Origin of the sequence: Idiomarina loihiensis L2TR, from assembly GCF_000008465.1 — a bacterium.
Lineage (GTDB): Bacteria > Pseudomonadota > Gammaproteobacteria > Enterobacterales > Alteromonadaceae > Idiomarina > Idiomarina loihiensis.
In genome coordinates, this window is record NC_006512.1 from 344,533 (window position 1) to 459,875 (window position 115,343).

Consider the following 115,343-nt stretch of genomic DNA (forward strand, 5'->3'; position numbering starts at 1 on the left):
TAACAATGACCGTGACCCATGGAAAAATCAAGGCGGCAAAGATCAAGGGCCGCCTGATCTCGACGAAGCAGTTCGCAAACTGTTTTCCAAATTCGGTTTTGGTGGGAAAAAAGGCGGCGGCTCGGGCGGCAGTTCAGGTATCCCGGCAAAAGGCGTCGGCATTATCGCAATTATTGCGGTAATTGTTTGGTTTATCGCTGGTTTTTATACGGTTAAAGAAGCAGACCGTGGTGTTGTGCTGCGTTTCGGTCAGTTTCATACCCTGGTTGAGTCGGGACTTCACTGGCGCCCCGTGTTTATTGATTCGGTAGAACATGTAGACGTAAACAACATCCGCTCAGATAAAACTGATGGCTACATGCTGACTCAGGATGAGAACGTGGTTCGTGTGGAGCTGGATGTTCAGTATCGCGTTGTTGATCCGCGTGCGTATTTATTTAACGTAGAAAATGCTGATGGTGTTTTATCACGAGCTACTGACAGTGCCTTACGTTTTGTGGTGGGTCACACAACCATGGATGAAGTGCTGACTCGTGGTCGTGAGGAAGTCAGAGCGAATACTCTGGATATGCTCGAAAAAACAATGAATCCATACACGGTTGGTTTGCAGGTAGTTGATATTAACTTGCTGCCAGCACGGCCACCGGAGGCGGTTAAAGACGCCTTTGATGATGCTATATCGGCTCAGGAAGATGAAGAGCGCTTCATTAGAGAAGCTGAAGCTTATGCCCGCGAAGTAGAACCCTTGGCACGAGGCCAGGTACGTCGTATGTTGCAGGAAGCGCAAGCTTATCGTGAGCAAATTATTCTTGAGGCTCAGGGTGAAGTTGCTCGCTTTGAAGAGTTGCTGCCTCAATATCAAAACGCACCTGAAGTCACACGTCAGCGTATTTATCTTGATACTTTGCAGGAGCTTTATGCGAAAACGCCTAAGGTACTGGTTGACGTTGAAGGTGGTAACAACATGATGTACTTACCACTAGAAAAACTTCTCGAAAAGCAAGGTCGTAATACAAATTCATTCTCTCCGACGCGTATTCCTGAAGATGTTTCAGGTGGTTCCTCAAGTACTGGAACAGAGACACAAAATACGCGCAGCAGTAACCGCAGCGGAGGTCGAAACTAATGAAAAACCTAATCGCAATAATTGTTGTGGTCCTGGTCGTTCTGGGGCTTTCCTCCGTTTATGTAGTTAAGGAAGGCGAACGCGCCATCTTAATTCAGTTCGGTAAGGTCGAGCGTAATGCAGAAACTGGTGAAGCTATGGTTTTCGAACCTGGTTTACACTTTAAAATCCCTTTCATTGAACAAGTGAAAAGACTGGATGCCCGCCTGCAAACATTAGACGGAGATCCTGACCGCTTTGTCACCAGTGAGAAAAAGGATTTGATTGTTGATACCTACGTTATGTGGCGTATTAATGACTTCTCTACTTTCTATCTGAGTACTAATGGCGGTAACTACCTCCAGGCTGAAGCTCTGTTAACTCGTCGTATTAACAGCGGTTTGCGTAGTGAATTTGGTAACCGTACCATTTCTGACATTGTTTCCGGTGAGCGTGATGAGTTAATGCGTGAAGCGTTAATACAAGGTTCAGAAAGTGCTTCCGACTTAGGTGTTGAAGTGCTGGATGTCCGCGTTATGCAAATTAATTTACCGGATGAAGTCAGTCAATCTATTTACCAGCGTATGCGCGCTGAACGTCAGGCTGTTGCGACAGAACACCGTTCTGAAGGTCGCGAACAAGCTGAGTTTATCCGTGCCGATGTTGACGCGCGTGTAACGGTAATGCTTGCCGACGCCAAACGTCAATCACGCGAGTTACGTGGTGAGGGTGATGCACAGGCGGCGAAAATCTACGCTGATGCTTATCAGAAAGACGCCGAGTTCTTTGCCTTTATCCGTAGTATGGAAGCTTATGGTGAATCATTCGGTTCCGGCAATGACATGTTAGTGCTTGATGCAAACAGTGACTTTTTCCGTTATTTACAAAATATGATGGGAAAAACTGAAGAGTAATCATGAATGAGCGTCTGATGTTTCCATCAGGCGCTCACCTCCGATGTACAAACCCTCCGATTAAAGGTAAGATCGCTCCGATTTTTTTTACGCGGGGCAATCATGAGTCAGAACGTTGTAATTCTAGGCACCCAGTGGGGTGACGAAGGCAAAGGTAAAATTGTTGACCTGTTAACCGATAAAGCCACTATGGTTGTGCGGTATCAGGGCGGACATAATGCTGGGCACACATTGGTTATTGACGGTGAAAAAACCGTCCTGCATTTAATTCCTTCAGGTATTCTACGCAAAAATGTTCAATGCGTTATTGGCAACGGCGTGGTTTTATCACCCGAAGCACTGATGGAAGAAATGGCTATGCTGGAAGCACGACATGTTCCAGTGGCAGACCGTTTGCGTATCAGCAAAGCTTGTCCATTAATTCTGCCATTCCATGTAGCTCTTGACCAGGCACGTGAACGTGCGCGCGGTAAAGAAGCCATTGGTACAACGGGGCGTGGCATTGGTCCTGCGTATGAAGACAAAGTTGCCCGTCGAGGTCTGCGCGTTGGTGACTTATTTGATATGAAGCGTTTTGGTGAGAAGCTGAAAGAGCTGGTGGATTATCACAACTTCTCCTTAGTTGAATACTATAAAGCCGATGCAATTGATTTCGATACCGTACTTAAGCAATGCGAAGAGTTCGCCGAAGTATTGAAACCTATGGTGATTGATGTACCTGCTTTACTTGATAAAGCACGTAAAAATGGCGAGTCAATCATGTTCGAAGGTGCACAGGGCACTTTGCTGGATATCGACCATGGTACTTACCCTTATGTAACCTCTTCCAATACAACCGCAGGCGGTGTTGCGACCGGAGCTGGCTTTGGTCCTCGTTATATTGATTACGTGTTGGGTATTGTCAAAGCCTACACCACTCGCGTGGGTAGTGGACCCTTCCCGACTGAACTTGACTGTGAAGTAGGCCAGCACTTAGGTGAGAAAGGTCATGAGTTTGGTGCAACCACCGGGCGCAAACGCCGTACCGGTTGGATAGACGCTGTAGCGATGCGGCGGGCAGTACAAATTAACTCTATCAGTGGCTTCTGCTTAACTAAGTTAGATGTACTGGACGGCCTTGAAGAGTTAAAGATTTGTATTGGTTATCAGCTCTCCGATGGCAGTGTGACAGAGCATCCTCCGCTGTCTGCAGAAGACTATGAAGTGGTAGAGCCCATTTACGAAACAATGCCGGGCTGGCAGCAAAGCACTGTTGGCATAACTGAACATAAAGAGTTACCGCCAGAAGCTTTAGCTTATATTGCCCGTATCGAAGCGTTAACCGGTGTACCGGTAGATATCATTTCAACTGGTCCAGATCGTAAAGAAACCATTGTCTTACGGCACCCGTTTGGGCAGTAAGAAAAAGTAGTGTATGTTACTAAAAGACGGTCAGTTTTCATCCGATGTAGATAAAAACTGACCAGTCAGAACAAAAAACTTAAAAAAATTACGCGCACCTATTGCACTATCAAATCTAGTACCATAGAATGCGCTCCACCTAACCGGTGGTGCCGGCATAGCTCAGTTGGTAGAGCAACTGACTTGTAATCAGTAGGTCCCGAGTTCGACTCTTGGTGCCGGCACCAATTTAAATTGCAAGACACGGGAGGGGTTCCCGAGTGGCCAAAGGGATCAGACTGTAAATCTGACGGCTCAGCCTTCGCAGGTTCGAATCCTGCCCCCTCCACCACGCAATTTCCTTGGTTTTGAAGTGGCCTCATAAAATTGTGAATTTGCGGGTGTCGTATAGTGGCTATTACCTCAGCCTTCCAAGCTGATGACGCGGGTTCGATTCCCGCCACCCGCTCCACATTCCGTCAGTGCTGATATAGCTCAGTTGGTAGAGCGCACCCTTGGTAAGGGTGAGGTCGGCGGTTCGAATCCGCCTATCAGCACCATTTCAATTTAGGCCCCTAATAAACCTCGGTAATGCTTTTTAGCTTAGGTAACACACCGAAGAATTTTGTTAGAGAGGCTGCAATGTCTAAAGAAAAATTTGAACGTTCGAAGCCGCACGTAAACGTCGGCACCATCGGTCACGTTGACCACGGTAAAACAACACTAACTGCTGCTATCACAACTGTTTTGGCAAAAGTTTATGGTGGTGCGGCGAAAGACTTCGCAGCCATCGATAACGCGCCAGAAGAGAAAGAGCGTGGTATTACCATTTCAACGTCACACGTTGAATATGACACACCAACTCGTCACTACGCACACGTAGACTGCCCAGGGCACGCTGACTATGTTAAAAACATGATCACCGGTGCGGCGCAGATGGACGGCGCAATCTTAGTCGTAGCAGCAACAGACGGCCCAATGCCACAGACTCGTGAGCACATCCTGCTTTCACGTCAGGTAGGCGTACCATTCATCGTTGTATTCATGAACAAATGTGACATGGTCGACGACGAAGAGCTGTTAGAGCTGGTAGAAATGGAAGTTCGTGAACTGTTGTCAGAATATGACTTCCCGGGCGACGACCTGCCAGTAATTCAAGGCTCTGCACTGAAAGCGCTGGAAGGCGACGAAGAGTGGAGTAAGAAAATTGTTGAGCTGGCTGACGCACTGGATAACTACATCCCAGAGCCAGAGCGTGACATCGATAAGCCGTTCATCATGCCAATCGAAGACGTATTCTCGATTTCAGGTCGTGGTACGGTAGTAACAGGTCGTGTAGAGCGCGGTATCGTGCGTACAGGCGACGAGTGTGAAATCGTTGGTATGAAAGACACCACGAAGACCACAGTTACTGGTGTTGAGATGTTCCGTAAGCTGCTTGACGAAGGTCGTGCAGGTGAGAACATTGGTGCCTTGTTGCGTGGTACTAAGCGTGACGACGTAGAGCGTGGTCAGGTACTGGCGAAGCCAGGTACAATTACTCCGCATACTAAGTTCGAAGCGGAAGTTTACGTACTGAGCAAAGACGAAGGTGGCCGTCATACGCCATTCTTTAAAGGTTACCGTCCACAGTTCTACTTCCGTACAACGGACGTTACTGGTGCCGTAGAATTGCCAGAAGGCGTAGAAATGGTCATGCCTGGTGATAACCTGAAATTCGTTGTTGATTTGATTGCTCCAATCGCAATGGACGAAGGTCTGCGTTTTGCTATCCGTGAGGGTGGCCGTACCGTAGGTGCAGGCGTTGTATCAAAAATCATGGACTAAGCAGTCCGGTTGATTTTAAGAGCCCGGCTTTGGCCGGGCTTTTTTATGCCTGCTAGGGCGGAGAAGGGCGCGGCTGGGCTTGCGTCAAAAACCATAATAGGTATAATACCGCGTCCAATCCTGCACCAATTGTAGGGTAGGCAAATTTAGGGGCGTAGTTCCAATTGGTAGAACAGCGGTCTCCAAAACCGATGGTTGGGGGTTCGAATCCCTCCGCCCCTGCCAGATTTTATTGATTCAAAGCGAAGACCGGTCGCAACTAGGATTAAAGAATGAGCGCAAATAACGAGACGCAAAGCAGTTCGTTGAACAGTTTGAAATGGATAATCACAATCGCCCTTTTAGTTGTTGCTATTGGCGGTAATCATTATTACACAGAAGAAGTGTCGGTTTTATACCGTGCTATTGCTGTGGTTGTTTTAGTTGCCTTAGCAGGTTTCTTTGCCAGCACGACAACGAAGGGAAAAACCTTTTTGTCGTTTGCGAAAGAAAGTCGTACCGAAGTTCGAAAGGTTGTCTGGCCATCGCGTCAGGAAGCGACTCAAACAACGCTTATCGTTGTTGTTGCGACCGTTGTAGTAGCACTTATTCTCTGGGGCCTTGACGGCATCCTGGTACGTGTCGTTGGCTTCTTAACCGGATTGGAGATTTAACCATGAGCGATAAGAAACGTTGGTACGTAGTACAAGCTTTTTCCGGTTACGAGGCACGGGTTTCTGAATCTCTGAAAGAACATATCAAAATGCACGGTATGGAAGATAAATTCGGTGAGATTCTGGTACCTAAAGAAGAAGTTGTGGAAATGCGCGGCGGCGTTCGTCGCAAAAGTGAACGCAAATTCTTTCCGGGCTATGTTTTAGTCGAAATGGATATGGACGAAGATGCCTGGCACTTGATTAAGAGCGTGCCTCGAGTACTTGGCTTTATCGGTGGTAGTAGCGATCGTCCTACCCCTATTTCAAAGAAAGAAGCCGATGCTATCCTCGACCGCTTACAAGATTCTGCAGACAAGCCTAAGCCTAAGACCTTATTTGAGCCGGGCGAAGTTGTACGTGTTAACGACGGTCCTTTCGCTGACTTCAACGGTACGGTTGAGGAAGTTGATTACGAGAAGAGCCGTGTTACGGTATCGGTTTCGATCTTCGGCCGAGCGACACCAGTTGAGCTTGAATTTGGTCAGATAGAAAAAGCCTGATCAAAAAAGCAGCAAGACAAAGATTGATCTATGGCGCGAAGTCACTTATAATTCGCGTCCTTTTTTAACGGGAAGCCGTTGGAGTAACTTTCCTCTGAAAAGTTACGAGGCGTTAAACCCACAACAGAGGTAATTACCATGGCGAAGAAAGTATCGGCCATTATCAAATTACAGGTAGCTGCTGGTTCAGCTAACCCGTCACCGCCAGTTGGTCCTGCATTGGGTCAGCACGGTGTGAACATTATGGAATTCTGTAAAGCGTTCAACGCACAGACCGACAGCCTGGAAAAAGGCGCTCCGGTTCCTGTTGAAATTACAGTGTTCGAAGACCGTTCATTCACATTTATTACCAAAACGCCTCCTGCGTCTTTCTTATTGAAGAAAGCGGCTGGTATCAAAAGTGGTTCAGGCGAGCCGAACACCAAGAAAGTTGGTACGGTAACTCGCGCGCAATTAGAAGAAATTGCGAAAACTAAAGAACCAGACCTGACTGCTGCCGACATGGACGCAGCTGTACGCACTATCGCCGGCTCTGCTCGCGCGATGGGCTTGAACGTGGAGGGCTAATCAATGGCTAAATTAACAAAACGCGCTCGTATGATCGCAGAGAAAGTTGAAGCCCGTGATTACGATGTGAATGAAGCGATTACTCTGTTAAAAGAGTTAGCAACAGCAAAATTCACTGAAAGTGTTGATGTCGCAGTAAACTTAGGCATCGATGCTCGTAAATCTGACCAAAACGTTCGTGGTGCTACGGTACTGCCAAACGGTACTGGCCGTGACGTTCGTGTTGCTGTATTCACTTCAGGTGACAATGCAGAAAAAGCGAAAGCAGCCGGTGCAGATATCGTTGGTATGGAAGACTTAGCAGCGCAAGTTAAGAAAGGTGAAATGAACTTCGACGTAGTCGTTGCATCACCTGACGCAATGCGTGTTGTTGGTCAATTAGGTCAAATCTTAGGTCCACGTGGCCTGATGCCTAACCCGAAAACTGGTACTGTAACTCCAGACGTAGCAACTGCAGTTAAAAACGCTAAAGCGGGTCAGGTTCGCTATCGCAACGATAAAAACGGTATTGTTCATGCAACAATCGGCCGTGTTGACTTCGATAACGACAAATTGAAAGAAAACCTTGAAGCTCTGCTGGCAGCTCTTAAGAAAGCTAAGCCTTCTTCAGCTAAAGGTGTTTTTGTAAAACGCATTAGCCTGTCCACAACAATGGGTGCTGGTGTGAGCATTGACCAGGCAACTGTAGCAGCGGTTTAATTCGCTTCAGTCAGGTTAGTGTAATGGTTTATGGGTTGGAGCTGCCGTGGCGTTGCTAAGGCGCAACAAAACAAGGCTCCCGTCCAAGACCGTAGGTGTACCGCGAGAATCTCAGAATATCGAGTAGTGGCACTTAATTTCCTACGCAGATGGTGATATCCGACTCAGGCTCTCTGGGTAGAGAATCACCGTGACAACGCGGTGGGTTTTATCCCACCTAATTGTAACGAGGGACTTCGGTCCCAAATTGAAAACGAGGTGATATCAGTGGCAATTGGTTTAGCCGGAAAGAAAGCCATCGTTAAGGAAGTTAACGACGTTGCTTCAAATGCGCTAGCCGTCACCGTTGCTGAATATCGAGGCATCGAAGTAGCCGATATGACTGCGCTGCGTAAGAAAGCTCGCGAGCAGGGTATTTTCGTTAAAGTTGTACGAAATACACTGGCAAAACGCGCTTTTGAAGGCACACAGTTTGACGACATGGGCGATGCACTTAAAGGACCTCTTGTTTATGGGTTTTCTATGGACGCACCGGGCGCTTCAGCTCGTTTGTTCAAAGACTTCTCAAAAGAAAACAAGAACTTGCAAGTGACAGCTCTGTCAATCGGTAATGGCATCATGGGTCCAGAAAAATTGGACGCAGTTGCTTCACTTCCGACTCGTGACGAAGCATTGGCTAAATTGCTCGCCACCTTCAAAGAACCGGTTAGCAAATTCGTTAAAACAGTTAACGAAGTACCTAGCAAGTTCGTTAGAACGTTGGCAGCAATTAAAGACGCTAAATAATACGTTGGTTTTTTAACCATTTTTTTGTAATTATAAACCCAGGAGTTTAGAGTAATGGCTCTGACTAAAGACGACATCTTAAACGCGATCGCTGAAATGCCAGTAATGGAACTGGTTGAACTGATCGAAGCAGCTGAAGAAAAATTCGGCGTTGACGCATCTGCAGCAGTAGCAGTAGCTGCTCCAGCAGCAGGCGGCGAAGCAGCAGCTGAAGAAAAAACTGAATTTGACGTAGTACTGAAAGCAGCTGGCGCAAACAAAGTTTCCGCTATCAAAGCTGTTCGCGGCGCAACTGGCCTTGGCTTGAAAGAAGCTAAAGCTATGGTTGAGTCTGCACCAGTAGCAGTTAAAGAAGGTGTAAGCAAAGACGAAGCTGAAGAGCTGAAAAAGCAGCTTGAAGAAGCTGGTGCGGAAGTTGAAGTTAAGTAATTTAACTTTTGTACGACATATGGCCTTTTAGGCCTCGGGCTGGTGGTTAATTAACCACCAGCCCTTTTGCGCTGTATCGCTTGTATCATTTTGCCCGAGGTTGGATACAGATAAGCGAAAAAAATAACAACGGGATCGACAGATAAAAGATTAATCTGTTTTTAACCATCGAACCACTCGTTGGTTAGGGTCATCAATCAGCTAGCTGAGGAACCCCATGGCGTACTCCTACTCTGAAAAAAAACGTATTCGTAAGGATTTCGGTAAACGACCTCAGGTCTTAGAAGTTCCTTATTTGCTGTCTATGCAGCTTGATTCATTTAAGAAATTTATTGAAGTCGATCCAGAAGCCAATAATGGTCTGGAAGCGGCTTTTCGTTCGGTCTTTCCTATTGCCAGTTATTCTGGTACTGCGGAACTACAGTACGTCAGTTATCACATGGGTGAGCCGGCGTTTGACGTTGAAGAATGTCAGATCCGGGGCATTACCTACTCAGCACCATTGCGTGTGAAACTGCGTCTGGTGCTGTTTGATAAAGAAGCAGCTGCCGGTACAGTTAAAGACATTAAAGAACAAGAAGTGTACATGGGCGAAATTCCGTTAATGACAGAAAACGGAACCTTCGTTATCAATGGCACAGAGCGAGTTATCGTTTCTCAGCTCCACCGTTCACCTGGTGTGTTCTTTGATCACGACAAAGGTAAATCACACTCGTCAGGTAAAGTCCTGTATAACGCGCGTGTTATTCCTTACCGTGGCTCTTGGTTGGATTTTGAATTTGATCCTAAAGACAACGTTTTTGTACGTATCGACCGTCGTCGTAAATTACCGGCGTCAATTATTCTTCGTGCTCTGGAATACAGCACTGAAGAAATTCTCGATATGTTCTTCGACACAACGTACTTTGAAATCCTTAAAACTAAGGTGAAAATGCAGTTGGTGCCTGAGCGTCTGCGTGGCGAGACCGCCAAGTTCGACATCAAAGGTGCTGAAGGCGAAGTACTGGTCGAAAAAGGCCGTCGTATTACCGCACGTCACATCCGCCAGTTGGAGCAACTGGACATTAAAGAGATGGAAGTGCCGGCAGAATACATGGTCGGAAAAGTATTAGCGAAAGACTACGCGAATAAGAAAACTGGCGAAGTGGTCGGTCACGCGAATGACGTGCTGACACTTGAGCTTATCGCCGAGCTTAGCGAAGCGGGTATTAAGAAAATTGAAACGCTGTTCGTTAACGATTTGGATCACGGTCCATACATGAGCGAAACCTTACGCGTTGATTCAAGCAACAACCGCTTAGAAGCTTTGGTTGAAATCTATCGCATGATGCGTCCGGGCGAGCCGCCAACACGCGAAGCCGCCGAAACTCTATTTGATAACCTGTTCTTCAGCGAAGAACGTTATGACTTATCAACTGTTGGCCGCATGAAGTTCAACCGTCGTTTGGGTCGTGAAGACTTAAGCGGTGATAACACGTTGTCCAGAGAAGACATCGTCGAAGTCATGAAAAAACTTATCGAAATCCGTAACGGTTTAGATGAAGTTGATGACATTGACCACCTGGGTAACCGTCGTATACGTTCAGTCGGCGAAATGGCAGAAAACCAATTCCGTGTCGGTTTGGTACGTGTAGAACGCGCAGTAAAAGAACGCTTGTCGCTGGGTGACTTAGACAACACCATGCCTCAAGACCTGATTAACGCGAAGCCAATTAGTGCTGCGGTTAAAGAGTTCTTTGGTTCAAGCCAGCTGTCGCAATTTATGGACCAGAACAACCCATTGTCAGAAGTGACGCATAAGCGTCGTATCTCTGCTTTAGGTCCGGGTGGTTTGACTCGTGAACGTGCCGGTTTCGAAGTTCGTGACGTACATCCAACGCACTATGGTCGTTTGTGTCCGATTGAAACTCCAGAAGGCCCGAACATCGGTCTAATCAACTCGCTGTCGACTTTCTCACGTACGAATGAATATGGCTTCTTGGAAACGCCTTATCGTCGTATTGAGAACGGCTCTGTTACAGACGACGTTGACTATTTGTCCGCAATCGAAGAAGGCAACTACGTTATCGCCCAGGCGAACGTAGGTCTGAACGATAAAGGCGAGTTGACTGAAGATTTGGTACCTTGCCGCCATAAAAACGAATTTACGCTGATGAGTAAAGAGCAAGTCCAGTACATGGACGTTGCACCTCAGCAAATCGTTTCTATCGCAGCAAGTATGATCCCGTTCCTTGAACACGATGATGCTAACCGAGCCTTGATGGGCTCGAACATGCAACGTCAGGCCGTTCCTACATTGCGCGCTGATAAGCCGCTGGTCGGAACCGGTATCGAACGCACTATCGCAGTTGACTCCGGTGTTACCGTTGTTGCTAAGCGTGGTGGTGTTGTCGATTACGTAGACGCCAGTCGTATCGTGGTTAAGGTTAACGAAGAAGAGATGGTCCCGGGTGAAGCGGGCATCGACATTTATAACCTGACTAAATACACGCGCTCTAACCAGAACACTTGTATTAACCAAAAACCAACCGTGAACCCAGGTGAACCTGTAACACGCGGTGACGTTTTAGCTGATGGTCCGTCAACTGACTTAGGTGAATTAGCACTGGGTCAGAACATGCGTGTGGCCTTCATGCCTTGGAATGGTTATAACTTCGAGGATTCGATTCTGATTTCTGAGCGCGTAGCGCAAGAAGATCGGATGACAACCATCCATATTCAAGAATTAAACTGTGTTGCTCGTGATACCAAGTTGGGTGCTGAGGAGATTACCTCTGATATACCAAACGTTGGTGAGTCTGCATTAGGTAAGCTGGATGAATCCGGTGTTGTTTATGTCGGTGCAGAAGTTAATGGCGGCGACATTCTGGTCGGTAAAGTCACCCCTAAAGGTGAAACGCAGTTAACGCCGGAAGAGAAACTCTTGCGAGCTATCTTCGGTGAGAAAGCGTCTGATGTAAAAGACAGCTCTCTGCGTGTACCAAATGGTGTCAACGGTACAGTTATTGACGTACAAGTATTCACTCGTGATGGCGTTGAAAAAGATAAGCGCGCGGTAGCGATTGAAGAAATGCAGCTGGCTAAGGTTAAGAAAGACCTGACAGAAGAATTCAAGATTCTTGAAGAAGGTATTTACAACCGAGCTCGCAACTTGTTGTTAAGTAATGGCTTTGATGAAGCAAAACTGGCGAGCGTCGATCGCTCAAGCTGGTTGACTCAGGACTTAGGCAACGAAGACGCACAAGCTCAATTAGAGCAAATTGCTGAGCAGTACCAGCAAATTCGTGACGACTTCGACACTAAGTTTGAGACTAAGCGTCGTAAGATCACTCAAGGCGATGATTTAGCGCCGGGTGTTCTGAAAATCGTTAAGGTTTACTTAGCCGTACGCCGTAGTATCCAGCCTGGTGATAAACTGGCTGGCCGTCACGGTAACAAAGGTGTTATCTCAACCATCATTCCTGTGGAAGATATGCCACACGATGATGAAGGGAACCCGGTCGATATCGTATTGAACCCGCTGGGTGTACCTTCGCGGATGAACATCGGTCAGATCCTGGAAACACACTTAGGTATGGCGGCTCGCGGTATTGGTAGCAAGATCGAAAAAATGCTGAAACAGCAACGTGCTATCTCTGAATTACGCGACTTTTTACAGCAGGTGTACGACTTGGGCGAAAGCCGTCAGAAAGTAGACATTACTGAGTTTACTGATGATGAAGTGATGCGCTTAGCCGGTAACTTGAAAGCCGGTCTGCCAACAGCTACACCTGTATTTGATGGTGCAGTTGAAGAAGAAATTAAGGCACTGTTGAAGCTTGCAGACTTACCTGAATCTGGTCAGATTCGGTTATTCGACGGCCGTACGGGTGATAAATTTGAACGTGACGTAACCGTTGGTTACATGTACATGCTCAAACTGAACCACTTGGTCGACGATAAAATGCACGCACGTTCAACTGGCTCGTACAGCTTGGTTACTCAACAACCACTGGGTGGTAAAGCTCAGTTTGGTGGTCAGCGCTTCGGTGAGATGGAAGTCTGGGCATTGGAAGCATATGGTGCGGCTTATACCTTGCAAGAAATGTTGACAGTTAAGTCGGACGACGTGAACGGTCGTACGAAGATGTACAAAAACATTGTCGACAACAACTTGCAGATGGAAGCGGGCATGCCGGAATCCTTCAACGTATTGTTGAAAGAAATCCGCTCGCTGGGCATCAATATCGAGCTAGAACAGAACTAAGACGCTGTTGCTGGAATAAATTGGGGGAGTGCTTGCGCTCCCCGTAGGTTGAACTCCGACAGGAGATAAATCGTGAAAGACTTGCTGAAGCTTTTAAAGCCGACGAATCAGGCAGAAGAGTTTGATGGTATTCGCATCGCTCTTTCGTCTCCAGATATGATCCGTAGTTGGTCATATGGTGAGGTGAAAAAACCTGAAACTATTAATTACCGTACCTTTAAGCCGGAACGTGATGGTTTGTTCTGTGCCCGTATTTTTGGTCCGGTAAAAGACTATGAGTGCTTGTGTGGTAAATACAAGCGCCTTAAGCACCGTGGTGTCATCTGTGAGAAGTGTGGCGTTGAAGTTACACTGACTAAAGTGCGCCGTGAGCGTATGGGTCACATTGAACTGGCCAGCCCGGTTGCGCACATCTGGTTCCTTAAATCATTGCCGTCGCGCATTGGTTTAATGCTGGATATGACTCTGCGTGATATCGAACGTGTACTGTATTTCGAATCTTACGTTGTTACAGAGGGTGGTTTAACCTCTCTTGAGCAGGGTCAAATCCTGACTGAAGACGAATACTTAGACGCACTTGAAGAGCACGGCGACGAATTCGACGCAAAAATGGGTGCAGAAGCAGTTCTGGATCTGTTACGCGCTGTTGATATCGACGGTGATGTTCAAAAATTACGTGAAGAGTTACCTGAGACAAACTCAGAAACCAAACGTAAGAAAATTAGCAAACGACTGAAGTTACTTGAAGCATTCCAGGTATCAAACAACAAGCCTGAGTGGATGATCTTAAAAGTACTTCCAATTCTGCCACCAGACTTACGTCCGTTGGTACCGCTTGATGGCGGTCGTTTTGCTACGTCTGATCTTAACGACTTGTATCGTCGCGTAATCAACCGTAACAACCGTCTGAAGCGTCTGTTAGACCTTGCTGCACCAGATATTATCGTGCGCAACGAAAAACGTATGCTGCAGGAAGCGGTTGATGCGTTGTTAGATAACGGTCGTCGTGGTCGTGCTATTACAGGCTCTAACAAACGTCCTCTGAAATCTTTGGCTGACATGATCAAAGGTAAACAGGGTCGTTTCCGTCAGAACCTGCTGGGTAAACGTGTTGACTATTCAGGCCGTTCGGTTATTACCGTTGGTCCTAAATTGCGCCTGCACCAGTGTGGTCTGCCTAAGAAAATGGCGTTGGAATTATTCAAACCATTTATCTATGGCAAATTAGAGCGTCGTGGTTTAGCAACAACCATTAAAGCAGCGAAGAAAATGGTTGAGCGCGAAACAGCAGAAGTTTGGGACGTACTTGATGAAGTTATCAAGGAGCACCCAGTACTGCTTAACCGTGCGCCGACACTTCACCGTTTGGGTATCCAGGCGTTTGAACCGGTACTGATTGAAGGTAAAGCGATTCAACTGCATCCGTTGGTCTGTGCGGCTTATAACGCCGACTTTGATGGTGACCAAATGGCTGTGCACTTACCACTGACTTTAGAAGCTCAGTTGGAAGCACGTGCGTTGATGATGTCTACCAACAACGTACTGTCGCCGGCCAGTGGTGATCCTATTATCGTTCCTTCGCAGGACGTTGTACTTGGTCTGTATTACATGACTAAAGAAAAAATCAACGGCAAAGGCGAAGGCATGGTTTTCAAAGATCCGAACGAAGCCGAAAAGGCTTACCGTACGGGTCAGGTTGAGTTGCATAGTCGCGTCCGGGTACGTATCACCGATACCACCATTGATGACGACGGCAATCGTACAACGAAAACCGAACTGCGTGACACCACTTGTGGTCGCGCAATTTTGTCACTGATTATGCCGGAAGGTCTGCCTTTTGAACTGATTAACCAGGCTATGGGTAAAAAACCGATTGGCCGTATGTTGAACAAGGCTTATCGCGACCTTGGTTTGAAAGATACAGTCGTTTTCGCTGACCAAATCATGTATACCGGTTTCCATTACGCAATGGTATCGGGTGCGTCGGTTGGTATAAACGACATGGTTATCCCTGAAGCTAAGAAAGAGATTGTTTCTGCAGCAGAAGAAGAAGTGGCTGAAATTCAGGAACAGTTCGAATCAGGTTTGGTAACTGCCGGTGAGAAATACAACAAAGTTATCGATATTTGGTCAACCGCTAACGAGAAAGTCTCGAAAGCGATGATGGATAACTTGTCGAAAGAGATCGTTAAAAACAAAGACGGTGAAGACGAAGAGCAAGCATCATTTAACTCAGTCTTTATGATGGCGGATTCAGGCGCTCGTGGTAGCCCCGCACAGATTCGTCAGTTGGCCGGTATGCGTGGTTTGATGGCTAAGCCAGATGGCTCAATCATCGAAACGCCAATCGTTGCTAACTTCCGTGAAGGTCTGAACGTACTTCAGTACTTCATCTCGACGCACGGTGCTCGTAAAGGTTTGGCCGATACAGCATTGAAAACAGCGAACTCAGGTTACCTGACTCGTCGTTTGGTAGACGTTTCACAAGACGTTGTGATCATGGAAGAAGACTGTGGCACATACGAAGGTCTTTACATGAAGCCGCTGATTGAAGGTGGTGACGTTGTAGAACCGCTGCGTGAACGTGTATTGGGTCGTGTTCTTTGTGAGCCGGTAATGAAACCTGGCAGCGAAGAAGAGCTACTTCCGCGTAATACATTGCTTGATGAAAAAATGTGTGACGTATTGGAAGAGAATTCTATCGACGAAGTTAAAGTTCGCTCGGTTATTACTTGTGATACAGACTTTGGTGTTTGTGCACACTGTTATGGTCGTGACCTGGCTCGCGGACATATGGTTAACCAGGGTGAAGCGGTTGGTGTTATAGCAGCACAGTCAATCGGTGAACCGGGTACACAGTTAACCATGCGTACCTTCCACATCGGTGGTGCGGCATCTCGTGCAACAGCTGAAAACAATATCCAGGTGAAAAACCCGGGTACAATCAAGCTGCATAACGCTAAATGGGTTGTGAACAGCGATAAAGCACACGTTATTACGTCACGTTCTACAGAGTTAACTCTGACTGATGAATACGGTCGTGAGCGCGAGCGTTACAAAGTACCTTATGGTGCGGTCTTGAAAAAAGGTGAAGGCGACTCAGTAGATGGCGGCGAAACCGTTGCTAACTGGGACCCGCACACTCACCCAATCATTACCGAGGTAGAAGGTCGTATCAAGTTTGTTGATTTAATTGATGGTGTCACCATGACTCGTCAAACCGATGAACTGACAGGCCTTTCAAGCATTGTTGTACTGGAAACAGGTCAGCGCACCAGTGCCGGTAAAGACATGCGTCCAATGGTGAAATTGGTTGATGGTAAAGGTAACGACGTTAATATCGCCGGTACAGATATCCCTGCGCAATACTTCTTGCCAGGTAACGCTATCATTAACCTGGAAGATAATTCTGAGGTTAAAATTGGTGACACCTTAGCGCGTATTCCTCAGGAAGGCTCTAAGACTCGTGATATTACCGGTGGTCTGCCACGTGTTGCTGACTTGTTCGAAGCGCGTAAGCCAAAAGAACCAGCGATTCTTGCAGAGAAAACCGGTACGGTTTCCTTCGGTAAAGAAACCAAAGGTAAACGTCGCCTATTGATTACCCCAACAGATGGTGGTGATCAGCACGAAGAGATGATTCCGAAATGGCGTCAACTGAACGTGTTTGAAGGTGAACAAGTGACTAAAGGTGAAGTTATTGCCGATGGTCCAGAAGCACCGCACGACATTTTACGCTTACGTGGCGTTAGTGCAGTTGCTAACTATATCGTTAACGAAGTGCAGGAAGTTTACCGTCTGCAGGGTGTTAAAATTAACGATAAGCACATTGAAACTATTGTTCGTCAGATGTTGCGTAAGGCGCTTATTTTACGCGCCGGTGATACGAACTTGCTGGAAGGCGAGATGGTTGAAATGTCAGAGGTGTTAGCAGCTAACGCGAAAGCGGAAGCGGATGGTAAGAAACCAGCAATATTTGAACGTCAGTTGCTGGGTATTACTAAGGCATCGTTGTCGACTGAATCCTTTATTTCAGCGGCTTCGTTCCAGGAAACAACGCGAGTTCTTACCGAAGCAGCAGTTGGTGGTAAGAAAGACAGCTTACGTGGACTGAAAGAAAACGTAATTGTTGGTCGTCTGATTCCTGCAGGTACAGGTTACTCATATCACAAAGAGCGCATGCAGCGTCGACTGGATGAACTGAATGTTGATATCGAGCCAACTATGACTGCAGAGCAGGCTGAGCAACAACTTGCGGATGCCTTAAATGCTGGAAATAGTTCTGCAGGTGATGATTCTGCAGAATAATTAGCGAACGTTTTTAACGTTCGTGTACAGAAGCCGGTACTGTAAAAGTGCCGGCTTCTTTTGTATAGCCTTGACAGGCGAAAATATGACCATTAGAATTTCCGCTCCCGAATTTCGGGATCTGACTTTCAGTGGTCAGAAAAAAGCGATTTTTCACGCTCTATACACGTGGTAAAAAGCGACATCAACTAAACTAGGAGTAATGAATGGCAACAGTTAACCAGCTGGTGCGTAAAGGCCGTCAAAAGCCCGTTGTGAAAAGCAACGTTCCGGCTCTTGAAGCGTGCCCTCAAAAACGCGGTGTATGTACCCGTGTTTACACAACTACGCCAAAGAAACCGAACTCTGCAATGCGTAAAGTTTGCCGTGTTCGTTTAACTAACGGTTACGAAGTTTCTTCGTACATCGGTGGCGAAGGTCACAACTTACAAGAACACTCAGTCGTACTAATTCGTGGCGGTCGTGTAAAAGACTTGCCAGGTGTGCGTTATCACACAGTACGCGGAGCACTTGACTGCTCAGGTGTTAATGACCGTAGACAAGGTCGTTCTAAGTACGGCGCAAAACGGCCTAAATCTTAACGGTTCTCCGTTAGTAAGGCCAAACTGTCGTACGTTTTGGGTAAAACCCTGAATTAATCGGAGAATATTGAGATGCCAAGAAGACGCGTCATAGGTCAACGTAAAATCCTTCCAGATCCTAAGTTCGGATCAGAATTGTTGGCCAAATTTATCAATGTCGTCATGGTTGACGGCAAAAAAGCAGTCGCTGAAAAAATTATTTACGGTGCATTGGACATCCTGGCAGAGAAGTCAGGTAAAGATCGCCTGGAAGTCTTTGATACAATACTAGATAACATCCGCCCAATGGTTGAGGTTAAATCTCGTCGTGTTGGTGGTTCAACGTATCAGGTTCCGGTTGAAGTTCGTCCGGTACGCCGTAACGCACTGGCTATGCGCTGGTTAGTTGATGCAGCGCGCACCCGTGGTGAAAAATCAATGTCGCAGCGTCTGGCAGCTGAAATGCTAGATGCATCAGAGAACAAAGGGTCGGCTGTGAAGAAACGTGAAGACGTTCACCGCATGGCTGAAGCAAACAAAGCGTTTGCTCACTATCGCTGGTAATTCGCAGTTAACCTAGAAGGAGTTTATTGTGGCTCGTAAAACTTCCATAGAGCGCTATCGTAATATCGGTATTTGTGCTCACGTAGACGCCGGTAAAACAACCACAACTGAACGTGTGTTGTTTTATACTGGTTTGTCTCACAAAATTGGTGAGGTGCACGATGGTGCAGCCACCATGGATTGGATGGAACAAGAACAAGAGCGTGGTATTACTATCACGTCAGCAGCTACCACCTGTTTCTGGCAGGGTATGGACAAGCAATTCCCTGAGCATCGTGTAAACATCATCGATACTCCTGGACACGTTGACTTCACCATCGAAGTTGAACGTTCTTTGCGTGTTCTTGACGGCGCTGTTGTTGTACTTTGTGCATCATCTGGTGTCCAGCCTCAGACTGAAACCGTTTGGCGTCAGGCAAACAAATATGAAGTTCCTCGCATGGTATTCGTCAACAAGATGGACCGTGCAGGCGCAGACTTCTTATCTGTTGTACACCAAATGAAAACGCGTTTGGCAGCTCAGGCTGTTCCAATGCAGCTACCAGTAGGCGCAGAAGACAACTTCCGCGGCGTTGTGGACTTAGTTAAAATGAAGTTCATCAACTGGAGCGAAGAAGACATGGGTACTTCATTCACTTATGAAGATATCCCTGCTGACATGGTTGATGAATGCGAAAAATATCATGGTGAGTTGGTAGAAGCTGCGGCTGAAGCTAACGAAGAGTTGATGAACAAATACCTTGAGGAAGGTGAGTTAACAGAAGCGGAAATCAAGCAAGGCTTGCGTATCCGTACTCTGGCTAACGACATCTGCTTAGTTGCTTGTGGTTCTGCGTTCAAAAACAAAGGTGTTCAGGCTGTGCTTGACGCTGTTATTGAATACTTGCCATCACCAACAGAAGTTAAGCCTATCACTGGTATTTTGGATGATGAATCTGAAGGCGTACGTAAGTCGTCTGACGAAGAACCATTCTCAGCTCTGGCATTTAAAATTGCGACTGACCCATTTGTTGGTACCTTGACGTTCGTTCGCGTTTACTCTGGTGTATTGAACCAGGGCGACGGTGTTGTTAACCCAGTTAAGAACAAAAAAGAACGCGTTGGCCGTATGGTACAAATGCACTCAAACAGCCGTGAAGAGATCAAAGAAGTTCGCGCTGGTGACATCGCGGCACTGATTGGTCTTAAAGACGTTACTACAGGTGACACGCTGTGTGATCCAGCTCATAAAATCACACTTGAGCGTATGGAATTCCCTGAACCGGTTATCTCGGTTGCAGTAGAGCCGAAAACTAAAGCTGACCAGGAAAAAATGGGTATTGCTTTAGGTAAATTGGCTGCAGAAGATCCATCGTTCCGTGTTAAGACTGACGAAGAATCTGGCCAGACAATCATCTCTGGTATGGGTGAACTTCACCTGGACATCATCGTTGACCGTATGAAGCGTGAATTCAAGGTTGAATGTAACGTAGGTCAGCCTCAGGTTGCTTATCGTGAAGCTATTCGCGACGCGGTAGAAATCGAAGGCAAATTCGTACGTCAATCAGGTGGTCGTGGTCAGTTTGGTCATGTATGGCTGAAACTTGAGCCTATGACTATTGAAGAAGACGCGAATGGCGATGACATTACTTACAAATTCGTAAACGAAATTGTTGGTGGTGTTGTACCGAAAGAGTACATCCCGGCAGTAGACAAGGGTATCCAAGAACAGATGCAACAAGGCGTCTTGGCTGGCTATCCGGTATTGGGTGTTAAAGCGACTCTGTATGATGGTTCATACCACGATGTCGACTCTTCTGAAATGGCATTTAAAATTGCTGGTAGCATGGCCTTCAAGAAAGGTGCATTAAAAGCTAACCCAGCGCTTTTAGAGCCAATGATGAAAGTTGAAGTTATCACTCCTGAAGAATCTATGGGTGATGTCGTCGGTGACTTAAACCGTCGTCGCGGTCTTATTGAAGGTATGGAAGAAGCTCCGGGTGGCTTGAAAGCGGTTAATGCTCAAGTGCCACTGTCTGAGATGTTCGGTTATGCGACAGACTTGCGTTCACAAACGCAGGGTCGTGCATCGTACTCTATGGAGTTCCTGAAGTACGCTGAAGCACCAAACAACATTGCTGAAAAAGTAATGGCTGAGCGTAACGCTAAATAAGTAAGGTCTGGTCCGGTTCTTTCGAGGCCGGGCTTTTAACTTAAGTTTGAGGATATATCATGTCTAAAGAAAAATTTGAACGTTCGAAGCCGCACGTAAACGTCGGCACCATCGGTCACGTTGACCACGGTAAAACAACACTAACTGCTGCTATCACAACTGTTTTGGCAAAAGTTTATGGTGGTGCGGCGAAAGACTTCGCAGCCATCGATAACGCGCCAGAAGAGAAAGAGCGTGGTATTACCATTTCAACGTCACACGTTGAATATGACACACCAACTCGTCACTACGCACACGTAGACTGCCCAGGGCACGCTGACTATGTTAAAAACATGATCACCGGTGCGGCGCAGATGGACGGCGCAATCTTAGTTGTAGCGGCAACAGACGGCCCAATGCCACAGACTCGTGAGCACATCCTGCTTTCACGTCAGGTAGGCGTACCATTCATCGTTGTATTCATGAACAAATGTGACATGGTCGACGACGAAGAGCTGTTAGAGCTGGTAGAAATGGAAGTTCGTGAACTGTTGTCAGAATATGACTTCCCGGGCGACGACCTGCCAGTAATTCAAGGCTCTGCACTGAAAGCGCTGGAAGGCGACGAAGAGTGGAGTAAGAAAATTGTTGAGCTGGCTGACGCACTGGATAACTACATCCCAGAGCCAGAGCGTGACATCGATAAGCCGTTCATCATGCCAATCGAAGACGTATTCTCGATTTCAGGTCGTGGTACGGTAGTAACAGGTCGTGTAGAGCGCGGTATCGTGCGTACAGGCGACGAGTGTGAAATCGTTGGTATGAAAGACACCACGAAGACCACAGTTACTGGTGTTGAGATGTTCCGTAAGCTGCTTGACGAAGGTCGTGCAGGTGAGAACATTGGTGCCTTGTTGCGTGGTACTAAGCGTGACGACGTAGAGCGTGGTCAGGTACTGGCGAAGCCAGGTACAATTACTCCGCATACTAAGTTCGAAGCGGAAGTTTACGTACTGAGCAAAGACGAAGGTGGCCGTCATACGCCATTCTTTAAAGGTTACCGTCCACAGTTCTACTTCCGTACAACGGACGTTACTGGTGCCGTAGAATTGCCAGAAGGCGTAGAAATGGTCATGCCTGGTGATAACCTGAAATTCGTTGTTGATTTGATTGCTCCAATCGCAATGGACGAAGGTCTGCGTTTTGCTATCCGTGAGGGTGGCCGTACCGTAGGTGCAGGCGTTGTATCAAAAATCATGGACTAAGCAGTCCGGTTGATTTTAAGAGCCCGGCTTTGGCCGGGCTTTTTTATGCCTGCTGATAAGTTTTATTAAAAGAGCCTTATCAAAAGTAAGCGAAGGCTCGCTCAAGTATTGACATTTAAGTCCAAAAAATGAACTATTGAGAAAGATACTTAACTTATAGTCAGCCAATCAATTGAAATTACTCAGATACTTTTCTGTGTTCGTTTTTATGGGACTAAGCTGTTCTGCTACAGCAAAAGTGCCGGTCTATGTTGCTGCCTACGATTATCCTCCCTATTTTTCCGCTGTACTGCAAACTGATCTCACCCGTGAATTGATCACCTTGTTGAACGAGCATCAGGACAGCTATGTGTTCCGCATTCAGGTCATTCCTCCAACAAACCGCCATAAAGCTCTGAGTACGAAAGGGTGCTGTGATGTTATATTTTTCGAGTCACCTCTTTGGGGTTGGAAAAAAAGTGGCGTAGGGTTTCAGGAAACAATCCCTTTAGTCAAAGGAAATGAGAGACTGGTGGCCTTGAAGAAAACAGGTAGAGATCAATCGTTTTTCGATACATTTGATGGCAAAACTTTAGGTGGGGTCAAGGGCTATCATTATCTGTTAGGGGGCGAGCTGTTGGCTTCAGATGAAGTCGAGGAAAAGTATACGACGTATTTGGCAGACTCCAGAATGACAAATTTGCAGATGGTACTAGGAGGTCGGATAGATCTTACTATTATCAATGATGAACTTCTGGCTGCTTTAAAAGGCTCAAATCAGATTAATGTGGGCAGTTTATTGTTGTCGGAAAAGGTTAGTCTGGAATACAAGCTGCACTTACTTGTTGGCGATAATAAGAATATCAGCGCAGATACCTTACAAAGGTTGCTGCGGGAGCTTGGCCGACAGGGGGAATTTGAAATACTCTTTAGACGGTTTAATATGGAACGGTTTCAGATATATCGTCCGACAACAACACGTTAATAGACACTAAGCCCCAAACGGTTAGCTAGCTCGCGTACCATGTACATTCCACGGGCGCTGTTACCGTAGCTGTTTAATCTTGGGCTCCATGAGCAAATAACTCCAAAGTCAGGAACGACGGCAATCATCCCGCCACCAACACCACTTTTAGCGGGAACACCTACGGTAAAAGCAAATTCGCCGCTTTGGTCGTACATACCGCTGGTTGATAGCAACGCATTAATGCGTTGAGAGTCTCGTTTCGACATAATTTTCTTTTTAGAAAAAGGACAAATTCCGTCATTTGCAAGAAACGTAAAAGAGCGAGCGAGATTTTCGCAGGACATGGTCAACGCACACTGCCAAAAGTAATGATCTAATAGTTCATCAACTTCAGCATCAATATTACCGAAGCTTTTCATTAGGTGAGCAAGGGCCGCATTGCGATGGCCATGCTCTTTTTCTGACTGGTGAACAATGTTATCGGCGTAAACGTTGTCGTTGCCGCATAAGGTGCGCACCAAACTCAAAACCGCATTTTTACTGGCAGAGTAGCGGCTAACGAGCACGTCGCTAACAACAATAGCTCCGGCATTTATCATAGGGTTGCGCGGAATGCCTTTTTCCCACTCTAGCTGCACTATAGAATTAAAGGCCTGGCCTGAAGGCTCCATTTTAACTCTGTCCCACAAATCTTCTCCAAGGCGCTCCATTGCCAGCATAAGGCCAAAAATCTTCGAGATCGACTGGATAGAGAATTGCTCCTGGGTATCACCGACGTTAAATACCTCGCCGTCGAGGGTGGCCAGAGTGAGTCCGCAGAGCTCGGGGTCGACCTCTGCTAACGCCGGAATGTAATCAGCAACATGCCCCTCGGTGATCTTCATGGCCTGCTGATGAATCTCCTCCAGCAGGCTTTTGAGATCATCCGGGGCATGTATTTGCTGCCCGCCACTGACCAGATCACGCGTCAAGAGAATGCTCCGGATGCGTGATGGTGGACAGGCGGTCTTTTAATTGGTCAGATAGCTTCACAGAACGTTCCTGTTGAAAATCAAAGTACACCAATACCGTTTTACCTTTAGCGCACATTTTTTCTTTCTGCCAAATTTCGGTAGTGATATCAAACGAGCTGCCACCTAAGCGGCTGACGTAAGTATTCACCGTGACATGACCGCCAAAATAAATAGGTAAGAGGTAATCTACTTCCAGCCGCGCGACAATTAAGCTTTGTGTCTTCGGAGACATTTCTCCAAAGAACTCAAAAATAGGCAAACGTCCGGTTTCTATCCACCCCGGTATAACCGTGTTATTGACGTGCCCAAGGGCATCGGTTTCATAAAATCTTACTTTAAAGTCTTCCGTTAACATATTGCGTCCTTTTTATGACAGCTTAAGCATAGGTTTTAAGAAACGGGCCGTGTGTGAGCGCTCATTTTCACAGATATCTTCTGGTGTACCTTCGCAAAGAATTTCACCACCGCCAGAACCACCTTCAGGACCTAAGTCGATGATCCAGTCAGCGGTTTTTATCACGTCTAAGTTGTGCTCAATAACCACTACCGTGTTGCCGTGGTCACGCAGACGATGAATCACCGCCAGCAATTGCTTAATGTCGTGGAAATGCAGACCGGTTGTCGGCTCGTCCAGAATGTATAAGGTTTTGCCAGTATCACGCTTGGACAACTCACGTGACAATTTGACCCGTTGCGCTTCACCACCAGAGAGTGTTGTCGCTGACTGGCCTAACCGGACGTAAGACAAGCCCACATCCATTAAGGTTTGCAACTTGCGTGCAATAGCCGGAACCGGGTCGAAGAATTCACGAGCGTCTTCAATGGTCATATCCAGCACTTCGTGAATATTCTTGCCTTTGTACTGTACTTCCAGCGTTTCGCGATTATAGCGCTGACCTTTACAAATATCGCAAGGAACATAAACGTCCGGCAAGAAGTGCATCTCAACTTTAATAACTCCGTCGCCCTGACAAGCTTCACAACGACCGCCGCGTACGTTAAAGCTAAAGCGACCGGGTTTGTAACCGCGGGCTCGTGATTCAGGAACACCTGCGAACAGTTCGCGAATTGGCGTGAAAATACCGGTGTAAGTGGCTGGGTTGGAGCGCGGTGTACGGCCTATTGGGCTCTGGTCAATATCCACCACTTTATCCAGCAGCTGCATGCCATCGACACTTTTGTACGGAGCCGGTTCGCCCGTTGTCGCGCCATTAAGTTCACGATGCGCGATATGGAACAGCGTATTGTTGACCAGCGTTGACTTACCTGAACCGGATACTCCAGTCACACAGGTCATAATACCTAATGGCAAATTGAAATCGACATTCTTCAGATTGTTCCCGCTGGCTCCGTGAATGGTTAACCGGCGTTTATCTGGTTTGTGACGTTGCTTGGGAACTTCTATTTCTTTCCGGCCGGACAGGTAGTCGCCGGTTAGTGAATCTTCACTTCCGACAATATCTTCAACCTGACCCTGAGCAATGATTTCACCACCGTGTACGCCAGCACCAGGGCCAATATCAATAACGTGGTCGGCCTGACGAATTGCGTCTTCATCGTGTTCAACCACAATGACGGTATTACCCAAGTCACGCAGGTGAGTCAGAGTGTTTAACAGGCGTTCGTTGTCGCGCTGGTGTAAGCCAATACTGGGCTCATCCAGTACGTACATAACACCAACCAGACCCGCACCAATTTGGCTGGCCAGACGAATACGCTGCGCCTCACCACCAGACAAGGTCTCTGCGCTGCGGGACAAACTTAAATAGTTAAGTCCCACGTTAACTAAAAAGCGTAGACGGTCATTAATCTCTTTCAGAATTTTTTCCGCAATTTGCGCGCGCTGACCTTCCAGACTCAGTTGCTGGAAGAACTCAAGTGCGTCGCCGATGGATTGCTCAACAACTTCCGGCAGGGTTGTGCCCTGAATAAACACATGACGAGCTTCTGTACGCAGGCGCGTACCACTGCAGCTTTTACAGGGTTGCGTCGCTACGTATTTGGACAATTCGTCGCGCACAGCCTGTGATTCAGTCTCGCGGTAACGGCGCTGCATGTTAGGAATAATCCCCTCAAACGGATGCGCTCTGACAACCTTGTCGCCGCGGTCATTCATGTAAGTGAATTTTATTTCTTCCTTACCGCTGCCGAACAGAATCTTTTCGCGAATGTCGTCAGGCAATTCGTTGAACGGTTGCGACAATTTAAACTCGTAGTGCTTCGCCAGAGACTGCAGCATTTGATAGTAGTAGAAGTTGCGCTTGTCCCAGCCTCGAATTGCGCCGCCTGTCAGCGACAGCTCCGCATTAACAACAACTTTGGCCGGATCAAAAAACTGCTCAACACCCAGACCGTCACAAGTAGTACAGGCACCGGCCGGATTGTTGAATGAGAACAATCGTGGCTCCAGTTCCTGCATGCTGTAACCGCAATGTGGGCAGGCAAAGTTAGCCGAGTACACTTCGGCATCACCGTCGCCGTCCATCGGTACGACTAAAGCCGTTCCGCCACTGAGTTCCAGTGCGGTCTCAAAAGATTCCGCCAGGCGCTGCTCCATGCCGTCGCGAACTTTAAAGCGGTCAACGACCACTTCAATGGTGTGCTTTTTCTGCAGCTCTAACGTGGGCGGATCGCTTAAATCGCAAATTTCACCGTCTATACGGGCGCGGATATAACCCTGCAAGGCGAGGTTTTCTAACACTTTTAAGTGCTCGCCTTTACGGTTCTGAATAATGGGCGCAAGCAACATGCGCTTTTCGCCTTCAGGAGCCGACAGCACGTTGTCGACCATTTGCGATACGGTTTGCGCCGCCAGCGGCACGTCGTGAGTCGGGCAACGGGGCTCGCCCACGCGGGCAAACATCAGGCGTAAATAGTCGTATATTTCCGTGATGGTACCGACCGTGGAACGCGGATTATGCGACGTTGACTTCTGCTCTATTGATATAGCCGGCGACAAACCCTCGATACTGTCAACATCAGGCTTTTCCATCAGCGACAAAAACTGACGTGCATAGGCGGACAGCGACTCAACGTAGCGTCTCTGCCCCTCTGCATATAGGGTATCGAAAGCAAGTGATGACTTACCCGAACCGGATAAGCCGGTTATCACAATCAGCTTATTGCGGGGGATGGTCAGATTGAAATTTTTTAAGTTGTGCGTGCGCGCACCGCGTACTTCGATAGTATCCATAATTCCCGTCTGTTGTTCAGTAAATGACTGACGACAAAACGCTATTATCGCACAGTGTTAGGCATCTGGTACAATAACGGCATCATTTATCATGTTACTGATATAAAAGCAGTGAAATGACGCCTCAAAAATTAAATAAAACAGAGAAAAAAGCCGCTTTAGCGCTAGCGTCCGTCTTTGGTATACGGATGTTAGGGCTGTTTTTGATCATGCCAGTTTTAGCGGTTTATGCACAAGACTACCCTGACTACTCACCGCTGTGGGTCGGAATTGCTCTGGGTGCCTACGGTCTGACACAGGCATTATTGCAAATTCCGTTAGGTATGCTGTCTGACCGTCTTGGCCGAAAGCCAGTTATTGTCGGTGGCTTGCTGGTCTTTATTCTCGGTAGTGTGGTGGCAGCTCAGGCGGATACTCTATTCGGTGTCTCCATTGGTCGGGCGCTACAGGGGCTGGGCGCTATTGCGGCGGCTATTTTGGCGCTGGCAGCTGATTTGTCGCGAGACGAGCAGCGACCGAAAGTGATGGCCACTATTGGTATGTGTATTGGTCTGGCGTTCGCTATTTCATTGGTAGCCGGACCTTTATTGGGCAATATTATCGGTCTTTCGGGTTTGTTCTGGTTTACCGCCGCCAGTGGTGTTCTGGGCATTCTGGTGCTGTTGCTAAGCGTCCCCAAAGTGGTGACAACATCTGCCAGGCGTGAATCTTTACCCGTGTTGTCAGAACTGGGGCACTTGCTTAAGCATAAGCAACTGTGGTGCCTGAATAGCGGTATTTTTGTGCTACATGCCATTTTAACGGCATGGTTTGTGACTTTACCCATGCAACTGCAAAATGCAGGTTTTGAAAGTCAGACCCACGCCTGGTTCTACTTACCCACGCTGGCCGCGTCCATTTTGTTCATGGTGCCAATGATTATCAGCAGTTCGCGTAATAATAATTCCGTGCAGTGGCTGCGGTTTTCTATTGTCGTCTTAATTGTCGCACTACTCATTATTGCCGTAGCAGGGCAAAACCCCTGGCTGCTGGTTGCTGCTCTGGTCATATTTTTCACGGGCTTTAACTTTATTGAAGCCAGTTTGCCGTCGTTACTTACCCGAGTTGCTCCGGCGGGGAGCAAAGGCAGTGCCAGTGGTATTTACTCAACTGGTCAGTTTCTGGGGTCTTTTGTCGGTGGGGTAGCTGGCGGCTCAGTCTTACAGTTTTTTGGGATATCTGGCGTTGTTGTTTTCTGCCTGATCTTGCTAGTATGTTGGTTGCTAATCAGTTTAGTCATGGTTAACCCCGCAGGTGTCACGAGCGTGTCGTTATCATTGCCCGGGTTAACTGAAAGCAAGGCTACCAAGCTAAGTGAGCAGTTACTTACCGTAACGGGTGTTACGGAAGCAAGATGGGTTGAAGAAGATCAGGCCACTTACTTAAAAGTTGATAAAAAACATTACGATGAAAAGGCGGTTAATCAGTTGCTTAAAGAAGCATCGGTCGCTTAATAATTTGAAGCAGTTGTAACGCGTACAAGGAACAGGAGAATCTAATGGCCAGTCGCGGTGTAAATAAAGTAATTTTAATTGGTAATTTGGGCGCTGACCCAGAGGTTCGTTATACCCAAAACAGCACAGCGATAGCCAACCTGTCGATTGCTACCAGCGAAACCTGGAAAGACAAGCAAACAGGCGAACCGCGCGAACAAACCGAATGGCACCGTTGTGTGGCTTATCGTCGCTTAGCTGAAATTGCCGGTGAGTACCTGAAAAAGGGCTCTAAAGTTTATGTTGAAGGGCGTTTGCAAACGCGTAAATGGACAGGCCAGGACAACGTAGAGCGTTACACGACAGAAGTGGTCATTAACGAAATGCAAATGCTGGATTCTCGTGGCGGCCCGCAGGGTGGTGCTCCACAACAAGGCCAGGGTTTTGGTGGCGGTCAGCAGCAAGGCGGTGGTTACGGTGGTGGTCAACCACAACAGCAATCACAGCAACAACAGCGTCCTGCGCCTCAGCCAGCGCAGCAGCAAAATCAACAGTCACAACAAAAACCGGCAGAACCCGCGCCGTTTTCACCTGACAACGACTTTGATGACGATATTCCGTTCTAGTTTGCCGAGTATAGGATTTACCCGCTCGGGTATCTGTATCATGTGAAAAAAGCCCCTTTTGCAGGGGCTTTTTTTGTATCTAATTTTTAGCTCAAACCTATCGCTATTTTCATTTTAGTTAGCACGCTAAGTTTGTTATTATACTTAGCGTGCTAACTAAAGAGGTTGTTATGACATTAACACAAGAACAGCTCAGACAGTTATCTGTACCTGAACGACTCGGTCGCGTTGCGCGTCAGTGGCAGGCTATTGCGGATAAGGAACTGGCGCCGCTGGGGTTAACCTACCCGCGCTGGAGTGCTATGTGGAAACTGGCACGTATTGGTGATGGTGTCAGTCAAAAGCAGCTTGCCGAAGCGCTTGAATTAGAACTTGGTTCACTTATGCGCACGCTGGCGCAGTTGGAGGAGCAAGAGCTGATTACGCGCAAGGCAAGCCCGGACGACGGCCGTGCTAAGCAGGTGTTTTTAACGAATTCAGGTCATGCTCTGGTTAAAAAAATGGAAGCGAAAATTCTAAAAGTAAGAAGGGCGTTGCTGGCCAATATTGAAGATGAAGAAATTGAAACGGTTAAGAAGGTTCTGGCGATGATTTCATACAATGCGAATCATATGTCTGAAGCTCAGAAACTTGACCAAAATAATGAGGAAGAGGTATGACCGCAGACGAAAAGTTTGCCCGTTGGGTTAAGCGGGCGCTGGTACTATTCGTACTCGTATTTGCCTATTTTCTGTGGGCCGACTTGAGCCTGCCGCTGACTCCACAGGCAATGGTAACCCGGGTGGTGACTCAGGTCGCACCGCAGGTGAATGGTACTGTAGAGAAAGTCTTGGTTAATAATAACCAGTATGTTGAAGAGGGCGAGCCATTATTTAAAATCGACCCGCGACCTTATCAACTGCAATTACAGCAAGCAGAGCTGGCAATGGCTCAGGCGCAACAGTCAAACCAGCAGTTTGATGCCCAAATTCGAACTGCCCAGGCAAAGATAAAATCAGCACAGGCAACAGCTCAAGAGCTTAGCCGTGAGGCCCGTCGCATTAAAGATCTGGTGGAAGATGGCAGTTCGTCGCAGCAGGCATTTGACCGTGCGCAGAGCAGTAAGTTAGAGGCTCTGGCAAATGTTGAAGCTGCCCAGTCACAGCTACAGAGCTTAAAAGTGCAGCGAGGTGCCGAGGACGATGCAAACAACTTACTTATTCAACAAGCTAAAAATGCGATAGAAACGGCGAAGCTTAACTTAAGCTACACCACCGTGCGTGCGAAACATGCCGGACGTGTCGGCAATCTAAAGCTCAGCGAAGGGGCTTATGCCCGTCAAGGCACGCCGCTAATGGCTCTAGTCTCACCCAATGCCGACATTATTGCGGATTTTCGGGAGAAGAATTTACGAAACATAGAATCTGGCCAACAGGCTCTCGTGGTATTTGATGCCGAACCTGGCACGCTTTACGAGGCTAAAGTGGAAAGCATTGATGCCGGTGTTAACGCGGGTCAGTTAAGTGCCGACGGAGCCTTAGCAGCACCGGTTAACTCAAACCGGTGGGTACGTGACGCGCAGCGACTTCGGGTGCATTTGCGTTTAACGGAGAAACCGGATTCAGAGCGTCCGGCCGGAGCAAAGGCTACAGTGCAGATAGTTCCTGAAGGAAGCTTTAAAGCCGCTATCGCGAAAGCGCAAATTCGGTTGCTGGGCTGGTTGCACTACATTTATTGATCAGGAAGGGACTATGGCAACTTCTGCCTTGAGTGAAAACGGCCTACGGCAATGCTTACGAATAGCCTTTGGTGGCTCCATCGGCTTTTTGGTCACGGCGCTATTTGACTTGTCTTATGGCGTGTTTTTTACCGTCTTACCAATGCTGCTACTGGGCTTAGTGCCAATGATAAACCGACAAGTCGCCCGGCAAATACTTGCGGCGTCGGTTATGTGCGGATTGGAAGTAGGTATTCTGGCGCAGATACTGGGCGGACATTCAGTATTAATGACAATGGCCGCCTTTGTCTTATTTCTGTATCGGTTTGCTTTTATGGCGCGCGGCACGGCGTTCCTGTTCGGCGCAAATGGTGTGCTGATGCTGAGCATTATGCTGCATTACGCCAGTTATCCGGGCACCGACGTTAATAACTTAATAGCCAGTAACTTCTTTGCATCGATACTGGCAATAGCCATTGCCTTTGTTATGCATGCGATGATACCCAATAAAGAGCAGAATGCGTCACCACCGGCCTTGCCAGATAAGTCACCTAACCGTGTGCGCCACGAAGCTATTTTGGGCGCTACGGTGACAACCCTGTCGTTTTTGGTGTTTCAGCTGTTTGATTTACAGGATTCTATTTCCGCGCAGGCCACAACCATTTTGGTGCTATTTCCCATGAATTGGAACGGGGCATTAACTTACGCGCGTAAGCGAGCGGCAGGAACTCTAATTGGTGTTATGTTTGGTCTTGGTGTGCAGCTTCTGCTGTACGGTTGGTATGACATACTGTGGTTGATTGTGCCGTTGTTCTGGCTTGGGGTGATGTTGTTTGCCCGCATTCATGTCCTTGAAGCTTCGGGAGCCGGGGTGGGTTTTGGGGCAATGACGACGATGGGCATTCTTTTCGGTCAATATTTGTCGCCGGCACAAGACTTGGTGTATTCCGGACTGTATCGTCTGAGCAGTACTTTTGTAGCAATTATTGCGGCTATGATGGTGTGCTATTTGGTGCACAAACTCTTGAATCAGTTTGCGGGAACGCGATTTGGCGCTGCTTAAAATTGATATCCACAGTGGCTGGAAGAGCATGCAGCCAATTAATCAGCTGCATGCTTGTCTAAAATATCTAAACTCGAACGGTTCTTTATTTAGCTGGCGTCGCTTAGCCCAAACTGCTTAACCACCTTGTCGAAATACTCCAGGTTTTGCTTAGCGTAATCACGCTTTTCTACATAGCGACCCGGGAAGAAGTTCTTCTTAAAGCCGTAGGCGACAATGTCCTTCAGGCGCTTCAGAGAAATATCAAAATTATCCACAGCTAACTGATATTCGTTGCTGACCGTGGTACGAGAAACCAAACGGTTATCGGTACAAATAATGGTAGCTAAGCGGTTATCCAGCATATGCTGGAAATTGTGGTTTTTAATGTCGCCAATATCCGGGTTAGTTTGCAGGTTACTGGTCAGGCAAACTTCAACGGCAATACGACGGTCAGCAATATAAGAGGCCAGGCTTTCACCATAAGCTTTAGGGTCTTCAATAGACGGATCCTGAGTCATTTCAGGAGAGAATAACGAATAACCATGACCTAAGCGGTCGGCATGGCACTTGGTCAAGGCTTCAAAAATGCTCTCAGCACCGTAAGCTTCTCCTGCGTGCACGGTTTTCAGCAGAAAGTTTTCGTGTGCGTATTCGTATACTTCTTTGAACTCACCTGCCGGGTAGCCAATTTCCTGACCGGCAATATCCAGTCCGACAATTGGCATACCTTCTTCGTCACGCATACGAACGCTGGCGCGAACCAAATCCATTGCAGCCGTTTTAATAACCTGCATAGGTTCAAAATCGCGCATTAACTGGAACATTTGTGTGTAATAAGGGGAGAACCCTTTTTTACCAAACATCCGCATGGCGCAGTTGATAATGCCGTAGTCAAATGGTGGCTTATCGCCGTTTTTAACGTCTGCGCGGTTGTTGTACTCTTTCTTTGCGCGCAAAAGGCCGTCGTTTACTACGTGCATTATGGTGTCAAAAGTAACCCCTTTACCCGGGTCCATGAGTAGCTGAGGAGCAAAGCGTACCTCAATGTAATTCACCCCTTCGTTTTGATTATCGACGGCTAATTCATAAGAAGCTTGTTCCAGGTTTTCCAAATCACGCAAAGCGGCACAGGTATACTGAAACCCATTTAGGTATTCACCCAAATTGTTGTAATGCGATTTAAACACCAGATCAAACAGGCCTTCTTCGGTATAGCTCGGAAGTTCGATATCAGCGCGCTTAGCCATATCAATTAAGCTGCTGGCACGAAGGCTGCCATCAAGGTGCAAGTGTAAGTCAGCTTTAGGAATGGCTTTGATAAATTCGGGGGAATATTGCATAGAGAACTCCTGCCTTAAGGTTGCTTTGTCCCATAATGCCATAAAATCGTGCTAATCTCTGCCAGGATCTGACCACATTAACTTAAAAAAAATAGAACAAAATGGCTTCTTTATATTTCACTTACTCGGCAATGAATGCAGGCAAAAGTACGTCGTTATTGCAAGTGGCGCACAATTACGAAGAGCGCCAACAACATGTCCTGCTAATGACGCCGGCTTTAGATGATCGGGCAGGTAAAGGACGTATTGCTTCCCGATTAGGAATTGGTCGCGATGCGGTGTCTTTCACACACCGGACAGATTTAGCTGCCGTAGTCCGGGCTCGCTACATGCAACAGGCAATTGACTGTGTGTTAATTGATGAGGCGCAGTTTTTAAGTGAAGAGCAGGTGTGGCAACTGTCCAGTCTGGCTGACACCGACAATATTCCGGTAATGTGTTACGGCATCCGCACCGACGCTTTTGGCAACGCCTTTCCGGGTAGTGCGGTGTTGTTGGCTATAGCCGACAAACTGGTGGAAATGAAAACCATCTGCCACTGCGGTCGCAAAGCGACCATGTCATTGCGGGTTGACGAGCAGGGAAATGCAATACGTATGGGACAGCAAATAGCTATTGGTGGCAATGATCGTTACGTTTCCTGTTGTCGTAAACACTGGAAAGAAGCCATGGGGCTGCGCTAAAACGGTCAAATAGAGTACGGAATATGGGTTTTAGCGAAGGCACTTGATGGTATACTGAGTTTCTCATTTTTTAGCCAGAAGTGACTATGCAAAGCTTAACAATTCCAAGACCTGATGACTGGCACCTGCATTTACGCGATGGTGCTATGTTACAAACAACCGTACCTGCAACTGCGGCAGTGTTTCATCGTGCTGTGGTTATGCCAAACCTGGTCCCCCCGGTAACAACCGTAGCGGCCGCTATGGAATATCGTGAGAGAATTTTGGCCGAGATCCCTGCTGGCATGAGTTTTAATCCGCTTATGGCTCTGTATCTTACGGCAGACACAACTCCTGCAGAAATTGCTGAAGCTGCTGCGAACGAGCATGTTATTGGCTTCAAGCTATATCCGTCAGGAGCCACCACAAATTCTGCCGCTGGAGTGAAGTCGGTAGAAGCTCTGGCTCCGGTACTGGCAGCTATGCAGGAGCATCAGGTACCTTTGCTGGTGCATGGTGAAGTAACCGACAGCGACATCGATATCTTTGACCGCGAAAGAGTTTTTATTGAACGGCATTTAATTCCGATAACCGAGCGCTTCCCGCAGTTAAAGCTGGTGCTGGAGCATATAACCACCGCCGACGCGGTTAAGTTTGTTGAAAACGCCAACAGTAATGTCGCAGCCACAATGACCCCGCAACACTTACTGATGAACCGCAACGACTTGCTGGTCGGTGGTATTCGTCCACATAATTACTGTCTGCCAATTTTAAAACGTCGGTCACATCAACAAGCCTTGCAGCAGGCGGCCTTGTCCGGTAACCCTAAGTTTTTCCTCGGAACTGACTCAGCCCCGCATGTGCAGGCAAATAAAGAGACTGCTTGTGGTTGCGCGGGTTGTTATTCAGCTCCAGCAGCAATTGAGCTTTATGCCGAGTTTTTTAGCCAGCATAACGCGCTGGATAAATTGGCAAATTTTGCCAGTGTTTTTGGGGCTGACTTTTATCAGTTACCCCGCAACACTGAGACCATTGAACTGGTTCAACAACCATGGACTGTTGCTGAAACGGTAGACACGGCAACAGGGCCTATGGTGCCTTATTGGGCAGGATCTGATTTGCAATGGAAACTGCGCGGTTAGCCATTAAAGTTGTATTGCGACAAATGGGTTATGACGAAGATCATAAACTGTAGCGAACCCACGCTTTTTCTGATGAGCTTTGCAAAGTTTCTGTTAACATGGTTGAAAATAAAATAAAGGATGTTGTTGAGTGCTAGGATTTTCAAAGCAAAAACAAAATGATCACCGTATTTGCTTTCAAATAACGCAAAACAGCGTCCGTCTTCTCGTTGCTAAAGGCTCTGCTAACGCCCCCGAATTAATAGTTAATGACTACGAGCCGGTGCAGCGAGGTTCGTTACTTAAGCACGCCGACACTCTTTTGGGTAAATATTCCCGCTTGTCGTTAAAGCATGCGCAAGTCACCCTGGTGTTGGGAACGGACTTATACGAGTCGGTTCAGGTGGACAGGCCCATGCTGGATCCGGAAGAAATTTCGGAGAGCTTAAAATACAGTTTAAGCGACTTAGTGTCCTTTGCGGCTGATGAAATCATTGCCGACTATTATGAGTTTCCGGAACAGCCATCCGGTCAGGATAAAGTGGTTGCAGTTGCGGCGAATAAAAGCGATTTAATGCCCTGGGTTGAGTTATTCGGTGAACATGACTTGAGCTTAACGGATATCGCCATTACTGAACTGACGTTACCGCGGTTAGCTGAAACTCAGAACCACGCTGAACTCACTTTATACCAAAACCCTGCTGGCAATTATCTTGCACAAATTAATACCCCTAAAGGGCTTATGTTCACTCGTCTGTTGCGCGGTGTGACCGACGTTTCTAAATACACAGAGAGCGAAATAGAAGCTGGTGCTTTAGAACCTTTGGCTACAGAGTTACAGCGTTCGGTCGATTATTTCGAAAGTCATTTGCGACAGGCCCCCATTAGTCGGATTATTCTCGCCGTAGAACACATGAAGCCTGCCTCCCTTGAAAAGAGCCTGGCTGAGCTGTTAGCAGTAGAGTGCACTATGTATCAGTACCCACAATGGTCTGCTGACTTACGCGAGGGCGACTACTCCGATCTTGCTGGCTTAGGTGCGTTAGTTGAGGGCGATTTATGAAGCAATGGGTAAATCTGTACCGCAACGAGCTGAAGCCTGTAAAGCAGAGGCTCACACTAACGAAGGTAAGTTCTGTTTTGGGCCTTTGGCTGGGGCTGTTACTCGTGGTGGTTGGGGTTACTCAGTGGCAAAAAGCAACGATTGTTCAAAAGAATGAACAGTTATCGGCGACACTAGAGTCACTCAATAGTGACTTGGCTAATAATCGCGAGAGAATTTCTTTGCGGCAGCCAAGTCCGCAACTTCAGGCAGAAAAAGAGCAATTACAGCAAGAGTTGCAGGACGCCAGAAGTTTCAGTCAGCAAATTGCAGAGTTTCGTCAGAACCAGTCCTCATCCGTTAGTGAGTTTTTACATGAACTTGCAGAGATAACTCCGGAAGACATCTGGTTAACTGATTTTTCAATGTCTGGCGAGAATATCCGTTTACACGGGCAGGCGCTAAACAGTGAAGCCTTAGTGTTATGGATGGATAAGTTTGGTCAATCGGGGGTTCTGTCAGATAAGCGCTTTGCGGTTGTCGAGCTTAAGCGCAGCGAGCAAGGCTATCAGCAGTTTTTGCTGCAAAGCGTCAGAAGCAGCGAGGGCGAATCAAACAATGAATAACTGGTGGTTACGCGCACAAGAAGCCTTTAACTCTATGCCCGGGCGACAGCGAGCGCTGTTGTCACTGGCCGGTTTTTTAATGATTACTCTGCCGCTTATGAGCTACGTTATTTTTCCAACGCTGGAACAGAACAAAATTCTTTCAGCGGAGAACCACCGTATAGCCTCTCAAATAGAGCAGTCTAAGCAATTAGCGCAGGACTTGCAGGCGCAGCTGGTTACTGACATAGATGCTCCGCTCAGAGCCGAAATCAAGCAGTTGAAGCAGCGCTTAGCTCAGGCAAAAGGCAATTTTTCAGAAAGCGAGGTTTTATTGCCCGCACAACAACGAAAGCAGTTTCTAAACAGTGTGTTACGTCATGCGTCGGAACTGGGAATGGACAGTTTGGAGGCTAAAGAGCCGACCGTCGTATTTGAAACCGGGTCTATTAAACTCTATCAGCATGCCGTACAGGTGGAGTTTACCGGGCGCTTTTTCGCTATATCCGACTTTGTCGATACACTGCAAAAAGAATACCCGAATGTCCAGTGGGCTCGCTTTGATTATCAGGTAGGTGACTACCCGACAGCGAAGGTAACGATAGTCTGGTATCTGCTAAGTACAGATAAGGAGTTTATCAGTGCTTAGAGGAATTGTGTTGTTATTACTAATGGTCGCGGTCTCGGCTTTTTCGCAAGAGCGGGATCCTACCCAGCCGCCGTTTACAGTAAGTCAGCCCGCAGTGGAAATGGATAGTTGGGGACAGAATATAAAGCTGTCTCAAATTTTTTATTCAGAACAGAGGCAGTCAGCCCGTATTAACGGCGAATGGGTTAAGCCTGGTGAAAATATTGATGGATTTCGGGTTAACTCAGTTAATCCAAACAGCGTTATTTTAGAGAAGAACAACGAAAGAGTAGAGATTACTTTGTTTAAGCCGATAAAGCAGAACGAGAAAGGCAATCCGGGGGCGGTACAATGAAAAGAGTTGCAGCAGGAGCGTTATTGTTGGCACTGAGCGGCTGTGCCTATCAACCGAGCTATTCTCCGGATGAAGCCAATAAAGCAATGAAGCCGGAAGCTTCTGGGAAGAAAGAAACAGAGGTAAAGAAAGAGCTGCCAGCAGAAGTCAGTAACTTCTTAAATCAGACGGCAAATAAAGAACAGGAAGACGGACTCGCCTTACTCGAGGAGCCTCGTTTTGTGTTGCAGGCCGATGATGTTGACGCGAAAGCCTTCTTTTATGGGTTAGCGGCAGATTCTCCTTATAATATTCTGGTACACCCCAATGTCAGTGGCGAAATCTCGCTAAGCCTTAAAGACGTGACTTTAGACGAGACGCTGGATGCTGTGCAGGATATGTATGGTTTTGAAGTTCGTCGTTCCGGCCGTACTATTCAAATATACCCTGCCGGGGTAAGAACTCAGACGTTCTCGCTGGATTACCTGTCGCTTCGCCGTTTTGGAATGTCACAAACCGAGATTTCAGGTGGTGGTGTCAGTGAGGAGCGTAACAATAACAGAGGTTTAGGTAACAATTCAGGAAACAGCAACACCCGTGTAGAAGGCACTCCTCTGCTTGGTAATAGCGATGGTGAGTACCGTCGGGACAGTCAGCAGAATCAGTTGCAAGGCAACGGTTCCAGCATAAATACCCAGTCAGAGACCGACTTATGGGGCGGTTTAAAAGACGTTATTGAAGGCATTATTGGTGACGGTAATGTGGTGCTGTCGCCGCAGGCGGGTATTGTTAGTGTTACTGCTTCACCAAGTAAGCTGCGCGCTGTTGGTGATTTCATCACGGTTCTGGAATCTCGTCTGCAGCGTCAGGTTATTCTGGAAGCTCGTATTATTGAAGTAACTCTGAACGATGGCTATCAACAAGGGATAAACTGGAGTGATATTTATTCGGGGAATGCTGGCTTTGGTGTTGATTTCAACGGAGTAACTCCTAGCAATGCTACGTCAGCAGCTATCGGAGGTTTATTTGGACTTACCTATACTGACGACGGGAATAATTTCAGCGGAATGATAGAAATGCTGCAGACTCAAGGTACGGTTCAGGTACTTTCCAACCCTCGCGTCAGTGCATCAAATAATCAAAAAGCCGTCATAAAAATTGGTGAAGACGAATACTTCGTTACGGACGTTACCAGTCGCACGGTTCTGAATACAGGTGGTGCTTCATCGTCCGACTCAGATATAGAATTCACCCCATTTTTCTCAGGCATTTCATTAGATGTTACTCCGCAAATTAGTGACGATGGTGAGGTGATTTTGCATGTGCATCCTTCAGTTGTTGAAACCAGTGAGCAAGAGAAAGTTATTACCGTGTCAGGTGAAGAATCCGTGCTTCCTCTGGCTCGTAGCAATATTCGTGAGTCAGACACCATAGTAAAAGCTCGCAACGGTGAAATTGTGGTGCTGGGTGGTTTAATGCAAACCACCAACTCTGAAGAAGTGGGCAAAGTTCCGTTACTGGGTGACATCCCGTTGTTGGGCGAACTATTTACTAACCGTCGCAACCGCCAGGAAAAGAAAGAGCTGGTTATATTACTGAAACCGACTGTGGTGGGTGTTGATACCTGGCGCGATGAACTGAAACGATCTCGCGAACTGCTGCAAGAATGGTTCCCGGATATAGAGCAATAACTAAGGTAGTATGTACTTATACCATTACGGCTTACGCGAACTGCCCTTTACGATAACGCCGAACACGCAGTTCTACTACGACTTGAAAAGCCACCACGAGGCTTTTGAGGTGGTTTTAACGGCGTTAAAAACAGGGGAAGGTTTTATTAAAATTACCGGAGAGGTTGGAACCGGTAAAACTCTGCTGTGCCGACGGTTATTAAATGACATCCCTGACTTTTTTAAAACCGCTTACATTCCAGACTCATACCTTGACCCGGCTGAACTGAGGCTGGCCATTGCCCAGGAACTGGACCTGGAAACCGGACAAATGACCAACCAGCAGCAGCTGGCGCGGGCATTGCAACAACGCCTGCTGGATATTAACAAAAATGGGCAGGCCGTGGTGATACTCATTGATGAGGCACAGGCGCTGCCGGAAGAAAGTCTGGAAGCTTTGCGTTTATTATCCAACCTGGAAACTGAACGGCGTAAATTGGTGCATATTATTTTACTGGGTCAGCCGGAACTCGATGAGCGTTTATCACAAAAAGCTTTTAGGCAACTTCGTCAGCGAATCAGTTTTTCACATAAATTAACTGCCATGAACGCGGATGAAACGGCCGAATATATTGCGCACCGTATGGATGTGGCCGGTTATCAGGGCACCCCGATATTCGACTGGAAGTTAGTCCGGCGGTTACATCGTTGCAGCCGTGGCGTACCCCGTTTAATTAACATGCTGTGTCATAAAATGCTGCTGCTGGCTTACGGAGAGGGACGTCATCAGTTGTCGACGCGGGATTTAAAGTTAGCGGTTAATGATACCGAAGATACAGAATTGACTCGCTCTGTATGGCTTCCCGTAACTGTGTCTGTGTGCGTATTTTTTCTGGCGGCAGCCGCGCTCAGTTATTGGCAAATGGGTGGTTCGCTATGAGCGTTATTAATAAAGTTTTAAAAGATTTAGACCGTCGGGGGCAGCAGCCCTTCTCGAAAAGGGCGGCGAGTAGCGCCGTTGAGCGCCGCAGTAGTCATCGTTTAGGGTTATGGTTGCTGGCGCTGATGCTATTGATTGTTCTGGCCTTAGTGGTTTTTTGGTGGCAGTCGCGTTCAGAAAACACAATGACGGTAACGGAGAGCGAGCCGGCTGAAATGCCAAAACTGCAAGAGCGGGTCGAGCCATTCATTGATACTGCAGTGATAGAAGTGCCAGCTGAGCGCACCCCTCGCTCTGAAAGTGATTCACGGCAATCTAGTGAGATAGTATCACAAGACTTGGCTTCGGTTGTGATTCCGGAAACCGAACCGGAAAAGGTCGAAAAAACAGAACCCATGCCAGAAGAGCCTGTTGTTGCCACTAAAGAAACCGAAAACGAGGCGCAAAAAGGTGGTGAATTTAGCAAGCAGCCTGTGCAGCTCTCGCCAGCAGAGATTTCCGCGCAACATATTGAGAAAGCACAAAAAGCTCAGCAACAGGGGCGTTTAACCTCGGCAGAAGATCATTGGCGTAAGGCGCTTGCTGTCACTCCTGAAAATAAAGAAGTCAGAAAAAAGCTGGCGGCTTTGCAGTTTGGCCGGAATAAGGTATCGCAGGCATTAACAACGCTAGAAGCCGGTTTTAAACTGAATCCGGATGACTTTGAGTTTCGTCTGTTAAGTGCCCGAATCCTGGAAAAAGAAGCCCGGCCTGCCGCGGCGCTAAGCTTATTGAAGCAAGCGACACCGGATGCCGACGTCTATCCAGAGTATGTTCAGAAGCAGGCGCTGTTAGCTCAGGCGCAGGGAGACTACAAAGCTGCTGCTGACGCCTATCAGCGCCTGCTTGAGTCTGAACCTGAACAAGGCCGTTGGTATTTAGGTAAAGCCGTTGCGCAACAGGAGTTCGCGCCAGAAGCAGCTGTTGCCTCATACCAGGAAGCGTTTAAACGGATAAAGCATCAACCGACTCTGGATTTTATTGAACAGCAAATTACGTCTTTACAGGTAACTGAAGCAGGTGAGCAATGAAGCGTCCTCGTCTTAAAATGCGGTTAGGCGATTTGCTTGTTCACGAGCAAATCATCAGTGAAGAACAACTGCAAAAGGCACTAGAGCAACAGCGTATTAGCGGACGTAAGCTGGGCGCGACTTTAACCGATCTAGGCTATATCTCTGAGCAACAGTTACTCGAATTCCTGGCGCAGCAACTTAAACTGCCGCTTATCAGTATTTCTGAACGTAAAATTCCGGCTGAAGCTTTTAAATTGCTGCCCGAAGTTCAGGCGCGTCGGCATCGGGCGTTGGTTATAGAAGCCAGCGAAGAGCAGGCATTAGTGGGTATGAGTGACCCGGCCGACCTGTCCTCAATTGACGCCATTAATCAATTATTGGCTCCGCGCCAGGTTGAACTTGCCGTGGTTCCCGAAGGCGAGTTGATGCAGGCCTTTGATAACCTCTATCGACGCACCAAAGAAATTGAAACCTTCGCCAGTCAGCTGCAGGACGAATACGAAGATACCAGTGAGTTTGAGCTGGGGCAGTTAAGCCTCGATGACGATACTGATGAAGCCACGGTGGCTAAATTACTGCAGTCCATTTTTGAGGATGCGGTGCAAGTTCGAGCCTCGGATATTCACATAGAGCCGGACGACCGTAAATTACGGATTCGCCAACGTGTGGACGGTGTATTGCAGGAAAATGTGCTGGAAGAAACCAACATTGCCAATGCGCTGGTGTTACGTCTGAAGCTTATGGCCGGGCTGGATATTTCTGAACGACGCCTGCCGCAGGACGGCCGGTTTAATATTAAAATTCGCAAACACAGTATCGACGTGCGGGTATCAACCATGCCGGTGCAATACGGCGAGTCCTGCGTGTTGCGTCTGCTGGACCAATCTGCCGGGCTGTTGTCGCTGGAACAAACCGGTATGCCTGCTTCTATTGTTAAGCGTATACGGGCTTTAATTAAACGTCCGCATGGCATGTTGCTGGTAACTGGGCCTACCGGTTCGGGTAAAACCACAACGCTTTATGGTGCACTTAGTGAGCTGAATACCGAAGGCAAAAAGGTGATTACGGTTGAAGACCCGGTTGAGTACCGCTTGCCGCGTATTTCGCAAGTGCAGGTGAACAGTAAAATTGGGTTGGATTTCTCGCGGGTTCTGCGCACTACTTTACGTCAGGATCCGGACATTATTATGGTCGGTGAGATGCGCGACCACGAAACGGTTGAAATTGGTTTGCGCGGCTCTATTACCGGTCATTTAGTTTTATCTACTCTGCATACCAACGATGCCATTACCAGTGCCATGCGCCTGATTGACATGGGCGCACCGCCGTATTTGGTCGCTGCTGCGTTGCGAGGCATATTAGCTCAGCGCCTGGTGCGCCGGGTATGCGATAAATGTGCAGAGAGTTACCAGCCGGATGAAGCCGAAAGTCAGTGGCTGGAGCATTTACGTGAGGGTAGCTCGGACTATTCTTTTAAACGCGGAGTTGGTTGCCAGACATGCAACCATACCGGCTACCGTGGGCGCATAGGTGTGTTTGAACTGCTGGAAATGAATACGCCAATGATGGATGCTTTGCGTGATGGTAATACGCGAGAGTTTGCAATAGCTGCGAAAGCGCATCCGGGTTATCAGTCTATGGCCACGGTTGCACTGGATTATGCCCGTGAAGGTATTACCAGCGTCGACGAAGTCTTGTTTCTGGCTGAAAGTGTTGAGGACAGTATCTGATGCAGTTTCGGTATCGTGCACGGGACAAAGCAGGGCAACTGCAGCAAGGTTCACTGGATGCGAGTGATGAGCGCAATGCTGCCGATGTACTGATGCGTCGCGGCTTGGTACCGTTATCGATTAATTCTGTAAAAAGTCAGAGCTTTTCCTTCTTGAATAGTGGCTTTGGGGAAAGTTTAAAGTCTGCGTTTCAGCAAAAAGTGTCGCTGGACGAGCTGATTATATTTTGTCGTCAAATGTATTCACTGACCCAAGCCGGTATCCCTATGTTGCGGGCTATTGAAGGGCTGGCAGATACCACCCAGAACAAGCGCTTACGTAAAACCTTGCAGGATGTGCATGAGCAATTGGAGCGGGGGCGCAACCTGTCGTCAGCCATGTCACATCACCGGGGCGTTTTTCCACGGCTGGTTATTGCTATTGTGCATGTGGGTGAAAATACCGGGCAGCTGGAAGAGTCTTTTCAGCAGCTGTCGGTTTATTTAGAAAAAGAACAAGACACCAGAAAGCGGATAAAAGCTGCCACCCGCTACCCGAGTTTTGTTCTTATCGCGCTCGTCATTGCCATGTTTGTACTGAACATTTTTGTGATCCCGACTTTTGCCTCAATGTTCAGCCGGTTTAATGTCGAACTGCCATGGGCGACCCGCGCCTTGTTGGGCTCGTCTGAATTTTTCGTCGCCTATTGGCATGTGTTATTGCTTGCAATGGTCGGTACTTTTTTCGGCATCAGGTATTACATAGCGACCGACGACGGAAGACTGAAATGGGACAGTCTGAAGTTAAAAATACCCATTATTGGCTCCATTTTAATGCGCTCCATGTTAGGTCGTTTTGCCCGCAGTTTTTCGGTCATGATAGGGGCCGGTGTTCCACTGACACAGGCTTTATCTTTGGTTGCCGAAGCGGTGGATAATGCCTGGATGGAAAAACGCATTATTGAAATGCGCCGCGGTATTGAACGAGGCGAGAACTTGTCGCGAGTTGCCCGTCAGTCAGGCCTGTTTACGCCATTAATTTTGCAAATGATATCGGTGGGTGAAGAAACCGGCCGGGTTGATGTTTTGCTGTTAGAGGTCGCTGAATATTACGAACGTGAAACCGACTACGATCTCAAAACCTTAACCGCTCGTATTGAGCCATTAATGATAGCCGTTGTAGCCGTTATGGTATTGATTCTCGCGCTGGGCATATTTACCCCAATGTGGGATATGATGAGTGCGTATCAGGGACGATAATGACCAGAACCGCAACGGATGAGCGCAAGGGTATTCAGCGGCTGCAGAATATTCTGGTGGTTTTGCTGTTGTTGGTATTGGCTGCAGTGGCGGCCAGAATGGTTCTGGTTGAAGAGCCGCAAAAATGGCGGCAGACCGAGTTAGATATTGCGGTTTCGCGCTTTATTGACTCGCTTTGGCTGGCCAGAACCGAGTGGATGCGACGCGGTAAGCCAAAGGAAATTGCTTTGCTTTATGAAAATAAAGCCCAGCAAACCAAGGTAGTAATGAATGAACAAGGGTGGCCGTCGGTTGAGGTAGGGTGTTTGCAGTTGTGGCAGCATCTGGGCAGTAACGTGCCGGGCAGCGCTTTAGATACGGAATTAGAGAACGGGAATTGCCATTACAGAATTAACCAAAAACCTTGGTTTTCCTATAAAAGTGACCGGGGTCAGGTTGTTCGGAAATAACCCGGAAACCCCGGTATTAAGTGTTAGGGAAATGTAATAAAATGGATTCTATTGGAGTTTTAGTATGAGAGCTAAAATGAGTAAAAGACAGCAGGGTTTTACCATCATCGAGCTGATTATTGTCGTGGTCATTCTCGGCTTGTTGGCCGCCGCCGCTATTCCGCGCTTCACCGATGTATCATCGGATGCCGAAGACGCCGCCCTTGAAGGCGTTGCCGGTGGTTTTGCCAGTGCGGTTGGCATTGTGCGTGGCGAATGGGAGCTGAGCGGCAGACCGAAAGGCGCAAACGGCACGGGAGCCGGGGCTGAGGTATCTATGGACCAAATTCAGCTATACGTAGACGGCAGCACCGGTTACCCGGTGAGTGGTGACAATGCAAATGCGCATGACGAAAACTTAGCTGCAACGGACTGCGTCAGTGTTATGCAGTCTATTTTGCAGGGCGCACCAACGGTCACAACCAATTTTAATAACCTGAACGAAACACGCTATTTTACTTACGTGACACAAGATAGCGCTGCAGGTAACGATATGTGTGTTTACTATTTAGCGAACACCATAAAAAATGAAACAGAAGCTCCGTCGGGTGATGATTATCTGACAGTGGGCAATGCTTTCGTTTATAATCCACGCAACGGCGGCGTGAGTATTCACAGCAACAACCAGTAAGTTTTTTTACAACAATTGAGAGTTTTAATTATGCGCAATCAAAAAGGTTTTACCCTGATCGAACTGATCATCGTTATTGTAGTTTTGGGGATTTTAGCAGTAACGGCTGCGCCTCAGTTTATTAACTTTTCCACTGATGCTCGCACATCTACTGTTAAAGGCTTAAAAGGTGCTTTACAGGGCGCTGCTCAAACAGTTTATGCAAGAGCAGCCATTGATGATGACTTGGATGGTACTTCGGCTGCTCCCGTGACAGTTAATGGTGTAGCTACCGTGAACGGTTACCCAGCAGCCACACAGGCAGGAATTGCTACTGCTGCCAATTTAGATGCAACGAATGTTGACCCAGCTGCTACCGTGACAACAGACTGGGCGTTTTTTGCAGATAGCGGTACTATTTCAATTGCCCCTGGTGATCAAGTACCAGCCCCGACAGCGGCCGAGGTAGAGGATATTACCGACACGAACTGTTACGCGACATATTCAGATGCGGCTGATTCTAATACCCCTCCAGCAATTACTATTGTAACGACTGGCTGCTAAATCCAACTTTAGGGTGCCCGCAGCTATTAAGCTGTGGGCTTTTTAAAGGCTAACTATGAAGTCCCGAGGCTTCACTCTTATAGAACTCATCATCATACTGGTCATCATCGGTATCCTCGCTGTATCTGCAGGTCCCGTCTTTTTCGATAATTCCGGTACCCAAAGCCAAGTTGTAAGACAGCGGGCAATGAGTATTTTGCGCAGCATTCAGCTACAAGCTATGCAGGACACTACGGGTAATTACTCCTCTGTCGTATCAGAAAATACATTAGGCGTTCCTCCCTTTGTTGAAAATAACAATCGCCAGATAAGTAATGTCGACAATGTTACCTTTTCATTCTCCGGCTCGTTACCTGCAACTATTGGTTTTGATGGTTTAGGCAGACCAACTGAACAATGTAGTGGTGGGTGCACTATTACCCTTACCGAGAGCTCAGGTATAAGCCGTGATCTCTGTATCAATAGCGAGGGTTACATTAATGAGTGTTAAGCAATCAAAAGGCTTTACGCTTATTGAGCTTATTATTGGCATTGTGGTTATTGCTATTGTTACTCTTGTGGTCACCGGCGGGCTTGGTCAGCTTTTTCGGCAAAGTGTTGACCCATGGCAGCAGGTTAGGGCGACCGAAATCGGACAGAGTTTAATGAATGAAATTTTGTCCAGACGCTTTGATGAAAACAGTCATGCCGGTAACCAGTCTTTACGATGTTCTGAAACAGGGGCCGGAGGTTGTGCCGCTTTAAATTCTTGTCCGGCAGACGGCAGTTTGCCTAATTCTGAAGAGTCGCAACGCAGCAACTTTGATGACGTAGATGATTATCACTGTCTTGAATTAGATGGTGGGGAATTGAGCGATTTGGGTGAGAATTTGTATAAAGGCTTTCAGGCAAAAGTTTTTGTTAGTTACGAAATACCGAACGAAGTTAAGCTTATAACCATTGAGGTACAAACACCGCAGCAGGAAACCCTTGAATTTAATGCTCAAAAGGGGAATTGGTAATGCGAAACATGCGCGGCTTTACCTTAATTGAGCTGATTATCGTTATCATAATATTGGCTATTGTCGCTGGCTTCTCTTTTCAGTTTGTTGGTATCGGTGCCCGGATGTTCACAACAGGCGCCGAACGTTTACAAACCATAGAGAAAAGCCGCTTTGCTGCGGAACGCGTCACTCGTGAGCTGCGCAACGCTGTTCCGAACAGTATTCGAATACGCTCATCCGACGGCACTCAATGTCTTGAATTTTCGCCGGTACGGACGGTGGGGACATATTACGACGCTCCTATACGGCCGCAGCGCTCTGATCAAATGACGTTGGTTACATTATCCTCTTTAAGTACTCCGTGGGTTGCTGAGCCGACGGATAGAATTTTCATCTATGCGACCCGGGCCAACTTTATTTACGCTAGCAATGCTCAACGTTACGCTGTACTAGCAGAATCTTACGACAGCGCCAGTGCGTCGGCATCAACCCCGGCGACTCACATTCTTCCTTTGGTTGCCGACAGTCGATTCGCTCAGAGTTCACCAAGAGAAAGAGCGTATATAGGCAAGCAGCCGGTCAGTTTTTGTCTGCAAAACGACGGTTTGTACCGAGTAGAAAATTATGGCTGGAATCAATCCCAAACGGTTCCGCCGGTTACTTTAAGCCAAAGTCAGTTGTTGGCTGAAAGACTTAATATGGATAACTCGTCGTTTTTGTTGGAACCAGGCGCTTCACAGCGTAATAATGTTATTAATATTCAGCTTGAGTTTGTAAGCCGAAGTAACGAGTCGATATATTATAATCAAAAGGTTCATATTCCCAATGCACCATAATGACAATTTTCGACGCTCGCTGAATAAACAACGGGGTAATACCCTGGTCATTGCGATCTTTGTCATTGTCGTGCTTGGGGCTCTTGTTGCAGCTCTGTCAAACTTAGTCCGAACAACTTCGGAAAGTGTTGTGGTTGAGGTTTTAGGGACGCGCAGCTTTATGGCTGCTCAGTCAGGAATCGAGCAGGGTATGATGGAGCTTTATCCTATAGGTGGCTCTCCTGCTACCGCATGCCCCGGTTTCAGCGAGAGTATAGAGGTAGGCAATTGCGAGGCTGCTGTCGCTTGTGAATCAGTTACTCATACTTCAGATTCAAACGAAACATATATCCATTTCAGACTCGAAGCTACCGGTACTTGCACTGCCGGAGGTCAAGCCGCTTCGAGGAAACTGGCTATTGAAACGCGAGTGAAGAACTGATGAGCCTGTTGAAAACACTTAAGTTCGTCATAATCTCTGTAATTGCCTTTGCGTCTACTCCCGCTATGGCTACCAATTACAATCTGCCCAATAATAATCTCCCGGGGTGTTCTAAATCTGGTAATACCTATACCTGTCCTAACGGGTTAAATCTGAATTTCCGCGACCGAATCCAAATTTCCGGCAACAATTCGGTTGTGATTAATGTGAATGGTAATTTTAATCTTGGTTCTGAAATGCGCATTAACGAGAATGGCGGCGCTCAGCAGTTAACAATCACTACTACGGGCTCATATAACGGCGGCTTTCAAAGCGTTATTAACGCGAATATTAGCAGCCAGCAAAACATTACCCTGGCCAATGAAAACATTTTTTCCGGTTCTTTAGTTGCGGCAAACGACGTATCAGTGGGGTTTCGAACAAATATTGATGGCTCCATCCGCTCGACCAGCGGCAGCGTTATTTTACAGGGTGAAAACAGTATTACGGGTAATGTTGATGCCAGAGATAATGTCATTGTGCGCTTCTTAACTGAGGTAAATGGCAACCTTAACGCTACAAACGGGAATGTCGTACTCGAAGGACAAAACGATGTCTCCGGTGCTATTTTCAGTGGCGGTGATACCATTTTACGTTTTCGTTCAGACGTAGAGGGGGCGATCACCAGTAACGGTCGCGTTGTGTTAGAGGGCGAAAACACCGTTAATGGCAATATTATTGCTGGCGACGACGTAACACTTAGATACGGCTCCGATGTAAATGGTGATATTGATGCAGATGGTAGCGTAACGCTGGATGGAGCGAATATTGTTGATGGAAATATTAACGCTACTGACAGGGTCACCATTCCTAACTCAAGCACGGTAACAGGCTATGTGAATGCCCCGCAGATTATTGACGAAAGTAATGTTCAGGGAGAAACCTGTGACATCAACAACAACGAAGGGCCTTGCGGGAGTGAACCGCCCGACCAGCCGTTAGACGGGCTTGGTTACTGGGCTTTTGATCAAGTCGAGTGGAGAGGGCAGTTTGGTGAAGTTCTGGATATTTCCGGCAACGGGCTGCACGGGCAAGCATTAAGAGGTGCAAATACTTCAGGGTTTAATCCGGCAATTGCAGGCAACCCAGGCACCTGCCGTTATGGCAAATTTAATGGTGATAACGCAGTGCGCGTAGATAACGCTCAGTCAATTGCTAATGCTGAATCTGTAAGTGTTGCGTTTTGGTTTAAAGGCAGTGCTACTGGGCAAAATCAGTCGGATCGTTACCAGAGTCTTTTAGTGATAGGTAACGGACCTACTGAGGGGGCTTCCGGACGTTTCGAAGTTTACCGGCAGGACACCCGCGATGGTGGCGGACTGTATTTTGAAATACGCCGAAATAACGGCGAAATTGTTAATGTCGAGGCAGGTAACACGCGACAAGGGCAAACAAATTTGCTGGACGATAACTGGCATCATCTGGCGGCTTCCTATGACCGTAATGCACGTCGTTTAACTCTGTATATTGACGGGCAACAGGCAGATCAAACCTCATTTAATGGGTCATCTAATTTGAACGCTGTTGCCCCCCGTTTGTATATTGGCGGACAAGGAATCGGGGAAAACAGTTTCTACGGCGAAATTGATGAGGTTTTTATTGATGACAAGGTTCTCACCCAAAGTGACGTGACAACATTAAAAAGCATTACGCGACCTTGCAATGATCAACGGCCACTTTGTGAAGATGTCTGGCCTGTTGCTTTTGAAGTGCCTAATAACGTTCCCAAACCTTTTGATTTACCTGATCGCTCCTACAATACGCAGCTTCCCGCGCAGTTGCAGCCAATTGATTACTTACGTACCGGAAACTTCGGTAACACTGGCTTTAATTACACAACCAATGGGCAAACCTCACGTGTCTATATTGATGGCGATGTGACTATTCAATCGGGGCGTCGTATTAATGTTGGCGGTAACGCTAATGAAATGATGCTGATTGTAACGGGTGATTTGACGTTAGAGCAGGATGTGCAGTTTAACGGGTACATATACGTTGCTGGTAATTTTCTTTTTGAGCGTAGTTTCTTCTTTTGGCAGACATCAGAGGTAACCGGCGGAGTGAGTGTTGGCGGGCGAAGCTTTGCTACAGGTAACTTTGGCTTTTTTGACCCCGAGGTGAATTATCAGGCGCCTGTAGAACCTATTGCCGGAGGTAACTTCTGTAGAGCGTCCGATACGGCTCCACCCGTGTCGCCAGTGCACCATTACCAGTTGTCCTATAACAGCCCTGCATTGACCTGCTCGGCTGCTGATATTGAGGTTACCGCCTGTGCCAATGCCAGCTGCTCTGAACTGTATGAGGGGAGTAGCACCGTTCAGCTAAATTCTACAGCCGGGGACTGGTCAACGAACCCTGTTTCGGCTTCTCCGGTGGGTACCACAAGTCTGGAACAGACTAATGCCGGCATTTATCCTCTAGCTGTTGAAACTACAGGAACCTTACCGCAACCACAGAACCCGACACGCTGTTTAGTTAATGGCAACTTGTCGGAGAGCTGTAATATTGAGTTTAGTGATACCGGATTCATTTTCACTAGTGGGGATAACTTTGAGGACACTGATATTCCGTCACAGGTGTCAGCCGTGCCTTTTAGCAACCTACAATTGCGCGCAGTGGAAACGAACAGTCAGACACTGGCTTGCCAGGCTGTGACGCAGCCTTTGAACTCGGTATCTATGAGTATGAACTGTGTTGACCCTGACCAATGTTTGATGGGGGCGTCTGTTAATGAAACCGAGGTGACAGAAAATAACACCAGTAACATCAGTGTTAGCTTTACTGACGGAAAAGCGCCTCTGGAAATCAACTATAAAGACGCTGGTGCTATCAATTTAACAGCGCAAGCGACTTTACCTAACGGGAAAACACTAAGAGGGACGTCAGAAGCTTTTGTTTGGCGGCCTGCAAGTATTGATGTGGAAGCCAGTCAGGATGCCTCAAGCAATTACGAGGGAACTATCTTAGCCAAAGCCGGAGACGTTTTCACCGCGCGGCTTGCCGCGATTAATGATGAAGGTGATGTAACACCAAACTTTGGTAACGAAGCCAATCCTGAAACATTACAGCTTATGGCTCAGACTGAGGCGGTAGAATCTTATAACGGTGAAATAACGAATGCTGATGGGTTTACTAAAGATGGAGCCGGAATCTTTACAAATTCGGGGCTGACTTATACTGAAGTCGGTTCAACTCGGGTAACTGCATATATAGGAAGCCAGAATTATTTGCCTGGCTACCACGGTTCTCCAGTTATGTTGACAACCGAGAGTGAGATAGGAAGGTTTATTCCTTACGAATTTCAAATGGAAACTTTCGATGGTTTCAGCGGTGTCTGTAACCGGAATAATGCAGGCCAGGGCGACGAATTTTATTATATCGGGGAGGCGCAGCTATTAGGACCAAGCTTTGCCTTAACAGCGGTAAATAAAAATGGTGAAACGACTAAGAATTATCCGACAGACGTTGTTGAAGGTGAATTGGAGTTTTATCCGTTTAATGGCGCAAATGGTAGTCCTGAACTGTTGAACCCAGGCCAGCTGTTTGCAACAGACGTTGAACTTGAATGGGGGCAGAATGAAGAGAGCGCGGGAACGGCTTCGTTCAAGTCGCCAGCTCCGTCTGTTACTTACCGCCGAAATGGTGCAGAAGAAGGCCCTTATGAAGACTATAAACTGGGAATTCAGTTTAATGATAGCGAAGGCGGTAATTATTATTCGGTAATAACAGAGTCTAATCTTCCGGCGGCTGCCCAGGCACCAGCATTCAAACTGTATGATAGTGTAAAGTTACTTTACGGGCGCTTTGTTTTAGATAATATCTTCGGCGCCGAAGTTGATGACCTTCCGCTGTCTGGTCGAGCCCAGTTTTGGAATGGTGACAATTTCGTCATAAATACTAATGATAACTGCTTTACTGTCTCAGTATCCAAGCTCGATGTCCTATCGGCTATCGATCCTACAAAGGATCCGGTTATAAGCTTAGACACTGAATCTATTGAGCTGTCAGATACGCCGGACTCGGTCAGTTTGACTGAAGGTGAATTGCAGGAAGCATATAGTCCAATGGAAGACCTGTTGCGCTGGCAAGCTTATGGTTCTGCCGCCGAATTTACTTTCGAGCTGACTGTTCCTTCATTTTTGCAATACGATTGGGACGGCGACAGTAACTACCAAGATAACCCCACAGCCGAGGGTACATTCGGTATTTATCGTGGCAGTGACAGACAAATTTACTGGCAGGAAGTGGGTTGGTAGAACGAATTATAACGATTAATCGACAATTCGATGACAATGCCTCTTGCTCTTTTGTTAACAAGCAAATAGCATAAAGCAGAGTTTAAACGAAAAATGCGGACGTTGACGAACGTTCATAATTATTACAATAACGATAGTGCGACTACAGCTTTGGCTTTTACGCCGCTTTGTTATTTTTTCAAGCTTGGAATGGAAACATGATGCGATTGGCTCGACTGGCCCTGGTAATGGCCTCTACATTGACATTCGCCTCGACGGCTCTTGCTCAGCAGGAGATGACTGTCGAAGAAATTGCTAACCAAATTTCGACTCTAGAGAGCGATTTTGAAAACTTTTCTGGCACCGTAAACACGCTTCAGCAAGAAGAGCGGGACCTGCGGGAAAAGCTACAAAACTTGCGTGAGCGCAACAGCGAACTGGAAACGAAACGCGAATCAGCATTGGCGGAAATGAATGACCGCTACCAACGTTTGGTGGAAGACCCAACGATTGATATTGCTGGCGCTCAAGAAGCGTACAAGCAAGCCGTTATGGCTCACCAACAGAATAAAGCAGACATTAAGCAGCAAGTGAGCCTGGTTAATGAGAAAGCGCGCGAAGTAGAAGAAGCGCGTGTGAGCAAACACAGCCTGATTAATGAAATTGAGACGCTAAAAGAGCAACGTAATTTAGCTCGTGTCGATCGCTTAGAAAATGAATTTAATCGTACTGGCGAACTCGAAGTGAGTCAGTCAATTAGCTGTGACCGCCAGGAAACGCTGGGACAGTGTGAAAATCGCGGCAAACTCATGGCTAAACAAAAAGCGTCCAAGCAGTACCTTAATACCATTTTGGATGGTTTAAGTGAGGCTTCACTCGCTCGTGAAAACATTGAAAAAGCCAGCCCGAATGTACAAATTCTGGGCTCTAAAACAATTAGTAACGGTTTTAGTGGCGCGGGTAACTATGGGGTTAAATTGGCGGTTGAACTGCGTGGACAGTTACCTCAAAGCCAGGCTTGTACGTTATTGAACGTTGACATGCGCTATTGTGCGTCGGAGCAACGGCCGGGGGAGCTGCAAGCGGGTGATGAGGAAACGGTTGATAGCTCCGTCATGCACCCGTTAACCATACGCTCTAACGTGTATGACGATGAAGTTGTTATCGATGGTGTTAGCTATGGTTCTACCCCGCTGGAGGTTATGCTCCCGGGTGGTGAACATCAGATTGAAATTCTTAAGTATGGTTACTCTGCCTACGCGGAGAAAATATTACTAAAAGACGCTACCGCTATTCGGGCTGAATTAGAGAAGTCGGATTACTCTTTTACTCGCGGCGAAAAAATTCAGGATATTCTGTATCGCGATGTTCGTGGTCCTGAACTGGTTGTCGTTCCTGCGGGTAAATTTAAAATGGGTGACCTGGTCGGCAATGGTTTACCAAACGAACGTCCGGCAGAGACGCGTGAAATTCCAACCGCATTGGGTATTTCTGATACTGAAATTACGGTTGAGCAGTTTGGCAACTTTGTAGAAGATACCGCTTATGTCACAGAGGCAGAGAAAAACGGTACTTGCGCAAGCCTAAGTAATGGCCGCCCTCAGTTTAATGAAAAGCTGAGCTGGAAAAATCCTGGATTCAAACAGTCTGAAAGCTCTCCGGTGGTTTGCGTCAGTTATAACGACGCACAGGCTTATGCTGAATGGTTAACTCAAAAAAGTGGCTTTAAATACAGCATTCCCACTGAAGCGGAATGGGAATACGCTGCACGCGCCGGGTCGGAAACCGATTTCTGGTGGGGAAATGATGTTGGTTATGGCAAAGCAAACTGCCGTAACTGTGGAACAGATTGGTCAAATACACGTCCAGCTCCGGTAGCTAGTTTTCATCGTAATCCCTGGGGATTATACGATACTGTCGGTAATGTCTGGGAGTGGGCTGAAACCGATGAGGGTGTTGTAGTTAAGGGCGGAGCCTGGAACTTTACGCCAAGTTTGGCTCGAGTTTCGACTAGAATGGAACTTCCGTCAGATTTTAACTCCAACTACATTGGATTCCGTGTTGTAAGAGCTCAGTAAGTACTTGCTGAGCTCTTTGCTGTCACTCTGTTAGCTTATAAGTAGGGATATACCGCTTCATGTTTAAAAAAATTCGCGGCCTTTTTTCAAACGACCTTTCTATTGACCTGGGAACAGCGAATACGCTTATCTACGTCAAAGATGAGGGTATCGTTCTGAACGAGCCGTCCGTTGTTGCCATTCGTCAGGAACGCTCAGGCGGGCCAAAATCTATCGCCGCAGTTGGTGCAGCAGCAAAACAAATGCTGGGTCGTACACCAGGAAACATTCGTGCCATTCGTCCTATGAAAGACGGTGTTATTGCAGACTTCTATGTGTGCGAGAAAATGCTCCAGTTTTTCATCAAACAAGTGCACGACAGCCACTATTTCCGACCTAGCCCTCGTGTTCTGGTATGTGTTCCATGCGGATCAACTCAAGTAGAACGTCGTGCTATTCGCGAATCTGCACTGGGTGCCGGTGCGCGTGAGGTCTACTTAATTGATGAGCCAATGGCCGCTGCTATCGGTGCTGGCTTACCAGTGTCTGAAGCTACGGGTTCGATGGTGGTTGATATTGGTGGTGGTACAACGGAAGTTGCCATTATTTCATTAAATGGTGTGGTTTATTCATCATCGGTTCGTATTGGTGGTGATAAATTTGACGAAGCCATTATTAACTATGTTCGTCGTAACTTCGGTGCACTTATTGGTGATGCAACTGCTGAACGTATTAAGCACGAAATTGGTTCTGCATTCCCCGGCGAAGAACTGAAAGAAATTGAAGTTCGTGGACGCAACCTTGCTGAAGGTGTTCCGCGTTCATTTACTCTTAACAGTAATGAAATTCTGGAAGCTCTGCAGGAACCTTTAATGGGTATTGTCAGTGCAGTTATGGTTGCACTGGAGCAGTCTCCTCCAGAGCTTGCATCGGACATATCCGAGCGCGGCATGGTGTTAACTGGTGGTGGTGCGTTACTGAAAGACATCGACCGTTTGCTTCTGGAAGAAACAGGCATTCCGGTTATTATTGCTGATGATCCGCTAACTTGTGTTGCACGAGGCGGCGGTAAAGCTCTGGAAATGATTGATATGCATGGTGGTGATTTATTCAGTTATGAGTAATTCATGAAGACGCTGTTTGCCCGCGGTCCATCCTTACTCTCCAGGCTAGTGCTCGCACTAGCCTGTTCGTTTCTGCTGATCTTTATTGACCACCGGCTTCAGGCAATGAAGCCGGTTCGGTTATTTTTGAATTCTCTGGTGGCTCCGGTGCAGTACTTGGCTATTTTGCCAGAACAGCTGCTGGATGGTGTCTCCGAATCATTAAAAACCACGTCGCAGTTAAGCGATGAAAATAAGCGTCTAAAGCGGGCTATTTTGGAATTACAGGGTGAGCAACAGCAACTTCGCTTTCTTCAGAACGAGAATAAACGGCTACGGGAACTTCTTGGTTCAGATGCCCGCGACTCAGTCCGGCGTATGGTTGCCGAGGTCATCGCCGTTGCCTCAGAGCCGTTTTCCCAGCAACTGGTTATTAATAAAGGCACGCTGAGCGGAGTGTATGAAGGCCAGCCCGTACTAGACAGCAATGGCATTATTGGACAAGTGCAGGATGTAGGCGGTAATACCGCTCGTGTATTGCTACTCTCAGACCAGAGTCATGCGATATCTTTGCGTTCAGAGCGCAATGATATTCGTGTACTGGCGCAGGGAACCGGCGATATCGGACGGCTGGAGTTGATGTTTATTCCTCACAGCACTGAGCTAAAAGAAGGGGATCTCCTAATGTCTTCGGGTTTAGGGGGCATATTTCCTGAGGGGTATCCGGTGGCAACAATTCGACAGATTGTCAGAGATGAATCTCTCCCTTTTGCTAAAGTGATAGCGGATCCCGTCAGTGCGCTTGACCGCGTTCGTAATGTTCTATTGTTGTGGCCAAGCGACGGCGAGCAGCAACCTATTTTTGATGAGGACGAGGAATGATCGTGATAAAACCCGGCTTCATTACGTTGTTGATCACCTACATCATTGCGCTGACTCTTATGGTTATGCCAATGCCTGCCGCGTTCGATACCTTTCGGCCTGACTGGCCAACTTTGGTTATGCTGTACTGGATAATAGCCTTGCCGCACCGGGTAAATATGGGAACCGCTTTGGTGCTGGGCGTGCTGAGCGATATATTACTGGGTTCTATTGTCGGTGTTCATGCTTTAGGTATGGTCGTTGTCACTTATTTTGCGGCACGTCATTTTCAGCGTATTCGCAATTTTGCTTTAATACAGCAAGCATTGGTTATTGCCGTGCTGATTTTTATTAAGCGCTTTGTTGTGTTTGAAGCCAATGTGTTTTTGCACGACGCTGAATTTACCTTCTCTTACTTCTGGCCAGTGCTCACCTCAGCTGTTTTTTGGTTATGGGTATTCCCGTTACTGCGAAAAGTTCGTCGTCAATTCGGAGTGGTGTAATGCGCCTGCTGCTCGCTTCTTCTTCTCCCCGTCGGCGAGAGCTGCTAACGCTATTGCATAGACCCTTTGATTGCGAAGTTCCGGAAGTAGAGGAGCTACGAGGGGCTAATGAGAATGCCGGTGACTATGTGACTCGCCTGGCGGAAGAAAAAGCTCAGACTGTGGCACAACGCCAACAAACTCCCTGCTTGGTTATTGGTTCTGATACCCTGATAAGCTTTAAGGGGCAAGTGCTGGAAAAACCAGAGAGTTATGAACATTTCAGTCAAATGATGAAGCAGCTTTCCGGTCAGACACATCAGGTTCTGACATCAGTTAGTGTCTGCCAATGGAATGGTCACAAAGTGGTTGCCCGCGAAACGGCTTTAGTAACAACGCAGGTGGAGTTTGCCGCACTGAGTCAGGGAGAAATAGATGCTTACTGGGCAACCGGTGAACCTCATGATAAAGCGGCTGGCTATGGTATTCAGGGCTATGGCGGAAAATTTGTAAAACGTATTGAGGGTAGCTACTTTGCTGTTGTTGGCTTACCTTTATATGAAACTGAACAGTTGTTGCGGATGTTTGAAATGACAGGTGAAGTCGATGAGCGTTGAAGTCCTAATGAATGTGACCCCCACAGAGACTCGTGTAGTGCTTGTTGAAAATGGCATCCTGCAGGAAGTCCACATTGAGCGTCAGGCAAAGCGTGGCTTAGTTGGCAATATATACATGGGAAAGGTATCGCGGGTGTTGCCGGGAATGCAGGCCGCGTTTATTGATATTGGCCTCGACAAGGCGGCGTTTTTACATGCCTCGGACATTGTCGTTCAAGTGGATGGTGATGATTTACCGCGGCCTGACGAAAAGCCACAACAAAGCATTACCGAATTGGTGCATCAGGGACAGCATATTATGGTGCAGGTGGTTAAAGACCCTCTGGGAACCAAAGGAGCGCGTTTAACCACTGACATCACTCTACCGTCGCGGTACCTGGTTTTTATGCCTAAGAGCGACCATGTAGGCGTCTCTCAGCGTATTGAAGAAGGCGAGGAGCGCGAACGTTTGCGGCAGTTGGCAGAAGAGGTCAGTAAAAGCGACGGAAAATTCATTGTTCGCACTGCAGCAGAAGGTGCTTCAGATCAATCGCTGCGGGGCGATGCTGACTTTCTTTTCCGGTTGTGGGAGAAAATAAAGGCGCGGAAAAAATCTCAACGCAAAGTCGGCATGCTGTACGAAGACCTGAATCTTTCCTGTCGTGTACTACGTGACTTTGTCGGCGAAGAAATAGAACGCATTAGGGTTGATTCCAAAGTCACCTTTGACACGCTCAAAGTATTTACTCAGGACTTTATTCCCGAATTAACCAAAGTTCTTGAGTATTACACCGGTGACCGGCCTATTTTTGACTTATTTGATGTCGAAAATGAAATGCAGCGAGCGCTAGACCGTCGGGTTGACTTGAAATCCGGTGGCTCACTGATTATTGACCAGACCGAAGCGATGACCACGGTTGATATCAACACAGGTGCGTTTGTTGGTCACCGCAATTTAGAAGAAACCATATTTAATACCAATATCGAAGCCACGCAGTCGATAGCACGTCAATTGCGGTTACGGAACCTTGGCGGCATTATCATTATCGATTTTATTGATATGCAGGACGAGGAGCATAAACGGCGGGTATTGCACAGCCTTGAACAGGCGTTAGGCAAAGACCGTGCAAAAACAACCATTAATGGTTTTACCTCGCTTGGGTTAGTGGAAATGACCCGGAAACGCACCAGAGAAAGCCTGGAGCATGTTTTGTGCTCGGAGTGTCCGGTTTGTCTGGGGCGCGGCAGCATGAAGACGGTTGAAACCGTCTGCTATGAAATTATGCGTGAAATTGTCCGGGTTCATAAAGCTTATGAAGCCGATAAGTTCGTTGTTTATGCCTCTGCACAGGTAAGTGAAGCCTTACTTAACGAAGAATCTCATGCGCTGGCTGAACTTGAGCTGTTTGTTTCGCGTCAAATAAAAATACAAACCGAACCTCTGTATAATCAGGAACAATTCGACGTAGTAATGATGTAAGGCGCATGCGGACACTGTCGTGGATTTTGAACAAACTCTGGCTAACGCTGGCTATTGTGCTGGTGCTGGTTGCTGTCGGCCTGAGTTTATTGCGTTACAGCCTGCCATACCTGCCCGATTTGACCGAACCACTTGAACAACAGCTGGAGGCTCGTTTCCAGCAACCCGTGAGCATTAGCGACTTATCTATGGCCTGGACCCGGGAAGGCCCTTCCATTGTGCTGGATAATTTAGTTTTGCTGGAACGCGAGCAGTCGCCTGTGCAAGTTCGTGTTGGTAAGGTTCATGTGGTACTCGATTTCTGGAGAACTTTACTGGATCAACAGCTCATTGCGCAGCAGTTTATTCTTAATGACGCCCGCATAGCGGTAGATATACGCAAATTCTCGGCAGCTAACGAAGCTGAGAAATTAGATTTAGACTACGTTAACCGCTTATTCCTGCAGCAATTAGAGAAGTTTTCACTGAATAATGGTGAGTTGCTACTGACAAACTTGCGGGGCGTAACGCGAGAAATTGATATTGACCGACTGTCCTGGACCAATGAAGGCAAAAAGCACCAGGGGATTGGCCAATTCCGGATGGAAGACTTTGCGACTAATAGCCTGGATTTCATTATTGATTTGCGCGGTGATCGCTGGTCGGAGTTTAATGGTCAGTTCTATGTTAATTCACAGAACGTTGATATCAGTCCCTGGCTTGAAGAGCAACTGGGCGACATTGACGTACAAGCTTCAAACGTAAACTTTACCGGTTGGCTCGATGTTCGTAATGGTCAATTATTTGAAGGATTAGTTAAGTTAAGAGACAACCGTATTACCTGGTTAGACAATAATTCCGAAGAACTTAACTGGTTGCAGTTACCCGAGGGAGAAATTGTGCTGCGGCCGGAAGAAAATGGCTGGCTACTCAACAGTATGCCAATGACAGTAAATACCTCGGTAGGTCATCTTGAATTACCGCGTATAGCCTGGCAGAAACTGGATGAGATCCACGATATCAGTGTGGATAATATCGCGATTGATGAGGTTACCGGGTTACTACCTCTGCTGCCTTTTAATATATCAGCGGAATCGGTCATGAGCCTGGGGTTAAAGGGTAAGGCCAGTGTGCGCTATCGCCTGCATCCTGTCTCCGGCCAGCAATGGTCTGTAAAAAGCCACAACCTGTCGGCCGACGGAAATGAGCGCTGGCCTGGTTTTAATGGCCTTGATGTCAGTATAAGCAGCTTGTCGAATCACGGTTTGTGGCAAGTAGAAGGTGACAACGTTAGCCTTACGGGAAACAGTCTTTCCGGTAAGCAAGCGTGGGATATTGATACTTTTAATTTGTCCGGCTCCTGGTTGTTACAAGCTGATAACTGGCGGGTAAATTTAGAGCAGCTCCAACTTCGGCGAGACGACTTTCAGCTTACCGGCAGTGGCGGTTTGTCCGGCGACAGTGAAACAACACCACAAATTGACTTATTGCTTTCTACCGCACAGGGCTTTTCTGTCGACACGGCCCGCAAGTTGCTGCCATCAATTATGGGTCAGGGAGTCAAAGACTATCTTTCCGCAGCCTTAGTATCCGGTCGGGCTCGTGGCATGGAATTACTTTGGCGCGGTCCCGTCACTCAGTTTCCGGCGGCGACCAATCAAGGTGTCTTCAATGCGCGGGTCGAGTTCGATGATTTAACCTACCGGTTTCAGCCAGACTGGCTTCCGCTAGCCGATGCTCCGGTAAAGCTCGACTTTTATAACAGAAGCTTGTTCATGTCGACCGATGCAGGGCATATAGAAGATGTGCAGGTAACCCGGGTTGACGCGCAAATTAAGGACTTAGCAGATGCTTCGCAGGGCCTGCAGGTTCAGGCTAGTGTTAGTGGAAAGGGTGAATCGTTGTTACCTGTTTTTGAGCAGTCGCCGCTGGACAGCGTAACCGAAACGCTCATTCAAATTGACCCGAGCGGAGAGGTTTCTGGTTCTTTTCAGTTGGATATCCCCTTAAATAGCTCGCGAGATGTCGATGTCGCTGTTGATGCTCCGTTGGCCGGGTTGTCTTTTAATATTGACGCCATACAACAAGATTTTACGGTTTCTGAAGGTATTCTGAAAATCGACAACAGCAAGGTTAGTACCGAAGGGTTGCGCCTTAACTGGTACGGTATGCCTATACCAACGAAAGTATCGGGAGAGCTAAAGGGGGCGGATTACTTACTGAATGTGAATACAACTCTGGACTGGCAAAGCGAACCCTTATTTAAGCAATTGCCTTATCCACAGTGGAAACCGTTTTTCTACGGAGCGGTAAATGGTGAAGCTAATCTCCTGTTAACTTTTAACGCAGACGATGTCGGCGTTGCGTTGGAGTCTCAGTTTGATTTGACCGGTCTTGAGACATCGCTTCCAGCGCCGTTGCAAAAAGATTTTGGAGATAACTGGCAACTGTCGGTTCAGCTCAATGGGACTGGAGAAGAACTGCGTTTACGAGCAAGTATTGACCAGCGCCTTAACTGGGATAGTCGCTGGCAGCCGGGCAGTGGAGGCTGGCAAATGGCCAGACTGGATATTGGTGAAGTGAACTCTGCGAATGAACTGGTTAACGGCTTTGCGATAAACGCACAGCTTCCGCATGCAGATATCGGACGGTGGTACTCAGTACTTTATGCGTTGGCCGGGGATTCAAACGTTGATACTGAAAGTGGTAGTGGGGAAGGGTGGTTGCCCGATTCCATTCGTATTGAGACGCCTCAGTTACAGTGGGGACAGCAGAAATTTGCTCAGGCGGATATCCAGGTGTGGCCAGAAAACTCAGTCTGGCAGGCCCGGGTGGATGCTAAGAATGCGGTGCTAAGCGCGACCATTCCGGAAAGCTTTGTACAGCAAGGGATAACCGTAAGAGCGGATTATTTGGCGTTAAGCAGCAATGTTGAGCTTCCGGAAGCCACCGAGAAGACAGACTGGAATTGGCTCGAGAAAGTACCAGCACTTAACTTTTTCTGTCGCAGTTGTCGTATTGACGAGCATGAGTTAGGCGAAGTTGAGTTAGTACTTGCTCCGCTTGAAGACGGCTTCAGTATAGAAAAAATGGCTCTTAAAAAGGGTAGTGATGAGTTGGCTGTAACAGGTTATTGGCGCTACACAGACGAGCAGGCTTTAAGTGCGCTTTCTGGACGTTTGGAGGCTGGAGACCTTGGTGATTTATTACGTGACTATGGTCTGGAAACGGCAGTAAGAGACAGTGCTGCCGTTATTGACTTTAACTTAAACTGGCGTGACCACTTGTATCAACCAGACTGGAGTTCGCTGAGCGGGGAAGTGGTCTGGGATTTAGAAAAAGGCTATCTGGCCGAAGTGAGTGACGGCGGCGCGCGTATTTTTTCGTTATTGAGCCTGGACAGTATTCTCCGAAAGCTGACTTTAGATTTTCGTGATATTTTTTCGCAGGGAATGTTTTTTACTGACCTAACTGGCAGTGTTCAGATCGAAAACGGTGTTGCGACCACCGAAGATGCAAGATTACTGGGATCCGCAGGAGATATGGATATTCGTGGCTGGACCAATATGAAAACTGGTGAGCTAAATTATAACCTGACCTATGCGCCGAAGGTCACTTCCAGCCTACCGATTATTCTTGCCTGGATGGTAAACCCGCCCAGCGGCCTGGCTGCGTTGTTCATCGACAAAGTACTGCACGATGCGAAAGTGATTTCGCGTCTGCGTTATCAGGTCACCGGTACTATTGATGAACCGGTGGTTGAAGAAATAGAACGTGACAGCCGCCCGGTTGATTTGCCAGAATTGGAAGAGAACTCAACCGATTCAGAGGCAGACGATGACACAAGTGCAACTGACGGCGCTGCAAATGAGCAGTCGCCCGGATCCGCAAGATAATTTAGCCATTGTTGCTAAACTGCTGGAACAACTTCCTGCCGCACGTCCGCAACTGGTGGTGCTGCCTGAAGCCTTTAGTTGCTTCGGTGCCGGTGACCGTGCGCAGTTAGCGATGGCTGAACCTTACAAGGATGGTGAGGTGCAGAAACAGCTGGCTGCCTTAGCGAAAAAGCACGAGGTTTATCTGGTCGGCGGTACACTGCCGGTAGATGCCGGTGAGCGATTCTCCGCGGCATCTATTCTTTTTGGCCCCGATGGCGCTATTCTCAATCGCTACGACAAAATTCATTTGTTTGATGTTGATGTGGCTGATAATACTAAGGAATACCGCGAGTCAAAGTGGACTCAGCCGGGCAGTAAGGTGGTAACCACAGAAACGGACTTTGGTGTGGTTGGCATGGCAGTATGTTATGATCTGCGCTTTCCAGAGTTATTCAGAGCATTGCGTCAGGCTGGCTCCCAAATCATTGTTTTACCCTCTGCTTTTACTCAGGTTACCGGAAAAGCTCACTGGCATGCGCTGGTTCGCGCCCGCGCCATTGAGCAACAGGTTTTTATCGTGGCACCGGGTCAGGTGGGGGAGCACGCAAATGGTCGTGAAACGTTTGGCCATTCAATTATTGTCAGCCCCTGGGGTGAAATACTGGCAGAACAGGAACTGGATGAAGGTGTTGTTTCTGTCAGCGTTGACGTAGCGGATATTGAACCCATACGAAAACAAATGCCGGTGGCGCAACAAAATCAATTTGAGGTTGTACAAAAGACATGACACTAACTGACTACGAATTGTCACAAGACGACATAAGCAAGGCCTTATCCACGCTATACAGCGGTGATATTGACTTTGCCGATATCTATTTACAACACAGTGTCAACGAGTCGTGGGTGCTGGAAGATGGCATTATTAAAGACGGCGCGTTTCATATTGAAACGGGTATGGGTGTGCGCGCTGTACAGGGCGAGAAAACTGGCTTTGCTTATGCCGATGAGATTACATTAAAAGCGTTACAGCGCACTAGCGAAGCGGCCCGCGGCATAGCGCGTCAGGGGCAAAGCAAAAAGGTTGAAGCCCTGAAGTCGGTGCAGGCTAAGTCGCGCTATGAAGCGCTGAATCCGCTGGATACTTTGTCTGAAGAAGAAAAAATTGAATTGCTGAAAAAAGTTGATGCGCACGCGCGGGCACAGGACTCACGTGTAAGCCAGGTGGTGGTTAGTTTGAGCGGCAGTTACGACGAAGTTTTAGTTGCTGCGACAGACGGCACGTTGGCTACTGATAAGCGACCTCTAATTCGTCTGAACTGTTCTGTTATTACCGAGCAAAACGGTCGCCGCGAGCGAGGCAGTGCCGGTGGTGGAGCGCGTGTAGGATATGAGTTTTTCCTTGATGAAGCGTCCGGCAATGCCCGCTGGCAGCGTTTTGCGGAAGAAGCCGTACGCCAAGGACTCGTGAACTTAGAAGCGAAACCTGCACCTGCAGGCAATATGCCTGTGGTACTGGGCTCTGGTTGGCCGGGCGTGCTGCTGCATGAGGCGGTTGGACATGGGCTGGAGGGCGACTTTAACCGTAAAGGCTCGTCTGCCTATTCCGGCAAAATTGGCCAACAGGTGGCTTCACCGCTTTGTACTATTGTCGATGACGGAACTCTGAATGATCGCCGTGGCTCAATGAGTATTGATGACGAAGGCACACCCAGTGGCTATAACGTATTGATAGAAAATGGCGTATTGCGTGGTTACATGCAGGACAAAATGAATGCGCGTCTAATGGGTCAGGCAACCACCGGAAACGGTCGCCGTGAAAGTTTCGCTCACTTACCTATGCCGCGAATGACCAATACGTATATGCTCGCCGGAGAAAGTAGTCCGGGAGACATCATTGGCAGCGTGAAAAAGGGTATTTACGCACCGCAATTTGCCGGTGGTCAGGTCGATATTACTTCCGGACAGTTTGTGTTCTCAGCATCTGAAGCTTATTTAATTGAAGACGGTAAAATTACCACACCGATAAAGGGTGCAACACTTATTGGTAACGGACCAGAAGCTATGGCTCAGGTGTCTATGGTGGGTAACGACCTGTCGCTGGACGAAGGTGTTGGTGTTTGCGGCAAAGACGGGCAGAGTCTACCCGTAGGTGTTGGGCAACCGACGCTGAAACTGGATTCAATGACGGTTGGCGGTACCGAATAAGTGAGTTGCCCGGTATTAACCGAGCAGTTCACGTAAATAAACAAACAGCTGACGGGCAGCGACAGGCGGTTTTTGTTCAGCCCGCTGTTTTTCGGCAAGACGAATAAGCTGACGCAATTTTTGGCGGTCAGCATGAGGGTGCTCTTCAATGAATTCTTGTAGAGCATCGTCGCCTTCATGCAGCAGTTTATCGCGAGTTGTTTCAATCTCGTGAAAAATGGATGTTTGCTGCTGATGCGCATTTTTTAAGTTATTTAAGGCTTGCTCAATAGGCGCTATGTCACGTAAGCGCATGAGCTTGCCAATAAATTGAAGCTGGCGTCGGTAGCCTTCGTGCTTGTTACGAATTTTACGGGCAAGTAAAACGGCATCGCGCAGCTCATCATCCAGTGGCATTTTTGCTAACTGGCTGTCAGTTAAATTGACAAGTTGAGTCCCTAGCTCCTGGCGTTCAGCCATTTCGCGTTTTTTTTGGGACTTGCTGACGAAGTCGTCAGATTGTTCAGGATTTTCGGCTGGGCGTTTCGGCATAAGTTCGATTCATTAGCGCTACAAAGCCGTCAGTTTAGCAGTGAGGAGAGTTTTTTGATAGTACAACTGAGTGACTTACAGGTTCAAATGAAGCAGGTAGAGAGTGCTGTTAAAGAAGCACTGCGACTGGCTGAAGCAAAAGGCGTCAGTTCTGCTGAATGCTCAATCAGTCACAGCTCCGGTATTTCGGTCGGGACCCGCCTGGGCGAAGTCGAAACCGTCGAGTTTAATCAGGATGGGGCGCTGGGCATTAGCGTTTATAGAGGCAACCAGAAAGGTTCGGCATCGACTACAGACCTGTCGGAACAGGCCATTAGCGCTGCCGTCGACAAGGCTTGTGATATTGCCCGTTTTACCTCTCCGGATCCATACAATGGTTTGGCTCCGGCCGAATTAATGGCGACCGATGTACCGGATTTAGACTTGTGTCATCCGGGTGACCAGAGCGCAGAGTATGCCATAAAGCAGGCACTGGCTTGTGAGAAACACGCGCTGAACCTGGATGAGCGCATTGTTAACTCAGACGGCGCGCATTACGGCAGCCACACGGGTTTTCGTGTTTATGGGAATAGTCACGGTTTTATTGGCGGTTACTTACAGTCGCGACATAACCTTAGTTGCGTTCTGATAGCCAAAGAGGGCGACAAAATGCAGCGCGACATGAGTTATTCTGTTGCCCGCAAAATGCACGAATTAAAATCTGCCGAGAGTGTTGCCGAAGAGGCCGCCGCAGAAACCTTGTCGCGCTTGGGTGCACGCAAAGTACCAACAGCTAAAGTACCGGTTATTTTCCGGGCTGATGTGGCAGGGAGTTTGTTTGGTCATATGGTCAGTGCTATAAGCGGTGGCAATTTGTACCGCAAATCCAGTTTTCTGCTCGACCATTTAGGCAAGCCGGTGCTGCCAGAATGGCTGAGCATTCAGGAAAAACCGCATATTATCGGTGGCCTGGCGAGCTCGCCGTTCGATGCAGAAGGTTTGGCGACGAAGGATAGAGAAATCATTACCGACGGGGTGCTGCAAACCTATCTGTTAACCAGCTATGCTGCACGCAAACTGGATATGCAGCCTACGGGTCACGCAGGTGGTATCCACAACTGGCGAGTGACACAGCAGGACAACTCGTTAGCGCAGTTATGCAAAAAAATGGGTACGGGCTTGCTGGTAACCGAATTGATGGGGCAGGGCGTAAATATGGTCAACGGTGATTACTCACGTGGAGCGGCCGGCTTCTGGGTTGAGAACGGTGAAATTCAGTATCCGGTAGAAGAAGTGACCATTGCCGGTAACTTAAAAGACATGCTGGCGAACATTGTTGCCATAGGGAATGACACCGACGAACGCCATGCGCTGCATACCGGCTCAGTGTTATTAGAGCAAATGAGTATTGCCGGCAATTAAAAAGCCAGGTCTCTAAGACAGTAACAAGGTTGCTGAGCCAAGGAAGGCAAAGATACCGACCACGTCAGTGACAGTGGTCAGAATGACCCCGCCAGCCAGCGCGGGGTCAATATTAAAGCGCTTAAGAACCAGCGGAATGGTCGCACCGGCTAAAGCGGCTGCGACTAGGTTCATCATCATGGCAAAGGCAATAATACCGCCAACCAGCCAGTCTTGCTTCCACAGTGCGACGACTGCCGCAATCAGTACCGACCAGATAATGCCGTTTAAGAAACCAATAGCCAGCTCTTTACCGATAAGCCATCGGGAGTTACTGGTGCCGATGTGACCCAGAGCCATACCTCGTATGACCAGAGTTAATGTCTGGCTACCGGCTATGCCGCCCATACTGGGTACAATGGTGTTTAAAATAGCCAGTACAGCCATTTGTGCCAGTATGTCTTCAAATAATGAGCTGACCATGGCAGCCAGTAAGGCAGTAACTAAGTTTACCGCCAACCATACGGTACGGCGGCGGGTACTTTTTAATACCGGAGCGAAGGTATCTTCGTCATCTTCCAGACCCGCCATACTCAACATGGAGTGTTGGGCTTCTTCGCGGATAATATCGACCACGTCATCGATGGTAATACGACCTACCAGCTGCTGCTCATTGTCGACGACCGGCGCAGATACCCAGTCATGACGCTCGAACAGTTTTGCGACTTCCGTTTCATCCATAGTCACGGGGATGGTGGTAATGTCGGCCGACATAATTTCGTCAATGCGACGGCTGGGATCAATAGTTAACAACTGGGTTAAAGTAATTTCGCCAATGAGTTTTTCATGGCGATCCACGACGTAGAGTTTATCGGTGGCTTCGGGCAGCTCACCTTTAAGGCGTAAATAACGCAACACAACATCAATAGTGACGTCCGAGCGCAAGGTGATGGTATCGGTGTTCATGATACCACCGGCGCTGTCTTCGGCATATGAGAGCGCGGTTTCCGCACGTTCCCGGTCGCTTTCGTCCATGGACTTCAGAACTTGCTGATAGACTGGCTCAGGTAAGCCCCGCAGAACGTAGGCAAGGTCATCGGTGTCCATGCCTTCGGTGGCCGCCGCAAGATTCTCCGGCGCCATTTGACGAATAATGTCTTTCTGAACCTCTTCGTTCAGTTCTTCAAGAATCTCGCCGTGTTCATCTACGTCAACCAGTTTCCAGACAATGGAACGGCTTTTGGGGGGTGAGGATTCCAACAGCAATGCCACGTCGCATGCCGGCATATTATGCAGCATACGGCGTGCAGCAACGAACATGCCATCGGACAGCGCGGAGTTAACCTCCTGAATGCGCTGCATGGCATATTCTTTGTCGGAAAGCTCTGCAATCATGCTTACTCGTCTTCCTCGAAGCGATCTTCAAACAAAGCACTAACGGCATCCAGTGCTGCTTGTGCGTCTTTTCCTTCGGCACAGACTTCAACAGTTTTACCCTGTTGACTGGCCAGTAGCATCAGGCACATAACGCTGGCAGCGTTAACGCATTGCTCACCCTGAGTGACAGTAATGTCTGACTCAAATTCCTGCGTTAATTGCGCTAACTTTGTTGCCGCACGTGCGTGCAAGCCTAGTTTATTGCGAATAATTAGCTTTCTGCAAACTTTATCCATGGGTTTTCAGTTCCCGGTGTCTTACCTGAACTTTTACAGCTTTCTGTTCAAAACGCTCGGCTAACTGCTGAGAAATATAAACCGAGCGGTGCTGACCACCGGTACAACCGGTAGCTATGGTCAGGTAGCTTCGATTGCTGCGCTGGAAGTGTGGCAACCAGGTATCAAGAAAGTTTTCTAGCTGATAAATAAATTTAGTCACCAAAGGTTCCTGACGAAAGAAAATCTGCACGTCGGTATCCAGACCGGTAAGCAGCTTAAGCTCGGGTTGCCAGTGCGGATTAGGTAAAATGCGCGCATCAAAGACAAAGTCAGCGTCTTTGGGTAAACCATATTTAAAGCCAAAAGACTGAAACACAATAATCAGCTTTTTATCCGCTCGTCCCAGCACCCGCTCAGTGACCTGTTCGCTTAATTGGTGCAGCGATAAATCACTGCTGTCCAGGCGCCAGGTTGCGCGTTCCATAATGGGTTCAAGCATTTTATGTTCGGCCTGAAGCGCTTCTAGCAGAGGCAGTTCTTTTTGCGATAACGGATGCAGGCGACGAGTCTCGCCAAAACGCTTTAGTAAGGTGTTGTCGTCAGAGTCAATAAACAGAATTTCCGGTTCAACGCCTTTTGGCAAAAAGCTCAGAGAGTCCAGCAGCTCTTCGGAGTGCTCCGGTAGGTTGCGAACATCAATGCTAATGGCTATTTTTTGATACTGCTCTATGACTGCATGCACCAGAGTTGGCAGCAGGCTTATTGGTAAATTATCAACACAATAAAAGCCTAAGTCCTCCAGTACGCGCAAGGCAATTGTCTTACCTGAGCCGGAGCGACCACTAACAATGATCAGTTGCATGGCGACTGTTCACCTTCGCCCACAAATAATTGATATAACGCCTTATCAGAATCTGCGTGGCGCAGTGCGCGAGTACAGTCTTTGTCGTTCATTCTTCTGGCCACTGTGGCCAATGTTTGTAGATGGTTCTCGTGCTCTGACTCCGGCACCAGAAGCGCGAAGATAATATCGACAGGTTGGTTGTCAATAGAATCGAATTCGATAGGTTCGTCTAAGGTCAGTAATACCGCTACCGGATGATTCGCATTAGGTAAGCGGCCATGAGGAATTGCGATACCTAAGCCAATTCCCGTACTGCCTAAACGCTCACGGTTTAACAGGCTCTCAAAAATGTCATGACGGGTAATGCCAGACAGCTTAGGGGCTACGATTTGACTAATGGTTTCAAGTAGTCGCTTTTTACTTGCGCCCTCGACTGCACACTTGGTGCAGTCGGGGCTTAACAATTCACTCAGTTGCATGGATTAATGTTGTTTCATTTTCTCTTTGTGTTTAATCACCTGACGGTCCAGTTTATTAATTAAACCGTCGATGGCCGCGTACATATCTTCGTGTTTTGCGTCGGCGAAAAGCTCACCGCCATTCACGTGCAGCGTAGCTTCCGCTTTTTGAATCGTTTTTTCAACATTTAGGATGACGTGAACATTAGTTATATGGTCAAAATGTCTTTCCAGCTTGGCAAATTTTGTGTCCACGTAGTCACGCAGAGCTTCGGTAATATCGATGTGATGACCGGTCAAATTAATTTGCATAACGTCTTCCTTCTGCAGTTAACAAAGTTACAAAAGACTTTTGCGTTGGCTCGATGATGGAATGTTTAACGATTCCCGATACTTCGCAATTGTCCTTCTTGCTACTTGGATACCTTGTTCGGCTATCAGTTCAGCAATCTTACTGTCACTTAACGGTTTACTGCGATTTTCAGCAGCGACCATCTTCTTAATTAAAGCACGTATTGCCGTGCTTGAACACTCGCCACCGCCCTCTGTACTGACATGACTTGAGAAAAAATATTTCAACTCAAATACGCCACTTGGGCAGTGTAAGTATTTTTGTGTCGTTACGCGTGAAATTGTGCTTTCATGCATATCCACGGCTTCAGCAACATCGTTCAGAACCATTGGCTTCATAGCTTCTTCACCATGCTCAAAAAAGCCCTGCTGGCGCTGTACTATGCAATTGGCCACTTTCAGCAGCGTATCGTTTCTGCTCTCCAGGCTTTTTATGAACCAGCGCGCTTCTTGCGTATGGTTTTTTATGTACTGGCTGTCGGCTACTGACTTTGTTGCTTTACTCAAGGCCGCGTATTCTTCGTTCACTTTTAGTTTAGGTACGCTGTCCGGGTTTAATTCGACCATCCAACGACCATTTTTTTTAGTAACGGCCACATCGGGAATAACATATTCAACGGGTTGCTGCGCAACTTGCTCGCCCGGGTGCGGGTGCAACTGTTGAATTAACCGCATAGTCTGACGTAAATCGTCTTCCGATAGCTTCAGTTTACGCTGAATGGTGCGAAAATCGCGACTGCCAAGTAAGTCCATATGTTCAGTCACTAAGCATAGAGCAACCTGCTTGTATTCAGTGTCGTCGCTTAGTTGACGTAATTGAATGGCAAGGCATTCACTGACGCTGCGTGCGCCGACACCAATTGGGTCGAAATGCTGAATACGCTTAAGCACCATGCAGACTTCTTCTACTTCCACTTCGGGTAGGCGCACAGCTTCGATAATTTCATTAACATCAACCATTAGATAGCCATTGTCGTCTATGGCTTCAATAATGGCTTCAGCTATGGCGGTGTCTTCTTCCGAAAAATGAGAAAGTTGCATTTGCCAAAGCAGGTGATCCTGCAAAGACTCGCTGGTAGAGCCCTGATAGACTTCAAAGTCGCCGTCGAAGGATTTACCCGAAGAAGCCGCACCGTTGGCCGGGGTATGACTGGAGTAGGTGTCGTCCCAACTGCTGTCGACCGGCAGCTCGTCAGGCATTTCCTGAGTTTTTATAACGTCGGATGTTTCCCGCTGACTGTCGTCTCTTTCTTCAATATTGCGAGTTTCGGGTTGATCCGCGTCGTTACTCGTTTCGCCTTCAACCTCCAGCAGCGGGTTGCTGTCTAATGCATCCTGAATTTCTGACTGAAGATCGAGCGAGGAAAGCTGCAGCAGGCGGATGGCCTGTTGGAGTTGTGGCGTCATGGTCAGGTGCTGACCAATTTTTAGCTGCAGACTTTGCTTCATAATGACTGTCCCGGTATCACGTTATAGGGTGAACTGCTCACCGAGGTAAACGTCTCTAACCTGTTGATTCGATAATATACTTTCTGCATCCCCACTGGCAATAAGCTCACCATGACTGACAATGTAAGCGTGTTCACAAACAGACAATGTCTCGCGCACATTGTGGTCGGTAATAAGTACACCAATACCACGTTGCTTTAAATGTTCAACAATCTTTTTAATATCAATAACCGAAATAGGGTCAACTCCGGCAAAAGGCTCGTCCAGCAAAATAAACGTAGGCTCCGCTGCCAAGGCGCGGGCAATTTCAACCCGACGGCGCTCACCGCCTGAAAGACTCATGCCCTGGCTATTCGCTATGTGGCCTATATGAAACTCTTCGAGCAAAGCATCAAGCTGTTCTTCACGCTCATTGGTTGAAAGTTCTTTACGAGTTTCCAGAATAGCCATCAGATTATCGCGCACGGTCAATTTGCGAAAAATGGAAGCCTCTTGCGGCAAATACCCAATACCCCGGCGTGCCCGTTCATGCATTGGCAGTAATGTAAGGTCATTGTCATCCAGCAGAATTTGACCTTTATCGCTATTAACCAAACCGACTATCATATAGAAGGTTGTGGTTTTACCTGCCCCGTTGGGGCCCAGTAAACCAATAACCTGCCCCTGACTTACTTCCAGGCTAACGTCTTTAACGACTTGTCGGCTTTTGTAGCTTTTGGCTAAATGTTTGACTCGTAAAGTTGCCATATTAAGGGTTCTCGTTATTTTTTTCGTCGGTATCGGTTTTTGGTTTAGGCGTAAAAATAGTGATAACACGGCTGTCTTCTTCACCTGAACTGCTTGCCGTTACCGTTTGTTTATTCAAATCATAAGTAATCAAACTGCCGCTTGAGCTACTGCTACCTTGAGAGATGCGAGCGTCGCCACTAAGCTCCAGTCGCTGTTCCGACTGAAAATAGGTGATTTTTTTTGCTTCAGCGTTAATTTCATTGCCGTCGTCCAGCGTCTGGCTGTAAGTAGCAGGAGTGCCTTCTGCAATAAAAATATCTGCTTGCTCGGCGCTTTCGCTGGCGGATGCTTCTAGTCGATCGGCGCGGATTAATAAGGTGCCCTGACGAATAATAACGTTGTCCGTTAAAACCAGGCGGTTATTTTTAATATCAAGCTCTTCCTTACTCGACTCAACTTCCATGGGTTTACTAAAGTCAGACTTGCCCTGAGCCATAACCGCTGAGGGTATTAAGGCAACCAGGATGAGTTTACTCAGCAGGCTGGAAAATCGTTTTAACATGTCTTTTTAGCTCCATTCGTTCAGCTTTCAGATCCGCAGTCATACCGTTACCCCGAATTAATAGCCGTGGTCCGTGAATGCTTACAGGATGTTCTGTGCTCATTGACTCATTTTTTAAATCAACAATCAGGTACTCGGTTAACACTTGCTCGATGTGAGTATCCGGCTCTAAAGCAAGTATTTCAACATCATGCTCTAAAATCAGGGTTTGATCGTCGTAGAAAGTGCCTTGCGCGGCACTGACTTCCCAAAGCTCTTCGCCTTGTTCAGAAAAGACCGTGTAAACCGGACGCTTAAGTTCGGTCAGGCCAATTTGGTTATAGTGAGACATTTTCTCAGATTTTATCTTGTGAGCCAGTAAACCGTCACTTTCGAAAATACGCGTCTCCAGCCCAAAAGCGGTAAAATCGGGCTGCATAGTGCGTGTTGTCGCCGCGTTGTTACCATCAGCATCATCACTAAAAGGGCGCCAGACAAGCAATAGCCCGGCACCGAATAATAAAATTAGAATGACAGTAACGCGTCGGCTCACACACTGGCTCCTGTAGCCAGGTGCAGTTGCCCTTGACTGAGCATGATTAAATCACAGACTTCGCGCACGGCACCATGTCCACCATGGCAGCGTGAAATATAATCGGCCTGTTGTTGTACCGATGCGTGAGCGTCCTGGACTGCAATCCCCAGACCCGCCGCTTTAATTAAAGCTAAATCGGGGGTGTCGTCTCCAACATAAGCAACTTGCTCCGCGCTAAGGCCTAACTTCGTTAGTAGCTCATCGAAAGCGGCTGTTTTATCGTTCTGTCCCTGATAAATAAAGCCGACATCTAAATGTTCCATACGGTGTTCAACAATGCGTGACGTTCGTCCGGTAATGACTGCCGTTTCAACACCTGATTTTTTCAGTGCTTTCATGCCAAAGCCATCCCGGGTGTGAAACGCTTTCAGTTCCTCACCATCATTGCCTAAGTATATGCGACCGTCGGAAAACACCCCGTCGACATCCAGAACCAGTAGCTTTATTTCGGAAAAACGTTTAAACAGGCTTTTTTCAATGTCGCCGTACCAGGTATTAATACATTCCATCAGAGCACTCCCGCCTGAAGTAAGTCATGCATGTTCATTGCGCCACAAGGCTGTCCATCGTCGTTGGTAATTATCAGCCCATTTATTTTTCGGTCCTGCATGAGTTTTAATGCCTCAGCGGCCAGCATGTCCTCGTTCGCAGTAATACAGGAGCGGGTCATAACTTCAGCTATCGGAGTTTTATGGACATCGATTCGGTTATCCAGAATGCGACGTAAGTCACCGTCTGTAAAAATGCCGGCGAGACGTTGGTTTTCATCAACTATCGCGGTCATACCCAAGCCTTTACGCGACATTTCCAGTAACGCATCACTAATAATAGCGTCGGCTGGAATAACCGGAACACGCTCGCCAGTGTGCATCACGTCATGCAGCCGCAATAGCAGGCGTTTACCCAGCGAGCCGCCGGGGTGTGATAGTGCAAAGTCGTCGGCGGTGAAGCCGCGGGCATTGAGCAGAGCAACCGCCATCGCATCGCCCATGACAAGAGTTGCTGTTGTAGAAGCCGTGGGGGCTAACCCGAGCGGACAGGCCTCTTGTTCAACTGCGATACAAACATGAGTATCAGCCAGTCGGGCAAGAGTGGAGCCTGGTTTGCCAGTCATTGAAATTAAGGGCACGCCCAGACGTTTAATGACCGGAATAATATTCAGCACTTCGGCCGTTTCGCCACTGTTAGATATCGCAATGACCACATCCTGAGCCGCAACCATGCCTAAATCTCCGTGGCTGGCTTCGCCCGGATGTACAAAAAACGCTGGTGTGCCGGTTGAGGCAAGTGTGGCAGCTATTTTCCCGCCAATATGACCGGATTTACCCATGCCGGTGACAATAACGCGGCCTTTGCAATTAAACAGAGTTTGGCAGGCGGCATCGAAATTATCATCCAAATATTGATACAGGCCTTCAATCGCCTTCTTTTCGATATCCAGTACTTGTTCGCCCAGTAGCCGAAAGTTCTGGGTGACTTGTTTCATGGTCATGCCTCTGGCGTTGTACTTTTGCCCTGTATAATACGTCATTCGGTACAACTCTGCCTACCGTACACAGGTAAATCTTGTATTTTATTACAAAAATAATTACTATACCAACCAGACGGTTGATAAAGTAAGTGTAGGTAAAGTGAATACACCATGGTAGAGAAAAAAGGCGCAGGGCGACCCAGCAACAGAGACGTCATTCTGGATGCCGCAGATCAATTGGTCGCTGCCGAGGGTGCAGGGCACCTTACATTTGACGCCTTGAGCCAGACAACGGGCATCAGCAAAGGTGGTTTGCTTTATCATTTCAAGAGCAAAGATTGTTTGCTGCAGGCTATGTTAAAACGCCGTGTCGAACGTTATGAAAAACTTCGTGAGCAATATCATCACCAGTTTGCCGATGACCCAAAAGGCGAATTAAAAAGTATTTTACTAGCAGCGCTTGATACGGACGCTGAATGTTCTCGGCTAGGCAGTGGAATGCTGGCTGCCGCTGCGACTAACCCGGAGTTGTTGGGCCCTTTAAAAGAGCATATAGCACTGACTTTACAGCGGTTGGAACGTATTGCCGGAAGCAAAGTTGGGAAAACTCTGTTTTACGCGGTTCATGGTGCTCGCTTGTTTGAGCAACTCAACTTGTGTGACGCCTGCGTGCATGAACGTGAAGATTTTGCACAATATTTACTGAAGCTTGTCGATGAATTGACAGAAATAGAATCAATTCGCTGATAAAATTTGCAACACTTTTTCGGTATCAGACTATACCGACAGTCGTTAGAATAAAGGCTGATAAACTCGTAACAGGAAACTGTCGTGACAAACTTGGTAGAACTTAAAGATCTGACTTTTGCGCATGGAAGCCATCGGGTCTATGACGGCCTGTCGTTAGATGTTCCGAAAGGCAAAATGGTTGCTGTCATGGGGCCTAGTGGCATTGGTAAAACGACGCTGTTGCGCCTTATCGGTGGACAGCTTAAGCCTGACAGCGGCAGTATCAAAGTAGCCGGAGAGGAAGTCCCGCAGTTAAAACGCGACGCTTTGTATCAATTACGCAAGCGCATGAGCATGCTGTTTCAAAGTGGTGCGTTGTTCACCGACATGTCGGTATACGAGAACGTCGCCTTTCCACTGCGCGAGCACACCGACTTACCCGAAGAAATTATTCGCAGCGTGGTTTTAATGAAGCTTGAGGCCGTGGGTCTGCGTGGTGCGCGTCACCTTATGCCGTCAGAACTGTCTGGTGGTATGGCTCGTAGAGCTGCTCTGGCAAGGGCTATAGCTCTGGATCCTGAATTAATTTTATACGATGAGCCGTTTGCGGGTCAGGATCCTATTTCTATGGCGGTCATTGTAAAGCTTATTAAATCTTTGAATGAGTCACTAGGTTTGACCTCTATTGTTGTATCGCACGACGTAAAAGAAGTGTTATCGATTGCGGATTATGCTTATGTCATCGCCGACAAAAAAGTGGTCGGCAAGGGAACTCCGGATGAACTGCGCAATAATGAGACCGCAATTATTAAGCAGTTTTTGAACGGCGCTCCAGATGGACCCGTAGCATTTCATTATTCAGATGACGATTTTACAACGGACTTATTAAGGGGCAAGGAATGATCCAGTTTATACGGTCTGTCGGTCGCCAGGTATTGGATAGCCTGGCAGGCATTGGATACGCCCTGGCTATGTTAATGGGTGCCATTATTGGCAAGCCGCAACCAGCTAAGTCATGGCCGCTCTTTATTAAACAAATGTATGTCGTCGGCGTATTGTCGATGCTCATCGTTATCGTCAGTGGCTTATTCATCGGTATGGTGCTTGGCTTACAGGGCTACACTATTTTAGTTGACTATGGTGCTGAGCAAAGTCTGGGGCCTATGGTTGCGCTGTCGTTGCTGCGTGAGTTGGGGCCTGTCGTTACCGGTCTGTTATTTGCGGGGCGAGCGGGCTCCGCACTCACTGCTGAAATCGGTCTTATGAAAGCCACTGAGCAACTCTCCAGTCTGGAGATGATGGCGGTTGACCCTTTACGCCGTGTGATTGCTCCCAGGTTCTGGGCTGGTGTGGTTAGTATGCCACTGCTGGCGTTGATGTTCTCAGCCGTTGGAATTTACGGCGGTTACCTGGTTGGCTCCGGCTGGCTGGGTGTTGATGAAGGGGCTTTTTGGTCAGTCATGCAATCGGCAGTCGATTGGCAGGATGATCTTCTGAACGGCATTATTAAGTCTATTGTATTTGCCTTTGTTGTTACCTGGATAGCTTTGTATAAAGGTTATCGTTCGGTACCAACCTCTGCGGGAATCAGCGCTGCGACAACGTCTACGGTAGTGACTGCGTCGTTGGCAATTCTAGGACTCGATTTTATTCTTACAGCTATCATGTTTGGTGGATAACCATGGAATCAAGAAAAACACAGTTATGGGTAGGCGTTTTCGTTGTCGTCGGTATTTTGGCTTTGTTCTTTATTGCATTAAGAGCAGCCAGCGGGACTATGACGACATCGGGTGACAGTTACACCCTGTACGCTAAGTTCGACAATATTGGTAGTCTGAAAGTCCGCTCGCCGGTGAAAGTAGGTGGCGTCGTTGTAGGTCGTGTTACTGATATTTCATTGTCGGGCGACTACTATGAGCCGCGTGTGACAATGAGCATTAGCAAAGATTACGACAAGTTTTCTGAAGCCAGTACATTGTCGGTGTTGACGTCAGGACTCCTGGGTGAGCAATATCTTGGACTTGAACCCGGCTTTATTGATGACAGCGTAGGTACGTTAGACGACGGGGATACCATTACTGATACTAAATCAGCATTGGTTTTAGAAAACCTGATAGGCCAATTCCTGTTCAGTCAGGGCAATGAATAAGTGGTAAGGAGAGCACCATGGCAGTAAAACAATGGATAACGGCCGTTTTTGTAACCTTAGTACTGGTTGCATCCGCGTCAGCCGATTTAATTCGTAACGATGATCCGCAAGAGTTATTGAAAGCAGTTGCTGAAAAAACCTTTGATCGCATTGCATCGGACAGAAACAAAATTGACGCAGATCCTAATTATCTAAAGGAAGTCGTTGAAGATGAGATGATGCCTTATGTTGACAATATGTATGCGTCGAAGAAAGTATTAGGCCGTTACTTGCGCGACACGACAAAAGAACAGCGTGAACGTTTTTACCAGGCTTTCTACGATTACTTAGTGGCGACGTATGCCCGTGCTTTTACTCAGTATGACGAGGACAAGCATAAGGTCACTTTTGAACCTAGTCAGGAAATTTCTGATGATGCACGTTCGGCCGTCGTGAAGGCGCGAATAAAAGAAGAAGGGCGCCCGGAAATTCGTCTGGATTTTCGTATACGTTACGACTCTGATGAAGAAATTTGGAAAGCCTACGATTTAGTTGTTGAAGGTGTCAGTCTGCTGAACAGTAAGCAAAGTGAAATTTCTTCGGTTATCCGGGCTAATGGCATTGATAAAACCATCGAGCTGATTGAAAAGAAAGCTTCCGAGCCGATTAAGGCAGATGACGAAGTAGAAAGCCCGGCAGAGGGACTCTAATGTTAGCATCGGTGAAGGTTAGCGATGATAAGACACTGGTTTTTAGCGGTTCATTGACTCGTCACAGTGTTGCTAAACTGTGGTCACAGCGCAAAAGCTGGTCGGTGGGAAGCGAAACCCGGGTTGATTTAACCGATGTAGAGGTTATCGATACTGCCGGGGTGGCTTTTTTGCTTGAAATATTGAAATTGGTTGGCGATGGGAAAGGTCCGTTAACCTGTATCGGAGCATCTGAACAGCTGAAACAAATTGCCCGCGTTAGTGGCGTTGAGTCGCTGCTTTCGTTAAGCTAGGCGGTCTTATTAACTTTTAAGCCAACGGCAGATAACAATGAATACTGAAGAACTGAAAACTTTGCTGAACGATGCGCTTTCTCTGGAAGAGCTTCTGGTTAAAGCTGAAGGCGCGAATGTAGAAATTATTGCTGTCAGCGAAGACTTTAAAGATATGAGTCGGGTAAAGCGTCAGCAAGCCGTGTATGGTCCTCTAAACCCGTTGATTGCCGACGGTTCAATCCATGCCGTATCGATAAAAGCTTACACGCCGGAAGACTGGGCGCGTGATAAAAAATTAATGATGCCATAAGGTTGTTGGTTAGTTGATGGATAAATTTAAAATACGTGGAGGCCAACCTTTGTCAGGTTCGGTCACTATTTCAGGGGCAAAAAATGCCGCGCTGCCTATTTTAATGGCTTCGCTGTTGCCGTCTGAAAAAATAACCCTGTCTAATGTTCCCGACCTTCACGATGTCGACACAACTCTGGAGTTACTCGATTGCCTGGGCATTAGTCATAGCAACCTGAATAATAATAGCGTTTGCATTGACCCGACCACGCTTAATCACTTCAAAGCGCCTTATGATCTGGTTAAAACTATGCGTGCTTCTATTTTGGTTTTAGGCCCGTTATTAGCTAAAACCGGTAAAGCGGAAGTGTCTCTGCCGGGTGGTTGCGCTATAGGCGCACGGCCGGTAAATCTTCATATTGAAGGCCTGCGTAAAATGGGCGCGCATATTGACGTTGAAAATGGTTACATTAAAGCGTCAGTAGAGGGGCGTCTGCAGGGCGCAGAGATTTTGCTCGACACGGTCAGCGTGACCGGCACTGAAAACTTAATGATGGCAGCGGTACTGGCTGAGGGTGAAACGGTCATAGAAAATGCCGCTCGCGAACCCGAAGTCATTGATTTAGCAAACTTTCTTAACAGCCTGGGCGCGAATGTCCGCGACGCAGGAAGTGACACCATTCATATTACAGGTGTTAATAAGCTGCATGGTGGTGAATATAGTGTCATGCCCGACCGTATCGAAACGGGGACGTTTTTAGTCGCAGCTTTGGCAACTGGAGGTTCGGTGCGTTGCGAAAAAACTGACCCGGCAAGCCTTGATGCGGTGTTGAAAAAGCTGGAAGAAGCTGGCGCGACAATTGATAAAGGTGATAACTGGATAGCGATACAGAGCCATGGCCGGCCTAAAGCAGTTAATATTATTACGGCTCCTCATCCGGCTTTTCCAACCGATATGCAGGCTCAATTTTGTGCGCTAAATGCCATTGCAGAAGGTACCGCCGGTATTCGTGAAACGATATTTGAAAACCGCTTTATGCACATTCCTGAGTTACGACGCATGGGCGCAAATGTCGAGTCGGAAGGCAATACTGCACTATGTCACGGGGTTGATGAACTGACCGGCGCAGAGGTTATGTGTACCGACTTACGAGCTTCAGCCTCTCTTGTTATAGCGGGTCTGGTTGCGACCGGAGAAACTGTTGTCGAGCGCATCTATCATATTGACCGGGGCTATGAAGGGATTGAGAAAAAACTTCAGGGCTTAGGTGCTGATATTGAACGAGTAACGGCTTAGCAGCCGTTATCTGGGTAATTCGGCCACTGTTACGGTGGTCGTCATTCGCTTTTCATTACGGTAAAATTCCACTTCTAATTTAGTGCCGGGCTCACTACCTGCAACCCGGTCAAGCCCTTCCGGCGCAGAGCGAACAGGGTCACCACCAATAGCCACCAGAAAATCGTTCGGTTGTAATCCTGCTTTTGCTGCCGGACTGTTCCGTTCAACTCCGGTTATTAATATGCCTGACAATGATTGTTCTTCACTAAAGTTTGGATTAACGCTAATACCAATGTATCCGCGTACCACTTTCCCTTCCTGAATAAGGGTTTTCATTACTTTGCGTGCATTTTCATAGGGTACGGCAAAATAAATGCCTTCGCCGCCATCTCCAAAAGCCGAATTATAGCGGGCGTTATTGATGCCGATGAGTTCTCCGGCGGTATTAACCAAAGCTCCGCCTGAGGCACCCTGGTTGATCACTGCGTCCATTTGAATCAAATCGGAATAGGAATTGCTGACACCAACCCGACCGCCGCTGGCACTGACAATACCTTGCGTAATTGTCTGGCCAATATTGTATGGATTACCTATGGCGAGGACAATGTCACCAACCCGTACGCGGCGTGTTGACTGTACAGGAATTACCGGTAGGTTCTCTGCATCAATTTTCAGCACAGCTAAATCGGTGTAACGGTCACTACCAATTAACTGAGCGGCATAGCGTCTGCCGTCCTGCAGCGCGACTTCAATTTTATCAACATTATCGACAACGTGATGGGCGGTCAGAATATATCCCTGAGAGTCCATAATAACGCCTGAACCTAAACGCCAGACGCGTGATGATTGAGGTTGATAATAAGACCCCTGAATTTCCCCCATACTATAAATATTCACAACGGCGGGGGCGGCTTTTCGGACTGCCTGATTAAAGGAGGTAATTTCGTTGCCGTTTTGTCTTAATGATTCAGACTGTGCCCAGAAAGGTTTAGCGATAATAACAATAGCCGCAACAACTAGGCCTAAGCCAACTGACTGAAGTAAAAATCGTAAAGTTGAAGAAAGTTGTTGCATACCAGCTTCCGGTTAAATCAGGTGGTATCAGCATAGCACTGATACCACCTGCCTGTCACAATGTCAGTTTGCGTTACGCAACACAATAAAGAGTGAACTGTCGCCTCGTTTTATATTAAGGGCTATAACACCGCTCTTATCTTCAATTGCTGCCCGCAACTCCGATATTGAGCTCACTGCCTTTCTGTTAACGCCCTGAATAATATCGCCTTCCTCTAGGCCAATTCGCGCAGCAGGAGAACGCTCTTCAAGCTCTTCTACTTCAATTCCATTTCCATCCGTTGCAGCAAGAGTAGCGCCCTGTAAAGCCGGGTGAATTGACTCAGCTGTAACAGACATGTCCTGTGCACCAAGGGTGACGTTAATCGATTGCTCTTCACCGTCGCGAATCACCCCAAGCTTTAATGAGTTCCCTGAGCCTATAGAGCCGACCATTGCACCAAGCTCCGAAAATGAGCGGATTGTCTGCCCATCGACTGAGATAATGACATCGCCGGATTCAATACCAGCTTCATCTGCTGAACTACCCGGTACGACCTGTGAAACAAAAGCCCCCCGGTTGACCGGAATATTCAATGCCTGAGCAACGTCGTGAGTTAAATCGTTACCCCGGACTCCCAGTACACCGCGGCGAACTTCGCCAAATTCAATCAATTGTTGTACTAAGTTATTCATCATGTCCGATGGAATAGCGAAACCGATACCGATATTGCCACCGTTAGGGCCGAGTATCGCGGTGTTAATTCCAATGAGTTTGCCGTCTAAAGTGACCAGAGCACCGCCCGAATTACCGCTGTTAATAGCGGCATCGGTCTGGATGAAGTTTTCCAGTTCCTCAATGCCAAGACCTGCTCGACCTAGAGCGCTAACGATACCGGAGGTTACTGTCTGGCCAAGCCCGAAAGGGTTACCAATAGCGACCACGAAATCACCGACTCGCAGCTCGGATGACTTGCCAAGCTCTATGGCGGTGAGGTTTTCGCCGTTCTCTATTTTTAGCAAAGCCACGTCGCTGCGTTCATCAGTGCCTATAACTTTAGCATCAAACTCACGGCCATTTTTTAGGGTGACGAGAATTTCTGTAGCGTCATCTACAACATGGTTATTGGTTACTACATAGCCTTTTTCAGCATCAATAATCACGCCGGAACCTAAGCCTCTAAACGGGCGCTCACGGACTTGTTCACGTGGAGAATCCGGGCCAAAAAAGAAACGAAGCGCTTCCGGCAGGCGTTGTCGTACTTCTCGCTTACCTTTTACTGAGATATTGACGACGGCGGGTGTTACCTCCTCAAGCATCGGCGCTAAGGTCGGCTGTTCGTCGTCATTGCCAAAAAAAGGAATGCCAGCATGGGCAGAAGGTATAGAGGTGAAGCTAACAACACAGATTAAACTGAATAATGCTAAGACTCTTTTCATGATTCGAGTGACTCCTTAATAAAGCACTAACAAACGGTCGCCAGTTAAGACCGCTTGTCAGCTATATGAGTTCACTCTAAAAATGTTTCAAGATGTTTTTGAGGACTCTTTTTCTTGATCTTGCTCGTAACTACTTGAAAAGAGCCCGCTGGAGCCCTCTGTGTAATCGCGGGGAATATCATTGGCGCTATAGCTGTCACGGCCTGAACGGTGATCTTTATTTAATGAATTGGCCACTCGCAGTTGCTTAATTGTGTCTTCTGCGAAAAAAGGCAGGTCACTTTGTACATCGCTTTTCTCAAGCAGCTCAGCACTTTGGTTTAAGTAGCTTTGTAAACGTTGCTGGGTATCTGCCAGTTGTTCGACCATAGCGTTTGCGGTGGCGAAGTGTTCGGCAACTTCTCTTTGGTAGTCGGTTAAACGCTGCTGACTTTGCTGTACTTGCTCTTCGAGATCGCCTGACTGGCCTTTCGACTGGCTGTAACGAGCCGCAAAAAAGCCAATGATAGCACCAGCAACGACCAACAGAACCCCAATAATCCAACTCATAATTAACTCCTGAACAAGCTGTCGCAGCGGCGAATGATTGCTGCGCTTCACCTTCATGGTAACATATTAACTTATAGGATAATCCCAACTGAGGTGAAGTGGTAGTGTCCAAACAGCAAATGTCTCCACTAGAACGTTATCAGTATGATATAGAACACAATGATTTCTCGAAAGATGCTGCGCAGCTAAACGCTGTTAAACATTTGCAAAGACTGCATGATGAGCTTATTGAGTGGCATCAATATCAGACTCTGCCAGGCTGGCAAAAGTGGTTTAACAAAGAGCCGGATCAGCCTCAGGGCATCTACTTTTGGGGTGGTGTCGGCCGTGGGAAAACCTATCTGGTTGATACCTTCTTTGAAAGTCTGCCAATTGAGCGTAAATGGCGAATCCACTTTCACCGATTTATGCACCGGGTTCATAATGAACTTAAACAACTGGATAAGCAGAGCGATCCGTTACGCATTGTGGCTGATAACATTGCCGCTGAAGCCCGAGTTGTCTGCTTTGACGAGTTTTTTGTGCAGGATATTACCGATGCCATGTTATTGGGCAGGCTGTTTGAATACTTATTTGAGAAAGGGGTGGTGCTGGTAGCGACTTCAAACATCGTTCCTGACGAACTCTATAAAAACGGACTACAGCGCGCGCGTTTCATTCCTGCTATTAAACTCATCAATCAGCACTGTGAAGTGGTTAATGTGGATAGCGGCATCGATTATCGTCTTAGAACGCTTACCCGGGCGGAAATTTTTCATTCGCCACTGGATGAAAAGGCCGATAAGAATTTATGGAAATACTTCAAAGAGCTGGCGCCGGAATGTAAAGAGCGGTACGAATCAGACTGCATTGAAATTGAAGGACGGGATATTGACGTTCGGGCAGAGTGTGACGATGTGGTGTTTTTTGATTTTACCTCCATTTGCAAGACAGCCCGTAGCCAAAATGACTATATGGAAATAGCCCGACTGTACCATGCGGTATTGATTAGTAATGTTGAGCAAATGGGTGCCGGGAAAGATGATACGGCTCGCCGCTTTATCGCGTTAGTCGATGAATTTTATGAACGTCGGGTGAAACTGATTTTGTCAGCAGATGTGGGTATTGAAGCGCTCTATACGGAAGGCCAGTTAACTTTCGAGTTTCGCCGTTGTGTCAGCCGACTGCAGGAAATGCAAAGTCAGGAATATCTGGCAATGGCTCATAAAGCATAAATTTCAGAAAATGCGTGATCTTTAACCGCATTTTTCCTATAATCCGCGCAGCCCACGTTACAGTCCGTTGTGTTACATAACGTAATGCAGCGGTCGCAGCAGATAACTAAATGATTTCTATCATTTTTTTATTGTTGTGATTCGCGGGGAAGCCCGGAATTACTGTCCGTGAACTTTTAAAATGTAGGTTTTATACAATGAAAACATTTGTAGCCAAGCCAGAAACGGTAAAACGCGACTGGTACGTAGTAGACGCTGAAGGCAAAACTTTAGGTCGTTTAGCTACTGAAATCGCTCGTCGTTTACGCGGCAAGCATAAGCCTGAGTACACTCCTCACGTTGATACCGGCGATTACATCGTCGTAATTAACGCTGAGAAAGTTGCTGTTACCGGTAACAAAGCTCAGGGCAAGATGTACTACTCGCACACTGGATTTCCGGGTGGTATCAAATCAATCAGTTTTGAAAAACTGATTGCTAAGAAACCAGAGATGGTCATTCAGAAAGCGGTGAAAGGTATGTTACCCCGTGGTCCATTGGGTCGTGCCATGTTCCGTAAACTGAAAGTGTACGCAGGTACTGAGCATAACCATATTGCTCAACAACCTAAACAACTGGATATATAATACGGAGCAAGAACACTATGGCAGATAATCAATACTACGGTACTGGTCGTCGCAAAAACTCCACGGCTCGCGTATTTTTGCGTCCTGGTAGCGGCAACATCAAAATTAACAACCGTGAACTGAACGAATACTTCGGTCGTGAAACGGCTCAAATGGTTGTTCGTCAACCATTAGAATTAGTTGAAATGACTGAAAAGTTTGACATGTACATCACTGTAAGTGGTGGTGGTACTACCGGTCAGGCGGGTGCAATTCGTCACGGTATTACTCGTGCATTAATGCAATACGACGAAGCTTTACGTGGTCCATTACGTAAAGAAGGTTACGTTACCCGTGACGCTCGTCAAGTTGAACGTAAGAAAATCGGCTTGCATAAAGCACGTAAACGTCCACAGTTCTCAAAGCGTTAATTCGTCTTTGTTTTTTGTGGCAAAACCCAGCTTCGGCTGGGTTTTTTTATGTCAAAAATAAATGGAAATAGACCAATAAGGGCGGCTATTAAGCTTGTAAAAAGTGTGTCTTTTCATTATCATCTCAAAGCATTTTCTGTAATCCGCATCAGCGGACAAAGCAGCAGCTAATTCCCGACTTCGCGACAACGCATCGTGGAGCGTCCAAAACTGGAGAATAGATGGATGAGCAATGCGCCTGTAGATAAAGGCCGCCGTCGTTTTTTGACTGTCGCAACCTCAGTGGTAGGTGGTGCAGGAGCGGTAGCAGTAGCCGTTCCTTTCATAGCATCGTGGAACCCAAGTGCGAAAGCAAAAAACGCGGGAGCGCCCGTAGAAGTAAATATACGCAAAGCTGAGCCTGGCCAGCTAGTCCGTGTTAAATGGCGTGGCAAGCCTGTATGGGTGGTTCGCCGTACACCGGACATGCTTGAAGAGTTGGGTGAAATAGAAGGTAGGCTTCGCGATCCGAATTCTCAAGAGCCGCAGCAGCCACCTTATGCGGCAAATCAATATCGCTCAATTAAAGAAGAATTCTTCGTTGCGGTTGGTATTTGTACCCACCTTGGTTGCTCTCCATCTTATCTTGCGAGCGGAATGGGGGAGCACGTTGAGGGCGTTGAGTCTGGCTTTTTCTGCCCATGCCACGGTTCTAAATTTGATGTCGCAGGGCGCGTATTCCAAGGTGTTCCTGCACCACTGAACCTGGTCGTGCCGCCACATTATTTTATCGACGATAACACCATTTTGGTGGGTGAAGATAAGGGGCAAGCATAATGTTTAAGCGATTTGTAGAGTGGATGGATGCCCGCATCCCCATGACCAAAACCTGGAACATCCACCTGGCGCAGTATCCAGCTCCAAAAAACTTTAACATGTGGTATGTTTTTGGCTTTTTGGCAACCATCGTATTAATTAACCAAATACTGACTGGTGTCTGGTTAACCATGAACTATGTGCCAAGCGCCGACGGTGCCTTTGCCTCGGTTGAATACATCATGCGTGATGTCGAATACGGCTGGTTGTTGCGTTATATGCACTCCACCGGTGCCTCTGCGTTCTTCGTTGTCGTTTATCTGCATATGTTCCGCGGTATGATGTACGGTTCTTACCAGAAGCCTCGTGAGCTTATTTGGCTGTTTGGTATGTTCATCTTCCTGGTACTGATGGCCGAAGCCTTTATGGGCTACTTGCTGCCTTGGGGACAAATGTCTTACTGGGGCGCACAGGTTATTATTTCACTATTCGGTGCCATACCGGTTATTGGTGATGATTTAACCTTATGGATACGTGGTGATTACGTTATTTCCGGAGCGACGCTAAACCGCTTCTTCGCATTGCACGTTATTGCTTTGCCGCTAGTACTGGTTATTTTGGTGTTCCTGCACATTGTCGCTTTGCATGAGGTTGGTTCGAACAACCCTGACGGTATCGATACTAAGAAGCCGAAAGGCTCTGTGCCAGACGAAGACAAGCCGAAGTTTAAGTTCCACGAGCGTTTTACTAACAAGAAAGACATTGTCGATTCTATTCCGTTTTTCCCTTACTACATTATTAAGGATTTGTTCGGGTTCGGCGTGTTCTTGTTCTTGTTCTGTTACGTTATTTTCTTCAACCCGGAAATGGGAGGCTTTTTCCTTGAGCCGCCTAACTTTGAGCCGGCGAACCCCTTGAAAACACCGGAACACATTGCTCCTGTATGGTATTTCACGCCGTTCTATGCAATTTTACGTGCGGTGCCCGACAAGCTGTTTGGTGTTATTTTGATGTTCGCTGCTATTGTCTTCCTGGCCCTGTTGCCTTGGCTAGACCGTGGGCGAGTACGTTCTATTCGCTATCGTAGCCTGTTGCATAAGCTAAACCTCGGCGTATTTGCCATCAGTTTCGTTGTGCTGGGTTATTTGGGAACGCAACCGGCAACTCCTGTTGCAACAATATTCGCACAGATATTTACGTTCCTGTACTTTGCATTCTTCGGGCTGCTTTGGTTCTACAGTAAGCGCGAGAAGACTAAACCGGTACCAGAAAGGGTGACGTCGAAATGAAAAAATTGTTAATCGCTCTTATAACTTTGGTTCCGTCGCTTGTATTTGCGGCGGGCCCTGAAGTTCCCTTGGACAAGGCCGAAGTCGACTTACACGATAAAGCCTCACTGCAGCGCGGCGCGCAGTTATACATGAACTACTGTCTGGGTTGCCACCAACTGCAGTACCATCGTTATAACCGTACTTTTGAGGATCTTGGTATTCCGCAAGAGTTAGGCGAAAAGAACTTGCAGTTTACCGGCGACAAAGCCGGTGACAGAATTACCAATAATATGAATCCTGAATCAGCAGCGAACTGGTTTGGTACCGCGGTACCCGATCTAACGAACGTAGCCCGTGTACGCGGAGCGGACTGGATTTATACTTATTTACGTTCATTCTATAAAGATGACAGCCGTCCTTTCGGCGTCAATAATGCGGTGTTCCCAAATGTCGGAATGCCCCATGTATTGCAAGAACTTCAAGGGCTTCCGGAGAAGACTTATGAAGAACGCCTAATAGACGGTGAAATGGAAGACGTGTACGTCGGTATTGAAACCGATGGCGGCGGGCGTTTATCTGAAAGTGAATATGATCAAGCCATGTTGGATTTAACCGCTTTTCTGGTTTATACCGGAGAACCTATGTTATTAGAACAACGTCGCATTGGTTGGTTTGTTTTTGGTTTCCTGCTGGTATTCACCATTTTGGCATGGTTACTGAAAAAAGAGTTTTGGAAAGACCTGAAATAATCGGGGCTTATCAGTCTGTTAGACAACGGCTTAAGAAAGGGTGGCTTGCCACCCTTTTGCCGTTGATATTATCTGGAGAAAGGAATGGCTGTTGCAGCAAATAAACGCTCAGTAATGACGTTATATTCAGGAAAGGATGACTTAAAGAGTCATCAGGTACGTCTGGTGTTAGCTGAGAAAGGTGTTGGGGTCGAAATTACCTATGTGACCGACGAAAGTACGCCGGAGGATTTGTTACAGCTTAATCCGTACCCAGAGGCTAAACCCACTCTGGTTGACCGTGAGCTTGTGCTTTATAACGCTCAAATCATTATGGAATACTTGGACGAGCGTTTCCCGCATCCTCCTTTAATGCCTGTTTACCCGGTTGCTCGTGGTACGAGTCGTTTAATGATGTACCGAATTGAGCGCGACTGGTATAGCCTGGCTGAAAAGATCCAAAAGAACGATGCTCAGGCAAGGCAGGAACTGAAAGAAGGTATTCTTTCCCTGGCTCCTATTTTTGCCGATACACCGTATTTTATGAGCGAAGAATTTAGTCTGGTTGATTGTTATTTGGCTCCTCTGCTTTGGCGTTTGCCTGCTTACGGTATCGATTTAGAAGGTCAGGGCGCAAAAGAAATAAAGCAATATATGGTACGCCTGTTTGAACGCAAAACGTTCCAGGATTCTTTAACAGAAGAAGAGAAAGAACTCGCGCGTAATTAATTTCATCGACGTCGAGGAGTTTTACTATGACGCCGAAAAGACCTTATCTGCTGCGTGCATTGTACGAGTGGATAGTTGATAACGACCTGACCCCACACTTGGTGGTTGATGCGACTATTGTGGGAACCGTTGTGCCCCAGAACTTTGTTAGTGAAGGACAAATTGTACTAAACATTTCGCCAACAGCGGTTCAGGGGCTGCAACTGGCTCACCATGAAGTTCGCTTTAACGCGCGCTTTGGTGGACAGCCAATGCAGGTGATTGTGCCCATGACGGCGGCTTTAGCTATCTATGCCCGTGAGAACGGTGCCGGAGCGATGTTTGAGGCCGAGCCCGAACTGGACAAAATGCCTGAGCTTGATGAAGAAGATAAGGGTAGTGACGATGCTGAGCAAAAATCAGCAAAGAAAAAGCCCAACCTAAAAGTAGTTAAGTAACAATACAAAGCACTAACGCTTAATAGTTAGTGCTTTAATTACCCGCTCTACGCCATCTACGTTTCTGGCAACCTCTACTGCGGTATCTGCTTCAATCTGGCTTACATGGCCTAGTAAAAATACCTCAGCGTTCTCTGTCACTACTTTGATATTAGTTGCATCTATAGATTTATTATTAGCAAACTTGAGCTTAATTTTGCTGGTTATCCAGCTATCTCCGGCGCGCACGGCTGCCGATGCTTTAGAGCCAATACGCAGTTGATTGAAAATTTTATTAATACCGTTAGTGTCTTTGATGGTCTCTTCAGCTCTTCTTTTCAGAGCTTCGCTTGGAACCTGGCCAACCAAAAGAACATTAGTATCGTAACTGATAGCGACCACGCGGGCATCTTCAAGTTGTTCATCATTTCCCAGTTTAGCGTTAGCTTTCAATTCGATAGTCTGATCATCCACTTGTGTTCCAATTGTCCGCGGATCAGTAGCTGAAGATATTCCTACTGCGGCTGCTCCGACAGCAACTGCGGCGCAGCCCTGTAAACTTAATAAACTGATAAAAATGACAGGTAAAAAGGTTCTAGATAAAGTCATACGCTTCAGTGCTCCTGCGGAAAGATCGTGTTTTCAATTTGTTCACACAAGCCGTGGACAATAAACAGCTGAGTTTCTAGTATACGAGCCGGATTTAAACTGGGTGCCCTTAATTCGATATCGTTAGCACCTAGTAAACCGGAAACAGAATCGTTGCCCTCGCCGGTTAAAGCAATAATAAGCATATCGCGGCTAATAGCTGTTTCCATAACCGATGCTAACTCTTCATTCTCTTGGTTGTCTGCTATGACCAGTAGAATATCACCGGCTTGACCCAGTGCCGCAAGCTGTTTTTGCTTGCCAAGGGCCAATGCTAGTACTGGAAAGGGAGGACGCTCTAATTTCATGCCTTCGGTCATGAGGTTTGCAAAGTGCTGAGCAACGATTCCTGTCGTGCGGTCGCCGCAGCAAAAGACACGCTGACCATTCAACAAATTAGCCACTAACAGTTCCACCGTTGTGGCCATCTCGTCGGTCAGGCTTTCCACCGCTGAAATTTGTGTCTGTATGCTTTCTGTAAAAAGCGCCTTAATCAATTCGTCATTCATAGTCAGAATGCGTCCTTAAACCATTCGATTTTTGTTGGCTGACCTACTATTGCAATTACGTCGAAACGTATAGCTGCAGTATGTTCATCGATATTATTACTGAGTAAATAGTGGCGAGCGGTGTACCGGATTCGGCGACATTGCTGCGGCTGAATCTGTTCAATAACAGCCGCAAAACTCTCATCGTCCCGGAATTTCACCTCGCAAAACACCCAGTAATGACCGTCTCGGGCTATGATATCAACTTCACCACCGTCAATACGGTAATTTTTGCAAATAATTGTAAGGTTGTTTTTCTTCAGAAACTCGGCTGAGAGTAATTCAGCGCGCTTACCGGTAACGACTTCCTGCATTGTCTGCTTCCTTAGCTAAGGTGATTTCTCCTTTACTAAAGGTAGCCCAAATAAGCTTCCGTTGAACAACTGAGTTATCAATGTGCAGTTCACCACTTAAACCCGACCAGACCAATCCAGGCATGCGATTCATCATTTCAAGTCGTTGAATCAAGGATACGCTGTCGTATCCCATGGCGGTTAAGCGCGCTAGCGACAGACCCCACCCATTTCGCAACTCAAGCCATTGACTTAAAAGTATGTTTTTACCTGAGCTCTCTATTAACCAGGGAACGTCTGAAAAAATAATGCCATTAAGATCTGAATCACCTAAACGATTTCTGAGTTCATGGGTAGCCGAGCTGGCATAAACAGGAATAGGTTCTGCAAATGGCGAAACGCTGACATCAATAAAGGGTTTTAACAGACGCGTCTGTTGTAGATTGCCCGGCAGGTAAATCGCACTAATGTCTCTTCGGCTGCGTTCCTGCTCATCAACAATAATTTTCCCTGCGGCAATTTTAACTGCGCGAATACGCTGCTGACTGTCAGTTAACCCCAGCGAACGCTCGACCGTAGTCTTCATATCTTCGCGTTCAGAAAAATAGGAGATAGTGGGCTGTTCAGCCTGCTCATTTTCCCAACTGGAGGTGAAGGCATCAACCATTCTGCGGCCGCTGGAGCCATCTGCAGTAATGACCAGTGCACTTTTTGAACTGGGAAATTGCTGGTTAATTTTCTGCGCGGCTTGCTGAGCTTCGCTCTCAGGGCTTAGTGCGAAAAAGACATTGGTTAATGAGTTTTGTGCTGCTTCATCGTCAATCTGATTAAGATAAACCTGAGGAATACCCGTAATAGGTTGTGCTGACCACGCGGCTACCTTGTCTTTCAATAGTGGGCCAATAATTCCTACGGGGCTCAGTTCCGATATTTGTTTTTGCTGAGACTCAATGTCGCTCGCTTCGCTGTCTATAAAGACAACTCTTAGGTTTTTCATTTCGCCGGTGCGGGCGATAACACCGTCACGCACAGCTTGGCCTTGTTGCTTGTAGCGGCCGGATAATGGTAATAACACCGCGAGGGTAGGTTCTGGGGGCGCCTGCTCGGCTTCCAGTTCACTTTCTGACGGCTTTAACGGCGGCTCGAGCCAGATGTCGACCAGAGTAGCAGCGTCGTGGTTTGGGAAGCTTTGTTGCCACTGATTTAAGAATGATGTAAGACTATCAGGGTGAGTCATTGCCTGATGATGATAATCGACCAATCGCCACCAACCCGCCAGGGCCAGGTCGTTAGGCCGCTGCTGCGGAAGCTCTGACTGTTTAATCCGGCGCGCAATGGACCAGACTGTATCGGTATTCCGCTGTTCTGCAAAGCGCTGGGCATCAACTTGCCAGACCAGCGACTGCCAGTAGTCTTGTTGCTGATAAGCGGCCTGTGAAAGCAACTGCAAACTCAGAACACGAAACTCTCGTTGATTAAACTGAGTGGCAACATCTTCAAGCTCTTCTATTACCTTTGCCCAGACTTTCTGCTCTGCGGCCCAGCGGGCTTTTGCCAGGCGGTAATACTTCTGACTATGATGAGTAATTTTTTTCGGAGCTAATTGCGAAAGAATAGCGGCCGCCTGTTGCCATTGATGCTCATTTTGAAAAGCATTAGCGGCTCTTATTAAAGCAGAGTGTTGCTCAACTTCATTTGCTGCTGCATCGGCCTCCTGTAACCAGTCCCCGGCTGACTTTTCTTCTGTTAAGCTTAATTCCTGATCAGCGACATCGACAGCCTCTGCCGGGTCCTTCGTCGAACGGTCAGGGGCAGAGGTACACTGGGTCAATACCAGTAATGCCATTAGAGCTAAAAGTACAAATGAATGAGTTCTAAACACTGTAAGGTTCCGCTTTGGTGCCTGTTCGGTGATACTATAAACGGCATTGACGTTGGAAACAAACAGAGACTGATTATGGCAGAGCAGGGCATTCTTTATATTGTACCGACACCTATCGGTAATTTAGGCGATATAACGGAAAGAGCAGTTAAAACCTTGGCTGAAGTTGCAGCCATTGCAGCGGAAGATACTAGACATACACGCAAGCTAATGCAGCATTACGGTATACAAAATGATGTATTTGCCTTGCATGAACATAATGAGACACAGCGTGTGGATGCGGTTATCGAGCGTTTGCTGCAAGGTGATTCGCTGGCGTTAGTCAGTGATGCAGGTACGCCACTCATCAATGACCCTGGTTATGTTTTGGTGCATCGTTGCAGGGAACGCGGGCTGAAGGTTATTGCGTTACCCGGTGCCTGCGCTGTTACGGTTGCTCTGTCTGCAGCTGGGTTACCAACAGACCGGTTTGCTTTTGAAGGCTTTTTGCCATCAAAGCCCCAGCAACGTCGTGCAAAGCTGGAGGCTCTGAAGACCGAAACCCGGACTGTTGTGGTGTATGAAAGCCCTCACCGAATTTTACATACGCTGACTGATATGAACGTGGTTTTAGGCAGTGGCCGGCAGATAGTGCTTGCGCGCGAGTTGACTAAGCAGTTTGAGACATACTTAAATGGCACTGCGGCTGAATTGTTGCAGGCTTTAACCGACGATACAAACCAACAGCGCGGTGAAATGGTTTTGCTAATAGCACCGGCACAGTCAGAAGCCGATGTTCGTGACGGTCCGGGAGAAGCGGCTAAGCGCACGTTACTGCTGCTACTAGAAGAGTTGCCGTTAAAAAAGGCGGCAGCTATGACCGCAAAAATTCACGATGAACGGAAAAATGAACTCTACCAGTGGGCGCTTGAGAATAAAAATAATGAGTGAAACAAAGATTGAGTTAATGCCTGCTGCAGCGTAGAATCCCCCGCGGAGAGCTGGCCAGACAATCGCCGCCTGTTTACAGGGGGAGGAAAGTCCGGGCTCCATAGGGCAGGGTGCCAGGTAACGCCTGGGCGGTGTAAGCCGACGACTAGTGCAGCAGAGAGTAAACCGCCGATGGCTGCTTGCAGCACAGGTAAGGGTGAAAGGGTGCGGTAAGAGCGCACCGCGCAACTGGTAACAGTTTGTGGCACGGTAAACTCCACCCGGAGCAAGGTCAAATAGGGGTTCTTTGGCGCGGCCCGCGTTGAACCCGGGTAGACTGCTTGAGGGTCAGGGCAACCTGATCACTAGATGAATGATTGTCCACGACAGAACCCGGCTTATCGGCCGGCTCTCCACCTTTTTAGGGTTTTAAAACTGCCAGTCTTTTAGAAACTTCAATAATTCATTAAGCGGCAATGGCTCACTAATAAAATAGCCCTGTGCAAAATCGCATCTCTGTCGCTGCAGTAATTCCCACTGTTGCCGGGTTTCAACGCCCTCGGCAATAACGTTAATATCCAAAGCTCTGGCTACCTGTAACAACGCATCCAGCAGTGCTACCTGCACCTTATTTTGAGGTGCCTGACTTAAAAAACTACGATCTATTTTTATATAATCGACAGGATACCGTTGCAGGTAATTAATACTGGAATAGCCGGTACCGAAATCGTCGATTGCTAACTGCACTCCCTGAGACCGCAAATAATGTAAAATTTGTAATTGCCGCTGTTTATTGCTCATTAACAGTGACTCGGTAATTTCAAAGGTTATGCTGGTATTAGGTATTCCATGCTGACTGATGCAGGACAGCCATCGTTTGGCCGACTCCATATCATTAAGTTCACGTTCGGAGCGATTAATTGAGACCTCAATGGGGTAACCAGACTTGTGTACGACAGCCCAGTCAACGCAAGCTTGCTCCAGAACAAACTGCCCTAGTTCATGAATAAGCCCGGTACGTTCAGCAACCGGAATGAATTCAGCCGGCGAAATCATGTTTCCGTCTTCATCCTGCCAGCGCAAGAGCGCTTCGCATTTACTGATTTTACCGGTGCTGAAGTCGATGATGGGTTGATAAACCAAATAAAACTCATGCCGCTTAAGGCCTTCACGCATACGTTTATGAATGGCGTTTTGGCGTTCAGTTTGCTCTCTTAATTCGTCGTTAAAAAAGTAATGAGTGCGTCGCCCCGCCGTTTTTGCTGCGTACATGGCAAGATCGGCATTTTTTAATAGTTCAGAGGCTTTGATGCCGTCATCAGGGTAAAGCGCAATACCTATGCTGCAGGTGGTTTGAATTTGGTTCTGGCGTAAGTTGAAAGGTTCACTTAACTGCCGGTTAATTTGGCTGGCAAGGTCATTAATTATTTGATGCGACGTAAAACGGTTAATAACGACAACAAATTCATCACCACCAATACGGGCAATGAAGTCGGAACCCCTTAGTTGGTTTCGTAAACGGTCAGAAACTGAAACTAACAATTCGTCGCCAGCATCGTGACCAAGGTTATCGTTAACTTCTTTAAAGTGGTCAAGGTCGATGAATAGAATGGCAAAGTGTTGTTCCCTGCCTTTCTGGGTAAGTTGATCAAGGTAGTCGACAAAAGCCCGACGATTCGGTAAATCAGTAATCGAATCAAAATGCGCCTGGTGGTCAATAGTAACAAGCGCCGAGCGCAGTCGGCTTTGCGCCGTCACCAAATTGTACATAAAGGCGGTCATTAAAAAGGACAACAGCAGTCCGGCCACAATAATGATCCAATAAATGCTGCCGCGATGGGCCCAAACTGCATTTTTTGGAGCCAGAGCCAGTATCCACTTCCCGGTTGAAACCGCCACTTCAATGGCGACGTAATCTTGCTGCCAGAGCGACGCATCGCCGAAGTCAAACAGGTGGTCGCCATTGCCGTTTTCTTTCTTTAACGCGAAAAGGTAGTCGTCGACGGAGTCCAGGCCGCTGCTGGCAATTAAGTCTCCTATATCAATGACCACGGCAATCATGCCCCACAGCTTATTGTCATTGATAAAAACCGGAGCTCTGGCAATTAACGCCCAGCCTCCTTGTATTAAGTTGACCGGGCCATCGATAACAATTTGCTTTTTCTGAATGGCCTCCTGAACGCTTTCGAACTGCGCCGGTGAGGTGCGGTAATCAAAACCCAGTGCGGCTTTATTAGGAGCCAACGGGTATACAAACTCAATTATCAAATTAGGTGCTAACGCTACGTGACGTACCGGAACATCGCCATCAATAAGCTCCTGCATTAGCAGCCGGTAACGCTCAGGAGAAATGTCGGGTGAGAGCTTAATTTCGGCCTGTAGCGCACGAGCCGTGACTAACGAGGAATTGATCTGGCCTTCCAGCGCGGCGCGGAGCTTACCTAAGCGCTCAGTAGCTACTCGTTTGCGTGACTCTACTACCTGCGAGTGCTGATTCTCAGCAAACCAGATAACGCCCGTCACCAAGATGCAGAAGCTGACAAAAATAACGAATAAGTAGCGTTTCATTAATTACCGTTGCTCACCAAAACTGAAATGAGTATCGCACAAAAATTATACGAGCTCTAACGGAAAAATAATTTTACGCGTTGCATCAACCGCTTAATGTAAATTTACCGTCAAGGCCTGACAAATAGAGAGGTTTTTTCTTGACAGTGGGAAAGAGAGACACCTAGACTGTAACATTGTGGGGATTTGTGGATAATAGTGGATCGCAATGATCAGGTGGGATCATGTTCCGAGGTGCAACAACATTAAGTCTGGATAGCAAAGGGCGGTTAGCCATACCGGCTAAATATCGCCATGCGTTGTCATTAGACTGTGAAGGCAAAATGGTCTGCACGATTGATATTAAGCAACCGTGCCTGTTGCTGTACCCGCTTCCCGAGTGGCAAATCATTGAACAAAAGCTGACTCGGTTATCCAGTATGAACCCTGCAGAACGTCGCTTACAGCGACTTCTTTTAGGCCACGCCGACGACTGTGAAATGGATAAAAATGGTCGTTTGCTCCTGTCAGCTCCGTTGAGACAACACGCCGGTTTAGAGAAAAAACTGATGCTTGTCGGGCAGCTGAATAAATTTGAAGTTTGGAATGAAGACGCCTGGCACGAACAAGTGGCGCAGGACATGGATGTTGAACGCGAAGGTGACTTTACTCTCAACGAACGACTAGAAGACTTTTCATTATAATGATTACAACGTCACCGCAACACGTTTCGGTGCTACTGGAAGAGTCGATAGAAGCATTAGCGACTGATCCGCAAGGCACATACATCGACGCCACATTTGGTCGCGGCGGACACACGCGTGCGCTGCTTAACCAGTTAGGTGACGATGCCCGCGTTATTGCACTGGATCAGGACCCCGAAGCTATTGCTGCGGCGGCTGCATTTGCTGATGACCCTCGTTTTCAAATTATCCACACCCCTTTCTCAAACCTGCAACAGGTGCTTGACGATCTGCAGTTGAACCGGCAAGTGACCGGAATTCTATTTGACCTTGGCGTATCTTCCCCACAATTAGATGACGCCGAGCGCGGCTTTAGCTTTATGCGAGACGGCCCTTTAGATATGCGGATGAACACCACCAGTGGCGAAACCGCCGCCGAATGGCTTAATCGTGCAGAAAAAGATGACATCAGCTGGGTTCTTAAAGAGTATGGCGAGGAACGCTTTGCTCGACGTATCGCCAGCGCCATAGTCATGGATCGCGAGAAAAAGCCCTTTACCCGCACGAAGCAGCTTGCGGAAATGATTGCCCGCGTCAGTCCGGTAAAAGAAAAGCATAAGCACCCGGCAACGCGGACCTTCCAGGCCATTCGCATTCACATTAACCGCGAACTGGAGCAAATAGAGCAGGCGCTGGAAGCTTCTCTGTCGGGTCTGAAAGAAGACGGCCGACTGGTGGTTATTAGTTTCCATAGTCTGGAAGATCGTTTAGTAAAGCGCTTTATTCGTAAGCACAGCGAAGGAAAGCAGTTACCTCCGGGCTTGCCGGTAACTGAAGCTGAGCGCAATAAAGATAAAGCGCTGGAGAAAGTCGGCAAAGCTATTAAGCCGGGTAAAGCTGAAGTGCAGCTCAATCCTCGTTCACGCAGCTCTGTGCTGCGCATAGCAAGGAGGGTTCGCAATGACTAAGCAGCGTTATCCCAGTCTAATGAAAATGTTGCTACAGGATTTATTGCAGCACAAATGGATTTTGCTTCTCAGTGTGGTGGTTATCGGTAATGCGCTAAGTATTGTCTATACCGCTCATTTGAATCGGCAGTTAACTGGCGAACGTGATGATTTATTGTCGCACCGGGACACTCTGGATCGGGAGTGGCGGCACCTTGTGGTTGAGCAAAACGCCCTGACTGAACACAGCCGGGTTGAACGTATTGCGCAGGAACAACTTGGCATGCGGGACGTTGAGCCAGAGCAGGAGGTGTTGGTTTCATGGCAGTAACTCGTCGCAAGAAACACACAGAACCAGCCGGTACGCGTTGGCGCTTTTACACCGCAGTATTCTTACTGTTCGGTGTGTTTTCTGCGTTAATTGCACGCGCAGCCTATATTCAGGTAATAAGCCCCGATGCCTTCTCGCTGCAAGGTGATATGCGCAGTTTACGAGCCTCCAGTGTAGCGGTTCAGCGGGGGACTATTGTTGATCGTAACGGGCGTGAACTGGCGGTTAGCGTCCCCGTAGAAACTGTGTGGGCCGATCCCAAACGAATTGCTGACAAAGATGCGTTAGCGGATGAAATGCGCTGGCAGGCTTTGGCGGAAACCTTCCGTATGAATCGCAAAGAGCTGGTCAGTAAAGTGGATGATCCATCAAAACGTTTTGTTTATCTGCAACGGAAAGTGACGCCATCTGAAGCCGACTATGTGAAGCAACTGAAAATTCCTGGCGTGTACTTAAAAACCGAATCTCGTCGTTATTACCCTACCGGAGAAATCAGTGCGCACTTAATTGGTTTAACTGATATAGATGGCGTCGGACAGGAAGGTCTGGAGCTGTTGTATGACGAACATTTAACCGGCAAACCGGGTAAGCGAGTTTACCGCAAGGACGCACAAGGGCGGGTTGTTGAAGAAATTAGCCAGACAGATGCACAACAACCAAAACAGCTGACACTGAGTATCGACCAACGTATTCAGGCAACTGCTTATACCGAGCTGAAAAAAGCCGTGCGCTACAATCAGGCAACTTCAGGCTCGGCAGTAGTGCTGGATGTCGAGACAGGTGAAGTGCTGGCTATGGTCAATAGCCCGTCCTATAACCCTAACAATCGTACGGACTTGCAGTCTTTCAGAATGCGGAACCGGGCGATTACCGACAGCTACGAACCAGGTTCAACGATGAAACCTCTTGTGGTTCTTAGTGCGTTAGAAAAAGGTCGGCATAAAGCCGGCGATACTATTGATACGAGCCCCGGTTGGTTAAGAATCGGTGGACGCCGGGTGAGTGACCCTCGTGACTATGGCGAATTGACATTGAGCGAGGTGCTTGAGCATTCATCTAACGTGGGTGTAACTAAAATAGCTTTGGATCTTGGCGTTGACTCTTTATTGCAAACCTACGCCGACGCAGGCTTAGGCAGTGACACTGGGGTTGCTTTGCTAGGAGAGAGCATTGGTTTGCTGAGTGGCAGACGCCGCTGGTCGGATTTTGAAACTGCGACATTGGCTTATGGGTACGGTTTGTCGGCAACGACACTGCAACTGGCTAACGCTTATAACATTATCGCTAATGGCGGGAAAAAAAGGCCGCTGACGATTTTCAGGCAGGAATCGCCTTTACCTGCAGAGCAAGTTTTCAATCCGGATAACACCCGAGCCGTTATGCATATGCTGGAAGAGGTGGTTCGCGATGGAACAGCCAAGGCAGCACAAGTGCCCGGATATCGTATTGCAGGAAAAACAGGGACTACGCGTAAAACCAAAGCAACAGGTGGGTACGGTGATGAATACGTCGCGTTGTTTGCGGGGATAGCTCCGGTTAGCGATCCGAAAGTGGTTGTGGTGGTGACAATAAACGAACCCGGCACTGATGACTATTATGGCGGTACAGCCGCTGCTCCGGTGTTCTCAAAAATTGTATCGCAAACTATGCGGCTACTGAATATACCGCCGGACAACCTGGATGATACACAGGTGCACGCCGCTGGCTTTGGGGGGGATAAATGATGAAGCTTGCAGAGTTGTTAACTATGCTGCCGACGTCGTTTTCCGTTCCGGATGTTACCGTTAGTGGTATAAAACTCGATAGTCGGCAAGTAGCCAATGGCGATGTTTTTGTCGCTATTCCGGGCTATGAAACCGATGGCCGCGCTTATATTGATGCAGCTATTGATGCTGGTGCAGCAGCAATTATTGCTGAAGCTCCGGGAATGGCTGTTGAACAGCGCCGGGGCGTGGTCGTTATCGGTTTTAGTGGCGTTCGTGAGCATCTCTCCCGCATCGCCGGTAATTTTTTCGGCCATCCATCAGAGAAAATGAACCTGGTTGGTGTGACCGGAACCAATGGTAAAACGTCGGTTACTCACATTATGGCCCAGTTGGCAAAAGCCCTGGGTATGGAAGCGGCTGTTATTGGTACAACCGGAAGTGGACTTATTGGTCGCTTATTACCTGAGCGTCATACCACACCAGATGCCGTTACCGTCCAACAACGTCTGGCTACGCTATTAGCTGAAGGCGCAGAACTGGTTGCTATGGAGGTGTCTTCACACGCACTGATACAGCGCCGTGTCGAGGCTTTACACTTTGCGGCGGCCGCCATAACCAATATTAGTCGGGATCATCTCGACTATCACGGCACCATGGAAAATTACGTGGCCGCAAAACAACGTTTATTTGCTGACTTTGGCGTGCAAAACCGAGTGGTTAACGCCGACGACGACACGTTAAGCCATTGGCAGCAGGATGATTTAGCCGATTTGTGGGTAAGTCTTAATGCCAGCCCCAACGAACCATGCCTGCAGGCGACTGGTGTTCAGTTCCATGAGCAGGGCTCGGTGTTCAGTTTAAATTGGCAGGGTGAATCCTGCGTCGTTGAAACTCCATTGTTGGGCCGTTTCAACGTTTATAACTTACTCTGCGCGGTTGCCGTACTGCTGAAACTGAATAAGCCACTTGCGGATATCGGCAAAGCCTGTGGCAGGTTGCAGCCCGTTCCCGGGCGGATGGAAGCCTTCCATAATAATCAGTCGCCGCTGGTGGTGGTTGACTACGCGCATACACCGGACGCTCTGCATCAGGTATTGAGTGCGCTGCGCCTGCATTGCAAGGGCCGTTTGTGGTGTGTGTTTGGCTGCGGCGGTGACCGTGACCGTGGCAAGCGTCCGCAAATGGGTAAAGTCGCGGCAGATTACGCTGATGTTGTTGTGGTTACCGATGACAACCCGCGGACAGAACCCGCGGAACAAATTATTGAAGATATTTTGACCGGCATTGCGGATAAAACTCAGGTTAAGGTTTGGCCGGGTCGCCGCGAGGCGGTGATACGTGCAATGCAGGAAGCCGGAAAAGATGACGTTGTATTACTCGCCGGTAAAGGACACGAAGACTATCAGGTTATTGGTACTCAACGCATTGACTATAACGAACGAGCGGTAGTCAGTGAATGGCTGCAAGGAGACTGCGCATGATCTCAGTATCACTGAAATGGATTGCGGAGCAGGTGGAAGGCCGCCTGATTGGCTCTGATTGTACAATTGATGCGGTGTCCACGGACACTAGAGCGGATTTAACCGACGCGTTATTTATAGCCTTAAAAGGCAAGAATTTTGATGCCCACGACTTTGTCGAACAGGCTATAGCTAAAGGCGCCGCGGCAATTATTTGCGAAAAGAAAGTGGATAGCGAGTGCCGCCAGATTATTGTCGAGAACAGCCGTCATGCGCTGGGGCGCTTAGGTGCGGCTATTAAGGCGAAGGTAGCGCCGAAAACCGTGGCTGTCACCGGCAGCAACGGTAAAACCACAGTAAAAGAAATGCTGGCTGCCATCTTATCTATTCGTCATCCGGTATTGGCCACGCAGGGTAACTTTAATAACGATATTGGTGTGCCGCTTACATTATTGCGCCTGCAGGAAGAACACAAATACGCAGTGGTTGAATTGGGCGCGAACCATCCGGGGGAAATTTCCTACACTACTGACTTGGTCAAGCCCGATGTTGCCATATTGAACAATGTGAGCGCTGCACACGTTGAAGGTTTCGGAAGTTTACACGGGGTTGCCCGTGCTAAAACTGAGATTTTCCGTGGAGTGGGAGGCCAGGGAACGGCCATTACCCCCCGCGACTCCGAATTTTATCCCTGCTGGCAACGCGCCTGCAGCGATATGCAGTGGAAGACTTTCGGCTTGAGCGATAGCGCCGACGTTTACGCCAGCGACGTAACACTGAACAGCGAAGGGCACCCGTCGTTTACTCTGCATTTAGGCGGAGAAACAAAACAGCTGGAGCTTAAACTAAGTGGTCGGCACAACGTGCTTAATGCTCTTTCTGCAGCAGCTGCGGCAAGTGAATTGGGTATATCACTGAATGATATCGCTAACGGTTTGCAGCAGGTTCAACCTGCCCAGGGGCGATTAACGACCATTAAAGTAAGTGATCACTTACGCATTATTGATGACACCTACAACGCCAGCGTTGCCTCAACGAAAGCTGCCCTGGATTTGCTAGGAAGTTACCAGGGCTATCGCATTTTTGTATTAGGCGATATGGGGGAATTGGGCGCCGATGCTCGAGCCTACCACGAAGACATTGGTGAGCATGCTATAGGCTCGGGTATTGATAACTTATACAGCCTGGGCGTGCTAAGCCAAAGTGCCAGTGAGGTCTTTAACGGCCACGGAGGCAAACACTTCGGTAGCTTACAGTCGCTGGTTGAGTCTGTTTTACAAAGACTTACAGAACAGACCGGCAAGCAACCTGTCACAGTGCTGGTTAAAGGCTCACGCTCCGCACATATGGAGCGCGTTGTTGCAGCGATACAGCAGGCTGTCACGGTCAGTGACAGCGTAGAGGATAAGCACGCATGTTAGTTTGGTTGGCGGAGTACCTAACCCAGTTTGAAAGCGCGTTTAACGTGTTTTCCTACTTAACCTTGCGGGCAATACTCAGTGTTTTGACCGCACTGGTTTTGTCGTTGTGGTTAGGACCAACATTAATTCGCCGTTTGCAGCGTTTACAGATAGGGCAAACGGTACGGGATGACGGCCCGGAAAGTCATTTAGTAAAAAGTGGTACGCCGACTATGGGCGGTGTATTGATACTGGCAGCCGTTCTGGGTTCTTCACTATTGTGGGCCGATCTCGATAACCGCTACGTTTGGGTTGTTTTATTGGTTACTACTGGCTTTGGTATCGTAGGATTTGTCGATGATTACCGCAAAGTTGTGCGCAAAGATCCGAAAGGTTTAATTGCTAAGTGGAAGTATTTCTGGCAGTCGGTCATTGCCAGCGTAGCAGCCGTTTACCTCTACTGGAGCAGTACTCAGGGCGCTGAAACGGCTCTTCTTGTTCCATTCTTTAAAGACGTTATGCCGCAGTTGGGCATGCTTTATATGCTCATGGCCTATTTCGTCATTGTTGGTACCAGTAATGCAGTTAACTTAACTGACGGCCTGGACGGCCTGGCCATTATGCCAACCATTATGGTCGCTGCGGCTTTGGGAATTTTCGCCTACGTATCCGGCAACGTGAATTTTGCAGAATATCTGCAAATTCCGTATTTGCCGCTGACCGCTGAGTTGTTGGTGGTGTGCACTGCTATTGTTGGCGCAGGTCTTGGCTTTCTCTGGTTCAATACTTATCCGGCCCTTGTATTTATGGGCGACGTGGGTTCTCTGGCCTTAGGTGCTGCACTTGGCATTATCGCGATATTGGTTCGGCAGGAGCTGGTGCTGTTCATTATGGGTGGTGTGTTTGTTATGGAAACCTTATCGGTGATGCTGCAGGTGGGTTCCTACAAATTGAGAGGCAAACGAGTTTTTCGAATGGCTCCAATTCATCATCATTACGAATTAAAAGGATGGCCAGAACCGCGGGTAATAGTGCGTTTCTGGATATTGTCACTCATTTTTGTGCTGATAGGACTCGCAACCTTGAAGTTGCGTTAAAAAATAATGACTAAAATAGCCTGGCAGAATACAAAACACATTGTTGTCCTTGGTCTTGGAAAGACCGGGGTGTCTGTGCTGCGCTATTTACAACATAAACGGCAGCAGGATCAGAAGCTTGCCGAGGTCAAAATTCAGGTTTTTGATTCGCGTGAGAACCCTCCGGGCCTGGAAGAAGCAAAACAAATACTGGGCGATGCTGAGCTGATTAATCGGCATTGGGAATTAGAAGACACGCTGGCGGCCGACTTAATTATAGCAAGTCCAGGTATCGATTTACGTGAAGACCCAGTCGTTTTGGCGCGTGATGCAGATATTCCGATTGTTGGTGATGTTGAGCTGTTTGCGCAAGAATCAAAATTGCCGATAGTAGCGGTAACTGGCTCTAATGGAAAATCCACAGTAACTCGCATGGTCGAGTTTGTTGCTAAGCAATGCGGCAAAAATGTGGCTGCAGCCGGCAATATAGGCGTACCAGTACTCGACTTGCTGCTGCAGGAGCAACACCCCGATGCTGTAATACTGGAGCTTTCCAGTTTTCAGTTGGAATCAGTTTCCAGCTTGAAACTTAAAGCGGCGGCACTTATGAATATTAGTGCCGACCATATGGATCGTTACTGCACTCTGGATGAATATGTAAAAGCTAAGCAACGCATTTTTACTCATGCAAAAACCTGGATACTGAACCGTCAGCAGCAGGATACCTGGCCACACCCGGTTACGGGAAAATTAATGACCTTCGGTAATGACTCGCATCCCAAACACTTTGGTTTGCTATCTGGAAATATCGACCGTGTCAGTGGGCCGGTTGCCGTGACTTTCGATGGCAGTGTCGTACTGCGGGCAGATCAATTGCAACTCCAGGGCATTCATAATCTGGTGAATGTGCAGGCAGCTCTGGCTTTGTGTCAGGCAATAGATATTGATATTGAAGCCGCGGTTCGTGCGGTAAAAGAGTTTAAAGGACTGCCGCACCGCTGTGAATTAGTCAGTGACAATGAGGGCGTGCTCTGGGTTAACGATTCAAAAGCCACAAATATCGGTGCTACTGCTGCCGCGGTTGAGGGGCTGAGACCAATGATAAACGGGCGTTTACTGCTAATAGCGGGTGGGGTCGGCAAAGGCGCAGACTTCCGTGAGCTGCAGTCGACCCTGGAGCGGGTCGATATTCTCTTAACCATAGGTGAAGATGGTCCCCGCATTGGTCAGTTGTTTAACGGTTCACGGCAGGTAAAAAGTTTACAGCAGGCCGTGGAGCTAGCGGCATCTTTAGTGCAAACCGGCGACATGGTGCTGTTATCGCCTGCGTGCGCGAGCTTCGATCAGTTTCAGAACTTCGAGCATCGGGGCGACAGTTTCCGTCATGCAGTGGAGGCGCTTTATGTCAACAGTGCGTGAAGAACAGTTAAATCTTGAGATACCGGCTTCCGATGTCGGTAGTCGTTGGCAAAAGCTGATTAACTGGTTTCAACCAAAAGCCAGTCAGCCACTGTACGACCGTATGCTGTTTACCCTGGCAATGGCGTTGCTGGCTTTTGGCTTTGTTATGGTCACGTCTGCGTCTTTACCTACGGCAGACCGGTTAACGGGGAATCCGTTCCATTTTGCCATTCGTCACGGCATTTATATTCTGATTAGTTTAGCCGTTATGCTGGCGACTTTACGGGTACCGGCGAATAGTTGGAATCAACAGAGCGGTAAGTTGTTGTTGCTCGGCTTGATTATGCTGTTAATGGTTTTAGTTGTGGGATATGAAGTTAACGGTGCACAACGCTGGATAAAAGTCGGGCCAATTACTTTTCAGGCGGCAGAGGTCGCTAAACTTTTCTTCTGTATTTATATGGCCAGTTATTTGTCCCGCAGGGAAGACGAAGTCAGAGAAGCGACTAAAGGCTTTATAAAACCTCTGGCGCTGTTGTTTATTGCTGCAGTGCTTTTATTAATGCAGCCGGATTTCGGAACCGTGGTTGTCTTGTCGGCAACAACCGTCGCCATGCTGTTTTTAGCTGGCGCTAGATTGTGGCAGTTTTTTGCTGTGTTCATTACCTGCGTACTGGCATTAATTTTACTGATCATCGTTGAGCCTTACCGGATGCAGCGTCTGCTCACCTTCCTGGAACCGGAGAAGGACCCATTCGGTGCCGGATATCAGTTAATGCAGTCGCTTATTGCCTTTGGGCAAGGCCACTTTAGCGGCGCCGGTTTGGGTAATAGCATTCAAAAATTACAATACCTACCCGAAGCACATACTGACTTTATTATGGCTGTTGTTGCCGAGGAACTAGGTTTTCTTGGCGTGCTGGCGGTTATTGCAACCGTATTAATGTTGGTATGGCGAGCTTTAATTATTGGCCGTCGCTGCTTAATGCAGGAGCAACGTTACGGCGGTTATCTGGCTTATGGTATCGGTATTTGGTTTAGTATCCAGGCCTTTGTGAATATCGGTGTTGCGTCCGGTGCATTACCAACTAAGGGGCTGACACTGCCTTTAGTGAGCTACGGTGGTAACAGCCTGATCATATCGGCTCTGGCCGTTGGGCTGTTGTTACGCATAGACCATGAACGTCGGATGCTGGGTCGCAAAGTGGCACCGCGCGGAGGTGCCGAATGAACAAAGTTTTGATAGCAGCAGCCGGCACCGGTGGTCATATTTTTCCGGCCTTAGCCGTAGCAGAACAAATGCGCGACAACGGCTGGCAAGTTGACTGGCTGGGTACGCAGGAAGGTCGTTTAGAAAGTCGGGTGATTCCGGCAGCTAACTTCCCTTTACACAGCATTAGCATGACTGGAGTTCGCGGTCATGGGCTGAAAAGAAAGCTGTTCATGCCATTCACTTTGGCGAAAGCCGTGCTGCAATGTCGACGCTTGCTGAAAACACTACAGCCACAGGTAGTGGCAACCTTTGGCGGCTATGTCTGCGCGCCAATGGGGTTAGCTGCGAAACTGCTGGGCATCCCCTTAGTGGTGCACGAACAAAATGCCATACCGGGCATGACTACCCGGTTGTTAGCCCCCAGAGCAAACAAAGTTATGTTGGGGCTACCGGTTGCCCTCCCGCAATGGCAGCAGTATCCGGTTGTTGGTAACCCTCTGCGCAAGGGGTTATTGGCACAAGCGGCTGAACAGACAGAAAAATCAAATACAGACGGAGCCTTGAATATATTGGTGGTTGGCGGAAGTTTAGGTGCGCAGGTATTGAACGAAGCCGTGCCGGAAGCCGTCAAAGCATTAGAAGGTGTTGAACTTAATGTCCTGCACCAGTGTGGTGCTGAGCGTGAGGCAACAACTGAAAAGGCTTACTTAGGTGCATCAGTGCTTAAAACGCTGAAAGTCACCGAATTTATTGAAGATATGGGCGACGCTTTTAAAAATGCTGATTTGGTTATTTGTCGCGCTGGCGCATTAACCATATCTGAGTTGGCGGTAATGGGCGTAGCGTCCATTCTGGTGCCATTGCCACATGCTGTGGATGACCACCAAAGCGCCAATGCGAAAGTTTTAGAAAGCCGTGGTGCGGCAGTTTTATTGCCGCAAACTGAAGTAGTGGAAGGCGCATTGAAACAACAGTTAAAACGTTTATTGCATGACAGACAACAACTGTGGACAATGGCGCGTTTCGCTCGCCAGTGTGCGATGCCAGAGGCAACGCAACGACTGGTGAATGAATGTATGGAATATAGACAGAGCGATGACTAGCATGACCGCAACCAACGCACAGCCATTTACTATTGTGAACGTCCCGGAAATGCGCCGGGTACAGCGAATCCATTTCGTTGGTATCGGCGGTGCGGGTATGGCCGGTATTGCAGAAGTTCTGTTAAATCAGGGGTATCAGATTTCGGGTTCGGATATTGCCGAAAACGCCAATACCGAACGGTTGCGCTGTCTCGGAGCCACTGTGGTTCTCGGACATATGGCCAACAATATCGAAGGCGCCAGTGTGGTTGTGGTATCCAGTGCAATAAAAGCGGATAACGCTGAGCTGGTAGCTGCTCACCAGCTGCGGGTGCCGGTAGTACGTCGTGCAGAAATGCTGGCCGAGCTTATGCGTTTTCGCCATGGTATTGCGGTAGCCGGTACACACGGAAAAACAACGACCACGTCATTGGTTGCGAGTATTTTTGCCGAAGCCGGTCGTGACCCAACTTTTGTTATTGGTGGTTTGCTCAATAGTGCTGGTTCGAATGCTCGTTTAGGTAACAGTAAGTATCTCATTGCCGAAGCAGATGAAAGCGATGCGTCGTTTCTGCATTTACAACCGATGGTTGCGATAGTGACGAACATCGAAGCAGACCATATGGACACCTACGAAGGTGATTTCAATAAGCTGCTGGACACCTATGTTGAATTTTTGCATAACCTGCCGTTTTACGGTTTAGCTGTTATGTGTGTCGATGACCCTGTCGTATCTGATTTAATACCACGACTCGGCCGTCAGACCATGACCTACGGCTTTAGCGAAGCCGCTGATGTACGAGCAATAGATTATAAACAAACCGCCAGTGAGAGCTGCTTTACTATTTTACGCAAAGGGCTGAAACCACTTGACGTGTGTCTTAATCTGCCGGGTAAGCACAATGTGTTGAATGCACTGGCCGCAGTAGCTGTAGCAACAGATGAAGGAATTAACGACGAAGCCATTAAGTCAGCACTGAACAAATTTGAAGGTATCGGCCGTCGTTTTCAGCATTACGGTAACTTTGCCATCTCAGATAAAGACTCGAATAAAGAGCCGGGTGAAGTGATGCTGGTTGATGATTATGGTCACCATCCTTCAGAAGTTGCGGCCACGATTCAGGCCGCGCGGGAAGGCTGGCCGGAGCGTCGTTTGGTAATGGCATTTCAACCGCACCGTTACTCACGCACACGAGATTTGTATGAAGACTTCGTTAACGTGCTGTCGCAGGTTGACGTATTACTGATGTTGGAAGTTTACAGTGCCGGGGAAACTCCGGTAAGCGGCGCAGACAGCCGTTCATTATGTCGTTCAATACGCCAGCGCGGGCAGATAGACCCGGTTTATGTGGCAACCGTGGATGATATGCCGGAAGTTCTTGAATCGGTGCTTGCTCCGGGAGACTTGCTGTTAACGCAGGGCGCTGGAAATATCGGCGCATTGGCCAAGCGAATTGCAACTGAGGTGTTGAGTCATGAAAGCTAATGCCTTTGGTAAAGTGGCCGTCATGCTGGGCGGTACGTCGGCTGAGCGCGATGTTTCGCTGAAATCCGGAATGGCGGTATTAAAAGGCTTGGTTGCGAAAGGCATCGATGCACACGCATTTGACCCGGCGGCGCATAGCTTGCAGGAGCTTGTGGAGCAAAAGTTTGATCGCGTATTTATCGCTTTGCATGGCCGCGGCGGTGAAGATGGCAGCATGCAGGGGGCGTTGCAAATACTGGAAATGCCATACACCGGCAGTGATGTTCTGGGCTGTGCGCTGGGTATGGATAAAGTGCGTTGTAAACAAATTTGGCATTCAGTGGGTCTGCCAACCGCCAATTGGCGGGTGGTAACGCAAGCTGAAATAGAGCAAGTGAACGTGGAAGCTATGTTGCAGGAGCTCGGTGGCCGGGTGATTGTAAAACCAGCACGTGAAGGCTCCTCTATAGGTATGAGCATTGCCGATAACGGGCGAAGCCTGGCTTTAGCCTTGCAGCATGCGGCTGAGTTTGACGACGACCTTTTGGTCGAACAGTGGGTTGAAGGTGCGGAATATACCATTGGCATACTGGAAGGTAAGGCATTACCGGTTATTCGACTGCAAACGCCACATGAGTTTTATGATTTTGAAGCTAAGTATCAGGCAAATGATACCCAGTATCACTGCCCTGCAGGGCTAAGTGACGATGACGAAGCAAGTTTGCGAACCTTGGCTGAACGCGCTTTCGCGGCCATAGGAGGTAGTGGCTGGGGACGCATCGATGTGATGCGCAATAACGCGGGTGAGTGGTTTTTGTTAGAGGCCAATACGGTACCGGGAATGACAGAAAAAAGCCTGGTACCTATGGCGGCAAAAGTTGCTGGTTTACAGTTTAATGACTTAGTGGAGCGCATTTTAGCGCAAACGCTGGAGCGCTAACGATGGCTGCTGAACAGCGCCTGCGCTCAGTCAACTTTTGGTCAGGTGTGGTGGTGTTATGCCTGACTATTGCGGGGGCACTGGTTGGTATCTATCAGTTAAACGAAGTGCTGACAGACGAACAGCAAGTACCGCTGGCTGAATTAAGTGTTCAAGGCGAGTTGCATTATACCGCCAGCGAAGAGGTTAGGCAGGCATTGACAGCAGAGCCGTTAGGAAGCTTTTTTACGGCCGATGTGGATGATTTAAGGCGTCGGGTAGAGCAGTTGCCGTGGGTGCAAAAGGTTTCTATTCGCAAGGTTTGGCCGGATAAGTTGTCGGTTTATGTGACGGAGCACAAACCCGTGGCCATGTGGAACGGTGATCGGCTTATCAATCAGCATCAGGAAGTTTTCCGGGCTGATATAACGAGAGCTGACAGCAGTTTGCCACAGTTGTTCGGTCCGGAGAACGCGGTGAAAGAGACCTGGAAGGAATTTAACCGGGTACAGCAAATGCTGGAGGTTAATGGCTTTCAGATAAGAGCGTTGAGATTAACCGAACGCTTTGCTGTCAACGTGGTTTTGGCACAGGGAATTGAGATTAAATTGGGGCGCGAAGCCACATTAGAGAGAATTAAGCGGTTTATCGATGTGTTTCCCAGCATCGTTGAGCACGAAAAAAGTAAAAACAACGAAATCGATACTGTGGATTTACGATATGACACCGGGGCTGCAGTGGCCTGGCGTGAAGCAAAAAGTGAGAGTTAGACGGTTATGTCGAAAACATCGGAACACAATATGGTTGTAGGTCTGGATATAGGCACCAGCAAAGTGACTGCACTTATAGGTGAGTTATTACCTGATAATGAGATCAGTGTTGTTGGCGTTGGCACGGCTACGTCGCGTGGCATGGACAAAGGTGGTGTGAATGACCTTAATCTGGTTGTGCAATCGGTACAGCGTGCTGTGGATGAAGCCGAATTAATGGCTGATTGCCGCGTGGCATCGGTGTATTTGAACATTTCCGGACGTCATATTTCCTGTCAGAACGAAAGTGGCATGGTACCGATTAACGAAGCTGAAGTGACTCAGGATGATGTCGACAGCGTGATTCACGCCGCGCAGTCAGTGCCTATTGCAAAGGAACGTCGTATTTTACACGTCTTGCCGCAGGAGTACGTCATTGACTCACAGGAAAGTATCCGCAGCCCAATAGGCATGTCCGGTGTCCGTATGGAGTCGAAAGTGCACATTATTACCTGTGCCAACGATATGGCGAAGAATATTATAAAAGCGGTTGAGCGTTGCGGACTGTCGGTGGATAAACTGATTTTCTCGGCGTTAGCATCAAGTATATCGGTATTAACCGATGACGAAAAAGATTTAGGCGTGGCGCTGGTCGATTTAGGCGGCGGCACCATTGATATTTGTATATACGCGGGCGGGGTATTGCGCCATACAGCGGTGATTCCGGCGGCAGGCAATCAAGTCACCAGTGACATTGCCAAGATATTCCGTACGCCGACCAACCACGCAGAAGAAATTAAGACCAAGCACGCGTGTGCACTGCGACAAATGGTCAGCATGGAAGACACCATTGAGGTGCCTTCGGTGGGAGGTCGCCCGTCGCGGGTAATGTCGCGTCATACGCTGGCCGAAGTCGTCGAGCCGCGTTATCAGGAATTGTTTGAGCTGGTCAGGGATGAAATTCAGCAAAGTGGTTTAGACGAGCAAATTGCAGCCGGAGTAGTTATTACCGGCGGTAGCGCCAAAATGGAAGGTTGTGTTGATTTTGCCGAAGAAATTTTTCAAATGCCGGTTCGTATCGGCGTTCCTCTGGGCATGAAAGGCCTACGAGATTACGTCGAAGATCCGGTTTATGCCACAGCGGTGGGACTGTTACGGTATGGGCAGGAAGATGCCGCTGTGTCACAAAAAGAAAGCTCTAAAACTGACGTGATCGGACTCTGGCAAAAAGTGCAGAGTTGGTTCAAAGGTGAGTTTTAACTTGGGGTAGCACGTTAAAAGCAGGTAGGGAGAATTATTATGTTCGAACTGATGGACAATTATGAAAGCGAAGCCGTCATTAAGGTGATTGGCGTCGGTGGTGGTGGCGGAAACGCTGTCCAGCACATGGTGAAAGAATCAATTGAAGGTGTGCAGTTTATTGCAGCCAATACCGATGCGCAGGCTCTGCGTAATCATACGGCAGATGTCACCATTCAATTAGGGCAGGACATCACTAAAGGTCTTGGCGCTGGCGCCAACCCGGAAGTGGGTCGTCAGTCGGCAGAAGAGGACCGCGAGAATATCCGAGTCCACTTAGAAGGTGCCGATATGGTCTTTATTGCAGCTGGCATGGGCGGCGGTACCGGAACTGGTGCGGCACCTGTGGTTGCTGAAGTTGCCAAAGAACTGGGTATTCTGACCGTTGCGGTTGTGACCAAGCCTTTCCCGTTTGAAGGGAAAAAGCGTATGGCCGTCGCCGATGAAGGCATTAACGCACTGGCGCAAAGCGTCGACTCGTTAATTACTATACCAAACGAGAAGTTGCTAAAAGTTATGGGCCGTGGAACCAGCTTGCTGGACGCCTTTAGTGCTGCAAACAACGTATTGTTGGGCGCGGTTCAGGGTATTGCTGAGCTCATTACTCGTCCGGGTCTTATTAACGTCGACTTTGCTGACGTTCGCGCGGTCATGAAAGAGATGGGTACCGCCATGATGGGTACCGGTGTTGCCAGCGGTGAAGATCGTGCGCAGGAAGCCGCGGAGATGGCCATTAACAGCCCGTTACTGGAAGACATCGACTTGTCTGGTGCTCGTGGCGTTCTGATTAACGTGACCGCCGGCATGGACATGAGTATTGAAGAACTGGACACCGTAGGTAATACGGTTAAAGCCTTTGCTTCAGATAACGCAACGGTGATCGTGGGTACGGTTATCGATACTGAAATGTCTGACGAGTTGCGCGTAACTGTTGTTGCTACAGGTATTGGCGCGGAACGTAAGCCCGATATCTCTTTGGTGAATAATACTAACCAGACAACGGCCAAGCGTGAACCGCAACCGGCTTACCGTAGTAATGATATAGACCGCGGCGGTGCAGCACCTCGTTATGAGGAGCAGGAAGAGCTGCAACCGGAAGCAAAAGCGGAACCAAAACGTCAGCCTGCTGCCAAAGCTAAACAGGATAAAGAACTCGATTACCTGGATATTCCGGCTTTTTTGCGAAAACAGGTCGACTAAATTGACGTAACGCTTGATAAGTATGCGTAAAATTTGATCGAACCATGACAAATGTCGTATAATATGCGGCCGCTTTGGCTTTAGCCATGGCGAACCGAATATAAAGGTAGGTGAACAAGTACCATGATTAAGCAACGTACATTACAGCAAGCGATATCAACCACTGGTGTTGGGCTGCACAAAGGCAATAAAGTAAACCTTACTTTACGCCCTGCGCCGGCCAATACCGGTTTGATATTCCGTCGTGTGGACCTTGATCCTGTGGTGGATATTCCAGCACGGGCCGACTGGGTGCGTGATACGCAGCTGTGTACCTGTCTTATCAATGAGGAAAACGTTCGCGTTTCTACCGTCGAGCATTTGCTCGCTGCGCTGGCCGGCGTTGGAATTGATAATGCGATTATCGAAGTCGATTCGCATGAAATTCCAATTATGGACGGCAGCTCGCACCCGTTTGTTTACCTGCTACAAAGCGCGGGCATTGAAGAGCAGTCAGCAGCGAAGAAGTTCATCCGGATCAAACAGCCGGTACGTGTCGAAGACGGTGATAAGTGGGCGGAACTGCTACCCCACGATGGTTTCCGTATCGACTTTGCTATCGACTTTGAACACCCGGCTATCGCAGACACAGGCCAGACCGTCAGTATCGACTTTAGCGCTAATGCTTTTATCAAAGAAATTAGCCGTGCTCGTACCTTTGGCTTTATGAAAGACATTGAATATTTACGGGAAAATAACCTGGCATTAGGCGGCAGTTTTGATAACGCTGTTGTGCTGGATGAATTCCGCATTCTGAATAGTGACGGTTTGCGTTACGACGATGAATTCGTAAAACACAAAATGTTGGATGCTATTGGTGATTTGTACATGGGTGGCCACAGTATTTTAGGTCACCTGCGTGCTTACAAGTCAGGGCATGCGCTGAATAATCAGCTATTACAGGCTTTGTTAGCGCAGCAGTCAGCATGGGAGTTTGTGACCTTTGACGAAGAGCAGGCTACTGCGCCTATCGCTTTTTGGTCACCAGCAACCACGACAGCTTAATCTTTATCGTTGGCGGTAAACTTTGCCGCCAACGCTTTTAATTCCGACTTCAACGGCTCATCACACCCCTCAGCCATTGTCAGTAGGCGTTCTGCGCTGCTCGAACCTTTCTGATTTTTAATACTTTTCTCAAAACTGTTCATTGACGGAGACACCTTAATTGAAAGGCTCTGTACCGGGACCGTCGCATTGTGGCGAAAATGCGTTATAATGGCCGCTTGCTGAAGTTTTAGCCTGGTTGCCCAGCTACCGTTATCCACCTGAATGATCATTTGACCATCGCGGATATTCAGCAATTGGCAGTGTTGACTGGTATTTTTATCAACGCATTGTTGAAACAATTGTTGCCAATGCGAAAGTTGGGCGGCAAACTGTGCATAATGTCGTAATGTTGACGACAAGGTTTTTTGACCTGAACGAAGCCATTCTGATGGTGTTTTCGGATGTCGTGACATAATTGCGTAGTAGGCAAATATTAAGAGAGTTCGGATGAGTTTATCAGTCTTTTATCGAGGCTCCAAAATACGTTTTCGTATTCGGTTAAGTCGACGTCGATTTTTTTCCTTTGTCGGTATTGCTGCCTTTATTGGCCTTGCTAGCTGGCAGCCATGGCAGTATCAGGGTATTGACCCTGCGGTGGCACAGAACAAAATCACGGAAGAGCAGAAAAAGCTTGTTTTACAAGAGCAGGCACTAAAAGAGTTAAAAGAAGATACTCAAAAGCGTCTGGGTGCTATGACCATTTATCTG

110 protein-coding genes, 5 tRNA genes and 1 other RNA gene (2 of these 116 only partly in view) are annotated in these 115,343 nt (G+C 47.8%); 91 read left to right on the forward strand and 25 right to left on the reverse strand.

Annotation, left to right across the window (positions count from 1 at the left end):
- The 22 genes from hflK to IL_RS01795 all read left to right on the forward strand — a co-directional run.
- Positions 1-1,126: the 3' portion of an FtsH protease activity modulator HflK gene (gene hflK, locus IL_RS01690; protein ID WP_011233597.1), read on the forward strand. It extends 29 nt beyond the left edge of the window; 1,126 of the gene's 1,155 nt are visible here — the last part of the coding sequence; its start codon lies beyond the left edge, outside the window; its stop codon occupies positions 1,124-1,126.
- Positions 1,126-2,019, forward strand: coding sequence for a protease modulator HflC (hflC, locus tag IL_RS01695; RefSeq protein ID WP_011233598.1), 894 nt, complete (start codon positions 1,126-1,128; stop codon positions 2,017-2,019). Before hflK ends, hflC begins: the two co-directional genes overlap by 1 nt.
- Positions 2,020-2,121: 102 nt before the next feature.
- Positions 2,122-3,420, forward strand: coding sequence for an adenylosuccinate synthase (locus IL_RS01700; protein WP_011233599.1), 1,299 nt, complete (start codon positions 2,122-2,124; stop codon positions 3,418-3,420).
- A 151-nt stretch (positions 3,421-3,571) separates the two neighbouring features.
- Positions 3,572-3,647, forward strand: a tRNA-Thr gene (locus tag IL_RS01705).
- 19 nt (positions 3,648-3,666) lie between these two features.
- A tRNA-Tyr gene (locus tag IL_RS01710) sits at positions 3,667-3,751 on the forward strand.
- Positions 3,752-3,796: 45 nt separating this feature from the next.
- Positions 3,797-3,871: transfer RNA gene (locus tag IL_RS01715), tRNA-Gly, on the forward strand.
- A gap of 12 nt (positions 3,872-3,883) precedes the next feature.
- A tRNA-Thr gene (locus IL_RS01720) sits at positions 3,884-3,959 on the forward strand.
- 82 nt (positions 3,960-4,041) lie between these two features.
- The gene (tuf, locus tag IL_RS01725) at positions 4,042-5,226 is read left to right on the forward strand and encodes an elongation factor Tu (RefSeq protein WP_011233600.1); all 1,185 of its coding nucleotides are present in this window, start codon (positions 4,042-4,044) and stop codon (positions 5,224-5,226) included.
- A 148-nt stretch (positions 5,227-5,374) separates the two neighbouring features.
- Positions 5,375-5,451 (forward strand) — tRNA-Trp (locus IL_RS01730).
- Positions 5,452-5,498: 47 nt separating this feature from the next.
- Positions 5,499-5,879, forward strand: coding sequence for a preprotein translocase subunit SecE (gene secE, locus IL_RS01735; RefSeq protein ID WP_011233601.1), 381 nt, complete (start codon positions 5,499-5,501; stop codon positions 5,877-5,879).
- Between the two features lie 2 nt (positions 5,880-5,881).
- Positions 5,882-6,421, forward strand: a complete 540-nt coding sequence (gene nusG / locus IL_RS01740; protein ID WP_011233602.1) for a transcription termination/antitermination protein NusG — start codon at positions 5,882-5,884, stop codon at positions 6,419-6,421.
- 138 nt (positions 6,422-6,559) lie between these two features.
- The gene (gene rplK, locus IL_RS01745) at positions 6,560-6,988 is read left to right on the forward strand and encodes a 50S ribosomal protein L11 (protein WP_011233603.1); all 429 of its coding nucleotides are present in this window, start codon (positions 6,560-6,562) and stop codon (positions 6,986-6,988) included.
- Between the two features lie 3 nt (positions 6,989-6,991).
- A complete protein-coding gene (rplA, locus tag IL_RS01750; protein ID WP_011233604.1) occupies positions 6,992-7,687 on the forward strand; it encodes a 50S ribosomal protein L1 in 696 nt (231 codons plus the stop codon).
- A 267-nt stretch (positions 7,688-7,954) separates the two neighbouring features.
- Positions 7,955-8,473, forward strand: coding sequence for a 50S ribosomal protein L10 (gene rplJ, locus IL_RS01755; protein ID WP_011233605.1), 519 nt, complete (start codon positions 7,955-7,957; stop codon positions 8,471-8,473).
- Positions 8,474-8,527: 54 nt separating this feature from the next.
- Entirely contained in the window at positions 8,528-8,902 is a 375-nt protein-coding gene (rplL, locus tag IL_RS01760; protein WP_011233606.1) for a 50S ribosomal protein L7/L12, read from the forward strand.
- A gap of 217 nt (positions 8,903-9,119) precedes the next feature.
- A complete protein-coding gene (gene rpoB / locus IL_RS01765; RefSeq protein ID WP_011233607.1) occupies positions 9,120-13,148 on the forward strand; it encodes a DNA-directed RNA polymerase subunit beta in 4,029 nt (1,342 codons plus the stop codon).
- Positions 13,149-13,220: 72 nt separating this feature from the next.
- Positions 13,221-17,456: a DNA-directed RNA polymerase subunit beta' gene (rpoC, locus tag IL_RS01770; RefSeq protein WP_011233608.1), complete on the forward strand. Its 4,236-nt coding sequence runs from the start codon at positions 13,221-13,223 to the stop codon at positions 17,454-17,456.
- Positions 17,457-17,662: 206 nt separating this feature from the next.
- Positions 17,663-18,037 carry a 30S ribosomal protein S12 gene (gene rpsL, locus IL_RS01775; protein ID WP_011233609.1) on the forward strand — a complete coding sequence of 125 codons (375 nt, stop codon included), beginning with the start codon at positions 17,663-17,665 and terminating at the stop codon, positions 18,035-18,037.
- Positions 18,038-18,109: 72 nt separating this feature from the next.
- Positions 18,110-18,580 (forward strand): 30S ribosomal protein S7, encoded by a 471-nt coding sequence (gene rpsG, locus IL_RS01780; protein WP_011233610.1) that lies wholly within the window; start codon positions 18,110-18,112, stop codon positions 18,578-18,580.
- A 28-nt stretch (positions 18,581-18,608) separates the two neighbouring features.
- Complete coding sequence (gene fusA, locus IL_RS01785; RefSeq protein ID WP_011233611.1) at positions 18,609-20,732, forward strand: elongation factor G; 2,124 nt, start codon at positions 18,609-18,611, stop codon at positions 20,730-20,732.
- A gap of 59 nt (positions 20,733-20,791) precedes the next feature.
- Positions 20,792-21,976, forward strand: coding sequence for an elongation factor Tu (tuf, locus tag IL_RS01790; protein ID WP_011233600.1), 1,185 nt, complete (start codon positions 20,792-20,794; stop codon positions 21,974-21,976).
- Positions 21,977-22,172: 196 nt separating this feature from the next.
- Positions 22,173-22,940 (forward strand): ABC transporter substrate-binding protein, encoded by a 768-nt coding sequence (locus IL_RS01795; protein ID WP_016341265.1) that lies wholly within the window; start codon positions 22,173-22,175, stop codon positions 22,938-22,940.
- On the opposite strand, the gene glsA is transcribed toward IL_RS01795, so the two are convergent.
- Genes glsA through uvrA form a run of 3 tightly spaced genes read right to left on the reverse strand, consistent with a single transcriptional unit; the run spans position 22,937 to position 27,128 of the window.
- Complete coding sequence (gene glsA / locus IL_RS01800; RefSeq protein ID WP_011233613.1) at positions 22,937-23,893, reverse strand: glutaminase A; 957 nt, start codon at positions 23,891-23,893, stop codon at positions 22,937-22,939. The genes IL_RS01795 and glsA overlap by 4 nt on opposite strands.
- Positions 23,883-24,290, reverse strand: coding sequence for an acyl-CoA thioesterase (locus IL_RS01805; protein ID WP_011233614.1), 408 nt, complete (start codon positions 24,288-24,290; stop codon positions 23,883-23,885). Before IL_RS01805 ends, glsA begins: the two co-directional genes overlap by 11 nt.
- 12 nt (positions 24,291-24,302) lie before the next feature.
- Positions 24,303-27,128, reverse strand: coding sequence for an excinuclease ABC subunit UvrA (gene uvrA / locus IL_RS01810; protein ID WP_011233615.1), 2,826 nt, complete (start codon positions 27,126-27,128; stop codon positions 24,303-24,305).
- A 116-nt stretch (positions 27,129-27,244) separates the two neighbouring features.
- On the opposite strand from uvrA, the gene IL_RS01815 reads away from it, so the two are divergent.
- From IL_RS01815 to IL_RS01835, 5 genes are all read left to right on the forward strand, one after another.
- Positions 27,245-28,621, forward strand: a complete 1,377-nt coding sequence (locus tag IL_RS01815; protein ID WP_011233616.1) for an MFS transporter — start codon at positions 27,245-27,247, stop codon at positions 28,619-28,621.
- Between the two features lie 44 nt (positions 28,622-28,665).
- Positions 28,666-29,226, forward strand: a complete 561-nt coding sequence (ssb, locus tag IL_RS01820) for a single-stranded DNA-binding protein (RefSeq protein WP_011233617.1) — start codon at positions 28,666-28,668, stop codon at positions 29,224-29,226.
- 170 nt (positions 29,227-29,396) lie between these two features.
- Positions 29,397-29,885, forward strand: a complete 489-nt coding sequence (locus IL_RS01825) for a MarR family transcriptional regulator (RefSeq protein WP_011233618.1) — start codon at positions 29,397-29,399, stop codon at positions 29,883-29,885.
- Positions 29,882-30,943: an HlyD family secretion protein gene (locus tag IL_RS01830; protein WP_011233619.1), complete on the forward strand. Its 1,062-nt coding sequence runs from the start codon at positions 29,882-29,884 to the stop codon at positions 30,941-30,943. The genes IL_RS01825 and IL_RS01830 overlap by 4 nt, the downstream gene beginning before the upstream one ends.
- A 13-nt stretch (positions 30,944-30,956) precedes the next feature.
- Positions 30,957-31,985 (forward strand): DUF2955 domain-containing protein, encoded by a 1,029-nt coding sequence (locus IL_RS01835; RefSeq protein WP_011233620.1) that lies wholly within the window; start codon positions 30,957-30,959, stop codon positions 31,983-31,985.
- Positions 31,986-32,074: 89 nt separating this feature from the next.
- Here the strand turns inward: IL_RS01835 and IL_RS01840 are convergent, their stop codons facing one another.
- Positions 32,075-33,307: an adenosine deaminase family protein gene (locus IL_RS01840; protein ID WP_011233621.1), complete on the reverse strand. Its 1,233-nt coding sequence runs from the start codon at positions 33,305-33,307 to the stop codon at positions 32,075-32,077.
- A 101-nt stretch (positions 33,308-33,408) separates the two neighbouring features.
- On the opposite strand from IL_RS01840, the gene IL_RS01845 reads away from it, so the two are divergent.
- The 28 genes from IL_RS01845 (at position 33,409) to tldD (ending at position 65,146) form a co-directional block, all read left to right on the forward strand.
- The gene (locus IL_RS01845; protein ID WP_011233622.1) at positions 33,409-33,990 is read left to right on the forward strand and encodes a thymidine kinase; all 582 of its coding nucleotides are present in this window, start codon (positions 33,409-33,411) and stop codon (positions 33,988-33,990) included.
- Between the two features lie 86 nt (positions 33,991-34,076).
- Positions 34,077-35,111 (forward strand): dihydroorotase, encoded by a 1,035-nt coding sequence (gene pyrC / locus IL_RS01850; protein WP_011233623.1) that lies wholly within the window; start codon positions 34,077-34,079, stop codon positions 35,109-35,111.
- 130 nt (positions 35,112-35,241) lie between these two features.
- A complete protein-coding gene (locus IL_RS01855; RefSeq protein ID WP_011233624.1) occupies positions 35,242-36,153 on the forward strand; it encodes a hypothetical protein in 912 nt (303 codons plus the stop codon).
- Complete coding sequence (locus IL_RS01860) at positions 36,150-36,758, forward strand: PilN domain-containing protein (protein WP_011233625.1); 609 nt, start codon at positions 36,150-36,152, stop codon at positions 36,756-36,758. The genes IL_RS01855 and IL_RS01860 overlap by 4 nt, the downstream gene beginning before the upstream one ends.
- Positions 36,751-37,386 carry a hypothetical protein gene (locus tag IL_RS01865; protein WP_011233626.1) on the forward strand — a complete coding sequence of 212 codons (636 nt, stop codon included), beginning with the start codon at positions 36,751-36,753 and terminating at the stop codon, positions 37,384-37,386. Before IL_RS01860 ends, IL_RS01865 begins: the two co-directional genes overlap by 8 nt.
- A complete protein-coding gene (locus IL_RS01870) occupies positions 37,379-37,720 on the forward strand; it encodes a general secretion pathway protein GspB (protein WP_011233627.1) in 342 nt (113 codons plus the stop codon). Before IL_RS01865 ends, IL_RS01870 begins: the two co-directional genes overlap by 8 nt.
- Entirely contained in the window at positions 37,717-39,390 is a 1,674-nt protein-coding gene (gene mshL / locus IL_RS01875) for a pilus (MSHA type) biogenesis protein MshL (RefSeq protein WP_011233628.1), read from the forward strand. The genes IL_RS01870 and mshL overlap by 4 nt, the downstream gene beginning before the upstream one ends.
- A 10-nt stretch (positions 39,391-39,400) precedes the next feature.
- Positions 39,401-40,309 (forward strand): ExeA family protein, encoded by a 909-nt coding sequence (locus IL_RS01880; protein WP_011233629.1) that lies wholly within the window; start codon positions 39,401-39,403, stop codon positions 40,307-40,309.
- Positions 40,306-41,379 (forward strand): tetratricopeptide repeat protein, encoded by a 1,074-nt coding sequence (locus IL_RS01885; RefSeq protein ID WP_011233630.1) that lies wholly within the window; start codon positions 40,306-40,308, stop codon positions 41,377-41,379. Before IL_RS01880 ends, IL_RS01885 begins: the two co-directional genes overlap by 4 nt.
- Entirely contained in the window at positions 41,376-43,091 is a 1,716-nt protein-coding gene (locus IL_RS01890) for a GspE/PulE family protein (protein ID WP_011233631.1), read from the forward strand. The genes IL_RS01885 and IL_RS01890 overlap by 4 nt, the downstream gene beginning before the upstream one ends.
- Complete coding sequence (locus IL_RS01895; protein ID WP_011233632.1) at positions 43,091-44,329, forward strand: type II secretion system F family protein; 1,239 nt, start codon at positions 43,091-43,093, stop codon at positions 44,327-44,329. The genes IL_RS01890 and IL_RS01895 overlap by 1 nt, the downstream gene beginning before the upstream one ends.
- On the forward strand, positions 44,329-44,778 hold the full coding sequence (locus IL_RS01900; RefSeq protein WP_011233633.1) for a hypothetical protein: 450 nt from the start codon (positions 44,329-44,331) through the stop codon (positions 44,776-44,778). The genes IL_RS01895 and IL_RS01900 overlap by 1 nt, the downstream gene beginning before the upstream one ends.
- A 76-nt stretch (positions 44,779-44,854) precedes the next feature.
- Positions 44,855-45,448 carry a prepilin-type N-terminal cleavage/methylation domain-containing protein gene (locus IL_RS01905; RefSeq protein WP_231378617.1) on the forward strand — a complete coding sequence of 198 codons (594 nt, stop codon included), beginning with the start codon at positions 44,855-44,857 and terminating at the stop codon, positions 45,446-45,448.
- Between the two features lie 30 nt (positions 45,449-45,478).
- Complete coding sequence (locus IL_RS01910) at positions 45,479-45,991, forward strand: prepilin-type N-terminal cleavage/methylation domain-containing protein (protein ID WP_011233635.1); 513 nt, start codon at positions 45,479-45,481, stop codon at positions 45,989-45,991.
- A 55-nt stretch (positions 45,992-46,046) separates the two neighbouring features.
- The gene (locus IL_RS01915; protein ID WP_011233636.1) at positions 46,047-46,481 is read left to right on the forward strand and encodes a prepilin-type N-terminal cleavage/methylation domain-containing protein; all 435 of its coding nucleotides are present in this window, start codon (positions 46,047-46,049) and stop codon (positions 46,479-46,481) included.
- On the forward strand, positions 46,471-46,992 hold the full coding sequence (locus tag IL_RS01920; RefSeq protein WP_011233637.1) for a type IV pilus modification PilV family protein: 522 nt from the start codon (positions 46,471-46,473) through the stop codon (positions 46,990-46,992). The genes IL_RS01915 and IL_RS01920 overlap by 11 nt, the downstream gene beginning before the upstream one ends.
- A complete protein-coding gene (locus tag IL_RS01925) occupies positions 46,992-47,810 on the forward strand; it encodes a prepilin-type N-terminal cleavage/methylation domain-containing protein (RefSeq protein ID WP_011233638.1) in 819 nt (272 codons plus the stop codon). Before IL_RS01920 ends, IL_RS01925 begins: the two co-directional genes overlap by 1 nt.
- Positions 47,800-48,231, forward strand: coding sequence for a hypothetical protein (locus IL_RS01930; protein WP_011233639.1), 432 nt, complete (start codon positions 47,800-47,802; stop codon positions 48,229-48,231). The genes IL_RS01925 and IL_RS01930 overlap by 11 nt, the downstream gene beginning before the upstream one ends.
- Positions 48,231-52,526, forward strand: a complete 4,296-nt coding sequence (locus IL_RS01935; protein ID WP_011233640.1) for a DUF6701 domain-containing protein — start codon at positions 48,231-48,233, stop codon at positions 52,524-52,526. Before IL_RS01930 ends, IL_RS01935 begins: the two co-directional genes overlap by 1 nt.
- Before the next feature lie 197 nt (positions 52,527-52,723).
- Positions 52,724-54,583 carry a formylglycine-generating enzyme family protein gene (locus IL_RS01940; protein ID WP_011233641.1) on the forward strand — a complete coding sequence of 620 codons (1,860 nt, stop codon included), beginning with the start codon at positions 52,724-52,726 and terminating at the stop codon, positions 54,581-54,583.
- 59 nt (positions 54,584-54,642) lie between these two features.
- Positions 54,643-55,686, forward strand: a complete 1,044-nt coding sequence (locus tag IL_RS01945; RefSeq protein WP_011233642.1) for a rod shape-determining protein — start codon at positions 54,643-54,645, stop codon at positions 55,684-55,686.
- Between the two features lie 3 nt (positions 55,687-55,689).
- Positions 55,690-56,547 carry a rod shape-determining protein MreC gene (gene mreC / locus IL_RS01950; RefSeq protein WP_011233643.1) on the forward strand — a complete coding sequence of 286 codons (858 nt, stop codon included), beginning with the start codon at positions 55,690-55,692 and terminating at the stop codon, positions 56,545-56,547.
- Entirely contained in the window at positions 56,544-57,029 is a 486-nt protein-coding gene (mreD, locus tag IL_RS01955; RefSeq protein ID WP_011233644.1) for a rod shape-determining protein MreD, read from the forward strand. Before mreC ends, mreD begins: the two co-directional genes overlap by 4 nt.
- Positions 57,029-57,625 (forward strand): Maf family protein, encoded by a 597-nt coding sequence (locus tag IL_RS01960; protein ID WP_011233645.1) that lies wholly within the window; start codon positions 57,029-57,031, stop codon positions 57,623-57,625. Before mreD ends, IL_RS01960 begins: the two co-directional genes overlap by 1 nt.
- Entirely contained in the window at positions 57,615-59,084 is a 1,470-nt protein-coding gene (gene rng / locus IL_RS01965) for a ribonuclease G (RefSeq protein WP_011233646.1), read from the forward strand. Before IL_RS01960 ends, rng begins: the two co-directional genes overlap by 11 nt.
- Before the next feature lie 5 nt (positions 59,085-59,089).
- Positions 59,090-62,959, forward strand: a complete 3,870-nt coding sequence (locus tag IL_RS01970; protein WP_011233647.1) for a YhdP family protein — start codon at positions 59,090-59,092, stop codon at positions 62,957-62,959.
- Positions 62,901-63,728 (forward strand): carbon-nitrogen hydrolase family protein, encoded by an 828-nt coding sequence (locus IL_RS01975; protein WP_231378618.1) that lies wholly within the window; start codon positions 62,901-62,903, stop codon positions 63,726-63,728. The genes IL_RS01970 and IL_RS01975 overlap by 59 nt, the downstream gene beginning before the upstream one ends.
- Entirely contained in the window at positions 63,725-65,146 is a 1,422-nt protein-coding gene (tldD, locus tag IL_RS01980) for a metalloprotease TldD (RefSeq protein ID WP_011233649.1), read from the forward strand. Before IL_RS01975 ends, tldD begins: the two co-directional genes overlap by 4 nt.
- 15 nt (positions 65,147-65,161) lie before the next feature.
- Here tldD and yjgA read toward each other — a convergent pair whose 3' ends face one another.
- Entirely contained in the window at positions 65,162-65,677 is a 516-nt protein-coding gene (yjgA, locus tag IL_RS01985) for a ribosome biogenesis factor YjgA (RefSeq protein ID WP_011233650.1), read from the reverse strand.
- Between the two features lie 54 nt (positions 65,678-65,731).
- On the opposite strand from yjgA, the gene pmbA reads away from it, so the two are divergent.
- Positions 65,732-67,078 (forward strand): metalloprotease PmbA, encoded by a 1,347-nt coding sequence (pmbA, locus tag IL_RS01990; protein WP_011233651.1) that lies wholly within the window; start codon positions 65,732-65,734, stop codon positions 67,076-67,078.
- A gap of 12 nt (positions 67,079-67,090) precedes the next feature.
- On the opposite strand, the gene mgtE is transcribed toward pmbA, so the two are convergent.
- The 11 genes from mgtE to IL_RS02045 are packed head-to-tail and all read right to left on the reverse strand — an operon-like array spanning position 67,091 to position 75,165.
- Positions 67,091-68,452: a magnesium transporter gene (gene mgtE / locus IL_RS01995; RefSeq protein ID WP_011233652.1), complete on the reverse strand. Its 1,362-nt coding sequence runs from the start codon at positions 68,450-68,452 to the stop codon at positions 67,091-67,093.
- Positions 68,453-68,454: 2 nt separating this feature from the next.
- Complete coding sequence (locus IL_RS02000) at positions 68,455-68,730, reverse strand: HPr family phosphocarrier protein (RefSeq protein ID WP_011233653.1); 276 nt, start codon at positions 68,728-68,730, stop codon at positions 68,455-68,457.
- Positions 68,723-69,574, reverse strand: a complete 852-nt coding sequence (rapZ, locus tag IL_RS02005) for an RNase adapter RapZ (protein ID WP_011233654.1) — start codon at positions 69,572-69,574, stop codon at positions 68,723-68,725. The genes IL_RS02000 and rapZ overlap by 8 nt, the downstream gene beginning before the upstream one ends.
- On the reverse strand, positions 69,565-70,035 hold the full coding sequence (gene ptsN, locus IL_RS02010; RefSeq protein WP_011233655.1) for a PTS IIA-like nitrogen regulatory protein PtsN: 471 nt from the start codon (positions 70,033-70,035) through the stop codon (positions 69,565-69,567). The genes rapZ and ptsN overlap by 10 nt, the downstream gene beginning before the upstream one ends.
- A gap of 3 nt (positions 70,036-70,038) precedes the next feature.
- Positions 70,039-70,326 carry a ribosome hibernation promoting factor gene (gene hpf / locus IL_RS02015; RefSeq protein ID WP_011233656.1) on the reverse strand — a complete coding sequence of 96 codons (288 nt, stop codon included), beginning with the start codon at positions 70,324-70,326 and terminating at the stop codon, positions 70,039-70,041.
- 27 nt (positions 70,327-70,353) lie between these two features.
- Positions 70,354-71,814, reverse strand: a complete 1,461-nt coding sequence (locus tag IL_RS02020; protein WP_011233657.1) for an RNA polymerase factor sigma-54 — start codon at positions 71,812-71,814, stop codon at positions 70,354-70,356.
- Positions 71,815-71,835: 21 nt separating this feature from the next.
- The gene (gene lptB / locus IL_RS02025) at positions 71,836-72,561 is read right to left on the reverse strand and encodes an LPS export ABC transporter ATP-binding protein (protein ID WP_011233658.1); all 726 of its coding nucleotides are present in this window, start codon (positions 72,559-72,561) and stop codon (positions 71,836-71,838) included.
- Between the two features lies 1 nt (position 72,562).
- Positions 72,563-73,105 carry a lipopolysaccharide transport periplasmic protein LptA gene (lptA, locus tag IL_RS02030; RefSeq protein ID WP_011233659.1) on the reverse strand — a complete coding sequence of 181 codons (543 nt, stop codon included), beginning with the start codon at positions 73,103-73,105 and terminating at the stop codon, positions 72,563-72,565.
- Entirely contained in the window at positions 73,074-73,637 is a 564-nt protein-coding gene (lptC, locus tag IL_RS02035) for an LPS export ABC transporter periplasmic protein LptC (RefSeq protein ID WP_011233660.1), read from the reverse strand. The genes lptA and lptC overlap by 32 nt, the downstream gene beginning before the upstream one ends.
- Positions 73,634-74,188, reverse strand: a complete 555-nt coding sequence (gene kdsC / locus IL_RS02040) for a 3-deoxy-manno-octulosonate-8-phosphatase KdsC (protein ID WP_011233661.1) — start codon at positions 74,186-74,188, stop codon at positions 73,634-73,636. The genes lptC and kdsC overlap by 4 nt, the downstream gene beginning before the upstream one ends.
- Positions 74,188-75,165: a KpsF/GutQ family sugar-phosphate isomerase gene (locus IL_RS02045; RefSeq protein WP_011233662.1), complete on the reverse strand. Its 978-nt coding sequence runs from the start codon at positions 75,163-75,165 to the stop codon at positions 74,188-74,190. The genes kdsC and IL_RS02045 overlap by 1 nt, the downstream gene beginning before the upstream one ends.
- 156 nt (positions 75,166-75,321) lie before the next feature.
- Between IL_RS02045 and IL_RS02050 the strand changes: the two genes are divergently transcribed.
- From IL_RS02050 to murA, 8 genes are all read left to right on the forward strand, one after another.
- Complete coding sequence (locus IL_RS02050) at positions 75,322-75,897, forward strand: TetR/AcrR family transcriptional regulator (protein ID WP_011233663.1); 576 nt, start codon at positions 75,322-75,324, stop codon at positions 75,895-75,897.
- 84 nt (positions 75,898-75,981) lie between these two features.
- Entirely contained in the window at positions 75,982-76,782 is an 801-nt protein-coding gene (locus tag IL_RS02055; protein WP_011233664.1) for an ATP-binding cassette domain-containing protein, read from the forward strand.
- Complete coding sequence (mlaE, locus tag IL_RS02060) at positions 76,779-77,558, forward strand: lipid asymmetry maintenance ABC transporter permease subunit MlaE (RefSeq protein ID WP_011233665.1); 780 nt, start codon at positions 76,779-76,781, stop codon at positions 77,556-77,558. Before IL_RS02055 ends, mlaE begins: the two co-directional genes overlap by 4 nt.
- A 2-nt stretch (positions 77,559-77,560) precedes the next feature.
- The gene (gene mlaD, locus IL_RS02065; RefSeq protein ID WP_011233666.1) at positions 77,561-78,028 is read left to right on the forward strand and encodes an outer membrane lipid asymmetry maintenance protein MlaD; all 468 of its coding nucleotides are present in this window, start codon (positions 77,561-77,563) and stop codon (positions 78,026-78,028) included.
- Positions 78,029-78,045: 17 nt separating this feature from the next.
- The gene (locus IL_RS02070) at positions 78,046-78,717 is read left to right on the forward strand and encodes an MlaC/ttg2D family ABC transporter substrate-binding protein (RefSeq protein ID WP_011233667.1); all 672 of its coding nucleotides are present in this window, start codon (positions 78,046-78,048) and stop codon (positions 78,715-78,717) included.
- The gene (locus IL_RS02075) at positions 78,717-79,010 is read left to right on the forward strand and encodes an STAS domain-containing protein (RefSeq protein WP_011233668.1); all 294 of its coding nucleotides are present in this window, start codon (positions 78,717-78,719) and stop codon (positions 79,008-79,010) included. The genes IL_RS02070 and IL_RS02075 overlap by 1 nt, the downstream gene beginning before the upstream one ends.
- Before the next feature lie 37 nt (positions 79,011-79,047).
- Positions 79,048-79,302, forward strand: coding sequence for a BolA family protein (locus IL_RS02080; RefSeq protein WP_011233669.1), 255 nt, complete (start codon positions 79,048-79,050; stop codon positions 79,300-79,302).
- Between the two features lie 16 nt (positions 79,303-79,318).
- Complete coding sequence (murA, locus tag IL_RS02085; protein ID WP_011233670.1) at positions 79,319-80,578, forward strand: UDP-N-acetylglucosamine 1-carboxyvinyltransferase; 1,260 nt, start codon at positions 79,319-79,321, stop codon at positions 80,576-80,578.
- Positions 80,579-80,584: 6 nt separating this feature from the next.
- Here murA and IL_RS02090 read toward each other — a convergent pair whose 3' ends face one another.
- The 3 genes from IL_RS02090 to IL_RS02100 form a co-directional block, all read right to left on the reverse strand.
- Entirely contained in the window at positions 80,585-81,634 is a 1,050-nt protein-coding gene (locus IL_RS02090) for a trypsin-like peptidase domain-containing protein (protein ID WP_011233671.1), read from the reverse strand.
- Positions 81,635-81,697: 63 nt separating this feature from the next.
- Complete coding sequence (locus tag IL_RS02095; RefSeq protein ID WP_011233672.1) at positions 81,698-83,053, reverse strand: DegQ family serine endoprotease; 1,356 nt, start codon at positions 83,051-83,053, stop codon at positions 81,698-81,700.
- A gap of 87 nt (positions 83,054-83,140) precedes the next feature.
- A complete protein-coding gene (locus tag IL_RS02100; protein WP_011233673.1) occupies positions 83,141-83,602 on the reverse strand; it encodes a YhcB family protein in 462 nt (153 codons plus the stop codon).
- Between the two features lie 119 nt (positions 83,603-83,721).
- Between IL_RS02100 and zapE the strand changes: the two genes are divergently transcribed.
- The 8 genes from zapE (at position 83,722) to IL_RS02140 (ending at position 89,812) form a co-directional block, all read left to right on the forward strand.
- On the forward strand, positions 83,722-84,816 hold the full coding sequence (gene zapE, locus IL_RS02105; RefSeq protein ID WP_016341266.1) for a cell division protein ZapE: 1,095 nt from the start codon (positions 83,722-83,724) through the stop codon (positions 84,814-84,816).
- A gap of 197 nt (positions 84,817-85,013) precedes the next feature.
- Positions 85,014-85,442 (forward strand): 50S ribosomal protein L13, encoded by a 429-nt coding sequence (rplM, locus tag IL_RS02110; RefSeq protein ID WP_011233675.1) that lies wholly within the window; start codon positions 85,014-85,016, stop codon positions 85,440-85,442.
- A gap of 17 nt (positions 85,443-85,459) precedes the next feature.
- The gene (gene rpsI, locus IL_RS02115; RefSeq protein ID WP_011233676.1) at positions 85,460-85,852 is read left to right on the forward strand and encodes a 30S ribosomal protein S9; all 393 of its coding nucleotides are present in this window, start codon (positions 85,460-85,462) and stop codon (positions 85,850-85,852) included.
- Positions 85,853-86,077: 225 nt separating this feature from the next.
- Positions 86,078-86,668 (forward strand): ubiquinol-cytochrome c reductase iron-sulfur subunit, encoded by a 591-nt coding sequence (gene petA / locus IL_RS02120; RefSeq protein WP_011233677.1) that lies wholly within the window; start codon positions 86,078-86,080, stop codon positions 86,666-86,668.
- Positions 86,668-87,936, forward strand: a complete 1,269-nt coding sequence (locus IL_RS02125) for a cytochrome b (protein WP_011233678.1) — start codon at positions 86,668-86,670, stop codon at positions 87,934-87,936. The genes petA and IL_RS02125 overlap by 1 nt, the downstream gene beginning before the upstream one ends.
- Complete coding sequence (locus tag IL_RS02130; protein WP_011233679.1) at positions 87,933-88,667, forward strand: cytochrome c1; 735 nt, start codon at positions 87,933-87,935, stop codon at positions 88,665-88,667. Before IL_RS02125 ends, IL_RS02130 begins: the two co-directional genes overlap by 4 nt.
- Positions 88,668-88,751: 84 nt before the next feature.
- Positions 88,752-89,375 carry a stringent starvation protein SspA gene (gene sspA, locus IL_RS02135; protein ID WP_011233680.1) on the forward strand — a complete coding sequence of 208 codons (624 nt, stop codon included), beginning with the start codon at positions 88,752-88,754 and terminating at the stop codon, positions 89,373-89,375.
- Between the two features lie 26 nt (positions 89,376-89,401).
- The gene (locus tag IL_RS02140; protein ID WP_011233681.1) at positions 89,402-89,812 is read left to right on the forward strand and encodes a ClpXP protease specificity-enhancing factor; all 411 of its coding nucleotides are present in this window, start codon (positions 89,402-89,404) and stop codon (positions 89,810-89,812) included.
- Between the two features lie 12 nt (positions 89,813-89,824).
- Here IL_RS02140 and dolP read toward each other — a convergent pair whose 3' ends face one another.
- Genes dolP through IL_RS02160 form a run of 4 tightly spaced genes read right to left on the reverse strand, consistent with a single transcriptional unit; the run spans position 89,825 to position 93,162 of the window.
- A complete protein-coding gene (gene dolP / locus IL_RS02145) occupies positions 89,825-90,400 on the reverse strand; it encodes a division/outer membrane stress-associated lipid-binding lipoprotein (RefSeq protein WP_011233682.1) in 576 nt (191 codons plus the stop codon).
- A 5-nt stretch (positions 90,401-90,405) separates the two neighbouring features.
- Positions 90,406-90,948, reverse strand: coding sequence for an SIS domain-containing protein (locus IL_RS02150; protein ID WP_011233683.1), 543 nt, complete (start codon positions 90,946-90,948; stop codon positions 90,406-90,408).
- Positions 90,949-90,950: 2 nt separating this feature from the next.
- The gene (locus IL_RS02155) at positions 90,951-91,301 is read right to left on the reverse strand and encodes a YraN family protein (RefSeq protein WP_011233684.1); all 351 of its coding nucleotides are present in this window, start codon (positions 91,299-91,301) and stop codon (positions 90,951-90,953) included.
- Positions 91,279-93,162 (reverse strand): penicillin-binding protein activator, encoded by a 1,884-nt coding sequence (locus tag IL_RS02160; RefSeq protein WP_011233685.1) that lies wholly within the window; start codon positions 93,160-93,162, stop codon positions 91,279-91,281. Before IL_RS02160 ends, IL_RS02155 begins: the two co-directional genes overlap by 23 nt.
- A 75-nt stretch (positions 93,163-93,237) precedes the next feature.
- Between IL_RS02160 and rsmI the strand changes: the two genes are divergently transcribed.
- Both rsmI and rnpB read left to right on the forward strand, forming a co-directional pair.
- A complete protein-coding gene (rsmI, locus tag IL_RS02165) occupies positions 93,238-94,092 on the forward strand; it encodes a 16S rRNA (cytidine(1402)-2'-O)-methyltransferase (RefSeq protein WP_011233686.1) in 855 nt (284 codons plus the stop codon).
- A gap of 46 nt (positions 94,093-94,138) precedes the next feature.
- An RNA gene (rnpB, locus tag IL_RS13575) (RNase P RNA component class A) lies at positions 94,139-94,488 on the forward strand.
- 12 nt (positions 94,489-94,500) lie between these two features.
- On the opposite strand, the gene IL_RS02170 is transcribed toward rnpB, so the two are convergent.
- Positions 94,501-96,639 carry a putative bifunctional diguanylate cyclase/phosphodiesterase gene (locus tag IL_RS02170; protein WP_011233687.1) on the reverse strand — a complete coding sequence of 713 codons (2,139 nt, stop codon included), beginning with the start codon at positions 96,637-96,639 and terminating at the stop codon, positions 94,501-94,503.
- A gap of 224 nt (positions 96,640-96,863) precedes the next feature.
- Here IL_RS02170 and mraZ point away from each other — a divergent pair, with 224 nt between their 5' ends.
- The 16 genes from mraZ (at position 96,864) to lpxC (ending at position 114,593) form a co-directional block, all read left to right on the forward strand.
- A complete protein-coding gene (mraZ, locus tag IL_RS02175) occupies positions 96,864-97,322 on the forward strand; it encodes a division/cell wall cluster transcriptional repressor MraZ (RefSeq protein WP_011233688.1) in 459 nt (152 codons plus the stop codon).
- The gene (gene rsmH, locus IL_RS02180) at positions 97,322-98,269 is read left to right on the forward strand and encodes a 16S rRNA (cytosine(1402)-N(4))-methyltransferase RsmH (RefSeq protein ID WP_011233689.1); all 948 of its coding nucleotides are present in this window, start codon (positions 97,322-97,324) and stop codon (positions 98,267-98,269) included. Before mraZ ends, rsmH begins: the two co-directional genes overlap by 1 nt.
- Positions 98,262-98,579: a cell division protein FtsL gene (gene ftsL, locus IL_RS02185; protein WP_011233690.1), complete on the forward strand. Its 318-nt coding sequence runs from the start codon at positions 98,262-98,264 to the stop codon at positions 98,577-98,579. Before rsmH ends, ftsL begins: the two co-directional genes overlap by 8 nt.
- Positions 98,570-100,303: a peptidoglycan glycosyltransferase FtsI gene (locus tag IL_RS02190; protein WP_011233691.1), complete on the forward strand. Its 1,734-nt coding sequence runs from the start codon at positions 98,570-98,572 to the stop codon at positions 100,301-100,303. Before ftsL ends, IL_RS02190 begins: the two co-directional genes overlap by 10 nt.
- Entirely contained in the window at positions 100,300-101,766 is a 1,467-nt protein-coding gene (gene murE / locus IL_RS02195) for a UDP-N-acetylmuramoyl-L-alanyl-D-glutamate--2,6-diaminopimelate ligase (protein ID WP_231378619.1), read from the forward strand. Before IL_RS02190 ends, murE begins: the two co-directional genes overlap by 4 nt.
- On the forward strand, positions 101,763-103,166 hold the full coding sequence (locus tag IL_RS02200) for a UDP-N-acetylmuramoyl-tripeptide--D-alanyl-D-alanine ligase (RefSeq protein ID WP_011233693.1): 1,404 nt from the start codon (positions 101,763-101,765) through the stop codon (positions 103,164-103,166). The genes murE and IL_RS02200 overlap by 4 nt, the downstream gene beginning before the upstream one ends.
- The gene (mraY, locus tag IL_RS02205) at positions 103,160-104,242 is read left to right on the forward strand and encodes a phospho-N-acetylmuramoyl-pentapeptide-transferase (protein ID WP_011233694.1); all 1,083 of its coding nucleotides are present in this window, start codon (positions 103,160-103,162) and stop codon (positions 104,240-104,242) included. Before IL_RS02200 ends, mraY begins: the two co-directional genes overlap by 7 nt.
- A gap of 6 nt (positions 104,243-104,248) precedes the next feature.
- On the forward strand, positions 104,249-105,640 hold the full coding sequence (gene murD / locus IL_RS02210; RefSeq protein WP_011233695.1) for a UDP-N-acetylmuramoyl-L-alanine--D-glutamate ligase: 1,392 nt from the start codon (positions 104,249-104,251) through the stop codon (positions 105,638-105,640).
- Complete coding sequence (gene ftsW, locus IL_RS02215) at positions 105,624-106,853, forward strand: putative lipid II flippase FtsW (RefSeq protein WP_011233696.1); 1,230 nt, start codon at positions 105,624-105,626, stop codon at positions 106,851-106,853. Before murD ends, ftsW begins: the two co-directional genes overlap by 17 nt.
- Positions 106,850-107,938 carry an undecaprenyldiphospho-muramoylpentapeptide beta-N-acetylglucosaminyltransferase gene (gene murG / locus IL_RS02220; RefSeq protein WP_011233697.1) on the forward strand — a complete coding sequence of 363 codons (1,089 nt, stop codon included), beginning with the start codon at positions 106,850-106,852 and terminating at the stop codon, positions 107,936-107,938. Before ftsW ends, murG begins: the two co-directional genes overlap by 4 nt.
- A complete protein-coding gene (gene murC, locus IL_RS02225) occupies positions 107,931-109,403 on the forward strand; it encodes a UDP-N-acetylmuramate--L-alanine ligase (RefSeq protein WP_011233698.1) in 1,473 nt (490 codons plus the stop codon). The genes murG and murC overlap by 8 nt, the downstream gene beginning before the upstream one ends.
- Positions 109,393-110,322, forward strand: a complete 930-nt coding sequence (locus IL_RS02230) for a D-alanine--D-alanine ligase (protein ID WP_011233699.1) — start codon at positions 109,393-109,395, stop codon at positions 110,320-110,322. The genes murC and IL_RS02230 overlap by 11 nt, the downstream gene beginning before the upstream one ends.
- A 2-nt stretch (positions 110,323-110,324) precedes the next feature.
- On the forward strand, positions 110,325-111,071 hold the full coding sequence (locus tag IL_RS02235; protein ID WP_011233700.1) for a cell division protein FtsQ/DivIB: 747 nt from the start codon (positions 110,325-110,327) through the stop codon (positions 111,069-111,071).
- Positions 111,072-111,077: 6 nt separating this feature from the next.
- Positions 111,078-112,310: a cell division protein FtsA gene (gene ftsA, locus IL_RS02240; protein WP_016341267.1), complete on the forward strand. Its 1,233-nt coding sequence runs from the start codon at positions 111,078-111,080 to the stop codon at positions 112,308-112,310.
- A 39-nt stretch (positions 112,311-112,349) separates the two neighbouring features.
- The gene (gene ftsZ / locus IL_RS02245) at positions 112,350-113,549 is read left to right on the forward strand and encodes a cell division protein FtsZ (protein WP_011233702.1); all 1,200 of its coding nucleotides are present in this window, start codon (positions 112,350-112,352) and stop codon (positions 113,547-113,549) included.
- Between the two features lie 123 nt (positions 113,550-113,672).
- On the forward strand, positions 113,673-114,593 hold the full coding sequence (gene lpxC, locus IL_RS02250; RefSeq protein WP_011233703.1) for a UDP-3-O-acyl-N-acetylglucosamine deacetylase: 921 nt from the start codon (positions 113,673-113,675) through the stop codon (positions 114,591-114,593).
- Here lpxC and IL_RS02255 read toward each other — a convergent pair.
- Complete coding sequence (locus tag IL_RS02255) at positions 114,590-114,994, reverse strand: DUF721 domain-containing protein (protein WP_228757996.1); 405 nt, start codon at positions 114,992-114,994, stop codon at positions 114,590-114,592. The genes lpxC and IL_RS02255 overlap by 4 nt on opposite strands.
- An 88-nt stretch (positions 114,995-115,082) precedes the next feature.
- On the opposite strand from IL_RS02255, the gene IL_RS02260 reads away from it, so the two are divergent.
- On the forward strand, positions 115,083-115,343 hold the beginning of the coding sequence (locus IL_RS02260) for a M23 family metallopeptidase (RefSeq protein WP_011233705.1). 672 nt of this gene lie beyond the right edge of the window; 261 of the gene's 933 nt are visible here — the first part of the coding sequence; the start codon lies at positions 115,083-115,085; its stop codon lies beyond the right edge, outside the window.

Bases quoted from the DNA above. Each gene is read 5' to 3' on its own strand.
- hflC (WP_011233598.1), top strand. From the start codon at position 1,126: ATGAAAAACCTAATCGCAATAATTGTTGTGGTCCTGGTCGTTCTGGGG.
- IL_RS01700 (WP_011233599.1), top strand. From the start codon at position 2,122: ATGAGTCAGAACGTTGTAATTCTAGGCACCCAGTGGGGTGACGAAGGC.
- tuf (WP_011233600.1), top strand. From the start codon at position 4,042: ATGTCTAAAGAAAAATTTGAACGTTCGAAGCCGCACGTAAACGTCGGC.
- secE (WP_011233601.1), top strand. From the start codon at position 5,499: ATGAGCGCAAATAACGAGACGCAAAGCAGTTCGTTGAACAGTTTGAAA.
- nusG (WP_011233602.1), top strand. From the start codon at position 5,882: ATGAGCGATAAGAAACGTTGGTACGTAGTACAAGCTTTTTCCGGTTAC.
- rplK (WP_011233603.1), top strand. From the start codon at position 6,560: ATGGCGAAGAAAGTATCGGCCATTATCAAATTACAGGTAGCTGCTGGT.
- rplA (WP_011233604.1), top strand. From the start codon at position 6,992: ATGGCTAAATTAACAAAACGCGCTCGTATGATCGCAGAGAAAGTTGAA.
- rplL (WP_011233606.1), top strand. From the start codon at position 8,528: ATGGCTCTGACTAAAGACGACATCTTAAACGCGATCGCTGAAATGCCA.
- rpoB (WP_011233607.1), top strand. From the start codon at position 9,120: ATGGCGTACTCCTACTCTGAAAAAAAACGTATTCGTAAGGATTTCGGT.
- rpsL (WP_011233609.1), top strand. From the start codon at position 17,663: ATGGCAACAGTTAACCAGCTGGTGCGTAAAGGCCGTCAAAAGCCCGTT.
- rpsG (WP_011233610.1), top strand. From the start codon at position 18,110: ATGCCAAGAAGACGCGTCATAGGTCAACGTAAAATCCTTCCAGATCCT.
- tuf (WP_011233600.1), top strand. From the start codon at position 20,792: ATGTCTAAAGAAAAATTTGAACGTTCGAAGCCGCACGTAAACGTCGGC.
- IL_RS01805 (WP_011233614.1), bottom strand. From the start codon at position 24,290: ATGTTAACGGAAGACTTTAAAGTAAGATTTTATGAAACCGATGCCCTT.
- uvrA (WP_011233615.1), bottom strand. From the start codon at position 27,128: ATGGATACTATCGAAGTACGCGGTGCGCGCACGCACAACTTAAAAAAT.
- IL_RS01815 (WP_011233616.1), top strand. From the start codon at position 27,245: ATGACGCCTCAAAAATTAAATAAAACAGAGAAAAAAGCCGCTTTAGCG.
- ssb (WP_011233617.1), top strand. From the start codon at position 28,666: ATGGCCAGTCGCGGTGTAAATAAAGTAATTTTAATTGGTAATTTGGGC.
- IL_RS01825 (WP_011233618.1), top strand. From the start codon at position 29,397: ATGACATTAACACAAGAACAGCTCAGACAGTTATCTGTACCTGAACGA.
- IL_RS01830 (WP_011233619.1), top strand. From the start codon at position 29,882: ATGACCGCAGACGAAAAGTTTGCCCGTTGGGTTAAGCGGGCGCTGGTA.
- IL_RS01835 (WP_011233620.1), top strand. From the start codon at position 30,957: ATGGCAACTTCTGCCTTGAGTGAAAACGGCCTACGGCAATGCTTACGA.
- IL_RS01840 (WP_011233621.1), bottom strand. From the start codon at position 33,307: ATGCAATATTCCCCCGAATTTATCAAAGCCATTCCTAAAGCTGACTTA.
- IL_RS01845 (WP_011233622.1), top strand. From the start codon at position 33,409: ATGGCTTCTTTATATTTCACTTACTCGGCAATGAATGCAGGCAAAAGT.
- pyrC (WP_011233623.1), top strand. From the start codon at position 34,077: ATGCAAAGCTTAACAATTCCAAGACCTGATGACTGGCACCTGCATTTA.
- IL_RS01860 (WP_011233625.1), top strand. From the start codon at position 36,150: ATGAAGCAATGGGTAAATCTGTACCGCAACGAGCTGAAGCCTGTAAAG.
- IL_RS01865 (WP_011233626.1), top strand. From the start codon at position 36,751: ATGAATAACTGGTGGTTACGCGCACAAGAAGCCTTTAACTCTATGCCC.
- mshL (WP_011233628.1), top strand. From the start codon at position 37,717: ATGAAAAGAGTTGCAGCAGGAGCGTTATTGTTGGCACTGAGCGGCTGT.
- IL_RS01880 (WP_011233629.1), top strand. From the start codon at position 39,401: ATGTACTTATACCATTACGGCTTACGCGAACTGCCCTTTACGATAACG.
- IL_RS01885 (WP_011233630.1), top strand. From the start codon at position 40,306: ATGAGCGTTATTAATAAAGTTTTAAAAGATTTAGACCGTCGGGGGCAG.
- IL_RS01890 (WP_011233631.1), top strand. From the start codon at position 41,376: ATGAAGCGTCCTCGTCTTAAAATGCGGTTAGGCGATTTGCTTGTTCAC.
- IL_RS01895 (WP_011233632.1), top strand. From the start codon at position 43,091: ATGCAGTTTCGGTATCGTGCACGGGACAAAGCAGGGCAACTGCAGCAA.
- IL_RS01900 (WP_011233633.1), top strand. From the start codon at position 44,329: ATGACCAGAACCGCAACGGATGAGCGCAAGGGTATTCAGCGGCTGCAG.
- IL_RS01905 (WP_231378617.1), top strand. From the start codon at position 44,855: ATGAGTAAAAGACAGCAGGGTTTTACCATCATCGAGCTGATTATTGTC.
- IL_RS01910 (WP_011233635.1), top strand. From the start codon at position 45,479: ATGCGCAATCAAAAAGGTTTTACCCTGATCGAACTGATCATCGTTATT.
- IL_RS01915 (WP_011233636.1), top strand. From the start codon at position 46,047: ATGAAGTCCCGAGGCTTCACTCTTATAGAACTCATCATCATACTGGTC.
- IL_RS01920 (WP_011233637.1), top strand. From the start codon at position 46,471: ATGAGTGTTAAGCAATCAAAAGGCTTTACGCTTATTGAGCTTATTATT.
- IL_RS01925 (WP_011233638.1), top strand. From the start codon at position 46,992: ATGCGAAACATGCGCGGCTTTACCTTAATTGAGCTGATTATCGTTATC.
- IL_RS01930 (WP_011233639.1), top strand. From the start codon at position 47,800: ATGCACCATAATGACAATTTTCGACGCTCGCTGAATAAACAACGGGGT.
- IL_RS01935 (WP_011233640.1), top strand. From the start codon at position 48,231: ATGAGCCTGTTGAAAACACTTAAGTTCGTCATAATCTCTGTAATTGCC.
- IL_RS01940 (WP_011233641.1), top strand. From the start codon at position 52,724: ATGATGCGATTGGCTCGACTGGCCCTGGTAATGGCCTCTACATTGACA.
- IL_RS01945 (WP_011233642.1), top strand. From the start codon at position 54,643: ATGTTTAAAAAAATTCGCGGCCTTTTTTCAAACGACCTTTCTATTGAC.
- mreC (WP_011233643.1), top strand. From the start codon at position 55,690: ATGAAGACGCTGTTTGCCCGCGGTCCATCCTTACTCTCCAGGCTAGTG.
- mreD (WP_011233644.1), top strand. From the start codon at position 56,544: ATGATCGTGATAAAACCCGGCTTCATTACGTTGTTGATCACCTACATC.
- IL_RS01960 (WP_011233645.1), top strand. From the start codon at position 57,029: ATGCGCCTGCTGCTCGCTTCTTCTTCTCCCCGTCGGCGAGAGCTGCTA.
- rng (WP_011233646.1), top strand. From the start codon at position 57,615: ATGAGCGTTGAAGTCCTAATGAATGTGACCCCCACAGAGACTCGTGTA.
- IL_RS01970 (WP_011233647.1), top strand. From the start codon at position 59,090: ATGCGGACACTGTCGTGGATTTTGAACAAACTCTGGCTAACGCTGGCT.
- IL_RS01975 (WP_231378618.1), top strand. From the start codon at position 62,901: ATGACACAAGTGCAACTGACGGCGCTGCAAATGAGCAGTCGCCCGGAT.
- tldD (WP_011233649.1), top strand. From the start codon at position 63,725: ATGACACTAACTGACTACGAATTGTCACAAGACGACATAAGCAAGGCC.
- yjgA (WP_011233650.1), bottom strand. From the start codon at position 65,677: ATGCCGAAACGCCCAGCCGAAAATCCTGAACAATCTGACGACTTCGTC.
- mgtE (WP_011233652.1), bottom strand. From the start codon at position 68,452: ATGATTGCAGAGCTTTCCGACAAAGAATATGCCATGCAGCGCATTCAG.
- IL_RS02000 (WP_011233653.1), bottom strand. From the start codon at position 68,730: ATGGATAAAGTTTGCAGAAAGCTAATTATTCGCAATAAACTAGGCTTG.
- rapZ (WP_011233654.1), bottom strand. From the start codon at position 69,574: ATGCAACTGATCATTGTTAGTGGTCGCTCCGGCTCAGGTAAGACAATT.
- ptsN (WP_011233655.1), bottom strand. From the start codon at position 70,035: ATGCAACTGAGTGAATTGTTAAGCCCCGACTGCACCAAGTGTGCAGTC.
- hpf (WP_011233656.1), bottom strand. From the start codon at position 70,326: ATGCAAATTAATTTGACCGGTCATCACATCGATATTACCGAAGCTCTG.
- IL_RS02020 (WP_011233657.1), bottom strand. From the start codon at position 71,814: ATGAAGCAAAGTCTGCAGCTAAAAATTGGTCAGCACCTGACCATGACG.
- lptB (WP_011233658.1), bottom strand. From the start codon at position 72,561: ATGGCAACTTTACGAGTCAAACATTTAGCCAAAAGCTACAAAAGCCGA.
- lptA (WP_011233659.1), bottom strand. From the start codon at position 73,105: ATGTTAAAACGATTTTCCAGCCTGCTGAGTAAACTCATCCTGGTTGCC.
- kdsC (WP_011233661.1), bottom strand. From the start codon at position 74,188: ATGGAATGTATTAATACCTGGTACGGCGACATTGAAAAAAGCCTGTTT.
- IL_RS02045 (WP_011233662.1), bottom strand. From the start codon at position 75,165: ATGAAACAAGTCACCCAGAACTTTCGGCTACTGGGCGAACAAGTACTG.
- IL_RS02050 (WP_011233663.1), top strand. From the start codon at position 75,322: ATGGTAGAGAAAAAAGGCGCAGGGCGACCCAGCAACAGAGACGTCATT.
- mlaE (WP_011233665.1), top strand. From the start codon at position 76,779: ATGATCCAGTTTATACGGTCTGTCGGTCGCCAGGTATTGGATAGCCTG.
- mlaD (WP_011233666.1), top strand. From the start codon at position 77,561: ATGGAATCAAGAAAAACACAGTTATGGGTAGGCGTTTTCGTTGTCGTC.
- IL_RS02070 (WP_011233667.1), top strand. From the start codon at position 78,046: ATGGCAGTAAAACAATGGATAACGGCCGTTTTTGTAACCTTAGTACTG.
- IL_RS02075 (WP_011233668.1), top strand. From the start codon at position 78,717: ATGTTAGCATCGGTGAAGGTTAGCGATGATAAGACACTGGTTTTTAGC.
- IL_RS02080 (WP_011233669.1), top strand. From the start codon at position 79,048: ATGAATACTGAAGAACTGAAAACTTTGCTGAACGATGCGCTTTCTCTG.
- murA (WP_011233670.1), top strand. From the start codon at position 79,319: ATGGATAAATTTAAAATACGTGGAGGCCAACCTTTGTCAGGTTCGGTC.
- IL_RS02090 (WP_011233671.1), bottom strand. From the start codon at position 81,634: ATGCAACAACTTTCTTCAACTTTACGATTTTTACTTCAGTCAGTTGGC.
- IL_RS02095 (WP_011233672.1), bottom strand. From the start codon at position 83,053: ATGAAAAGAGTCTTAGCATTATTCAGTTTAATCTGTGTTGTTAGCTTC.
- IL_RS02100 (WP_011233673.1), bottom strand. From the start codon at position 83,602: ATGAGTTGGATTATTGGGGTTCTGTTGGTCGTTGCTGGTGCTATCATT.
- zapE (WP_016341266.1), top strand. From the start codon at position 83,722: ATGTCTCCACTAGAACGTTATCAGTATGATATAGAACACAATGATTTC.
- rplM (WP_011233675.1), top strand. From the start codon at position 85,014: ATGAAAACATTTGTAGCCAAGCCAGAAACGGTAAAACGCGACTGGTAC.
- rpsI (WP_011233676.1), top strand. From the start codon at position 85,460: ATGGCAGATAATCAATACTACGGTACTGGTCGTCGCAAAAACTCCACG.
- petA (WP_011233677.1), top strand. From the start codon at position 86,078: ATGAGCAATGCGCCTGTAGATAAAGGCCGCCGTCGTTTTTTGACTGTC.
- IL_RS02125 (WP_011233678.1), top strand. From the start codon at position 86,668: ATGTTTAAGCGATTTGTAGAGTGGATGGATGCCCGCATCCCCATGACC.
- IL_RS02130 (WP_011233679.1), top strand. From the start codon at position 87,933: ATGAAAAAATTGTTAATCGCTCTTATAACTTTGGTTCCGTCGCTTGTA.
- sspA (WP_011233680.1), top strand. From the start codon at position 88,752: ATGGCTGTTGCAGCAAATAAACGCTCAGTAATGACGTTATATTCAGGA.
- IL_RS02140 (WP_011233681.1), top strand. From the start codon at position 89,402: ATGACGCCGAAAAGACCTTATCTGCTGCGTGCATTGTACGAGTGGATA.
- dolP (WP_011233682.1), bottom strand. From the start codon at position 90,400: ATGACTTTATCTAGAACCTTTTTACCTGTCATTTTTATCAGTTTATTA.
- IL_RS02150 (WP_011233683.1), bottom strand. From the start codon at position 90,948: ATGAATGACGAATTGATTAAGGCGCTTTTTACAGAAAGCATACAGACA.
- IL_RS02155 (WP_011233684.1), bottom strand. From the start codon at position 91,301: ATGCAGGAAGTCGTTACCGGTAAGCGCGCTGAATTACTCTCAGCCGAG.
- rsmI (WP_011233686.1), top strand. From the start codon at position 93,238: ATGGCAGAGCAGGGCATTCTTTATATTGTACCGACACCTATCGGTAAT.
- IL_RS02170 (WP_011233687.1), bottom strand. From the start codon at position 96,639: ATGAAACGCTACTTATTCGTTATTTTTGTCAGCTTCTGCATCTTGGTG.
- mraZ (WP_011233688.1), top strand. From the start codon at position 96,864: ATGTTCCGAGGTGCAACAACATTAAGTCTGGATAGCAAAGGGCGGTTA.
- rsmH (WP_011233689.1), top strand. From the start codon at position 97,322: ATGATTACAACGTCACCGCAACACGTTTCGGTGCTACTGGAAGAGTCG.
- ftsL (WP_011233690.1), top strand. From the start codon at position 98,262: ATGACTAAGCAGCGTTATCCCAGTCTAATGAAAATGTTGCTACAGGAT.
- IL_RS02190 (WP_011233691.1), top strand. From the start codon at position 98,570: ATGGCAGTAACTCGTCGCAAGAAACACACAGAACCAGCCGGTACGCGT.
- murE (WP_231378619.1), top strand. From the start codon at position 100,300: ATGATGAAGCTTGCAGAGTTGTTAACTATGCTGCCGACGTCGTTTTCC.
- IL_RS02200 (WP_011233693.1), top strand. From the start codon at position 101,763: ATGATCTCAGTATCACTGAAATGGATTGCGGAGCAGGTGGAAGGCCGC.
- mraY (WP_011233694.1), top strand. From the start codon at position 103,160: ATGTTAGTTTGGTTGGCGGAGTACCTAACCCAGTTTGAAAGCGCGTTT.
- murD (WP_011233695.1), top strand. From the start codon at position 104,249: ATGACTAAAATAGCCTGGCAGAATACAAAACACATTGTTGTCCTTGGT.
- ftsW (WP_011233696.1), top strand. From the start codon at position 105,624: ATGTCAACAGTGCGTGAAGAACAGTTAAATCTTGAGATACCGGCTTCC.
- murG (WP_011233697.1), top strand. From the start codon at position 106,850: ATGAACAAAGTTTTGATAGCAGCAGCCGGCACCGGTGGTCATATTTTT.
- murC (WP_011233698.1), top strand. From the start codon at position 107,931: ATGACTAGCATGACCGCAACCAACGCACAGCCATTTACTATTGTGAAC.
- IL_RS02230 (WP_011233699.1), top strand. From the start codon at position 109,393: ATGAAAGCTAATGCCTTTGGTAAAGTGGCCGTCATGCTGGGCGGTACG.
- IL_RS02235 (WP_011233700.1), top strand. From the start codon at position 110,325: ATGGCTGCTGAACAGCGCCTGCGCTCAGTCAACTTTTGGTCAGGTGTG.
- ftsA (WP_016341267.1), top strand. From the start codon at position 111,078: ATGTCGAAAACATCGGAACACAATATGGTTGTAGGTCTGGATATAGGC.
- ftsZ (WP_011233702.1), top strand. From the start codon at position 112,350: ATGTTCGAACTGATGGACAATTATGAAAGCGAAGCCGTCATTAAGGTG.
- lpxC (WP_011233703.1), top strand. From the start codon at position 113,673: ATGATTAAGCAACGTACATTACAGCAAGCGATATCAACCACTGGTGTT.